Here is a 115,343-nt window from a genome sequence, read left to right as displayed (position 1 = left end):
GGAACACGCGCTTGCCGGTGAGCTTGAACGACGCCACCTGGATGACCACCGACAGGGTTTCCATCACGAACACGCCGCCCATGATGAACAGGACGACCTCCTGACGGACGATCACCGCGATGGTGCCCAGGGCCGCGCCCAGCGCCAGGGCGCCGACGTCGCCCATGAACACCTGGGCCGGATAGGTGTTGAACCACAGGAAGCCCAGGCCGGCGCCGATCAGCGCGCCGCAGAACACGATCAGCTCGCCTGCGCCCGGCACGTAAGGGATCAGCAGGTATTCGGCGAACTTCACGTTACCCGACAGGTAGCAGAAGATGCCCAGGGCACCGCCGACCATCACCGTCGGCATGATCGCCAGGCCATCGAGGCCGTCGGTCAGGTTGACCGCGTTGCTCGAACCGACGATGACGAAATAGGTCAGCACGATGAACCCGGCACCCAGCGGAATCGCCAGGTCCTTGAGCATCGGGATGATCAGCGTGGTCTCGACGCTGGTCGGCGCGGTCTTGTACAGGAAGATCGCCGCGGCCAGGCCGAACACCGACTGCCAGAAATACTTCCAGCGGCTCGGCAGGCCGCGGGAGTTCTTCTCGATCACCTTGCGGTAGTCGTCGACCCAGCCGATGGCGCCGAACGCCAGGGTGACGATCAGCACCACCCATACGTAGCGGTTGGTCAGGTCGGCCCACAGCAGGGTGCTGATGGCGATGGCCGACAGGATCAGCGCGCCGCCCATGGTCGGGGTGCCGGATTTGGACAGGTGCGATTGCGGGCCGTCGTTGCGCACGGCCTGACCGATCTGGCGGATCTGCAGGGTACGGATCATCCACGGGCCCAACCACAGGGCCAGGGACAACGCGGTCAGCACACCCAGAATCCCGCGCAGGGTCAGGTATTGGAAGACCGCGAAGCCCTTGTGGAACTGTTGCAGATACTCAGCCAACAGCAGCAGCATTAATGTTTCTCCCCGCTGGCACCACACAGTGCGGCCACGACGTTTTCCATCGCAGCGCTGCGCGAGCCCTTGATCAAGATAGTGGTATCGCTGGTATTCTCGGCGCCAACGGCAGCGATCAGCTCAGCTTGAGTAGCGAAATGACGGCCATTGGCGCCGAACGCCTTGACCGCATGGGCCATGTTGGTGCCCACCGCGTACAACGCGTCGACCTTGCCGCGGGCGTAGTCGCCCACCTGACGGTGGCCTTCCTCGGCCCATTGTCCCAGTTCGCCGATATCCCCGAGCACCAGGACGGTGCGTCCGGAAAAGCCGGCGAGTATATCAATGGCGGCGCACATCGAGGTGGGATTTGCGTTGTAGCTGTCGTCGATGACCCGCACGCCGCTGGGCGCGATCTGCGCCACGGTGCGGCCCTTGACCGGTTGCACGGCAGCGAGGCCGGCGGCGATGCCGCTCAGGCTCAGACCAACGGCATGGGCGGCGGCAGCGGCGGCCAGGGCGTTGCTGACGTTGTGGGTGCCGAGCAGGTTCAACTGCACCGGGACGCTGCCGTCCGGGCCGTGCAGGGTGAACGACGGGCAGCCACGGGCATCGCGCCCGATATCACTGGCGTGGAAGTCCGCCTGCGGATTGTCCAGGGCGAAACTGAAGATGCGGTGATCGCCCGCCCGCTTGCGCCAGATCTCGAACGCCTTGTCGGCCAGGTTGAGGATGGCCGTGCCGCCCTCGCCCAGGCCTTCGAGGATCTCGCCCTTGGCTTCGACGATCTTCTCCGGACCACCGAACTCGCCGACGTGGGCGGTACCGGCGTTGTTGATGATCACCACCTGCGGCCGGGTCAGGCCGACGGTGTAGCGGATTTCGCCAATGCGCGAGGCGCCCAGCTCGATCACCGCGGCGCTGTGCTCCGGAGCGATCTCCAGCAGGGTCAGTGGTGCGCCGAGGTCGTTGTTCAGGTTGCCCCGGGTGGCATGCACCGGCCCGCGGGTACGCAGGATCGCGGCGAGCATTTCCTTGACCGTGGTCTTGCCGCTGGAACCGGTGATGGCCACCACCGGCTTGTCGAAGGCGGCACGGTTCAGGGCGCCGAGCTGACCGAGAGCGACGCGGCAGTCGGCGACCAGCAGCTGCGGCAGGTCGACACCGGCGACTTCGCGCTCGACCAGCGCGGCGACCGCGCCCTTGGCTTTCACGTCGGCCAGGTAGTCGTGGCCATCGAAGCGTGGGCCGGTCAGGGCGACGAACAGTTGGCCGGCAGCGACGGTGCGGCTGTCGATGCTCACACCGGTGAAGCTGGCGTCGGCGCCTGCCAGGCGCGCACTCAGAACACCGGTCAGTTGGCTGAGAATCATCGGCTTAAGCATGTGGCGCCTCCCAGGCTGCAAGTGCCTTGTCGGCTTCGACCAGGTCGGAGAAGTCATGGCGCTGGCCATTGATCTCCTGGTAATCCTCGTGCCCCTTGCCAGCCAGGACGATCACGTCGTCGACACTGGCACTGGCGATCAGTTGGGCAATGGCCGCGCCACGGCCAGCGACGAACGCGACGGCCGCAGGCTTGGCGAAACCGGGGCGAATATCGTCGAAGATCCGCAGGGGGTCTTCGCTACGCGGGTTGTCGTCGGTGACCAGCACACGGTCGGCCAGGCGCTCGGCCACCTCGGCCATCAGCGGACGCTTGCCGGCGTCACGATCGCCACCACAGCCGAACAGGCACAGCAGCTTGCCGTGAGCGTGCGGACGCAAGGCTTCGAGTACTTTTTCCAGGGCATCCGGGGTGTGGGCGTAATCGACCACCACCAACGGCTTGTCACCGCCACCCAGGCGCTGCATGCGGCCGACCGGCCCGTGCAGTTGCGGGGTGACCTTGAGAATTTCATCCAGCGGGTAATCCAGCGCCATCAGCGTGGCTACCGCCGCCAGCATGTTGCTCAGGTTGAAACGCCCCAGCAGGCGGCTGCGCAGGACATGCTCGCCCTGGGGGGTGACGATCACGGCGCGCACGCCATCATCGTTGAAGGCAGACTCTTTGCAGAACAGCGTCGCCGCCGAATCCAGCAGGCTGTAGCTGATCAGGCGCGAGGTGGCAGGAGCGTCTGCCAGGCGACGCCCAAAGTCATCATCCAGGTTGACCACCCGGGCGCGCAGGCTTGGCCAGGCGAACAGCTTTGCCTTGGCGGCCTCGTAGGCCTCCATGCTGCCGTGGTAGTCCAGGTGGTCGCGGGACAGGTTGGTCATCACCGCGATATCGAAGTCCAGCGCGGCCACCCGACCCTGTTCGAGGGCATGGGAGGAAACCTCCATGGCCACGGCCTTGGCGCCGCCCTTTTTCAGGTCGTTCAAGGTCGATTGCACGGCAATCGGGTCCGGCGTGGTCAGGCGGCCACTCTGCAGCTCGCCGTAGAAGCCGGTGCCGAGGGTGCCGATCAGGCCACAGCGCTTGCCCAGGGCGTCGAGCGCCTGGGCAAGCAGCTGGGTCACGCTGGTCTTGCCGTTGGTACCGGTCACGCCGACCAGGTCGAGCTGACGGCTCGGCTCGCCATAGAAGCGCCCGGCGATCTGCGACAACTGGCCAATCAAACCCTTGACCGGAATCAGCGGCGCATCGGTGAGCGGCAGCACGCTGGCGCCCTGCTCTTCGTAGGCCACCGCGGCGGCGCCACGGGCCAGGGCATCGGCGATATGCGCGCGACCATCGACCTTGGCCCCCGGCACGGCCAGGAACAGGTCGCCTGGACGCACGGCGCGGCTGTCCAGGGTCAGCTCGCGGATCAACGGATCGCGGCTGGCATGGGCGAACAGTTTGCTCAATGGCATCGTCATCAACCTCGCCCTCCCTTGGCGGGTACTGCGCTGGCTTGCTGCGTCGAAGGCGGCAGGTTGTCCGGCGGTACATTCATCAGGCGCAGGGTGCCCGACATCACTTTGCTGAATACGGGGGCCGAGACCAGGCCGCCGAAGTAGCCACCCTTGCTCGGCTCGTCGATGACCACGACGATGGCGTAGCGCGGGTCGCTCATCGGGCCGAAGCCGGCGAACAGCGAACGGTAGGCGTTCTCGGTGTAGCCCTTGGAGCCGACGGTGGCCTTGCGCGCGGTACCCGACTTGCCACCCACGTGATAGAACGGCACCTGGGCGCGGAACACCCCGCGCGGCGCCTCGATCACCTGCTGCAGCATGGCCTGCACGGTTTCGGCGGTTTCCTTGGGGATCGCCTGCACGGCTTCCGGCGCCTTGTCGACCTTGAGGATCGACAGCGGCACCATCTTGCCGTCGTTGGCCAGCGCGGCGTAGGCATGCACCAGTTGCAGGGCGGTCACCGACACGCCGTAGCCATACGACAGGGTCGCGGTCTCGGCCTTGCGCCACTCACGGTGGTTGGGCAGGTTGCCGACGCGCTCGCCTGGGAAGCCCAGGCCGGTGTACTGGCCCAGACCGACCTGGGACATCACCCGGTAGATGGCCTCGCCACCGATATCGAAGGCGATCTTGCTCATGCCGACGTTGGACGAGTTGATCAGGATGCCCGTCAGGTCGAGGATCGGGCCCTCGCTTCTGGACACGTCCTTGATGGTGTAGCGACCAATTTGCAGGCTGCCCGGATACACCTCGACCTTGTCGGTGGGTTTCCAGCGGCCGCTCTGCAGCGCGGCGCTCATGGAGATCGGCTTGACCGTCGAGCCCGGTTCGAAGACGTCGATGATCGCCCGGTTGCGCATGGCCGCCGGGAACATGCTGCGGCGGTTGTTCGGGTTGTAGGTCGGCTGGTTGACCATGGCCAGGACCTCGCCGGTCTTGACGTCCATGATCACCAGGCTGCCGGCCTTGGCTTCCTGTTCGGCGATGGCGTTGCGCAGTTCGCGGGTGGCCAGGTATTGCAGACGCAGGTCTATCGACAACGCCAAGGTCTTGCCGGCCTTGGCGTTCTTGGTTACCTGGATGTCCTTGATCAGCCGGCCGCGCCGGTCCTTGATCACCTGCCGCTTGCCGGGCACCCCGGCGAGCCATTCGTCGTAGGCCAGCTCGACGCCTTCACGGCCATGGTCGTCCAGGTCGGTGAAGCCGACCATGTGCGCGGTGACGTCGCCGGCCGGATAGAAGCGGCGGAACTCTTCCAGGCCGTAGACGCCCGGCACCTTCAGGTCGAGCACGTGCTGGCCCTGCTCCGGGGTCAGGCCGCGGACCAGGTAGATGAATTCCTTGCTGGCCTGCTGGGTGAGTCGTTCGGTCAGCTGCTGCGGGTTCTGCCCGAGCGCGGCTGCCAGTTGCGGCCAACGTTCCTTGGCCGCCTGCATTTCCTTGGGGTTGGCCCATAAGGTAGTGACCGGGGTACTGACCGCCAGCGGCTCGCCATTGCGGTCGGTGATCAGGCCACGGTGCGCGGGAATGGGGATATGGCGCAAGCTGCGGGCATCGCCCTGGCCCTTGAGGAAGTCACGGTCGACCACCTGCAGGTCGATGATGCGCCAGCAGATGGCACCGACCATCAGCGCCAGCAAGCCGATCACCACCCTGAACCGCCAGGGGTAGAGTGCGCCCTCGAGCTTCATCATGGCGCCACCATCCGCACTTCGTCAGCGGCGGGCACGCGCATCTTGAGCTGCTCGGAGGCCAGGCTCTCGATACGGCTGGAGGCGGTCCAGGTGCTTTGCTCGAGGATCAGCCGGCCCCACTCGGCCTGGGCCTTGTCGCGCTCGCTCAGTTCACCGTACAGGGTGTTGAGCAGCTGGCGGTTCCAGTGGGCGCTATAGGAGACGGCAATGGCCGAAATCAGGACGGCGACGAACAGCAGAAGCATCAGGAAGCTTCCGCCTGGCAAAGGTTTGGCAAACAGCCGGCTCACCGCAACTTCTCCGCCACCCGCATCACGGCGCTGCGCGATCGCGGGTTGGCCTTGAGCTCGGCTTCGGAGGCGAATTGCGCCTTGCCGATGAGCTTGATCTTCGGTTCGAAGGTCTTGTGCTGCACCGGCAGGTTGCGCGGCAGGTTGTCCGCCTCGCCCTTGACCAGCTTGCGCATGAACAGTTTGACGATACGGTCTTCCAGCGAGTGGAAGCTGATCACCGCCAGGCGGCCGCCCACTTCGAGGGCATCGAGCGCGGCTTCAAGGCCCGTCTCGAGGTCACCCAGTTCGTTGTTGACGTGAATACGCAGGCCCTGGAAGGCGCGGGTTGCCGGATTCTTGCCCTTCTCCCAGGCCGGGTTGGCGACCTTGAGCACTTCGGCCAGGTCGGCGGTACGGGTGAACGGCTGCTTCTCGCGACGCTCGACCACGGCACGCGCCATGCGCCCGGCGAAACGCTCCTCGCCATATTCCTTGAACACACGGGCGATTTCCTCGACCGGCGCAGTGGCGATGAACTCGGCGGCGCTGATGCCCTGGTCCGGGTTCATGCGCATGTCCAACGGGCCGTCGTTGAGGAAACTGAAGCCACGCTCGGGGTCATCGAGCTGCGGCGAAGACACGCCCAGGTCAAGCAGGATGCCGCTGACCTTGCCTGCCAGGCCGCGCTCGGCCACCTCGGCGCCCAGCTCGGCAAAGCTGCGCTGCACAATGACAAAGCGGCCGTCTTCGGCCGCCAGCGCTTGCCCGGTGGCAATCGCCTGTGGATCCTTGTCGAACCCCAGCAGCCGCCCTTGCGGCCCGAGCTTGCTGAGGATCAGGCGGCTGTGGCCGCCGCGCCCGAAGGTGCCGTCCAGATAGCAACCGTCGGCGCGCAGGGCCAAGGCCTCGACGGCTTCGTCGAGGAGGACGGTGATGTGGTTGAAGCCGCTATCTATGGTCACAGGATCAGGTCACGCAAATCATCGGGCATGGCGCCCGGTTGTTGAATAGCTGCAAGGTCGGCTGCCGAAACCGCGTTCCAGGCATCCTCATCCCACAGCTGGAATTTGTTCAGCTGCCCCACCAGCATCGCCTTCTTGTCCAGCTTGGCGTACTCACGCAGGCGCGGCGGCACCAGGAAACGCCCGCTGCCGTCGAGCTCCAGGTCAACCGCATTGCCGATCAGCAAACGCTGCAGGCGACGGTTTTCCTCACGCAACGACGGCAAGGCGCGCAACTTGGCTTCTATCTGTTCCCACTCATCGAGGGGATAAACACACAAGCAGGGGTCAACGGCGTCGATGGTCACGATCAGTTGACCATTGCAACGCGAATCGAGCTCGTCACGGTACCGGCTCGGCATGGCGAGACGGCCCTTGGCATCGAGGCTGACGGCGTTGGCTCCGCGGAACACGGCTGCGATTCCCCACAATGTTAGCTTTTTTGTGTCAGAAAACCCACTTCATCCCACTTTCTGCCACTTGCGCACACTATAGGAATCCGCCCGCCACACCGTCAAGGCACGTTCATAAGGAAATCCCTTACAGGACGGCGATTTAGCTCAACAAAGGAAGGTGGAAGGATTACCGGAGAAGAAAACTGACGGGAAAAATCAAACACACTCAAGCGGATAGAGTGCGAAGTTAAAGTGATTTATTAAGAGTAAGAATTTTTCGGTATTACCAGGACGCTTCTGCTATCGATTCAAGCAGGGAGGGAAGAGGTGGAGAGTCGATCTGTAAGCCGGGTTTTGTCGAGGACAGTCATTCCTCTACGACGGCCATCACTGGACGCCTCTAGCAACCTACCCGGTTCCGACGCGGGCCACGCCGTATGGAACCCTATTTGGTCTTGCTCCGAGTGGGGTTTACCTAGCCACGGACTGTTGCCAGCCGTGCGGTGCGCTCTTACCGCACCTTTTCACCCTTACCGGCACCGAAGTGCTTAGGCGGTTATTTTCTGTGGCACTTTCCGTAGGCTCGCGCCTCCCAGGCGTTACCTGGCACTCTGCCCTATGGAGCCCGGACTTTCCTCCCCCGCCTCTTGCGGAACAAAAGACGGCAGCGACTGTCCGATCGACTCTCCGCCGACAAGGTTACCGGTAGGCGCGCCCAAGAACAAGCGATGTGACAAATAATGCCATTACGCCATTAATGGGTTTTCTGTTTCTCCAGCGCCAACTGGTAGAGCAGGTTCTTGCGTACCCCGGTAATCTCGGCCGCCAATGCCGCGGCCTTCTTCAACGGCAGCTCGGCCAGCAGCAAGTCCAGCACGCGCTGGGCCTCGGCGCTGATCGCCTGCTCGCCCTCCGGTGCGCTCCAGCCAGCCACCAGCACCACGCACTCGCCACGCTGCTGGTTGCTGTCGCCCTGCACGAACGCGCGCAGCTCGGCCAGGGGCAGCCCCTTCAGGGTCTCGAAGGTCTTGGTGATCTCGCGGGCCAATAGCGCCGGACGCTCGCCGCCGAACACCGCCTCCATGTCTTGCAGGCATTCGAGGATGCGATGCGGCGCCTCATAGAAGATCAGCGTGCGCGGCTCTTCCCTGACCTGCTCCAGGCGCGCCTTGCGCCCGGCGGCCTTGGCCGGCAGGAACCCCTCGAAGATGAAGCGGTCCGACGGCAGCCCCGCCGCCGACAGCGCGGCGATCAGCGCGCAGGCGCCAGGCACCGGCACCACCTGCACCCCGGCGGCGCGCGCCTGGCGCACCAGGTGATAGCCCGGGTCGGAAATCAGCGGCGTGCCGGCATCAGACACCAGCGCCACATCGTCGCCGGCCAGCAGGCGGGTGATGAAGCGCCCGCCTTCGTCGCGCTCGTTGTGCTCGTGGCAAGCCGCCAGCGGGGTGTCGATGCCGAAATGCTGCAGCAGGCGCACCGAGTGGCGGGTGTCCTCGGCGGCGATCAGGCTCACGTCGGCCAGCACCTTGAGCGCCCGGGCGCTCATGTCGTCGAGGTTGCCGATGGGCGTGGCGACGACGTACAGCTTGCCCAACGTGGATTTCGAAACCCCTGCAACATCAGTCACTGCGCACACCTGCTTTCCGGATCAAAGGTCGCATTGTAGCCCGAGCGCCGGTAACAGGGCGCAAAGAACTTCACCCCCGGCGCAGCCGGCGGCCACCTATAGTGAAGGATCAGTGTCGACGAGATCGCGCCCCGCCCCCCGCTTGGGTACAATTGCCGGCCAACTTGATCGAGTAACAGGACCTTTACATGATCGCTTGTCTGCGGCTGCTCACAGCCCTCTGCCTCGCTGCCCTGCTGGCAGCCTGCGCCAGCTCGCCCTCATCCAGCCTGGGCGAACTGCCGCGCACCCCGGACGCCAGCATCGAGCAACTGCTCGAGAAGGCGGCCTCCAGCAAGTCCGCCGAGGACGCGGCCCTGCTGCGCCTGAGCGCCGCGGACCTGGCATACAAGCAGAAGGACTTCCCGCGCGCGGCCCGGATCCTCGAGCAGGTCCCGCTGGAACCGCTCAAGCCCGCCCAGCAGGTGTTCGCCTCGACCCTGGCCGCGGAACTGGCCATGAGCCGCAACCAGCCCAAGGCCGCCCTGACCGCCCTCGGCCACCCGAGCCTGCAGCGCGTCGGCGAACTGCCGGCCGAGCAGCAGGCACGCACCTACAGCGTCCACGCCGCCGCCCTCGAAGCCGATGGCCAGGCCCTGGCCGCCGCCCAGCAGCGCGTGCTGCTGGCGCCGCTGCTCAGCGAGCAGGCCGCCGCCGCCAACAACGACGCGACCTGGGCGCTGGTCGCCTCGCTGCCCGCCGAACAGCTGCAGCAGCCCGCCGCTAACGAGACCCTGGCCGGCTGGACCAGCCTTGCCCTCGCCGTGAAGCGCGCCGGCACCCTGGAACAGCAACAAGCCGCCATCGACAGCTGGCGCCAGCAACACCCCGAGCACCCGGCGGCCAAGCAACTGCCGACCGCCCTGGTCAAGCTCAAGGAGCTGGCCAGCCAGCCGCTGACCAAGATCGCCCTGCTGCTGCCTCAAGAGGGCCCGCTGGCCGGTGTCGCCCGCGCCCTGCGCGACGGCTTCATGGCCGCCCACTTCCAGGCCCAGCAAGGTGGCCAGCCGGCCCCGGCCGTGCAAGTATTCGACAGCTCGCGCATCACCTCCCTCGATGACTTCTACCGCCAGGCCCAGGCCGCCGGCGTGCAACTGGTGGTCGGCCCGCTGGAAAAACCGCTGGTCAAGAAACTCGCCGCCTACCCGCAACTGCCCATCACCACCCTGGCCCTGAACTACGCCGACGCCGGCCAGAAAGCCCCGCCGCAACTGTTCCAGTTCGGCCTGGCCGCCGAGGACGAAGCCCGCGAAGTCGCCCGCCGCGCCCGCGCCGACGGCATGGTCCGCGCCGTGGCCCTGGTGCCGAGCGGTGAATGGGGCGACCGCGTGCTCGCCGCCTTCCGCCAGGACTGGGAAGGCAATGGCGGCACCCTGATCAGCGCCCAGCGCATCGCCCAGCCGGTCGCCCTCGCCCAGCAGATCGCCGACCTGTTCCAGCTGCGCCAGAGCGAAGGGCGCGCCAAGAGCCTGCAGAGCACCGTCGGCGGCAACATCGCCGCCCAGCCTTCGCGTCGCCAGGACATCGACTTCATCTTCCTCGCCTCGACGCCGCAACAGGCCCAGCAGATCAAGCCGACGCTGAACTTCCAGTACGCTGGCGACGTGCCGGTCTACGCCACCTCAAACCTGTACAGCGCCAGCGGCGACGTGAACCAGTACAACGACATGAACGGCATCCGCTTCTGCGAAACGCCGTGGCTGCTGGACAGCAGCAACAGCCTGCGCCAGCAGGTCGTACAGCAGTGGCCGCAGGCCGCCGGCAGCCTCGGCCGCCTGTACGCCATGGGCGTCGACGCCTACAGCCTGGCGCCACGCCTGGGCCAGCTCAAGGCACTGCCGGACAACCGCGTCGAAGGCCTGTCGGGCAGCCTGAGCATGAACGCCAGCCAGCGCGTCGAACGCCAGTTGCCATGGGCCGAGTTCGCCGGCGGCCAGGTCAAGCGCCTGCCGGACACGCCGCGCTGATGCCCGGCGCATCGCCCAGCCATGCCGGCCAGGCCGCCGAAGACCACGCCCTTGAGTACCTTCAGGGGCAAGGCCTGCGGCTGCTGGCGCGCAACTGGCGATGCAAGCGGGGCGAGCTCGATCTGGTCATGCTCGATGCCGATACAGTAGTATTCGTCGAAGTCCGCTACCGGTTGCATGCGGAGTTCGGCGGAGCGCTCGCCAGTATCGATGGGCGCAAGCAGCAGCGACTGGCGCTGGCCGCCAACCTCTTCCTGCAGCAAGCACCCCGCTTAGCCACCCACCCCTGCCGTTTCGACGTGGTCGCCCTGCAGGGCCAGGGGCATGCGGGGCAACCGCTTCAATGGCTGAAAAATGCCTTCGAATGCTGAACCCAATTCGATTTTCTAGCTCTATGTTTCGCGGGCTGGTCACTGTTGCGCGTAGCAAAGGCCACCGCCCCTCTTAAGGTCACCCAGATGGACATGCAATCCCGAATCCGCCGACTGTTCCAGAACAGCATCGACACCAAGCAACAGGCAATGGACATCCTGGCACCCTACATCGAGCAGGCCAGCCTGGTCATGGTCAACACCCTGCTCAACGACGGCAAGATGCTCGCCTGCGGCAACGGCGGCTCGGCCGGCGACGCCCAGCATTTCTCGTCGGAGCTGCTCAACCGCTTCGAGCGCGAGCGCCCGAGCCTGCCGGCCATCGCCCTGACCACCGACAGCTCCACGCTCACCTCGATCGCCAACGACTACAGCTACAACGAAGTCTTCTCCAAGCAGATCCGCGCCCTGGGCCAGCCCGGCGACGTTCTGCTGGCGATCTCCACCAGCGGCAACTCGGCCAACGTGATCCAGGCGATCCAGGCCGCCCATGACCGCGAAATGATCGTCGTTGCCCTGACCGGGCGCGATGGCGGCGGCATGGCCTCGCTGCTGCTGCCCGAGGACGTGGAAATCCGCGTACCCTCGACCGTGACCGCACGCATCCAGGAAGTCCACCTGCTGGCGATCCACTGTCTGTGCGACCTGATCGACAGCCAACTGTTCGGGAGTGAAGAATGATCTCCAAGCGTCTCGGCCTGATGGCCCTAACCCTGTGCCTGGGTGTCTCCGGGTGCAGTTCCGTGCTGACCTCGACCCGCAACTCGCCGATTGAGGACGACCGCGGCACCCGCACCATCGGCAGCAAGATCGACGATTCGCTGATCGAGACCAAGGTCTCGGTCAACATCGCCAAGGCCAACCCGGAGCTGGACAAGGGCTCGCACATCGTCGTCAGCAGCTATAACGGCGTGGTGCTGCTCGCCGGCCAGACCCCGCGCGCCGACCTCAAGTCCCTTGCCGAGCAGACCGCCGGCCAGGTGCAGCGGGTCAAGAAGGTGCATAACGAGCTGCAGGTGATACAACCGTCGTCGATCCTGGCGCGCAACAACGACGCCTGGTTGACCACCAAGATCAAGACCCAGATGCTGACCGACGAAAGCGTCCCCAGCTCGCGCATCAAGGTGATCACCGAGAACGGTATTGTCTACCTGCTCGGCCTGGTCCGACAGCAGGAGGCCAACGCCGCCACCAACGTGGTTCAGGGCGTGTCGGGCGTGCAGAAGATCGTCAAACTGTTCGAATACATCGACTGACAACCCTTCGGCGGGCGTCATGACGCTCGCCTTTTCCCTCTGATCCAGGAAGTACCCCATGAAAAAGCTGCTGCTGCCCGCCCTGCTGATCGGCGCCTTCGCCACCCTGGCCGGCTGCTCCACCCCGAGCGTGATCACCCTCAACGATGGTCGCGAACTGCAGACTACCGACACTCCGCACTTCGACCGCAACTCCGGCTTCTACGAGTTCAAGCAACTGGACGGCAAGCCGACCCGCATCAACAAGGACCAGGTGCAGAGCATCAAGGACCTGTAATTGCGAATGGCTGTTCAAGCAAAACGCCCGATGCACAGCATCGGGCGTTTTGCTTTTCAGGGCCTCAGAACGCCCAGTCCAGGGTCAGGCCGACCCCGTGGCTCTTGTCGCGGCTACCCAGCAGTCCGTTGTAGTCGAGGTTGACCCGGGCCTGACGCCCCAGGCTGATCCCCGCCCGTGCGCCGACCACCGCCGCATCACGGTCCAGGGAGAGCGCCTGGACCTTGTAGGTATCGCCCTGGCCGGCAAAGGCCAGGTGCTGGTCGGACCCGGTGGAACTCAGGTTGTGCTGCCAGCCCAGGGTGGCGGAAAGCTCCACCGCCTGGCCGCTGGACAACTGCAGCTGCTTGCCGGCGCGCATGCCCAGGGTCGAGAGCCAGGCATCACGGTTATCCCGCCCACCCTTGAGCGCGGCGGCGCCGCCATGTTCCTTGAAGCTGTCACTGGCGATATGCACATAGGCCAGGTTGGCGAACGGCTCCAGGGCCATGCCCGGCACCGCGACCTTCCAGGCGGCCTCGCCGAACACCTGGGTGCTCTGCGCATCACGCTTGCTCTTCTGGCGATCGCTGACCTCGTTGTACTGCAGCTCGCGCTTGGTCTCGATGCGGTGCCAGCTGTGGCTGCCGCCCAGGCTCAGGCGCACCTGCTCCAGTTCCTTGCCGGCATAGGCACCCAGGTGGTAGCTGTCGACGCTGGCCGAGGAATGACGACCATCGCCCATGCTCAGCGAGCTGTCGCTGTAGCCGGTGAAGACGCCTAGGCGGGTGTCCTCGCTCATCTGCCCATCGACACCCAGCAGCATGCCGCCGATCGAACTGCTGTAGCGCGCATGCTCGGAGTCACCGTCGGCCTTGCCCCAGGCCCCCAGGGCCTTGACCCACAGGCCGTTGCCCTGACCGTCCAAGGCCGGAGCGGCGGCGACGCCCTGCTGACGGGTACGCTCGCCCACGGCGTCGCGCAACTGGCGGCTGTCGTTGAGCAGCAGGTTGCCCACCGCCGGGTGGATCTCACCGGACAGCTGATCGAACGCCTGCCGAGCGCTACCGGCATCAGCCGACAACAGCAGGCTCTCGTAGACCGGATTGCCCGCGCCGAGCCGATCGGCGGCCGCGGCCACCGAACGCTGGTTGGCGGTCAAGCCGACACTGGCGAAGCTGGCGCTACGTTGCACCGCCAGCTGCACCCCGGTACCGGTGTAGGCCAGGCCACCACCGAGGAACAGCAGGTTGGACTGCACAGCGGCAAAACCGCCCTGCACGCCGCCTGCGGCCTGCAGGATGTCGAACTGACGCCCCACCAGACTGGTTGCCTGCTGGGACTGCAGCGAAACCCCGGGGTTCTGCAGGTCCAGGGCCAGGTTCGCACCGTTTACCGAAACCGTGCCATCGCTGACCAGACGGTCGGCGCCAGTGGCATCCACTTCCACGGCATAGGTCGAGCCCGGCTGGAAGGTCACGTCGGAGCCCACGCGCAGGGTGCCGATGGAGTTGCCTGGCGCCACCACGCCGCCACGGTTGACCACCAGCGCACCGATCCGGCCATTGCCGCCCAGCACGCCGCCGTCATTGACCGTCACCGTCGATTGCAGCGAGCCATCGACCGCCAGCCGCCCCTGGTTGACCAGGGTTGGACCTGCATAGGTGTTGTTGCCGCTGAGCACCAGGGTACCGATGCCCTGCTTGGTCAGGCCGCCATGGCCGGAGATATCGTTGCTCCACAGGTCCAGCACGCAGCTGAGGTCGTTGCAAAGCCGCTGGGTCGGCCTGCCGGCATCGACCACGGCGCCAACACCTGGCAGATCAACCACGAACTGGCTCGGGCCGTAGCCGCCGGCGATGCGGAACTCCTCGGGGATGTCCTGCTCGGTGACCAACATGCCCGGGCCGCGGATCCCCTTTTCCAGGTCGATCATGCCCCAACCGTACAAGGCGTCGATGCCGGGCGCGCCCATGTCGGTGGCGGTGGTGCGCAGCACGCTGGCGATCTGTGCACCGCTCATGTAGGGGAAGCGCTCCATCAGCACCGCCGCCGCGCCGGCGGCATGGGGCGCGGCCATGGACGTGCCGTTCTTGTTGGCGTAGCCCTGGGTCAGGTCTGCCAGGCTGGTGCCGCCGATCACCGCGCTGTAGATCCGGGTACCGGGAGCCGAGACGCAGAAGCTCGCGGTATAGCCGCAACGGGAAGAGAACGTACTGGCCAGGTACGGGTTGGCGCTGCTGGTGTCGGGGTTCTGCTGCAACGCCGCCACGGTCATCCAGTTCGGCGCGATCTCCGGGACAAAATAGCCCAGCCCGGCAATCGCATCCGGGTTGTTCAGGTTGTAGTCGTTGCCGGCGGCGAAGATCGTCAGGACTCCGCTGCGGGCGGCGGCGATGGCCCCGTCATAGGCGCCGCCGGGCAAGGTACCCAGCAGCGGCTGGATCTGCGCGAACTGTGCCCGGGCATCGTCCACGGTGAAATGCGGGAAGTCCGGATTGCGCCCGCCCTTGGCGAAGCGGTCGGTGATGCCGATGCCCCAGCTGTTGTTGATGATCCGCGCGCCGCTGGCCACCAGGCTGTCCCAGCCGGCCTTGTACACCGCGCCATCGTTGCCCAGGACGATGCCGTCCTCGGGACCGGGGTCGCCGTTGTCGGCGCTGATGATCTGCGCAGCGTAGGCCACGCCATGCATCGACTCGCCGTCACGGTTGCCGGCGGCGATCCCGCCGACGTGGGTGCCGTGGGAGCCGAGCTTGCCGTCCGAGCCCACCGACGGGCTGCCGTCATAGCGGAACGCATCGCCGGCCTTCACCGGAATGTAGGGGTCGGTGTACTGGCGAATGCCGCTGGTGACCAGGGTCACGATCTTGTCCTTGCCGGCGAACTCGGGGTGCGGGGCATATACCGGCTGGTCGAAGATCCCCAGCTTCACCCCCTTGCCGCTGTAGCCGGCGGCATAGGCGCTGTCGGCGTGGATCGCCCCCAGCCCCCAGTCGGCCTTGAACTCGCTGCTGCGCCAGCTGCTGGCGTCGCCCAGCCGGCCACTCTCCACGTAGGGCGCGGCCTGGGCCGTGCCCATCAACGCCACCCAACCCATCAATGCCCGCCCCAGTGGGGCCAGGGCCCAGCCCTGCGCGAGTGCGCTGTCATCCTTTCTGACTTGCTTCACTACAACCTTCCTTAGTTTTGTTTTGGTTTAGTACCGCGTTGGTCACACTCCGTGTTGCAACGCCTGGCCCAACCCGCGCCAGGGCGTTTCAGAACCGCCATTGCAGGTTGAGCCCCGCGCCATGCTGTTGTTCACGACTGGCCAGGCGCCCCTGGTAGTCCAGGCTCAGGTCCAGGTCGCGGGTCAGCCCTACCCGTGCCTGCAGTCCCACCAGCGCGGCATCGCGCAAGGCCGGCGCAGTCTGCACCCGGAACGGCAGGTCGCTGCCGGCGAAGGCCAGGTGCTCGCGATCCTGGGTGCCGCTCAGACGATGCTGCCAGCCCAGGCTTGCCGCCAGTTGCAGGTCTTGCTGCGGGCCCAGTTGCCATTGCTGGCGCCCACGCAGGCCCAAGGTGCTGAGCCAGGCGTCGCGCTGCTCGTCACCGGCATGCAGCGCCGCGGCGTCGCCTTTCTCGTGGAAACCGTCGCGTTCCAGGTGCTGGTAGGTCAGGTTGGCGAAGGGCTCCAGCTGCACCGCCGGCAACGCCAGGCGATAGGCCGCCTCGGCGAACAGCTGCTGGCTGCGGGCCTCGATCCGTGCGCGCTGGCGGCCGGACACCTCGCCATAGGCCAGGTCGCGCCGAACCTCGGCACGGTGCCAGCTGTGGCTGGCGCCCAGGCTCAGGCGCAACTGGTCCAGGTCATGGCGGACATAGGCGCCCAGGTGGTAGCTGTCGACCGTGGCCCGGGAGTGGCTACCGCCCATGCCCAGGGAGCTATCGCTGTAGCCTGCGGCCAGGCCGGCCCGGGTCTGATCGTCAAGGTCATGGTCCACGCCCAGCAGCACACCGCCCAGGGAGCTGGTATAGGACTCACTGCCCTCCACGCCCTCGATGCGCCCCCAACTGCCCAGGCCCTTGAGCCAGAGCTGGGTCGAACCTGGCTCGCTGGCACTCGTTCCAGAAACGCTGGCATTCAGGGCAGGACCTTGCATGCGCTCGCCCAAGGTGTCGCGCAAGACTGAGCCCTGGCTGAGCAGCATCGAGTCCAGCGCCGGGTAGATCTCCCCGGCCAGCTGACGCAGGCCGTCCCGGGCCTGGTCCGCCGAGGTCGAGAGCAGCAGGCTTTCATACACGGGATTGCCCGGCCCCAGCCGCTCCATGGCGCCGCCGCTGGCGCGCTGGTTGGGCGTGGCACCAACACTGGCGAACGTCGTGGCGCTGCGCGTCACGCCCAGTTGCACGCCGCTGGCCGAATAATCGAGGAAGGTCCCCAGGAACAGGTAGTCGGGCTCGACCTGGGCGAAGCGCCCGTTGACGCCACCCGCGGCCTGCAGGATGTCGAACTGGCGCCCCACCAGGCTGGATACCGGGCCGCCGGCCAACAGGTTGGGCCGCGCCTGGGGCTCCAGGCTGAGATTGGCGCCGCCGACACTGGCCTGACCAGCAACGACGAGCCGGTCGCTGGCCGTGGGCGACAGTTCCACCCGGTAGGTCGAGCCCGGCTGCAAGTCCAGGTTGCCAGCGACATTCAAGGTGCCGATGGAATTACCCGGGGCCACCACGCCCCCGGCGCTGGCGGTCAGGGCGCCGATTCGCCCGTTGCCGCCCAGGGTACCGCCCGCGTTGACCGTCACCGCCGATTGCAGGCTGCCGTTGACCGCCAGCAGGCCGCCATCGACGCGGGTCGGGCCGCGGTAGCTGCTGTCCCCCGTGAGCTCGAGCCAGCCAGCCCCGGACTTGACCAGGCTGCCCTGGTAGACCCGCTGCGCGGCAGCCGCGTCGCGGGCCATGCCCAAGGCATAGTCGCTGCGATCCTGCTGGCTGGCGCCCACTGCCAGGCCATGCTCCCAGCCGCGATCCTTGAGGGTCTGCTGCCAGGCCTGGCGTTCCGCGGCGTCCTCGCTTTGACGCTGCACCAAGGCCTGGTCGGAGATGCCGTTGCTCCAGGTATCGCCCTGCCCGCGCCCCAGGTTGACGTCGAATTCACCCAGCAACTGCCCGGGGCCGTGCAACGCCCGGCCCAGGTCCGGGACGCCCCAGCCCACCCGCTCGCTGGGCCCCTGGGTAGGCGAGCCGTCGAGCTGGCGCGAGGTGGTCAGCAGCACTTGCAGGGCCTGCTGGTTGTTCAGGTAGGGATAGCGCTGCATGACCAGGGCCAAGGCCCCAGTGGCGTGGGGCGCAGCCATCGAGGTGCCGTTGTAGGTGGCGTAGCCGCCACCGGGCACGGTACTGCTGATCGCCGCGCCCGGGGTCGCCAGGCACCAGTACTTGGCGATGCCGCACTGGTTGTATTTCTGCTGGTTGTTCTTGTCCAGGCCCGACACCGCCAGCCAGTGACCTTCCAGCTCCGGCTGGAAGTACGGCAGCGCCGAGCGCACGCTGGCGTTGGCATAGCCGCTGTTGCCAGCGCTGAATACGTTGATCACGCCGCGGCGCGCCACGTCGCCGGCGGCGTCGAGCCAGGTGTCCTGCTGAAAATGCTGGGCGTAGGCCGCGCGCAAGCCGTCCAGGGTCTGGTAGCTGACATCCTTGGGCTGGCTGCCCCAGCTGTTGTTGATGGCCCGCACACCGGCGTCCACCAGGGCATCGTAGACCGCCTTGAAATACTTGGGGTCAGGGCCGGGACCGAACAAAAACTTGTCGTCGTGGTTGGTGTTGCCCACGTAGACCTGGGCATTGAAGGCCACGCCATGCATGCCAGCGCCATCACGGGCCGCGCCCATGGTGCCAGTGACATGGGTGCCATGGCTGTCGTTGGCGCCGTTGAGCACCCCGGACACGCTGAACGGAGTGCCGTCCAGATACTGGCCGGTGGCGGTAACCGAGTGAAAACGTCCGGGACTGGCTTCGGGATGGGCGGCATCGAACCCCGAGTCCAGGGCGCCGATGCTGACCCCGGCGCCGGTGATGCCGGCGGCATAGGCTTGGCTCGCCTGCATGCGCTCCAGGCCCCAGTCCTGCTGGTACTCGGCCGAGCGCCAGCTGGCGGGGTCGCCCGGGCGGCCGGTTTCCTGGTAGGCCGCCGCAGCAGACAGCGGCAGTCCGGTGGCGAACGCCAGGCACAGGGTGCCCGTCAGCGCCTTGAGCTGATCACATCTCACATCCATGTCGATGACTTCTCTTGTTTTTGTTGTTGGGTCGCCCGTCCTGGGTCGACCGGTGTGTCGCTGCATTGCCTGGCCGCAAGGCCCCATCGCGCCAGAGGCGGTCGCGCGCCACTGGCCAGGTTACTTCGGCCTCAGGCCAGGAGGCAGCCTTCGGCTGCAAGTCGTGAGCTTCTGAAATTGGTTACGATATGTCAATCGGCGATGATAAATAGCCAACAGCTGTCACAAAACACAGGTACGCGCTCAAGGTCCTTCGTACTTGAGAATCGAAAATACCGTGGGCAAGCTGAGCAGGTAGGCCGCCTGCATGGAGTTCCTGCCTTGTGCCAGCGCCAGCAGGTATCCCAGGTGAGCCAGATAGGCTCGCGCCATGAAGGGTTTGTTCGCAAAGTAGGCTTTGCACGCGTTCGAGTCCAATGCTCCCAGCATGCCACCCGGTGCCTGAAAGCGCGTGAAGGCATCCTGGGCCGAGCTGGCCTGCGCATCGCCCTGCAGGGTCAAGGCCCGGCTGGAATCCCGGACCATGGCGGAAATCTCCTCGACCGCCGGACATCCCTTACCACCCTGATCCTTCCAATGATTGATATACAGATCGAGGGTTTTCAGACTTGAAAACTCGTCCGGCATGCCGAGCATCATGAAGTTGAGCATGGCCAGGTTGACCAGGGCGCATCGAGCGTCCACGCCGCGGCAGATCTCAGGTGTCATCACCCACTCGCGCAAGGCTGGCGTAGGGTTCAACGACAATGCCCTGAGAAACCGCACTTCGTCGGGGTCAGGTTGCGACCGAGTGTCGTGCAGCACTGCATAGCCGCCGACACGCTCGATGGCCCACTGCATCTGGTGCGCCCTGAACTGCAACCAGGCGAACCAGACCAACACCCCCACGGCGATGGCTACGCCGCACAGCAGTAACCCCCGCCAACATTTCCTGCCGATCCCCGCCACTACGCTGATTCCTTTCACTCATCCGTTGACAGCCCATGAGGCTCGCGCAGAGGCCGGGATCTTCTTGCGGCGTGGCTACTTGACCACCTTCAGGCTTGGACGGCCACTCGGGCGCGGCGGCTCGGGCGGACCTTGGTCATCCGGCTCCACGGCGTCGTCTTCAAGGTCATCCTCGTCCTCGAGCGGCGGCTCCAGCTCGAAGACCATGCCCTGGCCGTTCTCCCGGGCGTAGATCCCGAGGATGGCGCCAACCGGCACATAGAGCGAGTGTGCCACGCCGCCGAAGCGGCCTTCGAAGCTCACCGCCTCGTTGTCCATGTGCAGGCTGCGCACGGCACTGGGGGAGATGTTCAGGACGATCTGGCCATCGCTGGCGAAACCTTGGGGCACCTGGACTGCCGGATACTCGGCATTGACCAGCATATGCGGCGTGCAATCGTTGTCGACGATCCACTCGTACAGCGCACGAACCAGATAGGGGCGACTGGAGTTCATCAACGGTTCCTCTTAAACCTTGCGCATTTCACGTTCGGCAGCGGACAGGCTCGCCTGGAAAGGCTCGCGGGCGAACTGTCGCTCCATGTAGTCCAGCAGCGGCTTGGCCTGCCGCGGCAATTCGATCCCCATCACCGGCAAACGCCAGAGAATGGGCAGTAGACAGCAATCGACCAGGCTTTGCTCCTCGCTCATGAAGCAGGCCATCTCGCCGAACAGCGGGGCCACGCCGGTCAGGCTCTCGCGCAGCTCCTTGCGCGCCTGGGCACGTGCCGCCTCGCTGCTGCGCGCATCGAGCACGGTGTCGGCCAGGGCGCACCAGTCGCGCTGGATGCGGTGCATCAGCAGGCGGCTGTTGCCACGAGCCACCGGATAGACCGGCATCAGCGGCGGGTGCGGGTAACGCTCCTCGAGGTACTCCATCACCACGGTCGACTCGTACAGCGCCAGGTCGCGATCGACCAGGGTCGGCAAGCTGCCGTAAGGGTTCACTTCAACCAGCTTGGGCGGCAGGCGATTGGCGTCGACATCGATGATCTGCACCGTGACGCCTTTTTCCGCGAGCACCAGGCGGACCCGATGAGAGTAATGATCAGCGGGGTCGGAATAGCAGGCTAACCTGTTGGTTGCGCCCATGTAGCGCCTCCTCGCACGGGATGCTTGTAAAACTTAAATGAAAACGCGCCCGGGGCGCCCCAGCACTATCGCTGGAGCCCCCCGGGCGCGTTCAACTACCAGAAACTACTGCGTGATCAGTGCACGTCCTTCCAGTATTCGCGCTTGAGCAAGTAGGCGAACACGAAGAAGAAAGCCAGGTACAGCAACACGTAGGTACCGATGCGCTGGCTTTCCAGTTTGACCGGGTTGGCCGAATAGGCCAGGAAGGTCACCAGGTTCTTGACCTTCTCGTCGAACTGCTCGGCCGTCAGGGTACCGGATTTCTCCTCCACGGTCAGCTGGTCGCACGCCTCATGGGTCAGCGGGCTGCCGGTCAGCGGGTCGAACTGCTTCTTGCCGTCGACCTCGGTCTGCACCTGCTTGCAACCGATCACCTGGTTGCCCTGCAGGCCCACCAGCACGTTGGGCATGCCGACGTTGGGGAAGACCTTGTTGTTCACCCCGTATGGCCGCGACTTGTCCTCGTAGAAGCTGCGCAGGTAGGTGTACAGCCAGTCGTTGCCACGCACCCGGGCGACCAGGGTCAGGTCGGGCGGCGCAGCGCCGAACCAGGTCTTGGCATCGTTCGGCTGCATGCCGATCTTCATGTGGTCGCCGATCTTGGCGCCGGTGAACACCAGGTTCTCGAGCATCAGCTCGTGGGGAATTCCCAGGTCGTCGGCGACGCGCTCGTAACGCTGGAACTTGGCGCTGTGGCAACCCATGCAATAGTTGGCGAAGGTGCGCGCGCCATCCTGCATCGCGGCCTTGTCGGTCAGGTCGACATCGACCTTGTCCAGCTCCAGGCCATGTTCGGCGGCGAACGACAGGCTAGGCATCAGTGCCAGCAAGCATACTGCAATCAACTTTTTCATCAGCCAGTCACCCTTTCCGGAACCGGTTTGGTCTTCTCGAGCCTTGTGTAGAACGGCATCAGCAGGAAGTAGGCGAAGTACAACACCGTGCACACCTGCGACAGCAAGGTACGCCCCGGGGTTGGCGCCAGTACGCCCAGCACGCCAAGGATGACGAAGGACACGCAGAACACCAGCAACCAGATCTTGCTCAGCCAACCCTTGTAGCGCATGGAGCGCACGGGGCTGCGGTCGAGCCAGGGCAACACGAACAGCACGGCGATCGCCGCACCCATGGCGATGACCCCGAACAGCTTGTCGGGTACCGCACGCAGGATCGCGTAGAACGGCGTGAAGTACCACACAGGCGCGATGTGCTCAGGGGTCTTGAAGGCGTTGGCCTGCTCGAAGTTCGGTTTTTCCAGGAAGTAGCCACCCATTTCCGGGAAGAAGAACACCACCGCACAGAACACGAAGAGGAACACCACCACGCCGGCGATATCCTTGACGGTGTAGTACGGGTGGAACGGGATGCCATCCAGCGGGATGCCGTTCTCGTCCTTTTTCTTCTTGATGTCCACGCCATCGGGGTTGTTCGAACCCACTTCGTGCAGCGCCAGGATATGCAGCACCACCAGGCCGAGTATCACGATCGGCAGGGCCACCACATGCAGGGCGAAGAAGCGGTTCAGGGTGATGCCGGAGATCAGGTAGTCACCACGGATCCACTGGGTCAGGTCGTCACCGATGACCGGGATCGCGCCGAACAGCGAGATGATCACCTGGGCGCCCCAGTAGGACATCTGGCCCCACGGCAGCAGGTAGCCCATGAACGCCTCGGCCATCAGCGCCAGGTAGATCAGCATGCCGAACAGCCAGACCAGCTCGCGTGGTTTCTGGTAGGAACCGTAGAGCAAGCCGCGGAACATGTGCAGGTAGACCACGATGAAGAACGCCGAGGCGCCGGTGGAGTGCAGGTAGCGCAGGATCCAGCCGTACTCGACATCGCGCATGATGTACTCGACCGAGGCGAAGGCCTCTTCCGCCGAGGGGGTGAAACTCATGGTCAGCCACACGCCGGTGACGATTTGGTTGACCAGCACCAGCAGTGCCAGGGAGCCGAAGAAGTACAGGAAGTTGAAGTTCTTGGGCGCGTAATACTTGCTCAGATGGTCTTCCCACATCTTCGTTGCCGGGAAGCGCGCATCGATCCACTCCATGAACTTGCTCATCATGCGTTCTCCTGATCGACGCCGATGACGATGATTTCGTCCGACTCGTACGAGTGCGGTGGCACTGGCAGGTTGAGAGGCGCCGGCTGGGACTTGTAGACCCGGCCAGCCAGGTCGTAGTGCGAACCGTGGCACGGGCAGAAATAGCCACCGACCCATTTCGGGCCGAGGTCGGCGGGAGCGACTTCAGGACGGAACGTCGGCGAGCAGCCCAGGTGCGTGCACAGGCCGACCAGGATGAGGATCTCGGGCTTGATCGAGCGAACTTGCGGATCGACGTAGGTCGGCTGCACCGAAGCCTTGGATTCGGGGTCGGACAGCTCACCGGTGATCTTTTTCAGATTGCCGAGGATCTCTTCCGTTCGCCGCACGATGAATACAGGTTGACCGCGCCACTCGGCCACCATCTGCTGGCCGGGCTCGACCTTGGCGATATTGACCTTCACCGGTGCCCCTGCGGCTTTCGCCTTGGCACTGGGAAACCATGACCCCACGAACGGTACCGCAGCCCCCACTGCCCCCGCTGCCCCGACCACGGATGTCGCGGCTACGAGGAAGCGGCGCCGGCCTGCGTTGACGCCGTCATTGCTCATTCAGTCCTCTCCCATCAGCTTGCTTGGCCTGCTCTAACAGGCATCTACTTAGGTATGTCTGTGGCACTAAAAATTGGCCGCAATGGTAAGGAACAAATCCACACGCTGACAAGGTGATTACCCGCTCGTCGGGCTACAACCCTCGCTTTGCTTGATCTGTGTCTATGCGACAAACGGCCACGGACTGACAGAGAGGTTAGTTCAAGACATAAAAAAAGCCCGGTTCCAAAAAGGAACCGGGCTTTTTTCGACTGCCGAAGCGCTATTAACGCTTGGAGTACTGAGGACGCTTACGCGCTTTACGCAGACCCACTTTCTTACGCTCGACTTCACGAGCGTCGCGGGTGACGTAGCCAGCACGACGCAGGGCGCCACGCAGGGTTTCGTCGTATTCCATCAGGGCGCGGGTGATGCCGTGGCGGATTGCACCGGCTTGACCGCTGACACCACCACCGGAAACGGTGACGTAGATGTCGAACTTCTCAACGGTCTCGGTCAGTTCCAGCGGCTGGCGAACAACCATGCGAGCGGTTTCGCGGCCGAAGAACACGTCCAGAGAACGGTTGTTGATGGAAATGTTGCCAGTGCCCGGACGCAGGAATACACGTGCGGTTGCGGTCTTGCGACGGCCAGTGCCGTAGTTTTGAGTCGCCGACATAATGAACTATCCCGTTAGATCTTCAGTTCTTGAGGCTGCTGAGCAGTGTGTGGGTGAGCTGCACCCGCGTACACTTTCAGCTTGCGGTACATGTCGCGACCCAGCGGGTTCTTCGGCAGCATGCCTTTGACCGCGGTTTCGATAACACGCTCAGGGGCCTTGGCGATCAACTTCTCGAAGTTGATTTCCTTGATACCGCCCGGGAAGCCGGAGTGGGAGTAGTACATCTTGTCGGAAGACTTGGCACCAGTCACACGGATTTGCTCGGCGTTGATGACGACGATGTAGTCGCCGGTGTCAACGTGAGGGGTGTATTCTGGCTTGTGCTTGCCACGCAGGCGGCTAGCGATTTCGGTAGCCAGACGACCCAGGGTCTGACCAGCGGCGTCGACTACGAACCACTCGCGCTTTACTGTTTCCGGTTTAGCAGTAAAAGTTTTCATTCTCTAAAGCCTCAGAGGCCGCCCAGCGAAAAATAGACGGCGAATCTTACTGGATAGTGCACAGCTTGCCAAGGGCAAGCGCGCAGCCGAACGCTGACGCTTTTGGGGGCTCGGGTCGGGCACGCCAATGTTCGACAAGGGTTCCCCTGCATGGTGGTGCATCACTTCCGCCACACGGAGAGGGGCCGAATTATCCAGATTGCAGGAAAAATTTCAACCTGCTTTTATGGGCCTCTTTGCCATGGAGCGTCTTCCCGATGGAATACCGCAAGCTCGGCCGCACCGACCTCAACGTCAGCGCCCTGTGCCTGGGCACCATGACCTGGGGCGAGCAGAACACCCAGGACCAGGCCTTCGCCCAGATCGCCCTGGCCAAGGCCCGCGGCATCAACTTCATCGACACCGCCGAGATGTACCCGGTGCCACCGCGCCCGGAAACCTACGCCGCCACCGAGCGCATCATCGGCAACTGGTTCGCCGGCAACGGCGACCGCGACGACTGGATCCTGGCCAGCAAGGTCGCCGGCCCCGGCAACGGCATCAGCCATATCCGCGACGGCCAGCTCAAGCACAACCGCCAGCACATCGTCGCCGCGCTGGACGCGAGCCTGAAGCGCCTGCAGACCGACCGCATCGACCTGTACCAGCTGCACTGGCCCGAGCGCAGCACCAACTTCTTCGGCAAGCTCGGCTACCAGCACCTGCCCCAGGATATCTTCACCCCGCTGGAGGAAACCCTGGAGGTGCTCGACGACCAGGTCCGCGCCGGCAAGATCCGCCACATCGGCCTGTCCAACGAAACCCCGTGGGGCACCCTGAAGTTCCTGCACCTGGCCGAGACCCGCGGCTGGCCACGGGCGGTGTCGATCCAGAACCCCTACAACCTGCTCAACCGCAGCTTCGAGGTGGGCCTGGCGGAGGTGGCGATCCGCGAGCAGTGCGGCCTGCTGGCCTATTCGCCGCTGGCCTTCGGCATGCTCTCGGGTAAGTATGAAAACGGCGCCCGCCCGGCAAATGCCCGCCTGACCCTGTTCAGCCGCTTCGCCCGCTACTCCAACCCACAGACCGTGGCTGCCTGCAGCCGTTACGTGCAGCTGGCCCGTGAACACGGGCTGGACCCGGCGCAGATGGCGCTGGCCTTCGTGACGCGCCAGCCGTTCGTGACCAGCAACATCATCGGCGCCACCAGCCTCGAGCAGTTGCGCAGCAATATCGACAGCCAGGCGCTGAACCTGGGCGATGAGCTGCTGGCGGCGATCGAGGCGGTGCATCAGGAGCAGCCTAATCCGGCGCCTTGAGCTGACGGCCCATCGCGGGGCAAGCCCGCTCCCACGAGTCTTTGCGATTAACGTGGGAGCGGGCTTGCCGCGCGATGGAGATCGTACTTTGGCGGGGTAGACACAATCGCCAAAAAATAAGACGATCCAGCCGGTGATTGACCACTCTACCCTATAAGAACAATGACAATGATGTTTACCCAACCCTCCGCGTCCTTGCGGCGCGTCAGCATCCTGGCCGTGGATAAAGTGTTCGCTTCGACACTGATGCAGGCCAAGGATTTCTTCCACCTGGCCAGCCTGCGCTACAGCAAACAGTTGGGCCTGGGCCTGCAGCCGATGTTCGAGATCGGCCTGGTGAGCCCGGACGGCTTGCCCGTGGACAGCTTCAGCAACGTGCAGCTGCCGGTCGACAGCGGCCTGAACGACGCCGACGTGATCATCCTGCCGGCCTTCTGGGACGACTTCGACAACCTGCTGCAACGCTACCCCCAGGTCCTACCCTGGCTGCGCGAGCAGCATGCCCGCGGCGCGGTGCTGTGCGCCGAGGCCAGCGGCGTGTTCTGGCTGGCCGAATCCGGGCTGCTCGACGGCAAGGAGGCGACCACCTACTGGCGCTTCTTCGCCAGCTTCGCCGAGCGCTTCCCGAAGATCCGCCTGAACCAGGACAAGCACCTGACCGATGCCGACAACCTGTACTGCGCCGGCGGCACCACCTCGGCCTGCGACCTGTACATCTACCTGATCGAGCGGTTCTGCGGCGCCAACGTGGCCCGCGCCGTGGCCCGCGACATCCTCTACGAGGTGCAGCGCAGCTACACCCCGGGGCGCATGGGCTTCGGCGGCCAGAAGCTGCACCAGGACCTGATCATCCTGCAGATCCAGCACTGGCTCGAGGAACACTTCGCCGACAAGTTCCGCTTCGAGGACGTGGCCCGCAACCACGGCATGAGCATCCGCAACTTCATGCGCCGCTTCCAGAGCGCCACCGGCGACAAGCCGCTGCACTACTTGCAACGGCTACGGATCGAGACAGCCAAGGGCCTGCTGTCGAGCACGCGCAAGAGCATCAAGACCATCAGCTATGAGGTGGGGTACGACGACGCGAGCTTCTTCGCTCGGTTGTTCCGCCAGCACACCGAGCTGTCGCCGAACCAGTATCGGCAGCAGTTCATGCAGGAAGCCTGAAAACCATCGCGGGGCAAGCCCGCTCCCACGGACCGGTGGGAGCGGGCTTGCCCCGCGATGGTTTGCCGCGTTGGTTTACGGCTTGTGCGCCCGCGACAGGAACTCGTGGGACTGCATCTCCAGCAACCGGCTCAGGGTACGCTGGAACTCGAAGCTCAGACGTCCGCCGGTATACAGGTCCTTCAGCTCCACTTCCGCCGAGATGATCAGCTTCACGTTACGGTCGTAGAACTCGTCGACCATGTTGATGAAGCGCCGGGCGATGTCGTCGGTGGTCACGCCCATCTGCTCGACATTGCTCAGCAGCACGGCGTGGAAGATCTTGCCCAGTTCGATGTAGTCGTTCTGGCTGCGGGGCCCATCGCACAGGGCGCGGAAGTCGAACCAGGCGACGTCGTCACAGGTGCGCAGGGCGTGGATCTCGCGGTTTTCGATCATCAGCACGTCGTTCTCGACGGCCTGGGTGCACTCCGGAGTCAGCGCCTTGAAGCTCGCCCGCAAGCTCTCATGGGCTGCAGCGTCGAGCGGGAAGTGGAACAGTTCGGCCTGCTCCAGATGGCGCAACCGGTAGTCCACGCCGCTGTCGACGTTCACCACGTCGGTGTACTGCTTGATCATGGCGATGGCCGGCAGGAAGCGCGCGCGCTGCAGGCCGTCCTTGTACAGGCCGTCGGGGACGATGTTGGAGGTGGCCACCAGCGACACGCCGTTCTTGAACAGCTCTTCCATCAGGGTGCCGAGGATCATCGCATCGGTGATGTCGGAGACGAAGAACTCGTCGAAGCAGATCACCTTGGCCTCTTCGCTGAAGCGCTTGGCGATGATGGTCAGCGGGTTCTTCTCGCCCTTGAGGGTCTTCATCTCCTCGTGGACGCGCTTCATGAAGCGGTGGAAGTGCGTGCGCATCTTCTGCTTGAACGGCAGCGCTTCATAGAAGGTGTCGACCAGGTAGGTCTTGCCTCGCCCTACCCCGCCCCAGAAATACAGGCCCTTGACCGGCGTCTGCTCCTTCTTGCCGAACAGCTTGCCGAACATGCCCGGCTTGTTGTTCTGCGCACGCACCAGGTCGTCGTACAGGCGCTGCAGGTGACGCACCGCAGTTTCCTGCGCCGCGTCATGGAAGAAGTCGGGACGTTTCAGATCTGCTTGATATCGTTCTAGGGGCGTCATGATTTCGTTAGCGAGGCAACAAAAAACGGGCCGTCACTGTAGCGACCGGCCCGCCTGATGGCAATGATACATGCGACCAATGCGCGCAGGAATAAAACTCGTGGGAGCGGGCTTGCCCCGCGATGGCGTCGGAAAACAAAGCTTTGTGCATGATCCAACGCCAATCGCGGGGCAAGCCCGCTCCCACGAAACCTATTACTCCTGAACGGGTTGCAGCGCTTCGCGCAGGCTCTGGACCGCCGCATCACGGGCTTCGGCGGCCTCGAACTGCGGCCCGTCGGCAACCTGCTCGCCCTCCAGCCACAGGCTGAAGCTCAGACCCTCGACCCGTACATCGGCCTCGCCACCTTGCTGCAGTTGCTTGCTCACCGCACCGGCGCTCTTGCCATCGGCAAAGCTGCGCGACAGCAGCAGTTGCTCGCCATCGGCGGCCAGCAGGCGGAAGCGGAAGCTGCCGTCCTCGTCGCGGAAGCTGACGAAGCGGGCGGTCTTGGCAGCCTTCTTCTTCACTTCAGTGGTGGCTTGCACGGTGGTGCGGAACGAGCGCAGGCCAACCGCCTCGCGCAGTTGCTCCAGGAACGGCGTGGCGATCTTGCGGGCCTTGGCGGCACCGGCCAGGAGAATGTCCTCCAGGTCCGATGGGCGCGAGATCAGTTGGTGGTAGTGCTCGCGCTTTTCGGCCAGCTGGCCGTCGAGCAGCTGGAACAGGCGCTGCTTGGCCTCGCCCCAGCCCAGGCCTTGCACCAGCTCTTCACGGAACGCGGCGCATTGCGCTGGCGTGGAGAAGGCCTGGAACAGAGTGAACAGGTGCGAATTGTCCGGATCCTTGGCCTCGCCCGGCGCCTTGGAGTCGGTGACGATGCGCGAGATGGCGTCCTTCATGTCCTTGGCGCTGGTGAACAGCGGGATGGTGTTGTCGTAGCTCTTGGACATCTTGCGCCCGTCCAGGCCCGGCAGGGTGGCGACGCTCTCCTCGATCACCGCTTCCGGCAGGGCGAAGAAGTCCTTGCCCTGGCCGAACAAGTGGTTGAAGCGCTGGCCGATGTCACGGGCCATTTCCACGTGCTGGATCTGGTCGCGGCCGACCGGCACCTTGTTGGCGTTGAACATCAGGATGTCGGCGGCCATCAGCACCGGGTAGCTGAACAGGCCCATGGTCACGCCGGCGTCCGGGTCTTCGCCGGCCTCGACGTTCTTGTCCACCGAGGCCTTGTAGGCGTGGGCGCGGTTGAGCAGGCCCTTGGCGGCGACACAGGTCAGCAGCCAGGTCAGCTCGGGGATCTCGGGGATGTCCGACTGGCGGTAGAAGGTCACCTTGTCCGGATCCAGGCCACCGGCCAGCCAGGTGGCGGCGATTTCGAGGCGCGAGCGCTGGATGCGCTGCGGGTCGTCGCACTTGATCAGGGCGTGGTAGTCGGCCAGGAAGTAGAACGAGTCGACACCGGGCTGCTGGCTGGCGAGGATGGCCGGGCGGATGGCGCCGGCGTAGTTGCCCAGGTGCGGGGTGCCGGTGGTGGTGATACCGGTGAGGATGCGCGTGGTCATGGGTGTTCGCTTATTCAGGCTTGGCTCAGTTCGAAAGGCGCGGCAGCAGCAGATCCTTCAGATCGGTCAGCTTGCCATGGAAGAAGTGTCCGCATTCTGCCACTTTCAGCAGCTCATGGGGGCGCGACAGCGCGTCGGACCAGTCGTATACCAACTGCGGATCGACGACTTCGTCGGTATCAGGCTGCACGATGGTCAGCGTAGCGCGCTCAGGTAGCGCAAACTGCTCCGTCAGACGCATCACCGCCGGGGCGATCATGAACAGATGTTGCAGCTCCACACCCTCGGCCTCCAGACGACCTGCCAGGCTGGTAGCGACAAAGCCACCGAATGAGAAGCCCATCAACACCAGCGGCAGTTCGGGATGCTGTTCACGTAGCCAGGCGGCGGCGGCCTCGGCGTCGGCCACTTCACCGGCGCCCATGTCGTGGCTGCCGGCGCTCTGGCCGACACCACGGTAGTTGAAGCGCAGGGTGACGTAGCCAGCGTCGCGGGCAGTGCGTTGCAGGGTCGACACCACCTTGTTGAGCATGGTGCCGCCCTGGACCGGGTTGGGGTGGCAGATCAGCACCGCGCCACGGGCGTCGGCCACGTCCAGGTACAAGGCTTCCAGCTGGCCGCTCGGGCCATCGATGAACAAGGGTGTTTCGCGGATAAGCAAGGCACTACTCCGTGACCTCGAGGAGGGTCGACTCGTCTAGCTGAGGAATTCTGTTCTGATTTGCGATCGCTCGCGGTATACAGCGCAGGTCTGAGCCGTTAACGTAAAGCAAAGCCGTTTATAGAGGAAGGACTCGTGGAACACTCGCTCCTTGTTTGGTTGCTGCCGACCCTGGCCCTGGTTGTCGGCGTCGGCGTCGGTTTCGCACTGGCCCGCCTGCTGCCCAACGCGGCACCGAGCAACACCCAACGCCAGCTGGATGACATCCAGCAGCGCTTCGACAATTACCAGAATGAAGTGGTGACCCACTTCAACAGCACTGCCTCGCTGGTCAAGAAACTGACCCAGAGCTACCAGGACGTCCAGGACCACCTGGCCGACGGCGCCAACCGCCTGGCCCTGGACGAGTTGACCCGCCAGCGCCTGCTGGCCGCGCTGCACTCGGAAGCCGCGCAAGGCCCGCGTGATCGCCTGACGCCGCCGAAGGACACCGCCGAGGTGCCACGCGACTATGCACCAAAGGCCCCGAACTCGCCGGGCATGCTCGACGAGAGCTACGGGCTCAAGCGCTGAGTCAATGACATGCAAAAGGCCTCGAAAGAGGCCTTTTTTGTGGGCAGGATCTACCCGCCATATCACTCCGTGGGAGCGGGCTTGCCCCGCGACAGGGTCGGCCCAGATCACCTCACCGATACCAGGCCGCCCCCTCCTCGCCAATCCCATACCGCGCCCTCGCCTGTCCTAGCACATCCGCCGGCAGCACGCCCTGGCACACCAGCCCGTACAACGCCGCCAAGGCCACGGCATGCCGGTCCACCTCAAAGAACCGCCGCAGTTGCTGACGCGTATCACTGCGCCCGAAACCATCAGTGCCCAGGGTGATGTAGGGCGCCTGCACATACTCGGCAATCAGTTGCGGCCAGGCACGCACATAGTCGCTGGCCGCGATCACCGGGGCATCACCGGGCAGGCAACAACGCACGTGACAATCCCCCTGCTCCCCGGCCATCGCCAGGCGTTGCGCGTCCCTGGCCCCACGCGCCAGCTCGCTGAAACTGGTAACGCTGAACACTTCGCTGTCGATCTGCCAATCACTGGCCAGCAACTCGCCGGCGGCGATCACCTCGCGCAGGATGGTGCCCGAGCCCAACAAGCGCACCTGGCCACGAGGTGCCGCCGACGCATGCCGGGCAAACCGGTACATGCCTCGCAACACATCGTCGTGCACATCTTCGGGCAACGACGGCTGCGGGTAGTTTTCATTCATCACCGCCACGTAGTGGAACTCGTCCCGTTGCTCCACCAGCATGCGCCGTGCGGCATGGTCGAGGATCACCGCCAGCTCGCCGGCAAAGCACGGGTCCCAGGCGCGGCAGTTGGGCACCATGGAGGCCATGACCAGGCTCGAGCCGTCCTGGTGCTGCAGCCCCTCGCCACCCAGCGTGGTGCGCCCCGCGGTGGCGCCGAGCAACAGGCCGCGGGCGCGCTGGTCGGCGGCGGCCCAGATCAGGTCGCCGACCCGCTGGAAACCGAACATCGAGTAATAGATATACACCGGCAGCATCGCCTCGCCATGCACCGCATAGGCAGTCGCCGCCGCGATCCACGAAGAGATCGCCCCGGCCTCGGTGATGCCCTCCTCCAGCAACTGGCCGTCGCGCGCTTCCTTGTAGACCAGCAGCGAGCCGGCGTCCTCCGGCTCGTAGCGTTGCCCCTGGGGCGAGTAGATGCCGATCTGGCGGAACAGGCTGGCCATGCCGAAGGTCCGCGCTTCGTCGGCGACGATCGGTACCACCCGCGGCCCCAGCCCCGGCATCTTGAGCCAGTTGCCGAGCAGGCGCACGGCGGCCATGGTGGTGGACATATCCTTGCCCTCGGCGCGCAGGGCGAAGCCGGCGAAGCTGTCCAGGTCCGGCACGGGCAGGCCGGCGCAATCGCTGAGCCGCACCGGCAGCGGCCCGCCCAGGGCCTCGCGGCGCTGGCGCAGGTAGATCATCTCCGGGCTGTCGGCGGCCGGACGGTAGAAGCGCAGCTGCTCCACGTCCTCGTCCGACAGCGGCAGGTGGAAGCGGTCGCGGAAGGCCAGCAGCGCCTGCACATCGAGCTTCTTGGCCTGGTGCGCGGTCATCCGCGACTCACCGGCACTGCTCATGCCGTAGCCTTTCTTGGTCTTGGCCAGGATCACCGTCGGCCGGCCCTTGCAGGCCTTGGCCGCGGCATAGGCGGCATGCAGCTTGCGAAAATCGTGGCCACCACGCTTGAGGGCGTTGATCTCGTCGGCGCTCATGTGCGCCACCAGGCGCTGCAGCGCCGGGTTCTGCTTGAAGAAGTGCTCGAGGTTGTAGCTGCCGTCCTTGGCACCGAGAGTCTGGAACTGCCCGTCGGGTGTCGCCGCCAGCTGGCGCAGCAACGCATGCTCATGATCCCGGGCGAACAGCGCGTCCCACTCCGAGCCCCAGAGCACCTTGATCACGTTCCAGCCGGCGCCGCTGAACAGCGCTTCGAGTTCCTGGATGATCTGGCCGTTGCCACGCACCGGGCCGTCCAGGCGCTGCAGGTTGCAGTTGACGATGAAGGTCAGGTTGTCCAGGCCTTCGCGGGCGGCCAGGGTCAGGCCGGCAATCGACTCCGGCTCGTCCATCTCGCCATCGCCGAACACGCCCCACACATGCCGCGCCGAGGTGTCGAGCAGGCCACGGTGCTGCAGGTAGCGCATGAACCGGGCCTGGTAGATGGCATTGAGCGGGCCGATGCCCATGGAGCCGGTGGGGAACTGCCAGAATTCGGGCATCAGCCAGGGATGCGGATAGGAGCACAGGCCGTTGCCCGCGACTTCTTGGCGATAGTTGGCCAGTTGCGCCTCGCTCAGGCGCCCTTCAAGGAAGGCGCGGGCATAGATGCCCGGCGCCGAGTGCGGTTGGAAGAACACCAGGTCGCCACTGCGCTGCGCGCCGCCGCCCTCGCCACGGAAGAAATGCTGGAAACCGACCTCGAAGATTTCCGCCGCCGAGGCATAGCTGGCGATATGCCCGCCCAGCTCGCCGTAGGCATGATTGGCCCGCACCACCATGGCCAGGGCATTCCAGCGCAGGATGCCGGTGATTCGCTCGTCCAGTTCCAGGTCGCCCGGATAGTTGCCCTGCTGCTCCACCGGCAAGGTGTTGCGGTAGGCCGAGAAGGCATGGGCCTCACGCTCCAGGCCCAGCTCCAGGGCATGGGCCTGCAGGCGCTGCAGCAGGTAGCGCGCCCGCGCCGGGCCGCAGTGGGCCAGGGTCGAGGACAGGGCCTCGCACCACTCGGCGGTTTCCCCGGGGTCACTGTCCAGGGCGGCTTCGAGGGCCGTCAACGGCTCGTTCGGGTTCATCATCGCTACCATCGCGCAGGCCTCGTCCGTGGCGGTTCAGGCGCAGGCCTTCAGGGCCTGGGCAATGTCGGCGAGCAGGTCGTCGATGTCTTCCAGCCCCACCGACAGGCGCACCAGCCCTTCCGAGATGCCATGCTCGGCACGCTCCTGCTGGGTATAGCTGGAGTGGGTCATGCTCGCCGGGTGCTGGGCCAGTGACTCGGCATCGCCCAGGCTCACCGCGCGGCTGAACAGCTGCAGGGCGTTCATGAAGCGACGGCCGGCCTCGATCCCGCCCTTGAGTTCGAAGGCAATCATGCCGCCCGGCAGGCGCATCTGCCGCTGGGCCAGCGCGTACTGCGGGAAGGACGGCAGGCCCGGGTAATGCAGCAGCTCGACCTGTGATTGTTCGGCGAGGAACTCGGCCACCTGCTGGGCATTGGCGCAGTGACGGTCCATGCGCAGGGCCAGGGTCTTGATGCCGCGCATCAGCAGCGCCGCGTCATGGGGCGACAGCACCGCGCCGGTCATGTCCTTGAGCCCTTCCAGGCGGATACGATCGACCAGCGCCTTGCGCCCGACCACCAAACCGGCGGTGATGTCGCCATGCCCGGACAGGTACTTGGTGGCCGAATGCACCACCAGGTCCACGCCCAACTCCAGCGGGCGTTGCAGGTAGGGCGTGCAGTAGGTGTTGTCGACCACGATGCTCAAATCATGGCCACGGGCGGCATCGACCACCGCGGCGATATCCACCAACTGCATGTTGGGGTTGGCCGGGGTTTCGAAATAGATCATCCGCGTCTTCGGCGTGATCGCGGCCTGCAGTGCCGGGATGTCGTTGAGGTCGACATGACGGATCTTCACGCCGAACTCGCCGATGCCGTGGTGCAGGTAGGCGAAGGTGCAGCCGTACAGGGTGCTGCCGACGATCAGCTCGTCACCGGGGCGTAGCAGGGTCCATAGCGTAGCGGTGATGGCGCCCATGCCGGAGGCCAGCGCCAGGCCGGCCTCGCCCCCCTCCAGGGACGCCATGCGCTGCTCGAGCAGGGCCAGGGTCGGATTGGAAATGCGGCTATAGAAATGCCCCGGTTCCTCGCCCGCGAAGCAGGCGGCGCCGTACTCGACGGTGGGGAAGGCATAGGTGGCGGTCTGGTACACCGGCGGCACCAGGGCGCCGCCGTGGGACAGCGGGTCATAGCCATGGTGGATGGCCCGCGTGGAGAAACCGGTGTTCTTGTTGGAGTCGCGCATGGCAACAGCCTCTTGTGGTTTGTTATAAGCTTATGCCACCAAGCTGCCGCGCTTTTTCCAAATTTGCCCACGCAATTGCGCAAGTTTTGAAAGAAAAACAACAAAAACAGAACCAGGAGGGCAAGACATGCCTTCAGCTCTCGACCGTACCGACCGCGCCCTGCTCGCCGCCCTGCAGGACAACGCCCGCCTGACCGTTTCCGAACTCGCCGACCAGGTCGCCTTGACCACCTCGCCCTGCTGGCGGCGGGTCAAGCTGCTGGAGGACAACGGCTACATCACCGGCTACCAGGCCATTCTTTCACCCAAGTCGCTGGGCTTCGGGGTGACCGCGTTCGTCAGCATCATGATGGACTCGCACACCAAGGAGATGGCCCTGGCGTTCGAGCAGCGGCTGATGGAGATTCCCGAGATCGTCGCCTGCCACAACATCTCCGGGCGCTATGACTTTTTGCTGGAGATCCTGGCGCGGGACCTGGAGTCGTTCGGCGAGTTCACCCGGGAGGTGCTGCAACGGTTGCCGGGGGTGAAGGAGATCTATTCGAGTTTTTCGTACAAGGCGGTAAAGGAGCGGCGGGTGATTCCGGTTACCGAAAAACATATCTAGCAATGCCGGGGGCTGCTGTGCAGCCCCAGCTCTCCCGAACCAAACAAAAAACCCCGCCGAAGCGGGGTTTCTCAGATTACGCGGTTACTCAGATCGCGCCACGCTGACGCAGCACATCCAACACCAGCTTCACGCCCTCATCGACACTGACCGACTGGGTGTCGATCACCAGGTCCGCATCCAACGGCACATCGAACGGGAAGCTCTCGCCCGGAATGTTGTCGCCACCGGCCGCGTACAGCCCTTGCGGATCACGCTCACGGCACACCAGCGGCGACGCCTGCACATAGACGGTGACCAGACGTTCCTTGCCGATCAGCGCCTTGGCCTGCTCGCGGCCTTCGGCATCCGGGGCAACGAACGCGGCCAGGGTCAGCAGGCCGGCTTCGTTGAACTGGCGCGCCACATGGGCGGCGCGGCGCCAGTTCTCGGTGCGACCGGCGCGGTCCTGCGGCAGGCCCTTGTTCAGGTCGTGGCGCAGGTTCTGGCCATCGAGCACATAGACCGCACGACCCATGTCGAACAGCTTGCGCTCCACGGCATAGGCCAGGGTGCTCTTGCCAGCGCCGGACAGGCCGCTGAACAGCACGGTGGCCGGCTGCTGGCCGAAGCGCAGGGCACGCTCTTCGGTGGACACATGGGCCAGCTTGCCGTGCTGGCCGGTGCTGCCGTGCGGCAGTACCGGCGGGGCGATGATCATGCCGGCGCCGACGGTGCCGTTGGTCAGGCGGTCGATGACGATGAACGCGCCGGTAGTGCGGTTGCTCTCGTAGCCGTCCAGGGCGATGGCGCTGTCCAGCGCGACCTTGACCCGGCCGATCTCGTTGAGCTGCAGCGCGCTGGCGGCGCCCTGCTCCAGGGTGTTCACATCGACCTTGTGGGTGATGCTGGCAATCGAGCCCGGCACGTAGCTGGTGGCGCGCTTGATGTCGTATTTCTTGCCCGGGAGCATCGGCTCCTCGGCCATCCACACCAGCATGGCGTCGAACTGGTCGGTGACCGACGGTACGTTGTCGGCATGCACCAGCAGGTCGCCACGGGAGATGTCGATCTCGTCTTCCATGGTCAGGGTCACGGCCTGGCCGGGGCCGGCGTTCTCCAACTCGCCTTCATAGGTGACGATGGACTTGACCCGGCTGCTCTTGCCCGACGGCAGCACGACGATCTCGTCCCCCTTGTGCACCACGCCACCGGCGATGGTGCCGGCGAAGCCACGGAAGTTCAGGTTCGGACGGTTGACGTACTGCACCGGGAAACGCAGGTCGGTGACGTTGCGGTCGGCGGCGATCTCGACGGTCTCGAGGATCTCCATCAGCGCCGGGCCCGTGTACCACGGCGAACGCTCGCTGCGGTTGACCACGTTGTCGCCCTTGAGCGCCGACATCGGCACGAAGTGCAGGCTCGACGGTTTGAGGTTGATGCCTTCGGCGAACTTCAGGTAGTCGGTCTTGATCGACTCGAAGACCTGCTCGTCGAAGCCCTTGAGGTCCATCTTGTTGACCGCGACGACGATGTGCTTGATGCCCAGCAACGAGGCGATGTAGCTGTGCCGGCGGGTCTGGGTCTGCACGCCGTAGCGGGCATCGACCAGGATGATCGCCAGGTCGCAGGTGGACGCGCCGGTGGCCATGTTGCGGGTGTACTGCTCGTGGCCCGGGGTGTCGGCAATGATGAACTTGCGCTTGGCGGTGGAGAAGTAGCGGTAGGCGACATCGATGGTGATGCCCTGCTCGCGCTCGGCCTGCAGGCCGTCCACCAGCAGCGCCAGGTCGACTTCCTCGCCGGTGGTGCCGGACTTTTTCGAGTCGCGGGTGATGGCCTCGAGGTGGTCCTCGTAGATCATCTTCGAATCGTGCAGCAGGCGCCCGATCAGGGTGCTCTTGCCGTCGTCCACGTTGCCGCAGGTCAGGAAGCGCAGCAGTTCTTTACGCTCGTGCTGGGCCAGGTAGGCGAGGATGTCCTCGCTGATCAAATCGGATTGGTGCGACATGAGGAAACCCTGAAATTAGAAGTAGCCTTGGCGTTTTTTGTCTTCCATGGAGCCGGCGCCATCGTGGTCGATGACGCGGCCCTGGCGCTCGGACGTTCGGGTCAGGAGCATTTCCTGGATGATGTCCGTCAGGGTCTCGGCTTCAGACTCGACCGCGCCCGTCAGCGGGTAGCAGCCCAGGGTACGGAAACGCACTTTCTTCTTGACGATGCGCGCCTTCTCCTCGTCGCTCAGGTGCTCGAGGATGCGCTCGTCGTCGATCATGATCAGGGTGCCGTTCTTCTCGATCACTTCGCGCTCGGCGGCGAAGTACAGCGGCACGATCGGAATGCCTTCGAGGTAGATGTACTGCCAGATGTCCAGCTCGGTCCAGTTCGACAGCGGGAACACGCGGATCGACTCGCCCTTGTTGACCTTGCCGTTGTAGATGTTCCACAGCTCCGGGCGCTGGTTCTTCGGGTCCCAGCGGTGCTTGCTGTCACGGAACGAGTAGACGCGCTCCTTGGCCCGCGACTTCTCTTCGTCGCGGCGCGCGCCACCGAAGGCGGCGTCGAAGCCATGCTTGTCCAGCGCCTGCTTCAGGCCCTGGGTCTTCATGATGTCGGTGTGCTTGGAGCTGCCATGGGTGAACGGATTGATGCCCTGTGCCACACCCTCGGGGTTGACGTGGGTGATCAGCTCCAGGCCCATCTCTTCGACCATCTTGTCGCGGAAGCGGTACATCTCCTGGAACTTCCACTGGGTGTCGACGTGCATCACCGGGAACGGCAGCTTGCCCGGGAAGAACGCCTTGCGCGCCAGGTGCAGCATGACCGCGGAATCCTTGCCGATCGAGTACAGCATCACCGGGTTGTCGAACTCGGCGGCCACCTCGCGGATGATGTGGATGCTCTCCGCCTCCAGCTGTTTCAAGTGCGTCAGATTGTCGACCATGGCTACTCACGAAAAACGATCTTATGGACGGCCTGCGGGCCGTGTTCGAGCGAGCCACTTTATCACAGCACCTGATTCTATTTAGGAGGCTGCCTAGATCGAAACAATCTAACGATATGACTGGGGGTTTGGGCGAAAAAGCATCGCGGGGCAAGCCCGCTCCCACGGTGTTCGTGGGAGCGGGCTTGCCCCGCGATGAGGCCGTCAGATCGGATTCGGACAATCGATGAACAGGTGCTCGACCGCGAACCGCCGCGCCAGGTAGTCCCCCAGCGCCTGCACGCCATAGCGCTCGGTGGCGTGGTGCCCGGCAGCGATGAAGCTCACGCCGTTCTCGCGGGCACTGTGGAAGGTCTGCTCGGACGCCTCGCCACTGATGAACAGGTCGACCCCGGCGGCGATGGCGGTGTCGATGTAGCCCTGCCCACCCCCGGTGCACCAGCCGACCCGGCGGATCATCTGCTCACCCTCGACGACCAACGGCTCGCGCCCCAGCGCCTCGCGTACCCGACGGGCGAAGTCCCGCGCCGACACAGGTTCCGCCAGCGAACCGACCAGGCCGACCACCTTGGGATTGTTCGGGTCCAGCGGGCCTTCGACGGTGATATCCAGCTGGCGCGCCAGCTGCATGTTGTTGCCCACTTCCGGGTGCACGTCCAGCGGCAGGTGGAAAGCCAGCAGGCTGATATCGTGCTTGAGCAGGGTCTTCAGGCGCCGCTGCTTGATCCCGGTGATGCACGGGTTCTCGCCCTTCCAGAAGTAGCCATGGTGCACCAGCACCAGGTCGGCCTCGGCCTCAACCGCCGCGTCCAGCAGCGCCTGGCTGGCGGTCACGCCGCTGACGATACGGCTGACCTGGGGGCGGCCCTCGACCTGCAGGCCGTTGGGGCAGTAGTCCTGGATCTTCGCGCTGCCCAGGTAGCGCTCGGCTTCCTCGACCAGGGTATTGAGGGCGACGGCCATGAAAAATCTCCTCGAATTCGGCGTTGCGGCAGGGCGCGAGGCCCTATAATGGCCGCCATTATGGGCCGTCGCCGGTTTCGGGGGAACCGCTGTCAGGTTCTCCCCTTCGCGGGGCAAGCCCGCTCCCACGCCGTGCGCGAAAGGCGTGGGAGCGGGCTTGCCCCGCGATACACCGACCGTCGCCGTCCGGATTTTTCACGTGTATGATCGCGCGCGCTCGCCCCGGGCCGAACTGACATGGCCCCCGCCCTACTCCCAGGATTCATTCATGTTCAAGGCTCTGCGTTACTTCGGCTGGCCCCTGCTCACCGGCGTGCTGATCGCCATGCTGATCATCCAGCGCTTCCCGCAATGGGTCGGCCTGCCCAGCCAGGACGTCAACCTGCAGCAGGCGCCACAAACCACGAAGATCATGCAGGGCCCGGTGTCCTACGCCGATGCCGTGACCCTGGCCGCGCCCGCCGTGGTCAACCTGTACACCACCAAGGTGGTGAACAAGAGCGCCCACCCGCTGTTCGAAGACCCGCAGTTCCGCCGCTTCTTCGGCGACAACCTGCCCAAGCAGCGGCGCTGGGAGTCGAGCCTGGGCTCGGCGGTGATCATGAGCCCGGAAGGCTACCTGCTGACCAACAACCACGTCACCAGCGGCGCCGATCAGATCGTCGTGGCCCTCAAGGACGGTCGCGAGACCCTCGCCCGGGTGATCGGCAGCGACCCGGAAACCGACCTGGCGGTGCTGAAGATCGACCTCAAGAGCCTGCCGGCGATCACCATCGGCCGCTCCGACAACATCCACATCGGTGACGTGACCCTGGCCATCGGCAACCCGTTCGGCGTCGGCCAGACCGTGACCATGGGCATCATCAGCGCCACCGGCCGCAACCAGCTGGGCCTGAACAACTACGAAGACTTCATCCAGACTGACGCTGCGATCAACCCGGGCAACTCCGGCGGCGCACTGGTGGATGCCAACGGCAACCTGGTGGGTATCAACACGGCGATCTTCTCCAAGTCCGGCGGCTCTCAGGGCATCGGCTTCGCCATCCCGGTCAAGCTGGCGCTGGAGGTGATGAAGTCGATCGTCGAGCACGGCCAGGTGATCCGTGGCTGGCTGGGCATCGAGGTGCAGCCGCTGAGCCAGGAGCTGGCCGAATCGTTCGGCATGCAGGGCCGCCCGGGGATCGTCGTGGCGGGCATCTTCCGCGATGGCCCGGCGGCGCGCGCGGGGCTGCAGCTGGGTGACGTGATCCTGAGCATCAACGGCGAGCCAGCCGGTGACGGGCGTAAATCGATGAACCAGGTGGCGCGGATCAAGCCCAACGAGAAGATCACCATCGAGGTGGTGCGCAATGGGCAGCAGCTGAAGCTGGTGGCCGAGGTGGGGCTGCGACCGCCGCCGGCGCCGGCGGCCACGAAGGAAGAAAAATAAGGCTTGGATCAGGGCTGCTTCGCAACCCTGTAGGAACGGCCTTGTGTCGCGATGGGGCGCGTAAGCGGCCCCAGGTTTTCAGCTTCGCAGCACATATCCCCGGGGCCGCGTAGCGGCCCATCGCGACACAAGGCCCTACAGGGACCGCGTCAGCCCCCCCGGTGGGGCGGCCCCGATTGCATCAATGCAGGATCTGGCTCAGGAACAGCTTGGTCCGATCACTGCGCGGCCGGTCGAAGAAGTCATCCGGCGCGGCCTGCTCGACGATCTCCCCCTTGTCCATGAAGATCACCCGGTTCGCCACGGTGCGGGCAAAGCCCATCTCGTGGGTCACGCAGAGCATGGTCATGCCGTCCTCGGCCAGGCTGACCATGGTGTCGAGCACCTCCTTGACCATCTCCGGGTCCAGCGCCGAAGTCGGCTCGTCGAACAGCATGATCTTCGGCTTCATGCACAGCGCCCGGGCAATCGCCACCCTCTGCTGCTGACCACCGGACAACTGCCCCGGGTACTTGTGCGCCTGCTCCGGAATGCGCACGCGCTCGAGGAAGTGCATGGCGATTTCCTCGGCCTTGCGCCGCGGCAGCTTGCGCACCCACATCGGCGCCAGGGTGCAGTTCTCCAGGATAGTCAGGTGCGGGAACAGGTTGAAGTGCTGGAACACCATGCCCACCTCGCGGCGGATCGCCTCGATCTGCTTGAGGTCGTTGGTCAGCTCCACACCATCGACGACGATGCGCCCCTGCTGGTGCTCCTCCAGGCGGTTGAGGCAGCGGATGGTGGTCGACTTGCCCGAGCCGGACGGCCCGCACAGGACGATGCGCTCGCCCTGGCGCACGTTCAGGTTGATGTCCTTGAGCACATGGAACTGGCCGTACCACTTGTTCACGCCCTGCATCTGGATGATGCCTTCGGGGCCGGCAGGCTGCTTGATCGCTTCACTCATTTCGAAACTCCTAACGCTTGTGGCCAGTGTCCAGCTTGCGCTCCAGGTGCATGGAGTAGCGGGACATACCGAAACAGAAAATCCAGAACACCAGGGCGGCGAACACGTAGCCCTCGGTGGCCATGCCCAGCCAGGCCGGATCAGCCGCTGCCTGCTTGACGCTGTTGAGCAGGTCGAACAGGCCGATGATGATCACCAGGCTGGTGTCCTTGAACAGGGCGATGAAGGTGTTGACGATGCCGGGGATCACCAGCTTGAGCGCCTGGGGCAGGATCACCAGGCCCATCGCCCGCCAGTAGCCAAGGCCCATGGCCGCGGCGGCTTCGTACTGGCCCTTGGGGATGGCCTGCAGGCCGCCGCGCACCACCTCGGCGATGTACGCCGACTGGAACAGGATCACGCCGATCATCGCCCGCAGCAGCTTGTCGAAGCTCATGCCCTCGGGCAGGAACAGCGGCAGCATCACCGACGACATGAACAGCACGGTGATCAGCGGCACGCCGCGCCAGAACTCGATGAAGGTCACGCAGACCACCTTCACCGCCGGCATGTTCGAGCGACGTCCCAGCGCCAGCAGGATGCCCAGCGGCAAGGCGCCGACGATACCGACCGTGGCGATCACCAGGGTCAGCATCAAGCCGCCCCACTGGCTGGTGGGCACCGTGTCCAGGCCCAGCGCGCCGCCGTGCAGCAGGATGTAGGCGAGGATCGGGTACAGCACCAGGAAGCCCAGGCCGTACACGGCCTTGCGCGGGAAGCGCTTGATGAACAAGGGCGCTGCGCCGAGCACGGCGAGCCACACGGTCAGGTCGACGCGCCAGCGCAGTTCCGCCGGGTAGTAGCCGTACATGAACTGGCCGAAGCGCTGCTGGATGAACACCCAGCAGGCGCCCTCCTTGGTGCAGTCGGCGCGGGTGGTGCCGACCCAGTTGGCGTCGATGAACGCCCACTGCACCAGCGGCGGCACGATCAGCCAGACCAGGTACAGGGCGAACAATGTCAGCAGGGTGTTGAGCCAGCTGGAGAACAGGTTGGCCCGCATCCAGGCGAGCACGCCAACGGTCTTCACCGGTGGCGGCATGTCGGGTTTGAAAACATGGGCTGTCACGGAAGTACCCTCACCGCTCGATCAGCGCAATGCGCTTGTTGTACCAGTTCATCAGCAGCGAAATGCTGATGCTGATGGCGAGATAGACGCTCATGGTGATGGCGATCACCTCGATGGCCTGGCCGGTCTGGTTGAGCACGGTACCGGCGAACAGCGAGACCATCTCCGGGTAGCCGATACCGGCAGCCAGCGACGAGTTCTTCGCCAGGTTCAGGTACTGGCTGGTCAGCGGCGGAATGATCACCCGCAACGCCTGGGGAATGATCACCTTGCGCAGCGTCGGGCCTTCGCGCAGGCCCAGCGAGCGGGCCGCCTCGGTCTGGCCATGGCTGACCGAACGGATGCCGGAACGCACGATCTCGGCGATGAACGCCGCGGTGTAGATGGTCAGCGCCAGGGTCAGCGCCAGCAGCTCGGGGATCAGCACCCAGCCACCGACGAAGTTGAAGCCCTTGAGCTGCGGCACTTCCCAGTGCACCGGGCTGCCGAACAACAGCGCGCAGACGCCGGGGATGCCGATGAACAGCAGCAGGCCGACCCAGAACTTGTGGAACGGCTCGCCGGTTTCGTCGAAACGCTTGTTGGCGAAACGCACCATCACCGCGATGGCGACGATCGCCAGCGCCAGCGCGATGACGAACGGCCAGAAGCCCTCGGCCATCGAGGCGCCGGGCATGTTCAGGCCGCGGTTGCTGATGAAGAAGGTGTCGTCGATGTTGATGCTGCCCCGTGGCCCCGGCAGGGTCAGGAACACGGCGAAGTACCAGAACAGGATCTGCAGCAGCGGCGGAATGTTGCGGAAGGTCTCCACGTACACCGTTGCCAGCTTGTTGATCATCCAGTTCGGCGACAGCCGCGCCACGCCGATGATGAAGCCCAGCAGCGTCGCCAGGATGATGCCGATGAAGGTTACCAGCAGGGTGTTGAGCAGACCGATGACGAACACCCGGGCGTAGCTGTCCGATTCCACGTAGGGGATCAGGTGCTGGGCGATGCCGAAGCCGGCGCTGCGCTCGAGGAAATCGAAGCCCGAGGTGATGCCCCGGTGCTGCAGGTTGGTCTGGGTGTTGTGGAACAGGTACCAGCCCAGGCCCACCACGAAGACCACCGTGAGGATCTGGAACAGCCACGCGCGCACACGTGGATCACTAAGGGAAAACCCTTTCCGTGCGCCGATTTGATTTTGCATGAAGTGCCCCGAAAAGAAGGGATTCGAACGACCCGCGGCGGCAGGATGCCGCCGCGGGGTGCAACCATCAGCGCACCGGTGGCGCGTACTGGATGCCGCCGTTGTTCCACAGGGCGTTCATGCCACGGTCGATCTTCAGGTCGGTGCTCTGGCCCAGGTTCTTCTCGAACACTTCGCCATAGTTGCCGACTTGCTTGACGATCTGCACTACCCAGTCCTTGGGCAGCTTGAGGTCCTTGCCGTACTCGCCGTCGGCGCCCAGCAGGCGGGCGACGTCAGGGTTCTTGGTGGACTTGGCCTCGGCCTCGACGTTCTTCGAGGTGACGCCGGCCTCTTCGGCATTGAGCATGGCGAACAGGGTCCACTTGACGATGCTGAACCACTCCTCGTCACCCTTGCGCACCACCGGGCCCAGCGGCTCCTTGGAGATGGTTTCCGGCAGCACCACGTACTCGGTCGGCGCGGCCAGCTTGGAACGCTGGGCGAACAGCTGCGACTTGTCGGAGGTCAGCACGTCGCAACGCCCGGACTCCAGCGACTTGGCGCTTTCGTCGGAGGTGTCGAAGGTGATCGGGGTGTACTTCAGGCCATTGGCGCGGAAGTAGTCGGAAACGTTCAGCTCGGTGGTGGTGCCGGCCTGGATGCAGATGGTCGCGCCGTCGAGTTCCTTGGCGCTGGAGACGCCGAGTTTCTTGTTGGCGAGGAAGCCGACGCCGTCGTAGTAGGTGACACCGGCGAACACCAGGCCCATGCCGGCATCGCGCGAGCTGGTCCAGGTGGTGTTGCGCGACAGCACGTCGACTTCGCCGGACTGCAGCGCGGTGAAGCGCTCCTTGGCGTTGAGCTGGCTGAACTTGACCTTGGTCGCGTCACCGAACACCGCGGCGGCCACGGCGCGGCACACATCGGCGTCGATGCCGACGATCTTGCCTTGCGCGTCCGGCACGGAGAAGCCTGGAAGACCATCGCTCACGCCACACTGGACGAAGCCCTTCTTCTTCACCGCATCGAGGGTGGCGCCGGCCTGGGCGAAGCTGGTGGCGCCCAGCGCGGCAGCGGCGGTCAGGACTGCCAGGGTGGTTTTCAACATCTTCATCAACAACCTCCAAATCGCTCTTGTTGTATGAGCCGGAATTGCACCGCACCCTTATGAGGCGCATCCGACCCCTTGTTGGCTTGTTTTTGGGTCAATTGGCGCAATGGGCTGTTCTGTGACAGCCTTCTATCCACACGAGGGGTGTTACCGTGAGCGGCTCACCCCTACGCATAACCGATACGTAGCAAAGGCCGTACCACAGTCGAGGGCTTAAGCGATTAAGCGGGCGTCAAGTAGGAAAAGTTGTAGAGTTGCGACATTCTTTTCTGGCATTAACCGTCACCGCCTTCTTTTTACGCACCCAATCCGTACGCACGCACTCTTTCGGAGCAGTCATGACCCAGCCGTTGATCCTCGAACCCCAGAAACCCGCCGACGCCTGTGTGATCTGGTTGCACGGCCTGGGGGCCGACCGTTACGACTTCCTACCGGTGGCCGAATTCCTCCAGGAACGCCTGCTGAGCACCCGCTTCATCATGCCCCAGGCCCCCACCCGCCCGGTGACCATCAACGGTGGCTACGAGATGCCCAGCTGGTACGACATCAAGGCCATGACCCCGGCGCGGGCCATCGACGAAGCACAGTTGGAAGAGTCCGCCGAGCAGGTCATCGCGCTGATCAAGGACGAGCAGGCCAAGGGCATCAGCCTGTCGCGCATCTTCCTGGCCGGCTTCTCCCAAGGCGGCGCGGTGGTGCTGCACACCGCCTATATAAAGTGGCAGGAAGCCCTGGGCGGGGTGATCGCCCTGTCCACCTACGCACCGACCTTCACCGACGGCCAGCAGTTGAGCGCCTGCCAACAGCGCACCCCGGCGCTGTGCCTGCACGGCGTGCACGACCCGGTGGTGATCCCGTCGATGGGTCGCACCGCGTTCGAATACCTCAATACCTGGGGCGTCGCCGCCCGCTGGTACGAGTACCCGATGGAGCACGAAGTGGTGGTCGAGGAGCTCAACGACATCCATGAATGGCTGAGCCGCCAGCTGCAGTAACCCTGTAGCCCGCCATGCATTGCACTACGCCGCGCCCGATTCTTGCATTACACTGCCCGGCGTACATTCCTTAACCAGTTGACGAGACGACCGTGCTCAAGGCACTCAAGAAAATATTCGCCAAGGGAGACGCCGCGCCGCAGGCCGCCGAGCCCGTCGCCGTGACCCCGCCCGCGCCGGCCGCGCAACCGCCTGTCGAGAAGGCGCCAGCGCGCCAGCACGCCAAGCCCAGGGCCGCGGCAAAACCACAGGCCGAGCCCCAATCCGCCGAACAGCCGCGCGCCGAGCAGCCCGCCCGGGACAAGCCGCGCCGCGAACGCAAGCCCAAGCCCCAGGCCAGCCTGTGGAAGCCCGAGGATTTCGTGGTCGAGCCGCAGGAAGGCAAGACCCGCTTCCACGACTTCAAGCTCTCCAACGAGCTGATGCACGCCATCCACGACCTCGGCTTCCCCTACTGCACGCCGATCCAGGCCCAGGTCCTGGGCCACACCCTGCGTGGCCAGGACGCCATCGGCCGGGCCCAGACCGGCACCGGCAAGACCGCCGCGTTCCTGATCTCGATCATCTCGCAACTGCAGCAGGTGCCGCCGCCCAAGGAGCGCTACATGGGCGAGCCGCGGGCGCTGATCATCGCCCCGACCCGCGAGCTGGTGGTGCAGATCGCCAAGGATGCCCAGGCCCTGACCAAGTACAGCGGCCTGAACGTGATGAGCTTCGTCGGCGGCATGGACTTCGACAAGCAGCTGAAATCGCTGGAAGCCCGCCACTGCGACATCCTGGTGGCCACCCCCGGCCGCCTGCTGGACTTCAACCAGCGCGGCGAGGTGCACCTGGACATGGTCGAGGTGCTGGTGCTGGATGAGGCCGACCGCATGCTCGACATGGGCTTCATCCCCCAGGTCCGCCAGATCATCCGCCAGACCCCGCCCAAGAGCGAGCGCCAGACCCTGCTGTTCTCGGCCACCTTCACCGACGACGTGATGAACCTGGCCAAGCAGTGGACCACCGACCCGGCCATCGTCGAGATCGAGCCGGAGAACGTGGCCAGCGAGACCGTCGAGCAGCACGTCTATGCCGTGGCCGGCAGCGACAAGTACAAGCTGCTGTACAACCTGGTCACGCAGAACAAGTGGGAACGGGTGATGGTGTTCGCCAACCGCAAGGACGAGGTGCGGCGCATCGAGGAAAAACTGGTGCGCGACGGCATCAACGCCGCCCAGCTGTCGGGCGACGTGCCGCAGCACAAGCGCATCCGCACCCTGGAGAACTTCCGCGAGGGGCGCATCAGCGTGCTGGTGGCCACCGACGTGGCCGGGCGCGGTATCCATATCGACGGCATCAGCCACGTGATCAACTTCACCCTGCCGGAAGATCCGGACGACTACGTGCACCGCATCGGCCGTACCGGCCGTGCGGGGAGCAGTGGTGTGTCGATCAGCTTTGCCGGCGAGGACGATTCGTACCAGCTGCCGGCGATCGAGGAGCTGCTGGGGCGCAAGATCAAGTGCGAGATGCCGCCGGACGAGCTGCTGAAGCCGGTGCCGCGCAAGCAACATTGATCAGTGGTGACTTCTTCGCGGGTAAACCCGCTCCCACAGGCACGCATGAACCCTGTGGGAGCGGGTTTACCCGCGAACCGGGGCCAAGCCCCGGCCATCCACAACAGGCCTACCAGCGCCCCGCCGCATCCTGGTCGCTCTGCTTCCCTTCCACCCAGCGCGGCCCCTCCCGGGTATTCTCCTTCTTCCAGAACGGCGCCCGGGTCTTCAGGTAATCCATGATGAAGTTGCAGGCATCGAACGCCGCCTGGCGGTGCGCGCTGGCCACGCCGACGAAGACGATCGGTTCGCCCGGCTCCAGGGCGCCGATGCGGTGCAGCACCTCGACCTTGAGCAACGGCCAGCGCTGCTCGGCCTCGACCACGATCTTGGCCAGGGCCTTCTCGGTCATCCCCGGGTAGTGCTCAAGGAACATCCCGGCCACGTCCAGGCCATCGTTGAAGTCGCGCACGTAGCCGACGAAACCGACCACCGCGCCCACGCCGACATTGGCGGCATGCATGGCGTTGACCTCGGCGCCCGGGTCGAAGGCCGCCTGCTGAACACGTACGGCCACGATCAACCTCCAGTCACGGGTGGGAAGAACGCGATCTCGTCACCCTCGTCCAATGGCTCATCGAGCCGGCACAGCTCTTCGTTGCGGGCGCACATCAGGTTCTGCTCGGCCAGCACCGCGTAATGCCCGCCCTTGCCCACCAGGGCCTGGCGCACGTCGTCCAGCACCTTGAAGTCGCCTTCCAGGCGCTCGGCGTCGACGCCCAGCAACTCACGGTAGCGGGCGAAATACATGACCTTGACCTTCATCACCCCTCCACCTTGTAGTGGCCGCTCTTGCCGCCGGTCTTCTCCAGCAGGCGCACCTGCTCGATGACCATGCCCTTGTCCACCGCCTTGCACATGTCGTAGATGGTCAGCGCGGCGACGCTGGCGGCGGTCAGGGCTTCCATCTCGACGCCGGTCTGCCCGGCCAGCTTGCAGCGAGCGACGATATGCACCACGTCCTCGCCTTCGGCGGCCAGCTCGACCTTGACGCCGGTGAGCATCAGCGGATGGCACAGCGGGATCAGGTCGCTGGTCTTCTTCGCCGCCTGGATGCCGGCGATGCGCGCCACGGCGAACACGTCGCCCTTGGGGTGTTGGCCATCGACGATCATGCGCAGGGTGTCCGGCAACATGCGCACCCGTGCCTCGGCAATCGCCTCGCGCGCGGTCACGGCCTTTTCAGTGACGTCGACCATGTTGGCGCGCCCCTGGGAATCAAGATGAGTCAGCACTGCTCTGCTCCTGGGTAGGGAGTACAGAGTGTAAACCTGCAGGTCAGCTTTGAGCAGAGGGCAGATCAGCGCATCGCGGGGCAAGCCCGCTCCCACGACGAATCGTGGGAGCGGGCTTGGATTACAGATGCGACTCGGCGTACTCGGCCAGCACCGAGCGCGGCACGCCCTGCAGGGTGATATGAACGCCGTGGGGGAAGTCCTTGAAGCGTTCGGTCAGGTAGGTCAGCCCGGAGCTGGTGGCCGACAGGTACGGCGTGTCGATCTGCGCCAGGTTGCCCAGGCAGACCACCTTGGACCCGTTCCCCGCGCGGGTGATGATGGTCTTGATCTGGTGCGGCGTGAGGTTCTGGCACTCGTCGATGAGGATCAGGCTCTGCTGGAAGCTGCGACCCCGGATGTAGTTCAGCGACTTGAACTGCAACGGTACCCGCTCGAGGATGTACTCAACGCTGCCGTGGGTGCTCTCGTCGTCCATGTGCAGCGCTTCGAGGTTGTCGGTGATGGCGCCCAGCCAGGGCTCCATCTTCTCCGCCTCGGTGCCCGGCAGGAAGCCGATCTCCTGGTCCAGCCCCTGCACGCTGCGGGTGGCGATGATGCGCCGGTAGCGCTTGCTGACCATGGTCTGCTCGATGGCCGCGGCCAGCGCCAGGATGGTCTTGCCGGAGCCGGCGGCGCCGGTCAGGTTGACCAGGTGGATATCCGGGTCAAGCAGGGCGAACAGCGCCAGGCTCTGGTGGATGTCCCGTGGCTTCAGGCCCCAGGCTTCCTGGTGCAGCAGCGGCTCCTGGTGCAGGTCGAGCAGCAGCAGTTCGTCGTTGCGGATGCCCTTGATCCAGCCGACGAATCCTTGTTCGTCGATGATGAACTCGTTGATGTGCACCGCCGGCAGGTTGTCGATCAGTTGCACCCGGTGCCAGGTGCGACCACGTTCCTGACGAGTGTCGACCTTGCTCACCCGGTCCCAGAACGACCCTGTGACCGAGTGGTAGCCCTTGGACAGCAAGGACACATCATCGACCAACTGGTCGGTGCTGTAGTCCTCGGCGGCGATCCCGCAGGCACGCGCCTTCAGGCGCATGTTGATGTCCTTGGTCACCAGCACCACGTCGAGGTCCTTGCGCTTGGCGCGCAGGTCCAGCAGCTGGTTGATGATGATGTTGTCGGCGAGGTTTTCGGGGAGCAGGCGATTTGGCTCGTTGCGCGTGCTCATGAGGATGGACAGGAAACCCTTGGGCCCACTCTTGCCACGCTGGATCGGCACGCCCTGCTCGACATCGCTGGGCGAGGCGTCGCCCAAGGTCTGATCGATCAGGCGGATGGCCTGGCGACATTCGGCGGCGATGGTGTGTTTACCGGTCTTGAGCTTGTCGAGTTCCTCCAGCACCGTCATCGGTATGGCGACGTGGTGCTCCTCGAAGTTGAGCAGGGCATTGGGGTCGTGAATCAGGACGTTGGTATCGAGCACATACAGGATTGGCTGGTTGGAGGAAGGGTTGCGTCCTTGGTCATCCATACTCGTTCACCTTATGTGAAAGCCACACGGCGCGAACGGCTGCGCCGCAGAGTGACTGCCGTTCTTCCCGTATCCGCGTCGTTACGGGCGGGAAGCTCACCTGGCAAAAGGGGCGTGGATGACGCCACCTGTGCTGCAGGGTTCGGCTGTCTGATTCCTTGATACCGCAAAAACCATGACCGAAAAAAGTCTTTTTACGCTCTAGTGAAGTTTATTTTTCGGATTGACGAACAGGGCTTGGCGCGAGGCCTGAGCGGGACTACAGTCAGAGATCAGGTAGCGCATCAGGCCCGTTCAGGCGCGCACGAAACGCTGGCGCAGCACATCGCTCAGGGCGTCCACCAGCAACACCAGCAGCAGCATGGCAATGATCACCGTGCTGGCCTGGGCCTCCTGGAACAAGCTCAGGGTCGCATAGAGCATCTGCCCCAGCCCACCCGCCCCCACGAAGCCCAGCACGCTGGCCATGCGGATATTGTTCTCCCAGCGATACAGGCTGTACGCCAGCAGTTGCGGCCACAGGTTGGGCAATGTGCCGAAACAGAACGCCGCCACCTGGCTGCCGCCCTGCAGGCGGATCGCCGCCGCAGGCTCCGGCGGTGCATTCTCCAGCACCTCGGCGAACAGCCGCCCCAGTACCCCGGCAGTGTGCAGCGCCAGCGCCAGGGTGCCGGCATTCGGCCCCAGGCCCGCCGCCAGCACGGTCAGCGCCGCCCAGACCAGCTCCGGAATCGCCCGCAGCGCATTGAGCAGCAGGCGCGCCGCGCCCTGCAACGGCCAGCCAAAGCGCCCGGCGGCCGGCAGCGCCAGCAACAGACCCAGCAACATCGCCAGGAGCGTCCCCATCCCGGACATCGCCAGCGTTTCCAGGGCACCCTGCCCTACCGCCCGCAGGTGCGCCGGGGACAGGTCAGGGTGCAGGAAACGCGCCGCGTATTCGCCCATCTGCGCCGGCCCGCCGCTGCCGACAACCGCTGCCATGTCCAGCTCCAGGTAGCCGAACGACGCCAGCACCGCCGCCAGGATCGCGACGATCACCAGCCCATTGATCACCCGCCTCATGCGAGCCTCCCGCGCAGGAAGCGGCTGAGCAGGTCGGCCAGCACCACCAGCAGCAGGAAGGTCAGCAGCATGCTTGCCACCTCGGCGCCGGCGAACATGCGCATCGACAGGTCGATCTGCTGGCCAAGGCCGCCGGCGCCGACAAAGCCCATCACCACCGAGGCGCGCACCGCACATTCCCAGCGGTACACCGTGTAGGACACCACTTCGCTCGCGGCCTCGGGCAGAGTGCCGTAGAGAAACGCCGACAACCGGCTGCTGCCTGCCTGGAGCAAGGCATGGGCCGGGCGTTGGTCCACCGACTCGAAGATCTCCGCGTAGACCTTGCCGAGCATGCCGCTGTAGGTGATGGCAATGGCCAGCACCCCGGCGGTCGGGCCCAGGCCTACGGCGCGGACGAACAGCAGGGCCCAGACGATCTCGGGCACGCTGCGCAGGAAGATCAGCACGCCGCGCACCGGCAGGCGCGCAGCGCGTGACAACGGTTCCAAACGTCCACCATTGGAAGCCGACCGCAGCGACAGCGCCCGGCTGGCCAGCAGGCTGGCCGGCACCGCCAGCAGCAGCGCCAGGGTCATGCCCGCCGTGGCCACGGCCAGGGTCTGCACAGTGGCAGTGAACAGCAGGTCGAGAAACCCGGCGTCATGGGCCGGGGGCCAGAACGCGCTGACAAAACCGGCCATCTGCTGACGGTTCTCGGCCTGCAACAGCACACCGGGATCCAGCTCGCTCAGGTGCAAGCCCGGCCACAGCAACGCCAGGCACAGCAGGGTCAGCAACACGCGAGGGATGGCAGCAGGATCGCGTTGGTCAGTGCTCAGCATCGCGGGATCTGCACCTGCAGGCTCGCCGTCGCGGCAACAGGCGAGGCCAGTTGCTCGTTGGCGTACAAGGCATCGAGCATCGCTTCGCTGACCGCTGCTGCCGGACAATCGAACGCCACCTGCCCGGCACGAATACCGATGATGCGCGGAAAATGCGCCAGGGCGAGGTCAACCGCGTGCAGGCTGGCGACCAGGGTCACGCCATGGGCCTGGGCATGGCGGTTGAGCAGTGCCAAGCTGTGATCGGCCAGCACCGGGTCCATGGCCGAGACCGGCTCGTCGGTCAGCAGCACTTCGGGTCGCTGGTACAAGGCACGGGCGATGCCGACCCGCTGCAACTGGCCACCGGACAACTGCCCGCATTGGGCGAACAGCTTGTCGGCCATGCCCAGCTCGGCCAGCGCCGCACGGGCACCGGGCACATCGCCGGGGTGGATCAGATTGAGCAACCCGCGCAACGTGCCCCACTGCCCCAGGCGCCCCGCCAGCACGGCGGTGACCACCCGCTGGCGCGGCGGCAGGGGCGGCGCCTGGTGCACCAGGCCAACCCGTGCGCGCAAGCGCTGACGGGCCCGGGCAGACAATGCCCAGGGCTGCTCGCCCAACAACTCCAGGCGCCCGCCACTGGGTGGCACGGCGGTGCCCATCAGGTGCAGCAGGCTGGACTTGCCGGCCCCGGACGGACCGATGATCGCCACCCGCTCGCCCTGACCGATCAGCAGGTCCACCGCGCTCAAGGCCTGGACCTGACCATGACGCACACTGGCGCCCTGAACACGGATACTCACTTGAGCAGACCGGCCTCACGCGCGGCTTGCTCGGTGCCCGCGTAGTTCTCGGGCTTGGTCTCGATGAAACGGCTGGCGGCCTGCAGGTCGAGGATCGCCTTGTCCGCAGGCTTGGCCGGGTCCAGGGCGAGGAAGGCCTGCTTGATCTTTTCTTTCAGTGCCGGGTCCATGTTGCCGCGCACGGTCCAGTTGTAGTCGAAGTACTCCGGCGTGGTGGCGAACACCTTCACCTTGCTGGTGTCGACCTTGCCCGCCGCGACCAGCTTGTCCCAGACGCTGGCGTTGAGCACGCCGGCATCGGCCTTGCCGGCCTGGACCCAGGCGGCGGTGGCATCGTGGGCGCCGGAATAGGCGACGCGGCTGAAGTACTCCTCGGGCTTGATGTTGTCGTTCTTGAGCATGAAGTAACGCGGCATCAGGCTGCCCGAGGTGGACGAAATCGAACCGAAGGCGAAGGTCTTGCCCTTCAGGTCCTTGAGGCTCTTCACGTCCGGGTTGGCGGTGATGAACTTGCTGGTGAACTTGGCATCCTGCTCACGCTGCACCAGCGGCGTGGCCTTGGGGTCCTTCAGGTGCACCTGGACGAAGGTGAAGCCCCCCAGCCAGGCCAGGTCCAGACGATCGCTGGCCAGCGACTCGACCACCGCCGGGTAATCGGCCACCGGCACGAACTGCACCTTCATGCCCAGTTGCTGCTCGAGGTACTCGCCCAGCGGCTTGAACTTGCGCAGCAGTTCGGTCGGCGCCTCGTCGGGGATAGCGCTGACGCGCAGCACATCGGCGGCCTGGGCGATCACCGCGCAGCAGGACAGCGCGAGGCCGGCAAACAGGGCCAAGGGGCGTTTGAGCATGGGGGATTCTCCGGTTCGATAGCGGGGCATGAGTCGGTGTCGCATCGCGGGTCTGCGTGGCAGCGGGCTTGCCCCGCGATGCTGGCAAACGAGGGAAGTATAAGAGCCACAGGCACAAAGGCCAGCTTTGCTACAATCGCGCATCACGAAAAGTCGAGGTGCACATGAGCGAGCCGATTCGTCTGACACAGTACAGCCACGGCGCTGGCTGTGGCTGCAAGATTTCTCCCAAGGTCCTGGATGTGATCCTCGCCGAAAGCGGCACCCAGGCCCTCGACCCGAAACTCTGGGTCGGCAACGCCTCGCGCGACGACGCCGCCGTCTATGCCCTGGATGACGAGCGCGGCGTGGTCTCGACCACCGACTTCTTCATGCCCATCGTCGACGACCCGTACGACTTCGGTCGCATCGCCGCCACCAACGCCATCAGCGACATCTACGCCATGGGCGGCGACCCGCTGATGGCCATCGCCATCCTCGGCTGGCCGATCAACGTGCTGCCGCCGGAAGTCGCCCGCGAGGTGATCCGCGGTGGACGCGCCGTCTGCGCCGAAGCCGGCATCCCGCTGGCTGGCGGCCACTCCATCGACGCCCCCGAGCCGATCTTCGGCCTGGCTGTGACCGGCGTGGTGAGCAAGCGCCACCTCAAGCGCAACGACACCGCCAGCATCGGCTGCCGCCTGTACCTGACCAAGCCGCTGGGCATCGGCATTCTCACCACCGCCGAGAAGAAGGCCAAGCTGCGCGAACAGGACCAGGGTCTGGCCCGTGACTGGATGTGCACCCTCAACACCCCGGGCAGCCGCTTCGGCAAGCTCGACGGCGTGCAGGCGATGACCGACGTCACCGGTTTCGGCCTGCTCGGCCACCTGGTCGAAGTCGCCGAAGGCAGCGGCCTCACCGCCCGCCTGCAGTTCGCTGCCGTACCACGCCTGCCCAGCGTCGAACACTACCTGGCCGAGGGCTGCATCCCCGGCGGCACCCTGCGCAACTTCGACAGCTACGGCCACAAGATCGGCGCGCTGAGCGACGAGCAGAAGCACCTGCTGTGCGACCCGCAGACCAGCGGCGGCCTGCTGGTGGCGGTCACCCCGCAGGGCGAGGCCGAATTCCTCGCCGTGGCCCGGGAACTCGGGCTCGAACTGGCGCCGATCGGCGAGCTGGTCGAGCGACAGAGCCACGCAGTCGAGGTGATCTGATGCGCCCCGACTGCACCGAGCTGAAACAGCTGTTCCTCGACGACGTGCCGATGATGGACATGCGCGCGCCGATCGAATTCACCAAGGGTGCCTTCCCCGGCGCCGTCAACCTGCCGCTGATGAACGACCAGGAGCGGCAGAAGGTCGGCACCTGCTACAAGCAGCAGGGCCAGGCCGCCGCCATCGCCCTGGGCCACCAGTTGGTCAACGGCGCGCTCAAGCAGCAGCGCCTGGAGGCCTGGGCCGCGTTCACCCAGGCCCATCCCGACGGCTACCTCTACTGCTTCCGTGGCGGCCTGCGCTCGCAGATCGTCCAGGGCTGGCTCAAGGACGCCGGCATCCAGTATCCGAAGGTGGTGGGCGGCTACAAGGCCATGCGCACCCTGCTGATGGATACCACGCTGCAGGCGGTGCAGCAGTGCGCGTTCGTTTTGCTGGGCGGACTGACCGGCACCGGCAAGACCGATGTGCTGCACCAGCTGGACAACGTGCTCGATCTGGAAGGCCACGCCAACCACCGCGGCTCAAGCTTCGGCAAGCGTGCCACGGCGCAGCCGGCGCAGATCGATTTCGAGAATGCGCTGGCCATCGACATCCTCAAGAAACGCGAGCGTGGTATCGGCCAGTTCGTGCTCGAGGACGAAGGCCGCGTGGTCGGCAGCTGCGCGGTGCCGCTGGAGCTGTACCAGGGCATGCAGCGCTATCCGCTGGTGTGGCTTGAAGACAGCTTCGCGCATCGTGTGGAACGCATCCTGCGCGACTATGTGATCAACCTGTGCGCCGAGTACATCGCCGTGCACGGTGAAGAAGCCGGCGGCCCGCTGTTCGCCGAGCGCATGCGCCAGAGCATGGCCAACATCTACAAGCGCCTGGGCGGCGAACGCTTCCAGCGGCTGTCGGCGTTGCTCGACCAGGCGCTGGAGGAGCAGTTGCGCAGTGGCGACGTGAGCCTGCACCGAGGGTGGATCGAAGGGCTGCTCAAGGAATACTACGACCCGATGTACGCCTACCAGCGGGCGGCCAAGGCACAGCGGATCGAGTTCGCCGGAGACGGCGTGGAGGTGCGCGAGTACCTGAAGGCACGGGCACGGCGCGAGTACCACAGCGCCTGAGGCTCGGCAAGACCGCTCCAATGGAGCTGAAAATGACTTATTGATTTAGCAGGGACCTGTAGGAGCGGCTTTAGCCGCGAACACCGGCGAAGCCGGTGCCATTACACCACGTCGCTTGTTTCGCGACTAAAGCCGCTCCCACAGGGTGCGCGCTGGCTGGGTAATCACAGTTCCCTGCGCAACAGGGCAGCAACCCCACAGTTACTGCCCCGGACTGAGCACCCGCTCCAGCTCCGCCGCGCGGTCCTTGCTCATGTCCATCTCACACATCGCGCCTTCGATGCGGTAGATGCTGCCGTTGCTCAACTTGCCGTGGAAGGCGCAGTTGCCGTCGCGGTACTTCATCCAGGTACGCTGGACTTCGCGCAGGTCCTTCTGCTGCTGGCTGTCGAGCTTGGCCATCAGTTGCTTGTAGACGCGGTTCAGCCGGTCATCCTGTAGCTGGGTCTCGGCCTGGATGCAGGCGCCCATGGCCAGGGTGCTGGAGGCCTTGTCCATGCACTGGGTGTAGGTGGGCGAATAGTCCTCGGCCTGGGCGCCGGCGGCGATCAGCAGGGCGGCAGCGCCGACCAGGCAATGCTTGAACATGGGCTTTCCTTTTCGCAGATGAATGCGGCACAGCCTAGCACCCTGCCGCGCCTTCGTTCACGCACAGCGCCTGGATCCGCGCCCGCAGCCAGCGGTGCCCGGCATCGCCGTCGCGCCGCGAATGCCAGGCCTGGGCAAAGGCGAACGGCGAGATCGCCAGGGGCGGCGCGAACTGGCGCAGCGCCGGGTCCAGCCGGGCACCGGCAAGGCTGCGCCGGGCCACGGTGAGCACCAGGTCGGTCCCGGCAATGAGGCTTTGGGCCACGCCCCAATGCGGCAAGGTCAGGGCGATGCGCCGACGCGCGCCCAAGCTGGCCAGGGCGTGATCAATCTCGTTGTCGATGCCGGGGCGTACCGCCACCAGCACATGGGGCCGCGCCAACCACGGTTCGAGCGCCAGGCCGCCACGTGACGGCAGGCTGGTGCGGTCGGCCAGGCAGACGAAGGATTCCTCGAACAGCACCTGCTGGGCCATTTCCGTCGGCAGCTCCGGGAACACGCCCAGCGCCAGGTCCGCCTCGCCGTCGATCAACTGGCCGAGCATCGCCTCACGGCTACCCTGGGACACCACCAGGTCAATGCCCGGTGCTTCGCGCCGCAGCAGGCGCATCAGCGCTGGCAGCACCACACGGGCGCCATAGTCGGACATGGCCAGGCGAAAGGTGCGCCGTGCCCGCGCCGGCTCGAAGCCCGGCGTGCCGAGCAGTCCGTCGAGTTGCTGCAACGCCTCCTGCAACGGCGCCTGCAGGGCTTCGGCGCGGGCCGTCAGCTGCAGGCGGCCATCGCGTCGCACCAGCAGCGGGTCGGCGAAGAGCTCGCGCAACTGCGCCAGGGCATGGCTGACCGCCGGCTGGCTGCGGTGCAGGCGCAGGGCCGCGCGGGAGACATGTTGCTCGCTGAGCAAGGCATGCAGGGTCAGCAGCAGGTTGAGGTCGATGCGACGCAGATCATCCATGGTACGAATACAACCTGTGCGAAGTTCGAATTTCCATCATTGAAATGCATGATCGAGACTAAGGCCAGTGTTCTGATCAGGAGTAGACACCATGCCCGCCAGCCTCTTCGCCGCCCTCCCCTTGCTCATCGCCCTGCTCGCCGGAGCCGCCGTGCCGTTCCAGGCCGGCAGCAACGCCGCGCTCGGGCGCCTGCTCGGCCATCCGCTGTGGGCCGCCGGGGTGTCGTTGCTGGTCAGCCTGCTGATGCTGGTGCCGGCCCTGCTGCTGATGCGCGCGCCGCTGCCGCAGGTGCAGCAGCTGGCCCATGCGCCCTGGTGGGCCTGGTTCGGCGGGGTCGCCGGGGTGCTCTACATCACCGCCGCGCTGGTGCTGACGCCGCGCCTGGGGGCGGCGGGGTTTATCGTCTGCGTGGTGGCCGGGCAGGTGCTGTCGTCGCTGCTGATCGACCAGTTTGGCCTGATGGGGTTGCCGGAGCGGCCGGTGAACCTGTTGCGGCTGGCGGGGGTGGGGATGATCGTGATCGGGATGATCGTGGTGCAGTGGGGCACGGCGCGTTGAGCGCCTGACATAGCAGCCCTATCGCGGGGCAAGCCCGCTCCCACGCAGTCATTGCGCTGCCCTGTAGGGACAATTGCCATCACAAGGTGCGCGGCTGCTCCGGCGGCACGATCACCTTGTGCGGCTCGAAGCGCAGCGACGGCATTTGCGTACCGGCATACAGCGCCACGCTCAGGGCAGCGATCAGGGCCACATCGAGCCAGCCCCAGCCCGGCACATCCGCCGCCGAGCGCGCCTTCCAACACCACCACAGCTGGCCCAGGCAGAACACCAGGATAGCCAGCAGCCACAGATAGAAGCCCGCGCCGAAGCCGGTCACATCCTGGAAGGCGTAGCTCTGGTTGTCCGGCAAGCGGGTGATGGCGAAGCTGCTGGCCGCCAGGTACAACGCCACCAGGCCGCAAACCAGCGCCAGGCGGCGGAACCGACGATGGGCGAGGACTGCCAGCGCCAGCAGCGGGTTGGCGAACCACTGGTACAGACCGAAGGCGATGCCCCAGGGGCCGTAGAGCAGCATCTGCAACGCCGGCACATGCCGACCCGCCCCCGTCAAGGCGCCATCGAAGGCCAGGCTCAGCAGGTACAGGGCCAGGCTGGTGGTCAGGTAGAAAGCGGGCAAGTCAGGTACCTGGAGAAAACGGGACAAGCTGCGACCTTAACCCAGCCCTGGCGTCTTTCCAAACCCGACGGGCGCGCCGCATCAGCGTGTCGCAGCCTGATCCATCGACTGGGTGGAGCTACTGATCTGAACGCGCAGGCTCGGCATCAGCGTCCCGGCGTAGATCGTCGCCGCCAGTACTGCGATCAGCCCCAGGTCGTACCAACGCCAACCCGGCATACCCGCCGTCGAACGCACCTTGCGGCACCACCAGCCCTGCCCCAGGCAAAACAGCAGGATCGCCAGTGTCCACAGATAATACCCGGCGCCAAATCCGGTCAGGGGCTGGATGTCATAGCTGCGGTTGTCCGACACCCGCTCGATGCCAAGGCAACTGAGCGCAAGGCCCAGCGCGACCACTCCGGCGCCAAGCGCCAGCCGGCGATAACGCCGATGAGCAAGCAGCGCCAGCCCCAGCAGCGGATTGGCGAACCACTGGTAAAGCCCCATGGCAATGCCCCAAGGCCCCATGAGCACTATCTGCAAGGCGGGCATATGCCCGTCGACGCCCATCAGGATACCGTCGAAACACAGGCTCAACAGAAACAGCAGCAAGGTGAACGTCACGTAGAAAGCAGGCAAAGCGCGGGCTCCATCCCATCAGCGAAAGGCGCGTCCATAACACGCATGGGCATCAGGCCACAGGCGGTTCTAGCAGCAGCCCGTACAGGCCTGAGTCGGAGAGCTCTCCGGCCACGCACCAGCGGGCGCGCAACGTGCCCTCAAGGACGAACCCCTGGCGCTCCAGCGTGCGCGCCGAGCCCTGGTTGCGCGGGTCGATTTCCGCCTCCAGGCGACGCAGGTGCAGGGTATGGGCGAGGTAGTCGATGAAGCAGGTCAGCGCCTCGTCCATGTAGCCCCGGCCCTGGGCGGACTTGGCCAGGCAGTAGCCGATCTCGCCACGGCGCGAGCCCTCCTCGAGGTTGAACAGCTGGACCATGCCGATCAGCTCGCCATTGTCGCGGCGGTACATGCCCAGTTTGAGCAACTGGCCGGCGGCAAAGGCCTCGCGGTCGGCGGCCAGGGCGCTTTCGGCTTCGGCCAGGGTCTGCCAGGGGGCGTGGTACCAGTAACGCATCACTTCCGGGTCGGCCATGATGGTCAGCCACTGCTGCGCGTCGCCGTGGCGCATGGGGCGCAGCTGCAGGCGTGGGCTTTCAAGGCACAGGTCGCTGGGGAAACTGCGGGGGTCGGGCACGCCGGGACTCCTGTCCGGTGGTGGGGAGATGACAGTCTAACGACAGTGGCCCGGTCTGGCATCCCTGGGGCCGCTTTGCGGCCCTTTCGCGGCACAAGGTGCCGCTCCTACAGGGGATAGCGATTTCCTGTGGGAGCGGCACCTTGTGCCACGAAAGGGCTGCGCGGCAGCCCCCGTTCACCGCGCTCGATTCAACCCCAACTCCATGTCATCGATCAGCCCCTTGGCCAGCCCGCTGAGAATCCTCGCCGCACTGCCGGCCATGAGGTCCCCTTCCATCTCCGCCTCGGTGGTGAAATGCGCCACACAGCCGAGCAACACCGACAGGTCGCTGAACGCGTGATCGAACGGGATGCCGGGCTGGATGCAAAAGATCTCGAGGCAGGTGGTCTTGCCCTGGGTCGGGCCGGGTTTGCTGTCGTCGCTCATACCGGCGCCCCCTTGGCCCGGGCGTGGCGGACCAGCGAGATGACCAGTTGGCCGAGGATCTCGACGCTGTCCATCATCACGTCGAGACGCGCGTCGCGCTGGCAGACGGTGTAGGCGTGGACGGTGTCGCTGAGGATGTGCATCAGCTTGTTGGCGTGGGCCATCGCTTCCTCGGGGTCGAGGTCGCTGATGATGGTGACGAAGGGGATTGGGTAGGGTGGGTCAGGTACTAGTTTTTTCATAGTTGTTACTCTGGAAAGGGTTTCTAGAGCAACCACCAGTATCCTTCTCACAGACAAGGGTGGCAGCCGTACGCGAGGTGAGAAGACCGTGTCCAGACACCACGGCCAGACCGAAGTCTGCGCGCGCACGGCTGCCATAACAGGCAACCTGAATCTGGACATGGACGGGCTTCTCACACCCGGATCGCCAAATTTGACGACCCAGTGACGGTACCCCTGATGTATTTCCCGGCCAATTCAGAGCCTTCCGGCAGGCGCGTAGGATAGGTCCGAAGCGCTGGCTGGCTGAAGGATTTGGTTTCAAGTTCGGAAATGTCTTACGACTGAATGGCGCCGGGGGCGCTTTGCGCCCCTTTCGCGGCACAAGGCCGCTCCTACAGAGAGGAACGTGGTCTTCTGTAGGAGCGGCCTCGTGCCGCGAAAGGGCTGCAAAGCAGCCCCGGCGATCTACCTCAGAACCCCATGCTGAAGCTCACCACCACACCATGGTCGCGGTTCTCGCTCGACAGCTGCCCGGAGTACCCGACCCCCAGCTTGCCGCTCGCGCCCACCGACAGGTCCACCCCGGCCTCGACCACCGCCGCGTCCTTGGCAATCGGCACGCCCTCGGTGCTGAACCCTGCGCCACCGTCGATGAAGCGCAAATCGGCATCGGGCTTGTCGTCACCGAACGCATGCCGCCAGCCCACCGACAGCCGCGGCGTGACGCTGCTGCCATTGTCGAGCAGGATGCGCTTGCCGGCCCGCACGCCCAGGGTGGAGAAGGTCACGTCCTGGTCGACCTTGCCCTCCAGCCGCCCTGCACCGCCCTTCTCGTGGGCGGTGTCGCTGTCGTAGTTGACGTAGGCCAACCCGGCGAACGGCTCCAGGGCAATGCCGCCGGCATCGATGGCGTAACCCACCTCGCCGAACACCTGGGCGCTGCGCGCCTTGTACTTGGCCTTGAGGCGGTCGTCGTAGCTGCCGACGGTGACATCGCGCTTGGTGTCGATGTCGTGCCAGCTGTAGGCCACGCCCAGGCGAGCGGCGAAGGCGTCCAGCTGGTAGCCGAGGTAGGTGGTCAGGTGGTAGCTGTCCACCGTGGCGTCGGAGCGGCGACGGTGCGCGTCGATGCTCGAGCGGGTGTAGCCGGCGGCGGCGCCGACTTTCCACTCATCGTCCAGCGCACGGTCCATACCGAGCATGAAGCCCGACAGGTCACGGTCGACGCTGGCATGGCTGCTGCTGCCGTCGTAGGTGCCCCAGCCGCCGATGGCGCGGATCCAGCCCACGGCCTGGCCCTGGCAGCCTTCGCTGGTCAGCTGCTGGTTGGCGGTCGGCGCCAGGGTGCGACGCGGATCGTCCTGGTTGCTGCAGTCGGCCTGGCGCAGGCGGTCGTTGACCGCTTCGCGGACGTAACGCGAGTCCTCGATCAGCACGGTCGCGGTGCTGGCGTGGATCTCGCCGGACAGGCTGTCGAACGCCGCCTGGGCGCCCTGGCGGTCCAGCGGCAGCAGGTTGTTGACCAGCTCGGCCGGCGCGCTGGCACTGCTCAGGGCCAGGGCCACGCCACGCTGGTTGCCGGTGGCGGCGACATCGGCGAAGGAGGTGCCGTTGCGGCTGACCGACAGCGTCACCTGGTTGGCGCCATAGTCCAGCGAACTGTTGAGGAACGCCGAGTTGGCCAGGTTGGTGGTGGCGAAGGTACCGGTAATGCCGCCCGCGGCGCTGACCACGGTGTACTGGCCATTGCCGCTGGCGAGGTTGGCCACCATCAGGCTGCCGCCGAGATTGGCCGTGCCGCCCACGTTCAGGTAGTTCACTGGCGAGGTGGCGAGGTCGATCACCAGGGTGCCGGTGGCGCCATTGGTGAAGTTGCCCGACACGTTCAGGTTGCCGGCCGGCCCCGGCAGCACGGTGCCGTTGTTGATCAGCCCGGCGACGGTGCCGTTGCCGGTCAGGGCGGCGCCGTTGGCCACCGTGACCTGGGCGGCGAGGTTGCTGCCCGGGTTGCCGGCATCGCCCACCTGGAGCACGCCCTGGTTGACGTTGAAGGCACCGCTGAACGGCTGGTTGCCGGTCAGCAACAAGGTGCCGCCACCCTGCTTGGTGGTGGTGCCGGTACCGCTGAGGGTGCCGTTGAAGGTGCCATTGCTGCCCTGGGCGAACACCAGGTTGGCGTTGTTGAGGATGTTGCCCTGCAGGCTGGTGGTGTTGCCGACCAGGGTACCGCCGCTGACGGTGGTGCCGCCGCTGTATGTATTGGCGCCCGCGAGGATCAGGGTGCCGGCATCGAGCTTCTCGATACCGCCAGTGCCGACCAGCGGTGCACTGACGGTGGCCGTCGCACCGGCGTTGACCCGCACCGCTGCCAGGCTGCCGTCGGCATCGTTGACCGGGGTCAGGCTACCGCCAGAGCCCGGGACGACCTGGTAGCCATCACTGAGGAACTGCAGGCCCTCGAACGACTGGTTGCCAACCACGGTAACGGTGCCGGACGTGCCGCCAAAGACCGCGTAACCGCCGCTCCAGCCTTCGCTGCTGGTGCCGCCGGCATTGGTCCAGCCAGTGTTCGAGCCCCAGGTGCCGCTGCCGCCGCCGACGCTACCGTCGGGGTTGGTCTTGCCGCCGTTCCAGAATTGCAACTCCTCGCCGTAGTTCTGCACCACCAGGTTGATCTGGTTGGCGATGGCGGTCTGCAGGCTGAGGTCGCCCAGAACCACGCTACCCGGGATGGCGCCGAACACCAGGCCATTGTCGGTGAGCGTGCCACCGTAGCTGAACAGTTGGTAGACACCGGTGCCGAAACCGCCGGCATCGGTGATGTTCAGCGTGCCGTCGAGCACCAGGTTGCCGTTGACCCTGACCACGGTGGTGGAGGCGGCCGGAGCGCCGAGGCTGAAGTCCAGGGCGCTGCCCGACGCCAGGTCGAGGCTGCCGACGGTCAACGACGTGGCGCTTTGGCCGGCGGCCAAGGTGGCGCCGTTGGCGATTTGCACGGCACCGCCGTAGGTGCCGCTACCGCCCAGGCGGGCGCCGGTGGCGACCTGCACGCTGGTGCTGTCGAGGCGACCGTTGACCAGCAGGGTACCGGCATTGACGCTGGTGGCGCCGGTGAAGGTGTTGACGCCGGTCAGCAGCAGCTCGCCGGTACCGTTCTTGGCCAGGGTGCCGTTGCCGCTGAGGTTGCCGGTGTAGCTGCCGTTGGCGTTCTGCTCGAAGGTCAGGGCGCCGTTGTTGAGGATCGCGCCCTGCAGGCTGGTGCTATTGCCCACCACGCCGCCAGCGTTGATCTGGGTACCGCCGCTGTAGGTGTTGGCCCCGTTCAGGGTCAGCAGGCCGGCGCCGTTCTTGATCAACCCACCCGTGCCGCTGACCACGCCATTGAGAGTCAGGGCGTTGCTGCCGGCAATGGCCAGGGCGCCGTTGAGCACGGTGGTGTTGGCCAGGGTGACGGCGGTGTTGCTGTCCAGCGTGGTGCCGCCTGCGGCCGTCAGGGTGCCACTGCCCAGCGCGCTGTCGTTGCCGAGCACCAGGGTGCCACCATTGAGGGCGGTACCGCCGCTGTAGCCGTTGGCGACGTTGAGCACCAGGGTGCCGCCGTCCTGCTTGGCGACGCTGCCGGTGCCGTTGAGGGCGACGTTGAGGGTGGCGGTGACGCCGTTGTCGACCCGCAGGTTGGTGGTGCCGTTGCCCAGCAGTTCACCGGCAGTACCGGCGTTGAGCACATAGCCGTCGGTGACGAACTGCAACCCGGTGATGCTGTGGCTGCCGTTGACGGTGACGGTGCCGGGTGCGCCCTGGAACACCGCGAAGGTGTCGTTCCAGGTGCTGTTCAACACGCCATTGACGTCGGTCCAGTTGGTGTTGGTGGCATCCCAGGTACCGCTGCCGCCGTCGATCTGGCCGTTGGCGACGCTCTGGCTGCCGTCCCAGAACAGTACGTTGCTGGCACCGCCGACCACCAGGTTGACCTGGTTGGCCACGGCAGTCTGCACGGTCAGGTCGGTGATCGGTACCGGCGTGGTGCCGAAGCTCATGCCGTTGTTGGTGAGGCTGCCGCCGTAGGCGAACAACCGGTAGACCCCGGCGCCGAAGCCGCCGATGTCGGTGACATTGAGGGTGCCGCCCAGGGTCAGGTTGTTGGCCACGTTGACCAGCGGCGTACCACCAGACGACGGCGTGCCCAGCGAGGCGTTGAAGTTGGCGCCGCTGTCGAGCACCAGGTTGCCGGCGTTCAGCGTACTGCCGCTGGTGGCCGCAAGGTTGCCGCCGTTGGCCACCGTCACCGCGCCGCCGAGGCTGCCGGCACCGCTGAGGCTGGCGCCGCTGGCCACGTTGACCGCGCCGCTGGCCAGGGAGCCATTCACCTGCAGCCCTCCCGCCTGGACGTTGGTGGTGCCGGAGTGGCTGTTGGTGCTGCTCAACGCCAGGGTGCCGTTGCCGAGCTTGTTCAAGGTACCGGTGCCGCTGATATTGCCGTCGAACACCCCGCCCTCCACTGCCAGGCTGTTGCCGGCGGCGATCTGGATCGCGCCGGTGCCGCCGATGTCGCCGAGGCTGGTGTTGCCGTCAAGGTTGAGGCTGGCGCCAGTGCTGACGTTCAGCTGGCTCTGGGTACCGAGGGCGGTGGTACCGATGGTGCTCAGGCTGCCGGAAAGGATGTTGAGGATGCCGCTGAAGGTGTTGTTGCCCGACAGGGTCAGGTCGGCCAGGCCGCTCTTGTTCAGCTCGCCCGCGCCGCTGAGCACGCCGGCCAGGTGCAGGTCGTTAGTGCCCAGCACGTTGAGCACGCCACTGACATTGACCGGATTGGCCAGGGTGACGGCACTGGCACTGTCGAGGTTGGCGTTACCGCTGACCTCCAGGCCGCCGGTGCCCAGCGCCGCATTGTTGCCGACCACCAGTGTGCCAGCCTGCAGGTCGGTGCCGCCGCTGTAGGTGTTGGCGCCCATCAGCGCGAAGCGGGCCAGGCCGGCCTTGAGCAAGCGGCCGGTGCCGCCGACGGTGCCGCCCAGGGTCAGGTCGTTGCTGCCCAGCACGGTGAGGTCGCCTGCGGTGGTGACGTTGTTGGCCAGGGTGACCGCCTGGCTGCTGTCCAGGCTGGTGCCGGGCGCCGTGGTCAGGTTGCCGGTGCCGAGCGCGGTGTTGGAGCCCAGCACCAGGGTGCCGCCGTTGAGCGCGGTATTGCCCGCATAGGTGTTGTTGCCGCCCAGTGCCAGCCGTGCGCTGCCGGCCTTGACCAGGCCACCGGCGCCGCCGATGTTGCCGTTGAGGGCCAGGTCATTGCTACCGGCAATATTCAGCGGGCCGGCCAGGGTGATGGCATTGCCCAGCGCGACTGAGGCGTTGCTGTCGAGGGTGGTGCCCGCCGTGGTGTCCAGCGCGCCGCTGCCCAGGGCCGCGTTGTTGCCGACGATCAAGGTACCGCCGCTGAGCAGGGTGCCACCGCTGTAGCTGTTGCTGCCATTGAGGACCAGGGTGCCGCTGTCGAGTTTGTTGAGTTTGCCAACGCCGGTCAGGCCGACATCGAGGGTTGCCGTGGCCCCGGGGTCGACTCGCACGCTGGTGTCGCCGCCGCTGCCGTTGATCAGGTCGAGCGCGCCGCCGGTGCCCGCCAGCAGGCGGTAGCCATTGGTGACGAACTGCAGGCCATTGACGGTCTGGCTGCCGTCGACGGTGACGTCGCCCGCGGTGCCCTGGAACACCGCGAAGGTGCTGCCCCAGGTGGTGTTGAGCACGCCATTGAGGTCGGTCCAGTTGGTGTTGCCGGCGTTCCACACGCCGCTGCCGCCATCGACCTGGCCGTTGGGCACGCTCTGGCTGCCGTCCCAGAACTGGATGTTCAGGCCGGCGGCGCTGACCAGCAGGTTGACCTGGTTGGCCAGGACGGTCTGCAGGGTCACGTCGCCCAGGCCCACGCCCAGCGGCAGGCTGCCAAAGTCCAGACCGTTGTCGGTCAGGGAGCCGGTGTAGTCGAAGATGCGGTACACACCGTTGCCGAAGCCGCCGATGCTGCCGACATTGAGCGTACCGTCGAGGGTCAGGTTGCCGCCGACGTTGAACAGCGCGGTACCGCCGGTGGACGGGGCGCCCAGGCCGACATCGACGATCGAGCCGCTGTTGAGCACCAGGCTGCCGAGGCCCAGGGTGGCGCCGCTCTGCCCGGCCAGATGGCCGCCGTTGTTGATCACCACCGTGGCGTTGGCGGTGCCGCTACCCGCCAGGGTGGCGCCACTGGCGACGGTCAGCAGGTTGCTGCCCAGGGTGCCATCCACTTTCAAGGTACCGGCGTTGACCTGGGTGTTATCGGCCAGGTTGCCGGTGCCGGTCAGGGTCAGGGTGCCGCTGCCGACCTTGGTCAGGCCGCCCAGGCCGTTGAGACCACCGGCGAAGGTGCTGCTGAGGTTGTTGCCACCCAGGCTCAGGACGCTGCCGATGCCGACATCGACCTGGCCGCTGCCGGTGAGGCTGCCGAGGCTGGCGTTGCCATTGAGGTTGAGCTGGCCGCTGGCGCCGACGTTGAGGGTGTCGACGTTGGCCAGCACACCGCTGCCGAGGGTAGTGATGGAGCCAGCCTGGATGTCGACGTTGCCGGTGAAGGTCTTGACACCGACCAGGGTCAGGTCGTCGACGCCGGTCTTGACCAGGTTGCCGCTGCCGCCGAGGTCGCCGCTGAGGATCAGCGCGTTGGCGGCTTCAACGGTCAGGTTGGCGCCGTTGCTCAGGGCAATGGTGTTGCCCAGGGCCATGGGCGCGCTGTTGGCCAGGGTGGCGTCGGCGGTGACCGACAGGGTGCCGGTGCCCAGCGCGCCGCTGTTGCCTACAGTCAGGCGCCCGGCATTGAGCTGGGTGCCGCCCTGGAAGCCGTTGTTGCCATTGAGGGTCAGGTTGCCGCTGCCGTTCTTGGTCAGGCCGGCGGTACCGTTGATCACGCCGTTGAGGGTCAGGTCGTTGCCGCCATCGACGCTCAGGCCGGCGTTGAGGGTGACGTTGTTGGCCAGGGTGGTGTTGGCGCCGCTGCTCAGGGTCGAGGCCCCGGCAACGGTCAGGGCGCCCTGCCCCAGCGCGTTGTCGTTGCCGACCACCAACCGGCCGGCATTCAAGGTGGTGCCGCCCAGATAGTTGTTGGCGCCGTTGAGGGTCAGGGTGGCGGCGCCCGATTTGTTCAGGCCGCCGACGCCATCGAGCACACCATTGAGGGTGAGGTTGCCGCTGCCCGGCACGTTAAGCGTGCCGCCCAGGTGCACGGCGTTGGCCAAGGTGGCGCCCGCGCCGCTGGCATCGAGGCTGGTGTTGGCGCCGGTACTGAGGGCGCCGGTGCCCAGCGCGGTATTGCTGCCGACCACCAGGGTGCCGGCGTTGAGGGTGGTGCCGCCGCTGTAGGTGTTGTTGCCGTTGAGGGTCAGGGTGGCGGCGCCGTTCTTGACCAGCCCGTTGCTGCCAGAAACCACGCCGTTGAGGGTCAGCGCCTGGCTGCCGCCAAGGGTCAGGTTGCCACCGGCGAGGTTGACGGCGTTCACCAGCGCCAGCGCCTGGCTGGCATCGAGGCTGGCGGCGCCGTTGACGGTCAGGGCACCGCTGCCCAGGGCGCCGGCATTGCCCAGCAGCAGGCTGCCGGCCTGCAGCGAGGTACCGCCGGCGTAGGTGTTGCTGCCATTGAGTATCAGCTGCCCGGCACCCAGCTTGTTCAGCGCCCCGGCACCGCTGATGACACCGTCGAGGGTCAGGGCCTGGGTGTTGTTGACGCCGAGGGTGGCACCGGCGCCGAGGCCGATGGCGTTGGCCACCTGCAGCACGCCGATGGTGGCCAGGGTGCTGTTGCCGGTCACCGCCAGGTTGCCCGTGCCCATGGCAGTGTTGTTGCCCAGGGTCAGGGTGCCGCCACCCAGGGTGGTGGTGCCTTGGTAGGTATTGGCGGCGCCAAGGGTCAGGTTGCCGCTGCCGTTCTTGGTCAGGCCGCCGGTGCCGCTGATCACGCCATTGAGGGCCAGGTTGTTGTTGCCGATCAGGCTCAGGGTGTTGTTGAGCGTCACCTGGTTGGCCAGGGTCAGGGCGCCGGTAGTGGCCAGGTTGCTGGCACCGCCGACGGTCAGGGTGCCGGTGCCCAGTGCCTGGTTGTTGCCCAGGGTCAGCGTCCCGGCATTGAGGGTCACGCCGCCGGTCAGGGTGTTGGCACCACTGAGGGTAAGGTTGCTGGTACCGTTCTTGGTCAGGCTGCCGGCCCCCGTGACCAGCCCGCCCAGGCCCAGGTCGCTGCTGCCGGTAATGGTGAGGTTGCCCCCCAGGTTGACGGTGTTGCCGATGTTCAGCGCGGTGTTGCTGTCCAGCGTGGTACCGGCCGCCGCGTTGAGCTGGCCAAGGCCGAGTGCGCTGGCGCTGCCGAGCACCAGGGTGCCGGCATTGAGGTTGGTGTTGCCCAGGTTGCCATTGGTGCCGTTCAGGGTCAGGGTGCCGCTGCCGGTCTTGGTCAGGCCGCCGACGCCGTTGACGTTGCCGCCCAGGGTCAGGTTCTGCGCCCCGGCGATGGTCAGGTTGCCGGCCAGGTTGAGCTGGTTGGCCAGGGTAACGTTGGCATTGCTGCTCAGGGTGGTGCCGCCGACTGCGTTCAGCGCTCCGGTGCCCAGCGCGGTGTTGCTGCCTACTACGAGGGTGCCGCCGTTCAGGCTGGTGCCGCCCTGCTGGCTGTTGCTGCCGTTGAGGGTGAGCGTGCCGGAACCTGTCTTGACCAAGCCCCCGGTGCCACTGAGCGCTCCGTTGAGGGTGAGGTCGTTTGTTCCCGGTAGGGTGAGGTTGGCGTTCAGGGCGACGGTATTGCCCAGTGCCAAGTTACCGGTGGTGTCCAGGCTGGCGGCGCCGGTGACGGTCAGGCCGCCAGTACCCATCGCCTGGGCGTTGCCGAGGGTCAGGGTGCCGGCACCCAGGCTGGTGCCGCCACTGTAGGTGTTGGCGTTACCCAGGGTCAGGTTGGCGCCGCCAGCCTTGACCAGGCTGCCAAGGCCGGAGACTACGTTGGACAGCCCCAGGTCGGCGGAACCGGCGACGGTCAGGGCACCGCTGAGATTGAAGGCGTTGCCAAGGGTCACGGCGGTGTTGCTGTCCAGGGTGGTGCCGTTGGCGGTACTGACAGCGCCGCTACCAAAAGCGGTGTTGTTGCCGACCACGACCGTGCCGCCGTTGAACAGGGTGCCGCCGGTGTAGCTGTTGGCGCCATTGAGCACCAGGGTGCCGCTGTCGAGCTTGGCCAGCTGGCCGCTGCCCGAGAGGCCGACGTTGAGGGTTGCGGTGACGCCGGGGTCGACCCGCACGGCGAAGGCGCCGTTGCTGCCGTTGACCAGGTCCAGCCCACCGGCGCCGATCAGGCGGTAGCCGTTGGTGACGAACTGCAGCCCGGTGGCGGCCTGGGTGCCGACCACGGTGACATCCCCCGCGGTGCCCTGGAACACCGCGAAGTCGCTGGCCCAACTGCCGTTGAGCACGCCGTTGACATGGGTCCAGTTGGTGTTGCTGCCATTCCAGGTACCGGTGCCGCCGTCGATCACGCCATTGGGCACGTTCTGCCCGCCATCCCAGAACTGCACGGTGCCGGAGGCGCCGCCGACCAGCAGGTTGACCTGGCTGCCAATGGAAGTCTGCACCTGCAGGTCGCCGGGCAACATGGCGCCCGGCACGTTGCCGACCAGCAGGCCGTTGTCGACCAGCGCGCCGGTGTAGTCGAACAGCCGGTAGATACCGGTGCCGAAGCCGCCGACGTCGGTGACGTTGAGGGTACCGTCCAGGGTCAGGTTGCCGTTGACGTTGACCAGCGCCGTACCGCCGGTGGCCGGCGAGCCCAGGCCGAAGTCGAGGATCGAGCCACTGTGCAGAGTCAGCGCGCCGGTACTGAGGGTCGCACCGCTGTTGGCCAGCAGGTGCGCGCCGTTGGCGATGTCGACCGCCCCCAGCAGGCTGCCGGTGCCGCCGAGGCTGGCGCCGCTGTTAACCTGCACGCTGGGGCTTGCCAGCAAGCCGGTGACATTGAGCAGGCCGGCATTGACCGTGGTGTTGCCGCCGAGCGTGCTGACCCCGGACAGCTCGAAGCTGCCGGTGCCGGTCTTGACCAGCCCGCCACTGCCGGCCAGGGCACCGCTGAACACACTGTTGAGGTTGTTGCCGCCCAGGGTCAGGTCGCCGCCGCCGGCGATATTCACCGTACCGGCGCCGCTCAGGCCACCGATGGTGGCGCTGGCGCCGAGGTTGAGGCTGGTACCGGCGCCGACGCTGACTGCCGAGGTATTGCCCAGGGCCGTGGTACCAACCGTGGTGATGCTGCCACCGAGCAAATCGATGGCACCGCTGAAGGTGTTGTTGCCGGTCAGCGTCAGGTCGGACACACCGTTCTTGATCAAGCCGCCGGTGCCCGCGAGCACACCGCCCAGGGTCAGGTTGTTGCTGCCGCCGAGGGTCAGGTTGGCGCCAAGGTTGATGTTGTTGCCCAGGGTCATCGCCACGCTGTTGGCCAGGGTCGCGGCGCCACCGACGTTCAGCGCGCCGGTCCCCAGCGCCGCGGCATTGGCCAGGGTCAGGGTGCCGGCGTTGAGGTTGAGGCCACCGCTGAAGGTGTTGGCGCCCGACAGGGTCAGGTTGGTGCTGCCGTTCTTGGTCAGCGCGCCAGTGCCGCTGATCACGCCAGCGAGGGTGGTGGTATTGCTGCCCGGCAAGGTCAGGGTGGCACCGGCTCCGAGGTTGATGGCGTTGCCCAGGTTGAGCGCGCCACTGCCGTCGAGGCTGGCATTGCCGCCCACGCTCAGGGCGCCGCTGCCGATGGCGTTGTTGTTGCCCAGGGTCAGCAGCCCGGCATTGAGGGTGGTGCCGCCGCTGTAGGTGTTGTTGCCATTGAGGGTCAGTCCGGCGCTGCCATTCTTGACCAGCGCGCCGCTGCCGCTGATCAGGCCACCGAGGGTGGTGGCATTGCTGCCCAGCACGGTCAGGGTGTTGCCGCCCAGGCTGATGCCGTTGGTCACCGCCACGGCGGTGCTGGCGTCGAGGTTGGCGTTGCCGCCCAGGGTCAGGGCGCCGATCCCCAGCGCGGTGTTGCTGCCAAGGGTGAGCGTGCCGGCATTGAGCTGGGTGCCGTTGGTGTAGAGGTTGTTGCCGCTCAGGGTCAGATTGGCGTTGCCGTTCTTGACCAGCGAACCGATACCGCTGACCACGCCGCTCAAGCCCAGGTCGGCGCTGCCGTCGATGGTCAGGGGGCCGGCGATGGTGACGTCGTTGGCCAGGCTGACCGCGCTGCTGGCATCCAGGTGGGTACCGGCCAGGGTGTTGAGGGTGCCGGTGCCCAGCGCGGTATTGCTGCCGAGCACCAGGGTACCGGCGTTCAGACGGGTGATGCCGCTGTTGCTGTTGTTGCCGGTCAGGGTCAGGCTGGTGGCGCCGTTCTTGGTGATGCCGCCGGCACCGGCGATGGTGCCGCTCAGGGTCAGGTCGTTGCTGCCGGGCAGGATGAAGTTGCCGGCCAGGTTCAGCGCGTTGCCAATGTTCAGCCCGGCGACGCTGGTGTCCAGGGTGGTGTTGTTGGCGGCATTCAGCGCGCCAGTGCCCAGGGCGGTGTTGCTGCCGAGTACCAGGGTGCCGGCGTTGAGCGCGGTGGCGCCGCTGTGGGTGTTGTTGCCGCTCAGGGTCAGGGTGGCGCTGCCGCTCTTGACCAGGCCGCCGGTGCCACTGAGGTTGCCGGCCAGGGTGAGGTTGCTGGTGGTGGGCAGCGACAGGTCGGCGGCGAGATTGACGGCGTTGTTCAGGGTCATGGCCGTGGAGTTAGCCAGGGTGGCGGCGCCGCCGACGTTCAAGGCTCCGGTCCCTAACGCCGCGGCGCTGGCCAGGGTCAAGGTGCCAGCATTGAGGTTGAGGCCACCGCTGAAGGTGTTGGCGCCTGACAGGGTCAGGTTGGTGCTGCCGTTCTTGGTCAGCGCGCCAGTGCCACTGATCACGCCGCCGAGGGTGGTGGCATTGCTGCCCGCCAGGGTCAGGGTATTGCCGGCGAGGTTGATGGCATTGCCCAGGTTGAGGGTGCCGCTGCTGTCGAGGCTGGCATTGCCACCCAGGGTCAAGGCGCCGGTGCCCAGGGCATTGTTGTTGCCCAGGGTCAGCAACCCACCGTTGAGGGTGGTGCCGCCGCTGTAGGTGTTGTTGCCGTTGAGCGTCAGGGCGGCGCTGCCGCTCTTGACCAGCGCGCCGGTACCGCTGATCTGCCCGGTCAGGGTGGTGGCGTTGCTGCCCAGCACGGTCAGGGTGTTGGCGCCGAGGCTGATGGTGTTGGTGGCGGCCACCGCGGTGCTGGTGTCGAGGTTGGCGTTGCCGCCCAGGGTCAGGCCACCGATGCCCAATGCGGTGTTGCTGCCCAGGATCAGCGTGCCGGCGTTGAGCTGGGTGCCGTTGGTGAAGACGTTGTTGCCGCTCAGGGTCAGGCTGGCGTTGCCGTTCTTGACCAGCGAGCCGATGCCGCTGAGCACGCCGCTCAGGCCCAGGTTGGCGGTGCCGTCGATGGTCAGGGGGCCGGCGATGATGGCGTCGTTGGCCAGGCTCACGGCCGTGCTGGCGTCCAGGTGGGTGCCGGCGGCGGTGTTGAGGGTGCCGGTGCCCAGCGCGGTGTTGCTGCCGACCACCAGGGTGCCGGCGTTGAGGAAGGTGGAGCCGCTGTTGGTGTTGGCACCGGTCAGGGTCAAGGTGGTGTTGCCGCCCTTGGTGATGCCGCCGGCGCCAGCGATGATGCCGCTCAGGGTCAGGTCGTTGCTGCCGGGCAGGTTCAGGTTGCCGGCCAGGTTGAGGGCGTTACCGATGTTCAGCCCGGCGACACTGGTGTCGAGGGTGGTGTTGGCCGCGGCATTGAGCGCGCCGGTGCCCAGCGCGGTGTTGCTGCCCAGCACCAGGGTGCCGGCGTTCAGCGCCGTGGTGCCGTTCTGGGTGTTGTTGCCGCTCAGGGTCAGGCTGGCACTGCCGTTCTTGATCAGGCCGCCGGTGCCACTGAGGTTGCCGGCCAGCGTGAGATTGTTGGCGCCGGCCAGGGTCAGGTTGGCGCCGAGGTTGACGCCATTGTTCAGGGTCATCGCCACGGCGTTGGCCAGGGTCGAGGGCCCGCCGACGGTCAAGTCGCCCGTGCCCAGGGCTGCGGCGCTGGCCAGGGTCAGGGTGCCGGCATTGAGGGTCAGCCCGCCACTGAAGGTGTTGGCGCCACCCAGGGTCAGGTTGCTGCTGCCGTTCTTGACCAGCGCCCCGGTGCCACTGATCACGCCGCCCAGGGTGGTGGCGCTGGTGCCCGGCAGGGTCAGGGTGTTACCGGCCAGGTTGATGGCGTTGCCCAGGTTGACCGCCACGCCCGCATCGAGGCTGGCATTGCCGCCCAGAGACAGCGCGCCGGTGCCCAGGGCATTGTTGTTACCCACGGTCAGCACACCGCCATTGAGGGTGGTGCCGCCGCTGAAGGTGTTGCTGCCGTTGAGGGTCAGGCCGGCGCTGCCGTTCTTGACCAGCGCGCCGGTGCCGCTGATGACACCACCCAGGGTCGTGGCACTGGTGCCCAGCAGGTTGAGGGTGTTGGCGCCGAGGTTGACCGCGTTGCCCAGGTTGACCGCCGTACCGGCGTCGAGGCTGACGTTGCCGCCCAGGGTCAGCGCACCGCTGCCCAGCGCATTGCTGTGCCCGACGGTGAGCTTGCCGGTGTTGAGCGTCAGGCCGCCGCTGAAGGTGTTGTTGCCATTGAGGGTCAGGTCGCCGGCGCCATTCTTGACCAGCGCGCCGGTACCGCTGATGACACCGCCCAGGGTGGTGGCGCTGGTGCCCAGCAGGTCAAGGGTGTTGGCCCCCAGGTTGATCGCATTGCCCAGGCTGACCGCGCTGCTGGCGTCCAGGCTGGCATTGCCGCCCAGGGTCAGGCTGCTGGTGCCCAGCGCGGCGCTGTTGCCGACGGTGAGCTTGCCTCCGCTCAGGGTGGTGGTGCCGCTGTAGGTGTTGACGCCGTTGAGAGTGAGGTCGGCGGCGCCGTTCTTGGTCAGGTTGCCGCTGCCGCCAATCACGCCGTTGAGCGTCAGTGCGTTGGTGCCCGGCAAGGTCAGGGTACTGCTGCCCAGGTTGATGGCATTGGCGAGGGTCATGGTCGCCGTGGTGTCCAGGGTGCCGTTGCCGCTCAGCGCCAGCGTGCCGCTGCCCAGGGCGCTGGCGTTGCCGAGGGTGAGGGTGCCGCTACCCAGGGTCGTGCCGCCGGTGTAGGTGTTGACGCCGTTCAGCGTCAAGCCACCGCTGCCGCTCTTGACCAGCGAGCCGGTGCCGCTGAGCACACCGCCCAGGGTCAGGGCGTTGCTGCCAGGCAGGGTCAGCGCCGCGTTCAATGCCACGTTGCTGTTCAGCACCAGCGGCACGCTGCCCTGCAGGCTGCTGGCGCCGCTGACGGTGAGGCCGCCGCTGCCCAGTGCAGCGGCGCTGGCCAGGTTGAGGCCGCCGGCGGCCAGGTTGGTGCCGCCGCTGTAGGTGTTGGTGGCGCCGAGGGTGAGCAGGCCGGCACCGGTCTTGGTCAGGCCACCGACACCCGAGACAACGCCATTGAGGGCCATGTCGGTGGCGCCGCCGACGCTCAGGCCGGCGTTGAGGGTGAAGTTGTTGGCCAGGCTCAGGCCACCGACGGTGCCCGCCAGCCCGCCGCCGTTGACAGTGATGGCGCCACTGCCGAAGGCACTGGAGTTGTCGAAGTTGAGCTGACCACCGTTGAGGGTGGTCTGGGTGGTGCCGTTGAGCACCTGGCCGATCAGGCTCCAGGTACCGGCGTCGACAATCAGGCGGCTGAAGTTGATGTAGTTGGTGGCGTTGATCGTGCCGCTGCCACTGGTCCCACTGCCGCCGCCAATGGCGTTTTGCAGTGCCAGCGTGTTAGTGCCACCGGCGCCACCGTCGATCTTGCCGGCCGCGGCAAAGGCAAGGTTCGGGTTGCTGGTGACCAGCAAGGCCACGCCAACGCCAAGCCCTGCCCCCACGCTGGAGCCGGTGATGGCGTTGAAGCGGTTGGTGCTGTTGGCGCCCATCGACAGGCTGCCGGTCAGGGTCCCGGCGTTGGTGAAGGTGTTACCCGCCGCAGAAGCCTCGAACGCGGCACGGCCGAGGATAGTGCCGGTGTTGGTGAAGTTCACCGTGCTGCCGCCGGTCACGGCGATGACCGGCGTGTCCTCGCTCACCAGCGTGAGGCTGGCCAGCGCCGAAGAGCCGATGCTGCCGGCGTTGCTGATGGTGGTGGTGCCGGCGGCGCCGTTGCGCGCGTCCAGCGCCATGCCGGTGAGGTTCAGCAGGTTGGCGCCGAGCAAGGCGCCGGTGCCCTTGATCACGCCCGTGGCGTTGTTGTTGATGTTGAGGGTGCTGCCGGTGCCGGTGTTGCCAATCAGCACGGCGGAGGACTGGATGCTCAACAACCCGAGCAGCGTCGGGTCGATGGTGCCGGAGTTGTTCAGGGTGTTGTTGTTGCCGGCCAGCGACAGCGAGGTGCCGCCCACGCCCAGCAAGGTGCCCAGGCTCGCGCCCGGGTTGACGTTGACGGTGAGGCTACTGCCGCCATTGGTATAGCTCGGCGCCAGCGGGTTGGCCGCGCCGTTGCAGGTGATCGTGGAACCGGCCGCGCTGCAGACGGCCAGCGCCTGTTCGCTGGACAGACCAAATGCCATCGCCCCGACAGCCAGGCTGACAGCCAGCGACAGTTGCGAGAAACGGGCGGGTGAACGGGGGGCGGCACGTCTGTCCACGGAGAGCTCCTTCGTGGATCAGGCGATTCAGTCCTTGAATGCGTGCACAGCGGGCAGGAAAGAGCAGTGGAACACGCGACGGCCGAAACGCCTGATCTATGGCTACGAATTTCCTTTGAGGGAATGTGTAGCCGCTCAGGCGCGGGCGGTACGGCGCAGGGGACGGTCAAATGGTGTTAATACTTTGTCTAGGCGGCACGTGTTTCGCGGGTTTCAGCCGCTTGGCCATTGGATCCAACCGACGAACGGTCATGGCGAATGGCCAGAATGTGAAACGGTTTGTGGGAGCGTGCTTGTCCCGCGATGACGCCGGCACCGCAATCGCGGGCAAGCCCGCTCCCACGCAGTCCACAGTCTGCAAGGCCGAGTAATCCCTTCAGGCGACCTCCGCCCCCTCATCCGGCCAATGCGGCTCGTTGGCGCCGGGTGGTGTCAGCGGTGGCAGGCCATAGGCCGCCCGGGCGTCGTCACAGCTGGGGTTGTGCACGCCGTTTTCCCATGAAGCATCGAACTCGCGGCAGGGACTGGAGCGGTTCTCGTAGATGGAGCACGCCACTTGCGTGCCGATCTCGCCGCCCAGGCTGACGCACCGGCAAGGCTTGGCGTCGGTGCCGATCATGGCGACCCGGGTCGGGTTGATCTGCACCACCAGATCGTCGGGCACCACGCCACCGGCGGACTGGCATTCACCCCAGAAGAAAGACACACGAAAGTAGCCGCAGCAGGCGCCGCAGGTCAGGCAAGGGTTCTGATCGGACATGATGGCCAGGGAAGGAGGTTGTTGTTATCGGGGCGAGCGCCCGCGGCGCTATTTGTAATCCAGGCGCGATCGGCTGAGAAGAGGGGGAAGCAAAAAAAGATCGCCGCTGATCGGCGCAAACGCATGGCGGGGCAAGCCCGCTCCCACTGACTGGCGTGGGAGCGGGCTTGCCCCGCGATCAAGTCGGACCTGCTTACTTGCTGGTCAGCCCATCGGCCCGGAACATCTGGCGAATGCCGCGAATGGCCTGGCGAATCCGGTCCTGGTTCTCGATCAGGGCAAAGCGCACATGATCGTCGCCGTAGTCACCGAAGCCGATCCCCGGCGACACGCAGACCTTGGCCTCGGCCAGCAGCTTCTTGGCGAACTCCAGCGAGCCCAGGTGCGCATAGGCCTCGGGAATCTTGGCCCAGACATACATCGAGGCCTTGGGGTTCTCGACCATCCAGCCCAGCTCGTGCAGGCCCTTGACCAGCAGGTTGCGACGCTGGCGGTACTGCTCGGCGATATCGCGCACGCACTGCTGGTCGCCTTCCAGCGCGGCGATGGCGGCCACCTGCAGCGGGGTGAAGGTGCCGTAGTCGTGGTAGCTCTTGATCCGCGCCAGGGCGCTGACCAGCTCGGGGTTGCCGACCATGAAACCGATGCGCCAGCCGGCCATGTTGTAGCTCTTGGACAGGGTGAAGAACTCCACCGCGATGTCCTTGGCGCCCGGCACCTGCATGATCGACGGCGCCTTCCAGCCATCGTAGACGATGTCGGCATAGGCCAGGTCGTGCACCACCAGTACGTCGTACTGCTTGGCCAGGGCCACCACGCGCTCGAAGAAGTCCAGCTCGACGCATTGGGCGGTGGGGTTGGACGGGAAACCGAGGATCATCATCTTCGGCTTGGGGATCGACTCGCGGATCGCCCGCTCCAGCTCGTTGAAGAAGTCCACTCCCGGCACCAACGGCACGGAGCGCACCTGGGCGCCGGCAATCACCGCGCCGTAGATGTGGATCGGGTAGCTGGGGTTGGGCACCAGCACCGTGTCGCCATGGTCGAGGGTACCGAGCATCAGGTGCGCCAGGCCCTCTTTCGAGCCGATGGTGACGATGGCCTCGCTTTCCGGGTCGATGGCGACGTCGTAGCGTTCCTTGTACCAGTTGGAGATGGCCCGGCGCAGGCGCGGGATACCACGGGAGGTGGAATAGCCGTGGGTGTCCTCGCGCTGGGCGACCTGCACCAGCTTCTCGACGATGTGCGCCGGGGTGGCGCCATCGGGGTTGCCCATGCTCAGGTCGATGATGTCCTCGCCACGGCGGCGGGCGGCCATCTTGAGCTCGGCGGTGATGTTGAAGACGTACGGGGGGAGACGATCGATGCGCGCGAAGCGGCGCGGCGAACCTGGGTTGGCCATGTGTTCCTCGAGAGACGTAAGCGCCCGGAACCGTCCGAGCGACGCTGGCCGCCGCGGCGGCCTGATTCAGAAGATAATGCCGAAACAATATTTCTGCAAAGGATAATTTCCTGCTTTGCCTAAGATTTTCAGATGTATTTTTTGAAAATCAAAGATTTATGTTTTTGAGGGCTTGCCCGCGAAGAGGCCGGCACAGGAAAAACAGGCACAAAAAACCCCGGCACATGGCCGGGGTTCTTGGTGTTACAGCCCGCTGTATCAGCGCGCGTAGGTCATCAGCACATCGGCCGCAGTCTGGCTGTCCACGCCCATCATCACGCTCAGGGCGGTAACGGTGAGGATGGAGAAGCCGAACACCTTGCGGGCCCACTTGCTGTCGTCCTCGGCCTTGTAGCCGCCCCAGGCCATGTACAGCCAGTACAGGCCCATGGCGGCCGCCACGGCGAGATAACCCAGGCCGGCATAGCCGCCGAGGGTCAGCATCAGGGTGGCGAGCACGAAGGCCAGCACGTACAGCACGATCTGCTTCTTCGCCGCGAGGATACCGCGTGCCACCGGCAGGACCGGAATGTTGGCGGCGCTGTAGTCCTTGAAGCGGAAGATGGCGATGGCAAAGCTGTGCGGCATCTGCCACAGGCTGAACATCACCAGCAGGGTCACCGCGGCCAGGTCGAAGCTGTTGCTCACGGCGCAGTAGCCGATCACCGGAGGCATGGCACCGGACAGGCTGCCGACCAGGGTGCCGTGCACCGATTTGCGCTTCAGCCACAGGCTGTAGAAACCGACGTAGACAACGAAGCCGACCAGGGCGCAGAACGCCGCCAGCGGGTTGGCTTGCACATACAGCAGGCTGAAACCCGCCACCCCGAGCAGGGTGGCGTAGATCAGCGCCAGGGGCAGCGACATGCCGCCCTGGACCATGACGCGGTTCTTGGTACGTTCCATCTTGTGGTCGATGTCACGGTCGATGCAGTTGTTGAACACGCATCCGGACGCGACCACCAGGGAAGTACCGATCACCACCGCCAGGAACAGGGCGAAATCCACATGCCCCTTAGCGGCAAGGAAGAAACCGCCTGCCACGGAAAGCACGTTACCGAAAATGATCCCCGGTTTGGTGATTTGGATAAAGTGCTTCACGGACATGCAGTCTTACCTCACTTGGCCAACATTTCGAAGTGGATGCTGAACATGATCCACAGCGACAGGCCGACCAGCAGTGCAATTACCAGGACGGTGAACAGGAACGTCGACACGTTGGAACGCTGCTCTTTCGAGCGGTCCATGTGCAGGAAGTACACAAGGTGCACAACCACCTGGATGACGGCCATGGCCACCACGATCAGGACGGTCAGGTTCTTCGGCAGGCTCGGGTACATCACCAGGCCGAACGGGATCGCGGTCAGGATGATCGACAGTACGAAACCGATCATGTACGACTTCACGCTGCCGTGATTACCTTCGTGGTGAGTGTCGTGTGCGTTAGCCATTACAGAACCCCCAGCAGGTAGACGACGGTGAATACGCAGATCCAGACCACGTCCAGGAAGTGCCAGAACAGGCTCAGGCAGCTCATGCGGGTCTTGGCGGTCGGCGTGATGCCGTGCTTGTTGATCTGGTACATCATGATTGCCATCCAGATCAGGCCGGCAGTCACGTGCAGGCCGTGGGTACCGACCAGCGCGAAGAACGCCGACAGGAAGCCACTGCGCTGCGGGCCGTAGCCCTCGGCGATCAGGTGATGGAACTCATAGATTTCCATCGCGATGAAGCCGGCACCGAACAGGAAGGTCACGGCCAACCAGCCCAGCACGCCCGCCTTGTTGCCGGCAAACATCTTCAGCATGGCGAAGCCGAAGGTGATCGAGGACAGCAGCAGGAACGCGGTTTCGACCAGCACGAAGTCGAGCTGGAAGATGTCGTGACCCGACGGGCCGCCGGCGAAACCGCCGGACAGCACCGCGTAGGTGGCGAAGAGCGACGCAAACAGAATGCAGTCGGTCATCAGGTAGAGCCAGAAACCGAGTACGGTCATCTGGCCCGAGTCGTGGTGGTGGTCGTCGTGCGCATGGTCATGACCATGCGCGCCACCGTGGATTACTTGACTGGACATTGATTACACCCGTTCAAACGATTCGACACGTGCGCCGGCAGGCAGAGCACCTGCTTTGGCCAGCGCTTTCATGCGCTCGCCTTCGATGCGCGCCACTTCTTCGGCCGGAACCATGTAGCCCTGGTCGTCACGCGCGGCGTGGCGAACGAAGACAGCGATGGTTGCAACCAGGCTCGCGCCCACCAGCCACCAGATGTGCCAGATGAAGGCGAAGCCGAACACGGTCAGCAGCAGACCCATGAACAGACCGGTGGAGGTGTTGCTCGGCATGTGGATCGCTTCGTACTTGGCAGGGGCCTTGTACGCAGCGCCGGCTTGCTTGGCTTCGTGCCAGGCGTCCAGGCCAACATGCTCAGGCATGTGAGCGAAGTTGTAGAACGGAGGTGGCGACGAAGTCGACCATTCCAGGGTACGGCCGCCCCATGGGTCGCCGGTGACGTCCATGTTGTCCTTGCGGTCGCGAACCGAGACGTAGATCTGGATCAGCTGGCAGGCGATACCGAACAGGATCAGCACGGCGCCGACCACGGCTACGTACAGGTAGGGTTCCCACAGCGGGTTGTCGGAGTGGTTCAGACGACGGGTCATGCCCATGAAGCCCAGGGCGTACAGCGGCATGAACGCTACGTAGAAGCCGGAGATCCAGAACCAGAAGGCAGCCTTGCCCCACTTCTCGTTCAGGGTGAAACCGAAGGCTTTCGGGAACCAGAAGGCGAAGCCGGCGATGTAGCCGAATACCGCGCCACCGATGATCACGTTGTGGAAGTGGGCGATCACGAACAGGCTGTTGTGCAGAACGAAGTCGGCACCTGGAACAGCCAGCAGAACGCCGGTCATGCCACCGATGGAGAAGGTGACCATGAAGCCCAGGGTCCACATGATCGGCGCGGTGAAGCGCAGACGGCCCTGGTAGATGGTGAACAGCCAGTTGAACAGCTTCACACCGGTCGGAATGGAGATCAGCATCGTCGCCAGGCCGAAGAAGGTGTTGACGCTGGCGCCGGCACCCATGGTGAAGAAGTGGTGCAGCCAGACCGCGAAGCCGAGGATGGCGATCGCGCCCGAGGCGTAGATCATCGAGTGGTGACCGAACAGGCGCTTGCCTGCGAAGGTCGAGGTGACTTCCGAGAACACGCCGAAGGCCGGCAGGATCAGGATGTAGACCTCAGGGTGACCCCATGCCCAGAACAGGTTGACGTACATCATCGGGTTCCCACCAAGCTCGTTGGTGAAGATGTGGAAGTCCAGATAACGGTCAACGGTCAGCAGGGCGAGTGCGGCGGTCAGGATCGGGAAGGAAGCGACGATCAGCACGTTGGCCCAGGTGCAGGTCCAGGTGAAGATCGGCATGTCCATCAGCTTCATGCCAGGGGCGCGCATCTTCATCACGGTGACGAGGAAGTTCACGCCTGTCAGTGTCGTACCCAAGCCTGAGAGCTGTAGCGCCCAGATGTAGTAGTCGACACCCACCCCAGGGCTGTACTGGATACCCGCGAGCGGCGGATAGGCAACCCAGCCGGTCTTGGCGAATTCACCAACGCCCAGCGAGATGTTGACCAGCAGCACGCCTGCCAGCAGCAGGTAGAAGCTCAGGGAGTTCAGGAACGGGAAGGCAACGTCACGTGCACCGATCTGCAGAGGAACCGCGAGGTTCATCAGGCCGGTGAAGAACGGCATCGCCATGAAGATGATCATGATCACACCGTGGGCGGTGAAGATCTGGTCATAGTGTTCAGGCGGCAGGTAGCCTTCGGAGCCACCGGTGGCGGCAGCCAGCTGGGTACGCATCATGATGGCGTCGGCGAAGCCGCGCAGCAGCATGACCATAGCGACGATGATGTACATCACGCCGATTTTCTTGTGGTCGACCGTGGTCAGCCACTCGGTCCACAAGTAGGTCCACTTGCGGAAATAGGTGATGGCACCAACGACGGCGATACCACCGAGCGCGATCATGGCAAGCGTCACCATGACTATCGGCTCGTGATAGGGTATCGCCTCCAGGGTTAATTTACCGAACATCTCTTACTCCTCTGCACCGGCAGCTGGTTGCATACTCGATTCCACACCCTTGGTAGTGGCCAGATCTTTGCTGCCTGCTTCTTCGTGGTTCGGACGACCGCGGTTCATGCCTTCGTACTTGTCGACGATGCGCTGGAACTGGTCAGCCGGAGCCTCGCTGTACAGCGCGACTGGGTTGTTTTCGCTAGCTTTGGCCAAGGCGTCATATTCGGCCTGGTCCAGTTTCTTCGGCGATGCCTTCACTTCAGCGACCCATGCATCGAAGTCAGCTTGCGAAGTGGCGACAGCCTTGAATTTCATACCGGTGAAGCCGGCGCCGCTGTAGTTGGCGGAGATACCGTCAAACACACCGTTCTCGTTGGCGATCAGGTGCAGTTTGGTGGTCATGCCGGCCATGGCGTAGATCTGGCCGCCCAGACCCGGGATGAAGAAGGAGTTCATCACGGCGTCGGAGGTGACACGGAAGTTGACCGGGGTGTTGGCCGGGAAGACGATCTTGTTGACCGTGGCGATGCCCTGCTCCGGGTAGATGAACAGCCACTTCCAGTCCAGCGCGACCACGTCGATCTGCACCGGCTTCACATCGGAATCCAGTGGACGGTACGGGTCCAGCTTGTGGGTGGAGTGGTAGGTGAAGTAACCCAGGGCGATGATGATCAGGATCGGGATGATCCACACCGCGGCCTCGATCTTGGTCGAGTGCGACCAGTCGGGGGTGTAGGTGGCGGCCTTGTTGGAAGCACGGTACTTCCAGGCGAACGCCAGGGTCATGATGATCACGGGCACGACCACCAGCAGCATCAGGCCGGTGGCGATCAGGATCAGGTTCTTCTGCTCAATGCCGACCTGGCCCTTCGGGTCGAGCAGGGTCCAGTTGCACCCACTGAGTAAAAGCATGCCTAAAAAGGGCAATATGCCAAACAGTCTGGGGTAACGCTTTTTACTCATCTCACGACCTCTAGATCAGCTTGCTTCAATGCAATTTGTGTTTTGGTAGCCAACACTTCGTCCTGCCAAGTGCGGCAATTGGCGCCCGTACTCGCCCCTGCCAGGGATCCGACTGCAGGATCTAGGCGTCAAGCGGGTGTGCGGTGCTTATGGTTTCGTAGGCAACAGGCCTGTACTTCAGACCAAGTCCATTTGGTGCGGAAAACGCGGAGGGGGGTCCGCCCGGTATCGCCGTTGGGCGAAACTTGACGAAGTCAGCAAATGGAAAGCGCTGCGGCTTCCATCAATCCTGCGACTCGCAAGCAGTGCCGAACGGAAATTGGGGGCGATTGTAGATAGGTCGTTCAACGATGACTATGACTTATTGAGCAACAGTCTTTTACAGAATGCGTAACAATGCTGGTCAAAAAATCAACTTCGCGACAGTTTGTCGCACCCCTTCCAGTAGCCCTGAAACCCTTGCCACGCAAGGGCTGGTGGCTGACCTGGATCAATCGTGCGGTGCGCACTGCGGCTTATCTCGCCGCGCAATAGACCCAGGTCAATTCGGGACTTTGGTCTAAGCGCGACGGCGGTTTCGGTAGATCCCCAGGGGCACCAGCACCGCCGTCAGGACGAAGGCCACCAGCGCCCATTGCGCCAGCGACAGGCCGAGGATCGGCGGGTACGGGGTGGAGCAGAAACCGTCGACCTGGAACGCCAGCGGCCAGAGCTTGGCCAGCGGCAGGTCGTCGACGATGGGCTGCAGGGTGTCGATGCCACAGCTGACCATCGGGTTGGCGAGTATATACACATGGTTACCCGCCGCAACGATCCCGCCGATGGCGCTGAGCACCACCAGCGCCTCGAAGAAGGTCAGGCTGCGCCGCCCGGGCATGGCCGCGGCGATGAAGGCGAAGAGCGCGATGAACAGCAGGGCATAGCGCTGCAGGATGCACAGCGGGCACGGCGCCTCGCCCAGCACCACCTGCATGTACAGGGCGCCACCGATCAGCGCCAGGCAGATCACGCCGAGGAGCACCAGAAAGCGCCGTTCCCGATTCAGGCGCGATGAGAGTTCGTTCATTGCCGATTCCTTCGATGGAGAGTGGCAGCGCGGGCTGCCCGAGGGGCGCCCAGTCTACACGCTGGAGATGACCTTTGAATGCATCGAGGAGGGGCGTGCGCGGCTATCCATTGATGACCTAGGACCGAGCGGGTCGGTTTCGGTTCACTGGCCGACATGAAAAATGCGCCAGCCCGAGCGCCAGACAGGGGCAGGCCCCTCGACACCCGGGAGTGAAGGATACAGTGATTAAAGGAGGATTAAAGATGAACGCGGGTGTAGAGGCGTTCATCTCTTTCTATATAGAGAAGGGATAGGCCCAATCGCTGCGGTTCGGCGCTCGGCCACGCCGATAGCGCCGAATGCTATCGTCCGTTTCGTTCTCGATTACCCACGGCCGGGAGCATCCGGGTGCTGCCGGCGCGACAGAACGCCGAACCGCAGCGATTGGGATGAGTCGCGGGGCAAGCCCGCTCCCACGCCAGCACTACCTGGTTCAGCGTGGGAGCGGGCTTGCCCCGCGATGGGCTCAGCGTTTCACTCCAAAGCCGCCGCCGGCCCGAAGAACTCGTAACGGCTCTGCCCTTCCGGCACGCCCAAGCCCTTGAGCTGGCGCTTGATCGCGGCCATGAAGCCCTTCGGCCCGAGGAAGTAGGCATCGATGTCACGCTCACGCGGCAGCCACTCGCCCAGCAGCGCCTGGTCCAGCAGACCCACGGCGTCGGCGACCTGGCTGCCGTCTTCCTCGGCGTAGCAATAGAAACGCTTGAGCTGCGGATGACGCGCCGCCAGGCCGTCGATCCAGTCGCGGAACGCATGCACCGCGCCATTGCGCGCACAGTGGATGAAGTGCACCGGACGCTCGGTCTTGAGCGCCGCCTCGAGCATCGCCAGGGTCGGGGTGATGCCCACGCCGCCGCTGATCAGCACCAGCGGCTTGGCACTGGCGGCCAGGGTGAAGTCACCGGACGGCGGGAACAGTTGCAGGGTATCGCCAACCATCAACCCGTCATGCAGGTAGTTGGAGACCTTGCCGCCCGCCTCGCGCTTGACGCTGATGCGGTACTGCTCGCCGTCGCACAGGGCCGACAGCGAGTAGTTGCGGCGCTGCTCCTGGCCATCGATGAACAGTTGCAGGCCGATGTACTGGCCCGGCTCGGCCTTGAGCACCGACTGGCCATCGACCGGGGCGAAGTAGAACGAGACGATCTCGCGGCTTTCCTGCTCGCGGCGCACCAGGCGGAATTCACGGGTACCGCGCCAGCCGCCGGCAGCCTGCTCCTTCTCTTTATAGAGGTTTTCTTCCGCGCCGATCAGGATGTCGGCCAGCTGGCCATAGGCGGCGGCCCAGGCGGCGATCACTTCAGGGGTGGCGATGTCCTTGCCCAGCACTTCCTCGATGGCGCGCAGCAGGCAGCTGCCGACGATCGGATAGTGTTCGGGGAGGATCTGCAGGGCCACATGCTTGTTGATGATCTGCCCGACCAACCCACCCAACTGCTCGAGCCGGTCGATGTGGCGGGCGTACATCAGCACACCGTTGGCCAAGGCGCGCGGCTGGTCGCCGCTGGCCTGGTGGGCCTGGTTGAACAGCGGGCGCACCTCGGGGTACTCGCTGAGCATCAGTTTGTAGAAGTGGGTGGTCAGGGCCTCGCCACCGCTTTCCAGCAGGGGGACAGTGGCCTTGATGATTGCACGTTGTTCGGCATTGAGCATTGCGACAACTCCTGAGCCTTTGGCTTCGAATGGTTGCGTAAGGCTTTTCAGCAATCGTGCCAACTTTAAACACCAATAAAATCAGGGTCTTGAGCACATCAGTGTCATAAAGACACACTCAGGCGTATAGTCATTACGACCAACAGGAGTCCATATGACTGCAAAGCCCCTGCTCACCGCCCTCCTCCCCCTGGTCAGCGACCTCTCCTGCGACCTGCCCGACCAGGAACGCTACCGCCGCCTGCTCGACGCCATGCGCGGCCTGCTGCCCTGCGATGCCGCGGCGCTGCTGCGCCTGGACGGTGAGTGGCTGGTGCCGCTGGCGGTGGACGGGCTGTCGCCAGACACCCTGGGACGGCGCTTCAAGGTCAGCGAGCATCCGCGCTTCAAAATTCTCCTCAGTCGCCCGGAGCCGACCCGCTTCGCCAGCGACAGCCAGTTGCCCGACCCTTATGACGGCCTGGTCAATGCCGAGCATGTCGACCTCGAAGTCCACGACTGCATGGGCTGCCCGTTGATGGTCGACGAGCGCCCCTGGGGCCTGCTGACCCTCGACGCCCTCACCCCCGGCCAGTTCCAGAGCCTGGAGCTCGACGCCCTGCAGGCCTTCGCCAGCCTGGCCGCCGCCACGGTGACCGTGGCCGAGCGCATCGAGCACCTGGCCCTGCGCGCCGAGGACGAACACCAACGCGCCGAGGTGTACCGCCAGGCCAGCGGCCAGGACCGCGAACTGATTGGCCAGAGCAAGGCGCACAAACGCCTGGTCGAGGAGATTCGCCTGGTCGGCGGCAGCGACCTGACCGTGCTGATCACCGGCGAGACCGGCGTCGGCAAGGAACTGGTGGCCCAGGCCCTGCACCGCGCCAGCCAGCGCGCCGACAAACCGCTGGTCAGCCTCAACTGCGCCGCCCTGCCCGACACCCTGGTGGAAAGCGAACTGTTCGGCCATGTGCGCGGTGCCTTCACCGGCGCCCACGGCGAACGCCGGGGCAAGTTCGAGCTGGCCAACGGCGGCACGCTGTTCCTCGACGAGGTCGGCGAGCTGCCCCTGGCAGTGCAGGCCAAGCTGCTGCGGGTGCTGCAGAGCGGGCAGCTGCAGCGGCTGGGCTCGGATCGCGAGCACCGGGTGGATGTGCGCCTGATCGCCGCGACCAACCGCGACCTGGCCGAGGAAGTCCGCAGTGGCCACTTCCGCGCCGACTTCTATCACCGCCTGAGCGTGTATCCACTGCAAGTCCCGCCGCTGCGCGAGCGGGGTCGCGATGTGCTGCTGCTGGCCGGCTACTTCCTCGAGCAGAACCGCTCGCGCCTGGGGCTGGGCAGCCTGCGCTTGTCCACCGACGCCCAGGCCGCGCTGCTGGCCTATGGCTGGCCGGGTAATGTGCGCGAACTGGAGCACCTGATCGGCCGTTCGGCGCTCAAGGCGCTGGGGCAACACGGGCAGCGGCCGAAGATTCTCACCTTGGAAGCGGCCGACCTCGACCTGCGCAATGTGGCGCCGGCCCTACAGGTAGAAACCGAGGTGCCGTCGGTCGATGCGCCGTTGCCCGAGGGTGGACTGCGCGAAGCAGTGGATGACTATCAGCGGCAGATCGTCGAAGCCTGCCTGAATCGTCATGGGGACAACTGGGCCGCCGCGGCGCGGGAGCTGGGGCTGGACCGGGCCAACCTGAGCCGGTTGGCCAAGCGATTGGGACTGCGCTGAAAACGCCATCGCGGGGCTAGCCCGCTCCCACGCAGACAGCGCATACCTTGTGGGAGCGGGCTAGCCCCGCGATGGATTGCAAATAGCAAACTAAGCTAAAGCCTGACGCCAAAAAGCCGATAACCCGGCATCCTCCACCATTTCGAACCGAAGGTTGCCCATGGCCACGCAAAAAGCCCGCGCGGACTCATTGTCCCTGCTGCTGTTCACCCTGCGCAGCGGCAAGCTGATGGCAATCAACCTGCTCAAGGTCAGCGAGATCATCCCCTGCCCGCCGCTGACCAAGCTGCCGGAGGCCCACCCACACGTCAAAGGCGTCGCCACCCTGCGCGGCAACTCGCTGTCGGTGATCGACCTGTCCCGCGCCATCGGCGAAATGCCCCTGGCCGACCCAGACGGCGGCTGCCTGATCGTCACCGAGATCAGCCGTTCGCGCCAAGGCCTGCACGTGCAGGCGGTGAGCCGCATCGTCCATTGCCTGAGCACCGACATCAAGCCGCCGCCCTACGGCTCGGGCAACCGCTCGTTCATCACCGGCGTGACCCGGGTCGACAACACCCTGGTGCAGGTGCTGGACATCGAGAAGGTCATCCACGGCATCGCCCCGCCGCAGCACGAGCCGCACCCGGGCGAAGTCAGCGAAGAGGACGCCAGCCTGCTGGCCGCCGCCAACATCCTGGTGGTGGACGACAGCCAGGTCGCGCTGCAGCAGTCGGTGCACACCCTGCGCAACCTCGGCATCGAATGCCATACCGCGCGCAGTGCCAAGGATGCGATCAACGTTTTGCTGGAGCTGCAAGGCACCGACAGGGAGATCAACATCATTGTCTCCGACATCGAGATGTCCGAGATGGATGGCTTCGCCTTCACCCGTACTCTGCGCGAAACCCCGGATTTCCAGCATCTGTACATCCTGCTGCACACCTCGCTGGACAGTGCGATGAGCGGCGACAAGGCCAAGCTGGCGGGGGCCAATGCGATCCTGACCAAGTTCTCCTCGCCGGAGCTGACCAACTGCCTGGTGACGGCGGCGCGGGCGGTGGTGTTCGAAGAGCGCTGAAAGCCAGAGCGTGAAGAGCCATGCGAGTGCATGGCTCTGAGGTTTCAGCGGCTATTCGTCGACTGAGGGCGGGTCTGCGAAGCCTCCCTGAAAACAACTGGCTCTCGGTTCGGAGCCTTTACAGCCTCTCGCTTCCAGACCGGCCATTGCTGGACCTTTTCGCGGCACTCATCGAGATAACGAAGAAATTCCTCTTTACTTCCGCTCATCGGAATCACCCTACAAGTACGTTGACAAAGTATACCCGGCCATATATTCGCGATCGATATATGAGCAAGGCTGCATCTGGGTTCGCAATTTAGCATTTGCTGCAGTCCAGTCAACCGCTTGACCATCCTCGGTCTTACGTATGACAGCGTAGCCACTGCCCAGATTCATGGAAAACAGATCAAAGAAACTTCTTGGTCCAACGCCGATGAAGGCATCAAAAAATACCCCTTTACGCGACCGCTCCAGGGAAATCGAGTCCGAATGAAATTTCTGCGCTTTACTCTTTGGATAGGGCTCGACATACACCACACGATCAACACCCGCGGCGATGATGTGCTTCGCGCAGTTATGGCAAGGGTAGGTGGTGCAATACAACGTGCTATCGACCGCACTTACCCCCATCCGTGAAGATGACAACAGCGCTTCCATTTCCGCATGAACAACCCGGCCATACTCGGTGATATCTTTTATTCCACTATCTCTTATCAAGGGCGCCACTTCATCCCGACAATGTTCGGGCAGTGAACGAATAATATTTTCTATTATTTCCTTTTTTTGTATGGCATTGGAATCCTCGCCTCGCTTGTAGTCCCTTCCATCCTCCTCATCCACAATTTCATGAGCATCATTCTTGCTAGGCCAGTACAGACCGCCTCCTGCCTTGGGTACATCGTTAGCCCCTGTTGCGATGATGCAATCGTGCTTGGTCAGTACAGCACCGACCTGACGCGACAGATCAGCGGACCTCAGTGAGGCAGAAAAAGCCATGAACATCGCATACTCATCGAAGGTGGGGGTAACGTAGGGTTTTCCGAACAACAGATCCAGAATCCGCCAGACCTGATTCTTGAGGGCATCAAGATTCCCGTCATAGCTGACAAAGAAGTCAGACAAATGATAGGTGTCGCGGGTGTGCTGCCCGCAGGCCTCCTTTTCGTTTTCATCTCGTGAAATCAGATCCGCCGCCTGCTCCTCGGTCAATCGTAAGTCATCGAGAAGATAGCGACTTCTACGTTCATGGTCCGCATGCACCCCGATCAGGAAGAAGCCCCCGGCATAGATCTTACGTAATCGCTGCACCTCAAACGGTGTTTTCAGAGAGTTGATCAGATAGGCATTTCGACCAGGCTCCGCCTGACTCTCCTGAGCTCTCAATTGGCTGATGGCGACAGCAGCGCCCAACGCCAGTATCGAATTATCTCCAGACGCCTCCCTTAACCGATTACCTTCACACATGTACCTGTCGATACGCTCAGCGCGATCCTGGGTATCCGGAACGTTCCCGATCTTTGCAATAACATCAGTGGATATACGAATGACGTGTGAGGTATAGCGAAACGCCTTGAGCCGTTCCTCGACTATTTGGCACACCACTTTCAGGTCAGTTCCCAGTGCCCCGACAAGTCCAAGAACCAGCTCGGAATCCGCATAGGAATCATCCAGGAAGGACATATTCATAACTTCAGGAGCGTGCGCAAGGTTCTCCATGAGCGGCCTGGCGTCAGACAGAGCCACACCCGCCTGTGACAGTACCCCTCTTACCAATTGCTCCAGTTCCCGGGACGACTCCGGCTTCCCCTGAAAACTCAGTTCACCCGTGCCCGGATACCAAGACATCACACCACCGCTACGGGCGCGAAATTCATACTGGTTCGGGTTAAGTTCTTTCCATGATCCAACCTGCGCCAATACTTCCAGGCGCTCCTTCAACTGCGCGAATGATCCCTCGAAACGCATTCCATGACCTCACAGTTACCCATTGGCTTTCGAATCCCTACAGGTATAGCCACGAATCATCCTCTTTCCAGCGCGAGCAATGGTTGCTAATAAAGTTTCAGATTTCCGCTAAAAATGTAGGAAAATTCGCAATTTGCGTTGCGCCAATGGGAAGGCATAATTCCCTCTCTTGTTGAGGTCATGCCCCATGCTACGTTCGATACTGCTTAGCCTTTCGTTACTAACCGTTTCCGCCCAAGCTTCGACGCCACAAGCCTGGAGCGACCAGCGCCAGCACATGCTCAAGGCCTGCCTGGCCGCCAGCCAGTTCAAGGATGCCCACGCCCTGGGCAAACCCGCCGAGTTCGACGACCAGGTCGGTTACAGCGCGCTGCTGATCGAGGGCACCTACCCCCAGAAGCACATGCAGAACCGCACCGGTACCGAGCTGTGCCTTTACGACCGCCAACGCCAGCAAGCCTTCACCAGCGAATGGGAAGCCGGCAAGCGATGAGCGACAGTATTCGCTTCGCCTGCACCGGCTGCGGTAAATGCTGCACGGGCCATCATGTGCCGCTGACGCTTGCCGAGGCCCGCCAGTGGGCGGCTTCCGGCGGCCAGGTGGTGGTGCTGATCGAAGGGTTCATTGCCGATGGCCCTGGCATGCTGGCGGACCAGCGCGAGCATGTGCTGCGCCGCTCGTTCCCGGTGCCCTGTGGCGCTGGGCAGTTACACGTATCGGTCACCTTCGCCGCCTTCAACCCGGGGCGCTGCCGCAACCTTGACGACAACGACCTGTGCGGCATCTATGAAAGCCGGCCGCTGGTCTGTCGCATCTACCCGGCGGAAATCAACCCACACCTGCCGCTGCGGCCGGAAAACAAGGACTGCCCGCCCGAGGCTTGGGAACAAGGGCCTGAGCTGATTCATGGCAGCCTGCCAGTGGATGAGGGGCTGCGCGCCTTGATCGAGGCCTCGCGCCAGGCGGACCGCGACGATATCGCCGCCAAGGTGGCGATCTGCCAGGCGCTGGGGATGACCACCAGCGCGCTGAAGGGCAACGGGTTTACCGCGTGGCTGCCGGACATGGCAGCGTTCGCTGCGGTGCTGGAACAGTCGCCAACAGCGGTCGATGGGCCGTGGGTGGTGCATGTGCAGGACGAGGCGCTTGCGACCGAGCTACAGGATCACCGCCTGCAGGTGACGGGCGAAGCGCCGGTCTACTACGCGTTCATCGGTTTCTAGCTAGGTCCAATCGCGGGGCAAGCCCGCTCCCACGCCCGGCCCCTTCGAGGCTTCGAGGCCAACATTGTGGGAGCGGGCTTGCCCCGCGATAGGGCCGGCACTGACAACTCAGTCAATCACTGACACCGCCGCCAGAACTCATCCGCCAGTCGCCGCAGGTCCTTGGCCAGGTCCGCCACGTCACTGGCGCTGCTATGGCTGCGCTGCCCGACACTGACCGTCGCCTCGCTGGCCTGGCGAATGCTGGTGATGTTGCGGTTGATGTTCTCGCTGACCTGGCTCTGCTGCTCCACCGCCGCGGCGATCTGCAGGCTCATCTCGTTGATCTGGTTGACCCGCACGCTGATGCTGTCCAGCGCATCGCTGGCCAGCTGCGCCTGCTCGACACTGTGCCCGGCATGGGCGCTGCTCTGCTGCATCACCTGCACCGCCGCGCGGGCGCCGTCCTGCAGGGCGGCGATCATGCGCTGGATATCGTGGGTGGACTGCGCGGTGCGCTGGGCCAGGCCGCGCACCTCGTCGGCGACCACCGCGAAGCCACGCCCCTGATCGCCGGCCCGCGCCGCCTCGATGGCGGCGTTGAGCGCCAGCAGGTTGGTCTGCTCGGCGATGCCGCGAATCACATCGAGCACCCCGGAGATCTCGCTACTGTGGTTCTCCAGCTGATGGATCACCTCGCTGGCCTCGACCAGCGAGCCGGCCAGGTCCTGGATCGCGCAGCGGTTGCGGTCGACCAACTGGTGGCCGGACTGGGTCTCGTCCTCGGCCTGGTCGGCGGCCATCGCCGCCATCTGCGCGCTGCTGGCCACCTGGGCGACGCTGGCGCTCATCTGGTGGATCGCGGTGGCCACCTGGTCGGCTTCGCTCTGCTGCTCCAGGCTGTTGGCGTGACTGCTGTGCAAGGCCTCGACCAGCGAGCCGGAATGCCCGGCCAGACGTGACGAGGTGTCGCCGATGCGCCCGACCACCGCCCCCAGCTGCGCCTTGAGCATGCGCATGGCGAACTCGATCTGCCCCAGGCCATCACCCCGGCCGGTGTACAACTGCTGGCTCAGTGGGTTGTCAGCGATCGCCTGGGCCTGCTGGCGCAGCCGCTCGTAGGGGCGTAGCAGTGCCAGGATCGCCAGACTGCTAAGGCCTGCCGCCGCCGCCACTTCTACCAGCGATTCCAGCAGCGGCGCCCCCAGCCACCACTGCCCGGCCCCCAGCACCAACGCCAGCACGGCACCGACCGCCAACGACAAGCGCGAACCCAACTCCAGCACCGGCAAGCGCTCGCGCCAGCCACGCCGGCCTTCGCGCAGACGCGCATAGCAGCGCTCGGCCGCCGCGACCTGCTCGGCCCCGGGCTTGGTCCGCACCGACTGGTACTCCAGCGCCTGCCCGCCGCTGCTGATCGGCGAGACGAAGGCGCTCACCCAGTAGTGGTCGCCGTTCTTGCAGCGGTTCTTCACCAGCCCCATCCACGAACGACCGGCCTTGAGTGCCTGCCACATCTGGGCAAACGCCTGGGGCGGCATGTCGGGATGGCGGACAATGTGATGGGCGTTGCCCAGCAGTTCCTCGCGGGAGAATCCGCTGACCCGCAGGAAATCGTCGTTGGCATAGGTGATGCGGCTGTCCAGGTCGGTGGTGGACAGGATGTTGGCGTCGCCGGGGTAATCCACTTCGCGACCGGTAACAGGCATATTGCACTTCATCGGAGGCTCTCGTTGTTGTACGGGAAATCGGCAGGGCGTACGACTGTAGGGGCAAACGTCGGTGCAATATTGATCCATGGCAGGATATTGGCACTTGGCCATCAACCCGCCGAAACTGACAGCCGTGACAGCCAGGCGTCACGCTGCCGACCCGGTCGGCGCGCTATAACCCTGCAATAGCCGAATCTTTTTCCCAGCCCCTTGGTCAAGGTGCCCGCCCCGATGCGACGTCCGTCCCGCTCCCTCGTTCTCGCCGCCCTGGCCCTGGTCCTGCTGGCCGCCGTTGGCACTTGGCTGGGTGTACGCCAAGAGGCCCCGGCCAGCCGCACCGCCAGCGCGATCCCGGTGCGGGTGGTCGCGGTGACCCAGCAGGACGTGCCTCGCTACCTCAGCGCCATCGGCTCGGTACTGTCGCTGCACAGCGTCGAGGTCCGCCCCCAGGTCGAGGGCGTGCTGACCCAGGTGCTGGTCAAGGAAGGCCAGTGGGTCAGCCAGGGCGACCTGCTGGCCACCCTCGACGACCGGGCGATCCGCGCGAACCTGGACCAGGCCCGTGCCCAGCTCGGCCAGACCCAGGCGCAGTTGCAGGTGGGCAACGTCAACCTCAAGCGCTACCAGCTGCTGAGCACCGACGACGGCGTGTCGAAGCAGACCCTCGACCAGCAGCAGGCCCTGGTGAACCAGTTGCAGGCAACCCTCAAGGGCAACCAGGCGGCCATCGACAATGCCGCGGTGCAGCTCAGCTACACGCAGATCCGCTCGCCGGTCACCGGTCGCGTCGGCATCCGCAACGTCGACCCCGGCAACCTGGTGCGCACCAGCGACACCCAGAGCCTGTTCAGCGTCACCCAGATCGACCCGATAGCCGTGGAGTTCGCCCTGCCTCAGCAGCAGCTCCCCGTTCTGCAGGGCTTACTGAAATCGCCCACCGCCGCCGAGGTCGAGGCGTACATGGACGCCGACGGTGAACGCAGCCTGCTCGCCAGGGGCCACCTGATGCTGATCGACAACCAGGTCTCGGCCACCACCGGCACGGTGCGGGTCAAGGCCGAGTTCGACAACAAGGACGGCCGCCTGTGGCCCGGCCAACTGGTCACGGTACGCCTGCGCACGGCGGTGGACGAGGACGCCCTGGTGGTGCCGCCACCGGTGGTGCAACGCAGCATCGACGGCCACTTCGTCTATCGCCTGGACGGCGACAAGGTCAGCGCCGTGCCGGTCAAGGTGGTGTACCAGGACAGCACGCTGAACGTCATCGCCGGGGTCAAGGCCGGCGACCGCCTGGTGCTGGACGGCCAGTCGCGGCTCAAGCCCGGCAGCACCGTCGAGGTCACGCCCGACGCCCCCGCCCCGGCGGAGATGGCCGACCGCAGGAGCCAGCCATGAACACCCGCAACGGCGTCTCGGCCTGGTGCATCGACCACCCCATCGCCACCCTGCTGCTGACCTTCGCCCTGGTGCTGCTGGGCGCCATCGCCTTCCCGCGCCTGCCGGTGGCGCCCCTGCCCGAGGCCGACTTCCCGACCATCCAGGTCACCGCCCAGCTGCCCGGCGCCAGCCCGGAAACCATGGCCTCGTCGGTGGCGACGCCCCTGGAGGTGCAGTTCAGCGCCATCCCCGGCATGACCCAGATGACCAGCAGCAGCGCCCTGGGCTCGACCAACCTGATCCTGCAGTTCACCCTCGACAAGAACATCGACACCGCCGCCCAGGAAGTCCAGGCGGCGATCAACACCGCCACCGCGCGCCTGCCCCAGGACATGCCCAGCCCGCCGACCTGGCGCAAGGTCAACCCGGCCGACAGCCCGGTGCTGATCCTCACCGTCAGCTCGACGCAGATGCCCGGCAATGAGCTCAGCGACTACGCCGAGACCCTGCTGGCCCGCCAGCTCAGCCAAATCGACGGGGTCGGCCTGATCAACATCACCGGCCAGCTGCGCCCGGCCATCCGCGTGCAGGCCCAGCCCGAGAAGCTCGCCGCCATCGGCCTGACCCTGGCCGATATCCGCCTGGCCATCCAGCAGACCAGCCTCAACCTGGCCAAGGGCGCGTTGTATGGCGAGCACAGCGTGTCGACCCTTGCCGCCAACGACCAGCTGTTCCACCCCGAGGACTACGCCAAACTGATCGTCAGCTACCGTAACGGCGCGCCGGTGCACCTGGCCGATGTGGCCAAGGTGATCGATGGCGCCGAGAACGCCTACGTGAAGGCCTGGTCCGGCGACCGGCCGGGGCTCAACCTGGTGATCTTCCGCCAGCCCGGCGCCAACATCGTCGACACCGTGGACCGGGTGCTCGACGCCCTGCCGCGCCTGCAGGAGATGCTGCCGGCGGCGGTCGATGTCTCGGTGCTGCAGGACCGCACCCAGACCATCCGCGCCTCGCTGCACGAGGTGGAGCTGACCCTGATGATTGCCGTGGCCCTGGTGATCGGGGTGATGGCGCTGTTCCTGCGCCAGTGGTCGGCGACCTTCATCGTCTCCAGCGTGCTCGGCGTGTCGCTGATCGCCACTTGCGCGCTGATGTACGTGTTCGGCTTCAGCCTCAACAACCTCACCCTGGTGGCCATCGTCATCGCCGTGGGCTTCGTGGTGGATGACGCCATCGTCGTGGTGGAGAACATCCACCGCCACCTGGAGGCCGGCGACGACATCCGCACCGCCGCGCTCAAGGGCGCCGGCGAGATCGGCTTCACCGTGGTGTCGATCAGCTTCTCGCTGATCGCCGCGTTCATCCCGCTGCTGTTCATGGGCGGCGTGGTCGGTCGGCTGTTCAAGGAATTCGCCCTGACCGCCACCGCGACCATCCTGATTTCGGTGGTGGTCTCGCTGACCCTGGCACCGACCCTGGCCGCGCTGTGCATGCGCCGCCCGCCCGAGGAGCAGCACGGTGGCCTCGGCCAGCGCCTGGTGCGCTGGTACGAAAAGGGCCTGGACCGGGCCCTGGCGCACCGGCGCATCACCCTCGGCGTGTTCGGCCTGACCCTGGCGCTGGCGGTGGCCGGCTACGTGGCCATCCCCAAGGGCTTCTTCCCGTTGCAGGACACCGGTTTCATCCTCGGCACCACCGAGGCGGCGGCGGATGTCTCCTACCCGGCCATGATCGAGAAACACCAGGCCCTGGCGAAGATCATCGAGGCCGACCCTGCGGTGCGCGCCTTCTCCCACTCGGTCGGCGTCACCGGCAGCAACCAGACCATCGCCAACGGTCGCTTCTGGATTTCCCTCAAGCCCCGTGGCGAACGCGACGTCTCGGCCAGTGAATGGATCGACCGCATGCGCCCGAAACTGATGCAGATCCCCGGCATCGTCCTCTACCTGCGCGCCGGGCAGGATATCAACCTCAGCTCCGGCCCCTCGCGCACCCAGTACCAGTACGTGCTCAAGAGCAACGACGGCGTGGCCCTGAACCTGTGGACCCAGCGCCTGACCGAGCGCCTGCGCGAAAATCCGGCGTTCCGCGACCTGTCCAACGACCTGCAACTGGGCGCCAGCGTCACCCGCATCGACATCGACCGCCAGGCCGCAGCGCGCTTCGGCCTGACCACCACCGACGTCGACCAGGCGCTGTACGACGCCTTCGGCCAGCGCCAGATCAGCGAGTTCCAGACCGAGACCAACCAGTACAAGGTGATCCTCGAACTGGACGCCCGCCAGCGCGGCAAGGCCGAGAGCCTCAACTACTTCTACCTGCGCTCGCCGCTGTCCGGCGAGATGGTGCCGCTGTCGGCCCTGGCCCATGTCGCGCCGCCCAGCACCGGCCCCCTGTCGATCAGCCATGACGGCCTGTTCCCGGCGGCCAACCTGTCGTTCAACCTGGCCCCCGGCGTAGCCCTGGGCGATGCGGTGCAGATCCTCGAACGCACCCAGCGCGAGCTGGGCATGCCCGACTCCATCGCCGGCAACTTCCAGGGCGCGGCCCAGGCGTTCCAGAGCTCGCTGTCGAGCCAGCCGTACCTGATCCTCGCCGCGCTGGTGGCGGTGTACATCATCCTCGGCGTGCTCTACGAGAGCTTCGTGCACCCGCTGACCATCATCTCCACCCTGCCCTCGGCGGGCCTGGGCGCGCTGATCCTGCTGTGGCTGATGGGCCAGGACTTCACCATCATGGGCCTGATCGGCGTGGTGCTGCTGATCGGCATCGTCAAGAAGAACGGCATCCTGCTCATCGACTTCGCCCTCGACGCCCAGCGCCACCAGGGCATGACGCCCGAGCAGGCGATCCGCCAGGCATGCCTGGTGCGCTTCCGTCCGATCATCATGACTACCCTGGCCGCGCTGCTCGGCGCGGTGCCGCTGATGTTCGGCTTCGGCACCGGCGCCGAACTGCGCCAGCCGCTGGGCATCGCCGTGGTCGGCGGCCTGCTGGTGAGCCAGGCGCTGACGCTGTTCACCACCCCGGTCATATACTTGGCCCTGGAGCGCCTGTTCCACCGCCGCCGGGCCGCTGCCGCCCCCGCGCCGATCGCCAGTTGAGACAAGACCATGCGTGTGCTGATCATCGAAGACGAAGAGAAAACCGCCGACTACCTGCATCGCGGCCTCACCGAACAGGGTTTCACCGTCGACCTGGCCCGCGACGGCATCGACGGTCTGCACCTGGCCCTGGAAGGCGACTACGCGGTGATCGTGCTCGACGTGATGCTGCCGGGCCTGGATGGCTATGGCGTGTTGCGCGCACTGCGGGCGCGCAAGCAGACGCCGGTGATCATGCTCACCGCCCGCGAGCGGGTCGAGGACCGTATCCATGGCCTGCGCGAAGGCGCCGACGACTACCTGGGCAAGCCGTTCTCGTTCCTTGAACTGGTCGCCCGCCTGCAGGCCCTGACCCGGCGCAGCGCCATTCATGAACCGTTGCAGATCCAGGTGGCCGACCTGTGGATCGACCTGATGGCGCGCAAGGCTACCCGCGCGGGATCGCGCCTGGACCTGACCGCCAAGGAGTTCTCGCTGCTCAGCGTGCTGGCCCGGCGCCAGGGCGAGATCCTGTCCAAGACCGCCATCGCCGAGCTGGTCTGGGACATCAACTTCGACAGCGACGCCAATGTCGTCGAGGTGGCCATCAAGCGCCTGCGCGCCAAGCTCGACGGGCCGTTCGACAACAAGCTGCTGCATACCATTCGAGGCATGGGTTATGTCCTGGAGCACCGTGGATAAGCTGCGCGATATCGCGCTCACTACGTACATGGCGTGGGAGCGGGCTTGCCCCGCGATGCAGACGCTGCGGTGGATGGCACCGGCTTGGCCGGTGTTCGCGGGGCAAGCCCGCTCCCACGAACCTCCGACGGGCAATCGGACATGAACCTCTTGCGTGCCAAACCCGGCAACTCCATCGCCCTGCGCCTCTCGGCCCTGTTCACCCTGGTGGCCCTGGCCGTGTTCGTGCTGATCGGCAGCGCCCTGTACCGCCAGGTCGACCGCAGCCTCGACCTGCTGCCAGCCGCCGAACTGGACGCGCGCTTCAGCGTGCTCGAATCCACCCTCAACCGCTACGGCACCCCCGAGCACTGGGCCAAGATCAACAACAAGCTCAACCTGCTCAGCGAGGAAGACCGACGCATCCGCTTCTGGGTGGTGAGCAGCAACCCGGCCTTCGAGTACGGCCATCCCACCGAGCAGGTGCGCGGCTTCGCCGAGGGCGCGCCGGGCATGCGCGACCTGCGCCTGAGCGACAGCCCCTACCCGTACAAGGTGCTGGTCAGCGAACTGCCGGCGCTGGGTGAGCGCCCGCCGCTGCGCTTTCTGATCGGCATCGACACCGAGACTTTCTGGCAGGCCCAGCACAGCCTGCTGGTGGCCATCGTCGGCCTGGCCGCCTTCGGCGTGCTGCTGGCCTCGCTGCTCGGCTACTGGGTCGCGCGCATCGGCCTCAGGCCCCTGCTGGCGCTGTCGGACGAAGCCCAGGCCCTGGCCCCGCCACGCCTGGACGGCCGCCTGCAGACCCGCGACCTGCCGCCGGAGCTGGCGCAGTTCGCCGGTGCCTTCAACGCCGCCCTCGACCGGGTCAGCCAGGCCTATTCGCAACTCGAGGCCTTCAACGCCGACGTCGCCCACGAACTGCGCTCGCCGCTGACCAACCTGATCGGCCAGACCCAGGTCGCCCTGACCCGTGGGCGCAGCGCCGAGCACTACTTCGAGGTGCTGCAATCGAACCTCGAGGAGCTGGAGCGGCTGCGCAGCATCATCAACGACATGCTGTTCCTGGCCAGCGCCGACCAGGGTAGCAAGGCCACCTCGCTGACCAGCGCCTCGCTGGCCGAGGAAGTGGCCACCACCCTCGACTACCTCGACTACATCCTCGAGGACGCCCAGGTCAGCGTCAGCGTCAGCGGCGACGCCCAAGCCTGCTTCGAAAAGGCCCAGCTGCGCCGGGCACTGATCAACCTGCTAAACAACGCCGTGCAGCACACCGCGCCGCACCAGGTGATCCAGGTGCGCATCGAGGCGGGCGAGGAACAGGTCAGCATCGCCGTAAGCAACCCAGGACCGGCAATTGCCGACGAGCACCTGCCGATGCTGTTCGAGCGCTTCTACCGGGTGGATGCGGCCCGCGCCAACAGCGGCGGCGGCAACCACGGACTGGGCCTGGCCATCGTCAAGGCGATCGCCCTGATGCACGGCGGCAGTGTTTTCGTGCACAGCGAAGCCGGGGCCAATACCTTCGGTATCAACTTGCCGAACGCTCAACTACGCGGGTTTGCGGTAAAAGTCTGAGTGTTTTTGCTGTGATCATTACTTTTTGCGCAACAGTGCTTATCTAAACAGCCTCTGTTTCCTCGCTGTTTACAGGACTAACTTTAGCCCTGTCTCCATTAGCACTTGCCCCGCAAGAAGGTTGCATCAAATGTCCAACAGTATGGGTATTGCCAGCGTGTTCGTCCTGTCTTCCCTGTTGTTGTCGCCCCTGGCCATGGCAGAAGAATCCCCGGCCTTCGTCGCCCGTAACGCAGAATTTGCCGCGGTTCACCAGGAGGCTCGCGAAGCCTACGCCGCGCAACAGGCCGATGCGGTAAAAGACGCACGGCAGACCGCTTCCAAAGTCTCTGTCGACACCGATGCCGACAGCTGATCGGCCCCGCGCCGGTTTCCAGTTTTCCCTTGGCTACACCATGGGCAGTGCCCGTGACGATATGTTAGCCTTTCAAAGCCGCTGCCTTTCAGCGGCTTTTTTTATGCGTCGAAAATATCAGCCTGGCTGTTACGTCTCTAATAAGAACTTGCAGACACGACAATAAAAAACTGCCCCATCGCTTGACCAAAGGAGTTTGTACCGGTGTCTTTTGCGTTTCGTTTCACCCCGTTGTTCGTTGCATTGGCCGCAACGATGCCCATGGCCGCACAGGCCGATGAAGACAAGGCTGATGGCTTCATCGAGGGGTCCACGCTGAACCTGCATTTCAGAAATGCCTACTTCAACCGTAACCAGCTCAACCGCGAGCAGCGTGACAATCGCGAATGGGGCCAGGGCGCCGTGGCGCGCTTCGAGTCCGGCTACACCCCCGGCGTGATCGGCTTCGGCCTGGACGCCCACGCCATCCTGGGCCTTAAGCTGGACGGTGGTGGCGGCCACGCCGGCACCTCGATCCTGCCAAGCCACGTCAAGGACGATGGCAGCCTGGGCGCGGCGCCGCATTCGTTCTCCACCGCCGGCGGCGCGATCAAGCTCAAGGGCTTCGACACCGAGTTCAAGGCCGGTGACCTGTTCCTCACCAACCCGGTGATCGCCGGTGGCGAAAGCCGCATGCTGCCGCAGACCTTCCGCGGCGTCGCCGTGACCAACCGCAGCATCGACGGGCTGATGCTCGAAGGCGGCAAGGTCAGCTTCACCAAGCCGTACAACCAGAGCGGCCACCGCCGCATCAACACCTACTACAGCCAGCAGACCACCGAGCAGGACAGCCAGAACCTGAGCTGGGCCGGCGCGTCGTGGAGCGGCACCGAAGGCGTTACCGCCAACGTCTACGCCGCCGAGCTGAAGGACATCTGGAACCAGTACTACGCCGATTTCGACTACACCTACCAGGTCAACGACCTGGTCAGCCTGAACCCAGGCGTGCACTTCTACCACACCCAGGACACCGGCCAGTCGAAGCTGGGCGACATCGACAACAACACCTGGAGCGTGCACTTCACCGTGGCCGCCGGGTACCACAGCGTCACCGCAGCCTACCAGCGGGTCAACGGCGACACGCCGTTCGACTACATCAACCTGGGCGACAGCATCTTCCTCGACAACTCGCGCATGTACTCGGACTTCAACGCGCCGAACGAGCGCTCCTGGAAGCTGCAGTACGACTATGACTTCGCCGGCCTCGGCATGCCGGGCCTGAGCACCTCGCTGTCGTACTCGCGCGGCAAGGCCGACCTGACCAAGGCCAGCCAGGACACCCAGTACTACGCCTTCTATAACGCCGACGGCGAGAATGCCCGGCACTGGGAGCGCGACTTCGACGTGAAGTACGTGTTCCAGCAAGGCCAGCTGAAGGACCTGTCGGTGCTGCTGCGCTATGCCACGCACCGGGCCAACGCGGCGTACTCGGACATCCAGGACAATGACGAATTCCGCGTGATCGTGGATTATCCGTTGAACGTGTTCTGATCCGGAACCGATCGCGGGGCAAGCCAATCTCCAGGTCATTGATCAACGCCTTGGCCATGGCGCTGAGGATCCGCGCCGCACTCCCCGCTTTCAAATCCCCTTCCATTTCCGCCTCGGTGGTCAGGTGCAGAATGCAACCCTGCAGCACCGACAACTCGTTGAACGCCAGGCTGAAAGGCACATCGGGTTCAACACGAAAACACTCCAGGAACGTCGAAACGCCGGCAGTGGTACAAGGTTCGGGCTGCTCGCTCATGGCTGCACCTCCAGCGACCTGGCGTGGGCCATCAAACAGCTCAGCAACCGGCTGAGGATGGATATGTTATCCACCAGGATCTCGGGACGCTCATCCACGGGAAAGGCCATGTAGACATCGCAGGTGCGAGTCATCATGGTCATCAGGACGGCGGCATGCTCCCAGACTTCGGCCAGCGGCAGGTGGTCGATGATGGAGATGTAAGGGATGGGGGGGTCAGGTACTAGCTTTTTCATTCCGAATCGCTCATGTCGATTGAAGAAATCGCCACTTGAACCTTTCTCACGGGATTAGGTGGCAACCGTGCACGGGGTGAGAAACCGAGGACATGAAACCCGGCCAGACCAGAGGTCTGCCCGAACACGGCTGCCATTGAAGTGGCCGAAAGACATATCGTCAGGTTCTCACACCCGGTCACCAAATCTGGCGACCCGACGACCTTAGCCCTGATGTATTTCCCGGCCTATCCAGACCCTTCCGGCAGACGCGTAGGATAGGTCCCAAGCTCAGCCCAACTGAAGCATTTGGTTTCAGATTCGGAAATGTCGTACACCCCATCGCGGGGCAAGCCCGCTCCCACGACCATGGTCCTGGTCCTAGCCCTGGCCCTGGCCCTGGCCCTGCCGAATGGTGGGAGCGGGCTTGCCCCGCGATGGGCCTACTGAATCATTTCCGTCGGCCAAATCAGCTTTGATCTTGTCCGACAATCCCGCCTTGCCTAAAATACCGCCGCCGCTTTCCGGCCCACTCCCCATGGATCCCGGGGCTTATGCAGTTGCGAGCATGACGTTGCCCACCCGATCACCACGATCCGCCCTGTACAAGTCGCACCCCGAGCTGGTCCTCAACCTGGGCAGCTGCCTTGCCGTGCTCGCCATCGTGGCCATCGTCAGCTACCTGCTGGCCCGCGAGCGCGACAGCGTCGAGCAATCGGAAATGCGCTCTTCGAGCAACATCGTGCAGTTGATCGAAAGCGATATCCTGCGCAACGTCGAACTCTACGACCAGTCGCTCAAGGGCCTGATCTGGGCCGTGCAGCACCCCGAGCTGCTCAACGTGCCCGCCAAGCTGCGCCAGCAGATCCTCTTCAACCAGGCCTTCTCCGCCCCGGTGCGCGGCGACATCCTCTGGCTCGACGCCAAGGGCGACGTGCTTGGCGACTCCACCAGCGCGGTGCCGCGCCAGGCCAACTTCGCCGACACCGTGGCCTTCCAGGCCCACCGCGACCGCCCGGGCCTGGGCCTGCTGATCAGCCCGCCGTTCAAGGCGCGGCTGGGCAACCTGGACTGGTGCATCAGCTTCAGCCGACGCATCTCCGGCGCCAACGGCGAATTCCAAGGCCTGGCCGCCGGGGCCCTGCGCCTGTCCTACTTCAACGAACTGTTCCAGCGCCTGGACATCGGCGTGGACAGCAGCATCAACCTGCTCAACACCGACGGCCAGCTGCTGGCACGCCAGCCGACCCGCCCGCAGGATCCGTTGATCGGCACCAGCTTCAGCGAACGCCCCAACTTCAAGCGCATCCTCGAAGAACGCAGCGGCAGCTTCACCGCCCGCTCGACAGCGTACGAGGGCCAGCGCCTCTACACCTTCGCCCGGGTTGCCGACCTGCCGCTGATCGTGCTGGTGGCGCACTCGGCCGACGAGGTGTTCCAGTCGTGGCGCCGCACCGCGATCGTGGTCAGCGTGGCCACCGGCGTGCTGTGCATCGGCATCCTCTGGCTGACCCTGCTGCTGGGCCGTGAATTGCGCCGCCGCCACGATGCCGAGCAAGGCCTGGCCACGCTTGCCGCAACCGACAGCCTGACGGGCCTTGCCAACCGCCGTCGCCTGGACCAGGTGTTGCGCCAGGAATGGGCGCGCGCCCAGCGCAACCGCAAGCCGCTGGCGGTGCTGATGGTGGATGTGGATCACTTCAAGGCGTTCAACCAGCGCCATGGCCATGCCGGCGGCGACCATGTGCTGCGCGAGGTGGCCACGACCCTGGAGCTGTGTATCCGGCGCCCGGCGGACCTGGCGGCGCGCTATGGCGGGGAGGAGTTCCAGGTGGTGCTGCCGGAGACCGAACTGGCCGGCGCCCGGCTGCTGGCCGAGCGCATTCGCGCCAGCGTCGAGGCGATGCCGCCGTTTGGCGATGACGAGCGGTCAGTGACGGTCAGCGTGGGGATCGGCTTGCATGTACCGGGCAACGCGCAGGATCTGTCGGCGCTGCTGGCCGATGCGGACGAGGCGTTGTACCGCGCCAAGGCCAATGGCCGGAATCGGGTGGAAGGGCCCGAGGATTGAATGTAGTTCTTTGATCCAACTGGGTTAGCGTGGGAGCGGGCTTGCCCCGCGATGCACTCGATGGCACCGGCTTCGCCAGTGATCCGGGCGGTGCGGCGTTCCGACAAGCCCGCTCCCACGATGTTCCAGTCAAACAAGCTGTTCCAAAAAGGGCCGCTAAGCGGCCCCAAGAATCTCAAGACCGAGCGCGAGCAGCATTGCGCAGCGCTTTCACCTGATCATGATTACGCTGCACACCCTGCAGCTGCTTCTCCACCAGCGTATAGCTCTGGTCATTGGCCGAGCGCCCCAGCTTGACCAGCTTCTCACGGGCCTCTTTGTAGGCCTTGAGCGCATGGTCTTCACCACGCTCCACCTCGTTGAGCACCGCCTCTTCATCCTTGCCGGTGACCATCGACTTGAGGTTGACCCAACCACGGTGCAGGTCGCCACTGATACTGGTGCTGGTTTCCGGATCGCCACCCAGCCGGCGCACTTCGCTCTGCAGCTCGGCCGCGGCACTGGCGCACTCGCTGGCGCGCTGCACGAAGAAGGCTTTGAGCTGGGGATTCTTCACATCCTCGGCGGAGGTCTTGAAGCCTTTCTCACCATCCTTGCTGTACTCGATCAGGTCGTTGAGTACATCGATCGTGTCTTTGTTGGGATTGCTCATGGCAACAAACTCCTTGGCAGGTGATAGTCACCTTTACCGGAGCAGGCTTCGTGCCAGGCTGATTGATATGAAATTAATCATTAAAATCAATAGCTTGAGATTAAAAATAGAAAGCCTGAAAACGGCGTTCTGCATGATCGCCGCTTGGGTCGTCGTGCAGTTTGCAGTATGGTCCGCGCTTCACCTGCCACAGGCCGATGCCCGATGAAACCCGAATCCCTGCAACTGCTGGTCACCCGCACCATGCCCTTCGGCAAGTACCAGGGGCGGATCATCGCCGACCTGCCCGGCGATTACCTGGCATGGTTCGCCCGCAAGGGCTTCCCGCCCGGGGAGCTGGGCGGGTTGCTGGCGTTGATGCATGAGATCGACCACAACGGGCTGGGTGATTTGCTGAATCCGTTGCGGGGCAAGCCCCAGGGGTGACGGCCCTCTCTGTAGGAGCGGCCTTGTGTCGCGATCGGGCCGCAAAGCGGCCCCTGGATTTCAGCGTTCATGCAACAATCGCCGGGGCCGCTTCGCGCCCCTTTCGCGACACAAGGCCGCTCCTACAGGGACAGCACAGGGCCTGGGTGGGCGTACCTACCCCTTGACCGGCGCCACCACCATCTCCACCTGCTCGCTCTTCTTGATCACGGCATACACCACTGCCGTCAGCAGGCTGCCGGCCACGATCGCCAGCAGGTACAGCAGCGCATGGTTGATCGCATTGGGGATCAGCAGCACGAACAGCCCGCCATGGGGCGCCATCAGCTTGCAGCCGAAGTACATCGATAAGGCCCCGGTCAGCGCACCACCGGCGATGCTCGCCGGGATCACCCGCAACGGGTCCTTGGCGGCGAACGGAATCGCCCCTTCGGAAATGAAGCACAGCCCCAGCGCCAGCGCGGCCTTGCCGGCCTCGCGCTCGCTCTGGGCGAACTTGCGCCGGGCCAGGAAGGTGGCAATGCCCAGGCCGATCGGCGGCACCATGCCGGCGGCCATGGTCGCGGCCATCGGCGCATAGCTCGACGACGCCAGCAGCCCCACCGAGAACGCATAGGCGGCCTTGTTGATCGGCCCGCCCAAGTCCACGCACATCATGCCGCCGAGCAGCAGCCCGAGCAGGATGGCGTTGGTGGTGCCCATGCTGTCGAGGAAATGGGTCAGCCCTTCGAGCATGGCGGCCACGGGCTGGCCGACCACATAGATCATCACCAGGCCGGTGAACAGGCTGGCCAGCAGTGGGATGATGAGGATCGGCTTGAGCGCGTCGAGGCTACTGGGCAAGCGCACCCAACGGGCAATGGCCTTGGCGCTATAGCCGGCCAGGAAGCCGGCGACGATACCACCAATGAACCCCGCCCCCAGCGTGCTCGCCAGCAAGCCACCGATCATCCCGGGCGCCAGCCCCGGACGGTCGGCGATGGACCAGGCGATGTAGCCAGCGAGCAGCGGCACCATCAGCTTGAACGCCGCCTCTCCGCCGATCTGCATCAGCGCGGCGGGTAGCGTGCCGGCCTCCTTGTAGGCCTCGATGCCGAACACGAACGACAAGGCAATCAGCAAGCCGCCGGCCACCACCATCGGCAGCATGAACGACACCCCGGTCAGCAGGTGCTTGTAGACGCCGGCCTTCTCGGCCTGCTGCACCGCGCCAGGCGCATCCCCCGCAGCCTCCACCTTGCCCTCGGCCAGTGCCCTGTCCAGCGTGGCACGGGCCTGTTTGAGGGCGATGCCGGTACCGCAGCGGTAGATGCGCTTGCCGGCGAAACGCGCAGCCGGCACTTCAATATCGGCGGCCAGCAGCACCACGTCGGCCTCGGCGATGGCCTCGGCCGGCAGCGGATTACGCGCCCCGACCGAACCCTGGGTCTCCACGGTGAGCTGGTAGCCCATGGCCTGCGCTGCCTGTTGCAGCGCTTCGGCGGCCATGAAGGTGTGGGCCACGCCGGTCGGGCAGGCGGTCACCGCGACGATTTTCGGCGCGCTGCCCTGCGGTGCTGGTGACGACTCGTGTACCCGAGCCCCTGCGGCCGCTACGTCAAGAAACTCCTCACGATCTGCCAGTGCCTGGGCCGGCGTGCTCTGGTACAGGCGCTTGCCCGCGAAGCGCGCCAGGTCCACCGGCCCGGTGCTGACCACCAGCACCCAGTCGGCCTCGGCAATCTGCGCCGTGGTCAGGCGACGCTCGGGGTGCTCGGCATCCTGCACCTCGACACTGGTGCTCCAGCCCCGACGCTGGGCCGCAGCGGCCAACAGGCGGGCGCTGAGCACGCTAGACACCTGCCCGTTGGGGCAGGCGGTGACAATGGCAATGTTCATCAGCAGCCCTCTTCTTGTTGTTCTGCCAGGTGCACGGCGGCTTCCAGGCGGGCCAGTTGCTCGCGATCGTGGATGCCGAAGCCGACCTGGGTGACCGCCTGGGCGGCGATGGCAGTGGCGCGGCGCAAGGTGGCGGCGGGCGCTTCGGCCTGGAGCAGACCGTGGACCATGCCGGCGACCAGCGAATCACCGGCGCCGACGGTGCTGGCAATGCGCACCTTCGACGGTTGCGCATGCAGCGCCAGGCCGGCGGCGAACCAAGTCACACCCTGCTCGCCCTGGGACACCACCACATGCTCGACACCGCTGGCCAGCAAGCGCTGCGCGGCAGCGCGCTGGCCGGCCGCGTCAAGCACGGGCAGCCCGAGCACCTCGCCCAGCTCTTCGGTGTTGGGCTTGACCAGCCAGGGCGCGGCCTCGAGGCCGGCGCGCAAGGCTTCGCCACTGCTGTCCAGGGCCACCTTCAATCCCTGCGACTTGAGCATCAGCAGCAGCTCGCGCAGCCACTCGGGGCTGATGCCCCGCGGCAGGCTGCCGGCCACCACCACGGCGTCATGCCCCGGAGCCACCTCGGCCAGACGTTGCAGCAAGGCATCGCGGGCGGCCTCGTCGACTTGCGGCCCCGGCCCGTTGATATCGGTGACCTGGCCATCGGCCTCGACCAGCTTGATGTTGCTGCGGGTCTCGCCGGGCACACGGACGAAGCAGTCGGCGAACCCACGCCAGGCAATCAGCGCCTCGAACGGCGCCAGGTTGTCGAGCCCGAGAAAACCGCCGACGGTCACGCTGTGGCCCAGGTCGGCCAGCACCTGGGCGACGTTCAGCCCCTTGCCGGCGGCATGGCTGTGCTGGGCCTGGCTGCGGTTGACCGCGCCGGGGCGCAGGCGATCGAGGCTGATGGTGATATCCAGCGCCGGGTTGAGGGTGAGGGTGAGGATCTTGGCCATCAGTAACGCTCCACCAGCGTCCGGACTGCCTCGGCGCTGTCTTGTTGCAGGGCCTCGCGCGCCAGGGCGCGGGCCGTCGAAAGGTCGGCCTGGCGCACCAGTGCCTTGACTTCAGGGATGCTGCGGGCGGCGACGCTCAGTTCGTCCACGTCCAGGCCCAGCAGCACGGCAACGGCCTGCGGATCGGCCGCCAGTTCGCCGCACACGCCCACCCACTTGCCCTGGGCATGGGCGGCGCGCACGGTCATGTCGATCAGGTTGAGCACCGCCGGGTGCAGGCCATCGGCCTGGGCCGAGAGGCTCGGGTGGCCACGGTCGATGGCCAGGGTGTACTGGGTCAGGTCGTTGGTGCCGATGCTGAAGAAGTCCACCTCGCGGGCCAACTGCGGCGCCAGCAAGGCGGCCGACGGCACCTCGACCATGATGCCCACCTGCAGGTCGGCCACCGGGATCTCCTGGCGCAGGCGCTCGACCATGGCCTTGGCGGCGCGCCATTCATGGAGCTGGCCGACCATCGGGAACATGATGCGCAGCGGGCGATTGTCCGCGGCGCGCAGCAGGGCCCGCAGCTGGTCTTCCATCACCTGCGGGCGTTGCAGGGTCAGACGCACGCCGCGCACGCCGAGGAACGGGTTTTCTTCAGCGGCGATCGGCCAGTACGGCAAGGGCTTGTCGCCGCCCACATCAAGGGTACGCACCACCAGCGGGCGCCCGGCCAGGCCGTCGAGCACCCGGCGGTACTCGGCCTCCTGGATGGCCACATCGGGCAGTTGCGGGTGGGCCATGAAAATCAGCTCGGTGCGCAACAGGCCGACGCCTTCGGCGCCCTGCTCCACTACCTTGTCGATGCCACTGCTTTCGCCGATGTTGGCGAACACTTCGACGCCGTGGCCGTCACGGGTCAGGGCCGGCTCATGGCGGTTGGCCCAGGCGATCTGCAAGCGCCGCTCACGGGCATCGCGCTCGGCCAGCGCCTGTTGCAAGCGGGCCTCGGGCGGCGCGACCTCGACCTGCCCGCGCTGGCCATCGAGCAACAGCGGCGTGCCGCTCTCCAGCAGCAGCACTGCCGCCCCGGCACCGACCACCGCCGGGATGCCCAGGGCTCGGGCGACGATGGCGCTGTGGGCGGTGGCGCCGCCCTGGGCGGTGACGATGCCGGCGACCCTCGCCGGGTCCAGGCGCGCCACATCGGACGGGCCCACCTCGGCCATCACCAACACGTAGGGTTGCTCGGGCTCGACCACCGCCTGCACGCCACACAACTGGGCCAGCACACGGCGACCGATATCCCGCAGGTCGGCGGCGCGCTCGGCCAGCAGCGCGTCGTGCAGCGCCTCCTGCTGGCGGGCGGCGCTCTCGATCACCGCCATCCACGCGGCGGCGGCGCTCTCGCCCTGGGCCAGACGCACCTCCACGTCATCGGTCAGGGCCGGGTCGGCGAGCATTTCCTGGTGGGTGACGAAGATTTCGCCGATGGCCTTGTCGCTGCGTTGCACCAGGGCCTGCAGGTCAGCGTGCACCTTGTCGATGGCCGCTCGCAACCTGGCGCGCTCCTGGCCGGGCGACTCGCCGCGCAGCGGGTAGTCGATCTCGCGCTCGACGCACACATGGGCCGGGCCGCTGGCGATGCCCGGCGCGGCCGCGACACCCTGCAGGGTGCTGCCGGGCGCCGGGGCCTGGAGGGTTTCGATGGGTGGCGGCTCCACTGCTGCCGTTTGCGGCAAGGGCTCGACCTCTTCGCCCAGCCCCTGCTCGATGGCGGCCAGCAGCACCGGCAAGGCATCGGCGGCAACGCCCGGTTCGGCGATCAGTTCCAGCACCTGGCCACGGCGAGCGCCGAGGCTCAGCAGCTTGCTCAGGCTCTTCACCGAGACGGCGGTCTGGGCGCTGTCTTGCAGGCGGATGCGGATCTCGCCCTCGAAGCCCTTGGCCAACTGCGCCAGCACCTTGGCCGGACGCGCATGCAGGCCATGGGCGTTGGCCAGCATCACCCGGGCGCTGGGCCAGTCGGCGGGCGCCTCGCCGCCGAGCACTTCGAGCACAGCGCGGCTGCTGGTGGCCTGGTAGAGCATCTGCCCACGGCCCTCGATCAGCACCTCGCACAGGCGCTCGAGCAAGGCCTGGTGGGCGGCGCCGAGGCTGGCCAGGCAGAACAGGCCAGTGAGCGGCTGGTCGCGGTAGCGCAGTGGCTGCTGTGGGGTGACGAAGGCCAGGCCCGGCTGGCGCACCTCGCGTTCACTGTGCAGCCACCACAGGCCTTCGCCCAGCGGCAGCGGCTCGGTCTGCTGCAGCACGGCGGCAAAGCCGCTGTCGGCACAGCCACCGCGTTGCAGCAGCCGAGCGCCGCGCCAGGCCAGTTCATCGAAGTCTTCCGCCGCCAGGTTGAGGCCGACCAGCTGGGCATCCAGCGCCAGCTCGCGCGGCGCGCCCTGCAGCAGCTTGAGCAGCGCCTCGGCGCTGCCGGCCCGGCGCAATGCCTCGGCCAGGTCGGTTTCGCCCAGGGCGCGGGTCAGCAGTTGCAGCAGACGCAGGTGTTCGTCGGAACGGGCGGCGATGCCGATGGCCAGGTAGACGATCTGCCCGTCGCCCCAGTCCACGCCGTCGGGGAACTGCAGCAGGCGCACACCGGTGGCGTACACCAGCTCGCGGGTCTGCGGCGTGCCGTGGGGGATGGCGATGCCCTGCCCGAGGAAGGTCGAGCCCTGCGCCTCCCGGGCCTGCAGCCCCGCCAGGTAGCCCTCGGCCACCAGGCCATCGGCAACCAGTCGATCGGCCAGCAACGCCAGTGCCTCGCCCTTGTCGGCGGCACGCTGGCCCATGGCAATCTGCTCCACGGCAAGCTCGAGCATGACCCTCTCCTTTTGCGGCAGCCCCGTCGGCTACCGAGGTATTGTTGTGGAATTCGACGGCAAAAGCCGCCAAAACGATCAGCGCAACGGGCGAAGGCGCATTTCCAGGCAGGAAATTTCGTTTTGCTGAAACGTTTAATCTGACCAAGTGGCCACGTTACTCGATAATCTGCCAACGAAAAAGCCCCATCCTGTCGGACAATTGCGACAATGGTCGTCTGCGCGCAGGGCCGTGGATGGGTGAAACTAGCCGGTCCAGCCCCGTGGCCAGTCCCGGAAACAATAAGGAAAATTCGGTGAAACTCAGCGATATCGCCCGTCTGGCCGGTGTGTCCGTGACCACCGCCAGCTACGTCATCAATGGCAAGGCCGAACAGCAGCGCATCAGCAACAGCACCGTCGAGCGCGTGCGTGCGGTGGTCGAGGCCCACGGCTTCACGCCCAACCCCCAGGCCGCCGGCCTGCGCAGCCGCCACACGCGCACCCTGGGCTTCATTCTCCCGGATCTGGAGAACCCCAGCTACGCCCGCATCGCCAAGCAACTGGAGCAAGGCGCCCGTGCCCGTGGCTACCAGCTGCTGATCGCCAGCAGCGACGACCAGCCCGACAGCGAACGCCAGTTGCAGCAGCTGTTCCGCGCCCGCCGCTGCGACGCGCTGTTCGTCGCCAGCTGCCTGCCGCCGGAGGACGACAGCTACCGCGAGCTGCAGGCCAAGGGCCTGCCGGTGATCGCCATCGACCGACGCCTGGACCCGGCGCATTTCTGCTCGGTGATCAGCGATGATCGCGACGCCAGCCGCCAGCTGGCCCAGAGCCTTTTGAAAACCCGCCCGCGCAGTATTGCCCTGATCGGCGCCCGCCCCGAGCTGTCGGTGAGCCAAGCTCGCGCCGGTGGCTTCGACGAGGCCCTGCAAGGCTTCGACGGCGACGTGCGGCGCTACCAGGGCGAGGCCTTCAGCCGTGAATGCGGCCAGCGCCTGATGCAGCAACTGATCGACGAACTGGGCGGTCTGCCGGATGCCCTGGTGACCACCTCCTACGTGCTGTTGCAGGGCGTGTTCGACACCCTCCAGGCGCGCCCTGAGGGATCCCGCGAGCTGCAACTGGGCACCTTCGGCGACAACCAACTGCTCGACTTCCTGCCGCTGCCGGTCAACGCCATGGCCCAGCAGCACGGCCTGATCGCCGCCACCGCATTGGAACTGGCCCTGGCCGCCATCGAGGACAAGCGCTACGAGCCCGGCGTGCACGCTATCGGCCGCACCTTCAAGCAACGGATCGCCAAGGCCTGAACATGCGCCTGATCGACACCCACACCCACCTCGACTTCCCCGATTTCGACGCCGACCGCCCGCGCCTGCTGGCCAACGCGGCGGCGCGCGGGGTGGAGCGCATGGTGGTGCTGGGGGTGTACCAGGACAACTTCCAGCGTGTCTGGGACCTGGCCTGCGCCAACCAAGGCGTGTACGCAGCGCTGGGGCTGCACCCGATATACCTCGAGCAGCACCGCCCCGAACACCTGGTGCAGCTGCGCGACTGGCTCGAACGCCTGCGCGGCGATCCGCGGCTGTGCGCGGTGGGTGAGTTCGGCCTGGACTTCTACCTGCCCGAACTGGACCCGACGCGCCAGCAGGCGTTGTTCGAGGCCCAGCTGCAACTGGCCTGCGACTTCGAGCTGCCCTCGCTGTTGCACGTGCGCCGCAGCCACGCCCAGGTGATCGCCACGCTCAAGCGCTACAAGCCGGCGCGGGCGGGGATCATCCATGCCTTTGCCGGCAGCTACGAAGAGGCGCGGGAGTACATCAAGCTCGGCTTCAAGCTGGGACTCGGTGGCGCCGGCACCTGGCCCCAGGCGTTGCGCCTGCGCAAGACCCTGCCACGGCTGCCGCTGGACAGCGTGGTGCTGGAGACCGACGCGCCGGACATGGCGCCGGCGATGTTCCCGGGGCAGCGCAACAGTCCGGAATATTTACCAGAAATTGCACAGGCCCTGGCTGAAGTTATCGGCGTTGATGTCGAGCAATTGGCCGAGGCCAGCAGCCACAACGCCTACGCACTATTTGGCTGGTAACCACCGCTGTTCAAGCCTGCCCGTTGGCAACATCCAGAAGCCACTCTCCTGTTTCCGGTACCTCGGCCTACCCAATAGATTGATGCATTAAATGCGCTTGAGTGCACCTCGCTCAGGCAAGGCTTTGTGCTGATCAACAGGAAACCAAAGTTGCCAATGGACAGCCTGGATTTGATGCCTCCACGCCCGAACACCCACAGCGATCTGGGACAAGCCCTGATTTCCATGTTCAAGTCAGTAGAGGCGGAACTGGCGCAAGAGCAAGCCGGGCCAGGCGCATTGAAAATCATCATCTTCGGTGGGTGTGCCGTCCATCTCTACACCCATCATCGCGTTTCCATGGATGTCGATGGCGAATGTTACGAGACCAGCCTTGCCAAGCACTTCGACCTGCAAGCTCTGCTTGCCGAGGTGCCCCAGGCTTTCTTCGACGTCCAGTCCGGACGAGTGCTGGAACTGCACTACGACCTGCATTACACCACCACTTTCGGGCCGATCCACGAAGACTACCTGGATCGCAGCCTGCCATTGGCAGAGTTCCCGGAAACCTCCCCCTTGCATGTTCGTATCGCAGCCCCGGTCGACATCGCCATATCGAAGCTGGCCAGGGCGACCGAACAGGACCTGAGCGACATTCACGCGCTATTCCGGTCTGGCC

At 65.3% G+C, this 115,343-nt stretch carries 92 protein-coding genes, 1 other RNA gene and 1 pseudogene (2 of these 94 only partly in view); 30 read left to right on the top strand and 64 right to left on the bottom strand.

Annotated features, from left to right (window positions below):
• The 9 genes from mraY to rsmI all read right to left on the bottom strand — a co-directional run.
• A protein-coding gene (gene mraY, locus HU735_RS09415; protein WP_011535540.1) for a phospho-N-acetylmuramoyl-pentapeptide-transferase crosses the window boundary here: on the bottom strand, positions 1-958 show its 5' portion. It extends 125 nt beyond the left edge of the window; the window shows 958 of its 1,083 coding nt (coding positions 1-958); it begins with the start codon at positions 956-958; the stop codon falls past the left edge of the window.
• Positions 958-2,325, bottom strand: a complete 1,368-nt coding sequence (gene murF / locus HU735_RS09410; RefSeq protein ID WP_186713253.1) for a UDP-N-acetylmuramoyl-tripeptide--D-alanyl-D-alanine ligase — start codon at positions 2,323-2,325, stop codon at positions 958-960. Before murF ends, mraY begins: the two co-directional genes overlap by 1 nt.
• Positions 2,318-3,781, bottom strand: a complete 1,464-nt coding sequence (locus tag HU735_RS09405; protein WP_186713252.1) for a UDP-N-acetylmuramoyl-L-alanyl-D-glutamate--2,6-diaminopimelate ligase — start codon at positions 3,779-3,781, stop codon at positions 2,318-2,320. Before HU735_RS09405 ends, murF begins: the two co-directional genes overlap by 8 nt.
• Positions 3,781-5,508, bottom strand: coding sequence for a penicillin-binding protein 2 (locus HU735_RS09400; protein WP_162232950.1), 1,728 nt, complete (start codon positions 5,506-5,508; stop codon positions 3,781-3,783). The genes HU735_RS09405 and HU735_RS09400 overlap by 1 nt, the downstream gene beginning before the upstream one ends.
• Positions 5,508-5,801, bottom strand: coding sequence for a cell division protein FtsL (gene ftsL / locus HU735_RS09395; protein WP_028689746.1), 294 nt, complete (start codon positions 5,799-5,801; stop codon positions 5,508-5,510). Before ftsL ends, HU735_RS09400 begins: the two co-directional genes overlap by 1 nt.
• Complete coding sequence (rsmH, locus tag HU735_RS09390) at positions 5,798-6,739, bottom strand: 16S rRNA (cytosine(1402)-N(4))-methyltransferase RsmH (protein ID WP_186713269.1); 942 nt, start codon at positions 6,737-6,739, stop codon at positions 5,798-5,800. The genes ftsL and rsmH overlap by 4 nt, the downstream gene beginning before the upstream one ends.
• Positions 6,740-6,741: 2 nt before the next feature.
• Positions 6,742-7,197: a division/cell wall cluster transcriptional repressor MraZ gene (gene mraZ, locus HU735_RS09385; protein WP_011535546.1), complete on the bottom strand. Its 456-nt coding sequence runs from the start codon at positions 7,195-7,197 to the stop codon at positions 6,742-6,744.
• 309 nt (positions 7,198-7,506) lie between these two features.
• Positions 7,507-7,866: RNase P RNA component class A (rnpB, locus tag HU735_RS09380), an RNA gene on the bottom strand.
• 67 nt (positions 7,867-7,933) lie between these two features.
• A complete protein-coding gene (gene rsmI / locus HU735_RS09375; protein ID WP_186713251.1) occupies positions 7,934-8,809 on the bottom strand; it encodes a 16S rRNA (cytidine(1402)-2'-O)-methyltransferase in 876 nt (291 codons plus the stop codon).
• Between the two features lie 188 nt (positions 8,810-8,997).
• Between rsmI and HU735_RS09370 the strand changes: the two genes are divergently transcribed.
• The 5 genes from HU735_RS09370 (at position 8,998) to HU735_RS09350 (ending at position 12,719) form a co-directional block, all read left to right on the top strand.
• Entirely contained in the window at positions 8,998-10,815 is a 1,818-nt protein-coding gene (locus HU735_RS09370) for a penicillin-binding protein activator (RefSeq protein WP_186713250.1), read from the top strand.
• On the top strand, positions 10,815-11,186 hold the full coding sequence (locus HU735_RS09365) for a YraN family protein (RefSeq protein WP_050703841.1): 372 nt from the start codon (positions 10,815-10,817) through the stop codon (positions 11,184-11,186). Before HU735_RS09370 ends, HU735_RS09365 begins: the two co-directional genes overlap by 1 nt.
• An 87-nt stretch (positions 11,187-11,273) precedes the next feature.
• Positions 11,274-11,867 carry a phosphoheptose isomerase gene (locus HU735_RS09360; RefSeq protein WP_050703840.1) on the top strand — a complete coding sequence of 198 codons (594 nt, stop codon included), beginning with the start codon at positions 11,274-11,276 and terminating at the stop codon, positions 11,865-11,867.
• Entirely contained in the window at positions 11,864-12,442 is a 579-nt protein-coding gene (locus HU735_RS09355) for a BON domain-containing protein (RefSeq protein WP_050703839.1), read from the top strand. Before HU735_RS09360 ends, HU735_RS09355 begins: the two co-directional genes overlap by 4 nt.
• A 58-nt stretch (positions 12,443-12,500) precedes the next feature.
• The gene (locus HU735_RS09350) at positions 12,501-12,719 is read left to right on the top strand and encodes a YgdI/YgdR family lipoprotein (protein WP_028689754.1); all 219 of its coding nucleotides are present in this window, start codon (positions 12,501-12,503) and stop codon (positions 12,717-12,719) included.
• Between the two features lie 64 nt (positions 12,720-12,783).
• On the opposite strand, the gene HU735_RS09345 is transcribed toward HU735_RS09350, so the two are convergent.
• From HU735_RS09345 to rplM, 10 genes are all read right to left on the bottom strand, one after another.
• Complete coding sequence (locus tag HU735_RS09345) at positions 12,784-15,798, bottom strand: autotransporter serine protease (RefSeq protein WP_186713268.1); 3,015 nt, start codon at positions 15,796-15,798, stop codon at positions 12,784-12,786.
• 160 nt (positions 15,799-15,958) lie between these two features.
• Entirely contained in the window at positions 15,959-18,958 is a 3,000-nt protein-coding gene (locus tag HU735_RS09340; protein WP_186713249.1) for an autotransporter serine protease, read from the bottom strand.
• A 243-nt stretch (positions 18,959-19,201) separates the two neighbouring features.
• On the bottom strand, positions 19,202-19,798 hold the full coding sequence (locus HU735_RS09335) for a hypothetical protein (RefSeq protein WP_238349772.1): 597 nt from the start codon (positions 19,796-19,798) through the stop codon (positions 19,202-19,204).
• Between the two features lie 183 nt (positions 19,799-19,981).
• On the bottom strand, positions 19,982-20,401 hold the full coding sequence (locus HU735_RS09330) for a ClpXP protease specificity-enhancing factor (RefSeq protein ID WP_050703835.1): 420 nt from the start codon (positions 20,399-20,401) through the stop codon (positions 19,982-19,984).
• A 12-nt stretch (positions 20,402-20,413) separates the two neighbouring features.
• On the bottom strand, positions 20,414-21,037 hold the full coding sequence (locus HU735_RS09325; protein ID WP_186713247.1) for a glutathione S-transferase N-terminal domain-containing protein: 624 nt from the start codon (positions 21,035-21,037) through the stop codon (positions 20,414-20,416).
• Positions 21,038-21,153: 116 nt separating this feature from the next.
• Complete coding sequence (locus tag HU735_RS09320; RefSeq protein WP_186713246.1) at positions 21,154-21,933, bottom strand: cytochrome c1; 780 nt, start codon at positions 21,931-21,933, stop codon at positions 21,154-21,156.
• Positions 21,933-23,144, bottom strand: coding sequence for a cytochrome bc complex cytochrome b subunit (locus tag HU735_RS09315; RefSeq protein WP_046857021.1), 1,212 nt, complete (start codon positions 23,142-23,144; stop codon positions 21,933-21,935). Before HU735_RS09315 ends, HU735_RS09320 begins: the two co-directional genes overlap by 1 nt.
• Positions 23,144-23,737 (bottom strand): ubiquinol-cytochrome c reductase iron-sulfur subunit, encoded by a 594-nt coding sequence (gene petA / locus HU735_RS09310; protein WP_023628711.1) that lies wholly within the window; start codon positions 23,735-23,737, stop codon positions 23,144-23,146. Before petA ends, HU735_RS09315 begins: the two co-directional genes overlap by 1 nt.
• A 265-nt stretch (positions 23,738-24,002) precedes the next feature.
• Positions 24,003-24,395, bottom strand: coding sequence for a 30S ribosomal protein S9 (rpsI, locus tag HU735_RS09305; RefSeq protein WP_003260797.1), 393 nt, complete (start codon positions 24,393-24,395; stop codon positions 24,003-24,005).
• Between the two features lie 14 nt (positions 24,396-24,409).
• Positions 24,410-24,838, bottom strand: a complete 429-nt coding sequence (rplM, locus tag HU735_RS09300) for a 50S ribosomal protein L13 (protein WP_008097538.1) — start codon at positions 24,836-24,838, stop codon at positions 24,410-24,412.
• Between the two features lie 257 nt (positions 24,839-25,095).
• Here rplM and HU735_RS09295 point away from each other — a divergent pair, with 257 nt between their 5' ends.
• On the top strand, positions 25,096-26,136 hold the full coding sequence (locus HU735_RS09295) for an NADP(H)-dependent aldo-keto reductase (RefSeq protein WP_186713245.1): 1,041 nt from the start codon (positions 25,096-25,098) through the stop codon (positions 26,134-26,136).
• A 270-nt stretch (positions 26,137-26,406) separates the two neighbouring features.
• Complete coding sequence (locus tag HU735_RS09290; RefSeq protein ID WP_167388431.1) at positions 26,407-27,303, top strand: GlxA family transcriptional regulator; 897 nt, start codon at positions 26,407-26,409, stop codon at positions 27,301-27,303.
• A 75-nt stretch (positions 27,304-27,378) separates the two neighbouring features.
• On the opposite strand, the gene zapE is transcribed toward HU735_RS09290, so the two are convergent.
• From zapE to HU735_RS09275, 3 genes are all read right to left on the bottom strand, one after another.
• Positions 27,379-28,473: a cell division protein ZapE gene (gene zapE, locus HU735_RS09285; RefSeq protein WP_186713244.1), complete on the bottom strand. Its 1,095-nt coding sequence runs from the start codon at positions 28,471-28,473 to the stop codon at positions 27,379-27,381.
• A 195-nt stretch (positions 28,474-28,668) separates the two neighbouring features.
• Entirely contained in the window at positions 28,669-30,018 is a 1,350-nt protein-coding gene (locus HU735_RS09280; protein WP_186713243.1) for a tryptophan--tRNA ligase, read from the bottom strand.
• A 25-nt stretch (positions 30,019-30,043) separates the two neighbouring features.
• A complete protein-coding gene (locus tag HU735_RS09275) occupies positions 30,044-30,679 on the bottom strand; it encodes an alpha/beta fold hydrolase (protein WP_186713242.1) in 636 nt (211 codons plus the stop codon).
• A gap of 135 nt (positions 30,680-30,814) precedes the next feature.
• Here HU735_RS09275 and HU735_RS09270 point away from each other — a divergent pair, with 135 nt between their 5' ends.
• A complete protein-coding gene (locus HU735_RS09270; protein ID WP_186713241.1) occupies positions 30,815-31,252 on the top strand; it encodes a DUF1043 family protein in 438 nt (145 codons plus the stop codon).
• A gap of 112 nt (positions 31,253-31,364) precedes the next feature.
• Here the strand turns inward: HU735_RS09270 and mdeB are convergent, their stop codons facing one another.
• Together mdeB and HU735_RS09260 are read right to left on the bottom strand one after the other, a co-directional pair.
• The gene (gene mdeB, locus HU735_RS09265; RefSeq protein WP_186713240.1) at positions 31,365-34,055 is read right to left on the bottom strand and encodes an alpha-ketoglutarate dehydrogenase; all 2,691 of its coding nucleotides are present in this window, start codon (positions 34,053-34,055) and stop codon (positions 31,365-31,367) included.
• A gap of 24 nt (positions 34,056-34,079) precedes the next feature.
• On the bottom strand, positions 34,080-35,276 hold the full coding sequence (locus HU735_RS09260) for a methionine gamma-lyase (RefSeq protein WP_186713239.1): 1,197 nt from the start codon (positions 35,274-35,276) through the stop codon (positions 34,080-34,082).
• A 127-nt stretch (positions 35,277-35,403) separates the two neighbouring features.
• On the opposite strand from HU735_RS09260, the gene HU735_RS09255 reads away from it, so the two are divergent.
• Positions 35,404-35,883: an Lrp/AsnC family transcriptional regulator gene (locus HU735_RS09255; RefSeq protein WP_186713238.1), complete on the top strand. Its 480-nt coding sequence runs from the start codon at positions 35,404-35,406 to the stop codon at positions 35,881-35,883.
• 88 nt (positions 35,884-35,971) lie between these two features.
• Here the strand turns inward: HU735_RS09255 and cysN are convergent, their stop codons facing one another.
• From cysN to HU735_RS09240, 3 genes are all read right to left on the bottom strand, one after another.
• Positions 35,972-37,873 carry a sulfate adenylyltransferase subunit CysN gene (cysN, locus tag HU735_RS09250; protein WP_186713237.1) on the bottom strand — a complete coding sequence of 634 codons (1,902 nt, stop codon included), beginning with the start codon at positions 37,871-37,873 and terminating at the stop codon, positions 35,972-35,974.
• Positions 37,874-37,888: 15 nt separating this feature from the next.
• Entirely contained in the window at positions 37,889-38,806 is a 918-nt protein-coding gene (gene cysD / locus HU735_RS09245; RefSeq protein ID WP_011535568.1) for a sulfate adenylyltransferase subunit CysD, read from the bottom strand.
• A 204-nt stretch (positions 38,807-39,010) separates the two neighbouring features.
• On the bottom strand, positions 39,011-39,769 hold the full coding sequence (locus tag HU735_RS09240; RefSeq protein WP_186713236.1) for a Nif3-like dinuclear metal center hexameric protein: 759 nt from the start codon (positions 39,767-39,769) through the stop codon (positions 39,011-39,013).
• A 268-nt stretch (positions 39,770-40,037) separates the two neighbouring features.
• Here HU735_RS09240 and algW point away from each other — a divergent pair, with 268 nt between their 5' ends.
• Complete coding sequence (gene algW / locus HU735_RS09235; RefSeq protein WP_186713235.1) at positions 40,038-41,198, top strand: Do family serine endopeptidase AlgW; 1,161 nt, start codon at positions 40,038-40,040, stop codon at positions 41,196-41,198.
• Positions 41,199-41,379: 181 nt separating this feature from the next.
• On the opposite strand, the gene HU735_RS09230 is transcribed toward algW, so the two are convergent.
• From HU735_RS09230 to HU735_RS09215, 4 genes are all read right to left on the bottom strand, one after another.
• Positions 41,380-42,144, bottom strand: coding sequence for an amino acid ABC transporter ATP-binding protein (locus HU735_RS09230; RefSeq protein ID WP_050703824.1), 765 nt, complete (start codon positions 42,142-42,144; stop codon positions 41,380-41,382).
• A gap of 10 nt (positions 42,145-42,154) precedes the next feature.
• Positions 42,155-43,252, bottom strand: coding sequence for an amino acid ABC transporter permease (locus tag HU735_RS09225; protein WP_050703823.1), 1,098 nt, complete (start codon positions 43,250-43,252; stop codon positions 42,155-42,157).
• 10 nt (positions 43,253-43,262) lie between these two features.
• On the bottom strand, positions 43,263-44,441 hold the full coding sequence (locus HU735_RS09220; protein ID WP_186713234.1) for an amino acid ABC transporter permease: 1,179 nt from the start codon (positions 44,439-44,441) through the stop codon (positions 43,263-43,265).
• A gap of 67 nt (positions 44,442-44,508) precedes the next feature.
• A complete protein-coding gene (locus HU735_RS09215) occupies positions 44,509-45,537 on the bottom strand; it encodes an amino acid ABC transporter substrate-binding protein (RefSeq protein WP_023629381.1) in 1,029 nt (342 codons plus the stop codon).
• Between the two features lie 335 nt (positions 45,538-45,872).
• Here HU735_RS09215 and HU735_RS09210 point away from each other — a divergent pair, with 335 nt between their 5' ends.
• Both HU735_RS09210 and rhlB read left to right on the top strand, forming a co-directional pair.
• Positions 45,873-46,529 carry an alpha/beta fold hydrolase gene (locus HU735_RS09210; RefSeq protein WP_186713233.1) on the top strand — a complete coding sequence of 219 codons (657 nt, stop codon included), beginning with the start codon at positions 45,873-45,875 and terminating at the stop codon, positions 46,527-46,529.
• Between the two features lie 92 nt (positions 46,530-46,621).
• Entirely contained in the window at positions 46,622-48,088 is a 1,467-nt protein-coding gene (gene rhlB / locus HU735_RS09205) for an ATP-dependent RNA helicase RhlB (protein WP_186713232.1), read from the top strand.
• A 109-nt stretch (positions 48,089-48,197) separates the two neighbouring features.
• On the opposite strand, the gene moaE is transcribed toward rhlB, so the two are convergent.
• The 8 genes from moaE to HU735_RS09165 all read right to left on the bottom strand — a co-directional run bounded on the left by moaE (position 48,198) and on the right by HU735_RS09165 (position 54,403).
• The gene (moaE, locus tag HU735_RS09200; protein WP_186713231.1) at positions 48,198-48,644 is read right to left on the bottom strand and encodes a molybdopterin synthase catalytic subunit MoaE; all 447 of its coding nucleotides are present in this window, start codon (positions 48,642-48,644) and stop codon (positions 48,198-48,200) included.
• A gap of 2 nt (positions 48,645-48,646) precedes the next feature.
• Positions 48,647-48,892, bottom strand: coding sequence for a molybdopterin converting factor subunit 1 (gene moaD / locus HU735_RS09195; protein ID WP_186713230.1), 246 nt, complete (start codon positions 48,890-48,892; stop codon positions 48,647-48,649).
• Positions 48,892-49,362 carry a cyclic pyranopterin monophosphate synthase MoaC gene (gene moaC / locus HU735_RS09190; protein WP_046857035.1) on the bottom strand — a complete coding sequence of 157 codons (471 nt, stop codon included), beginning with the start codon at positions 49,360-49,362 and terminating at the stop codon, positions 48,892-48,894. Before moaC ends, moaD begins: the two co-directional genes overlap by 1 nt.
• A 121-nt stretch (positions 49,363-49,483) precedes the next feature.
• Entirely contained in the window at positions 49,484-50,878 is a 1,395-nt protein-coding gene (locus HU735_RS09185) for a PhoH family protein (protein ID WP_011535580.1), read from the bottom strand.
• A 294-nt stretch (positions 50,879-51,172) separates the two neighbouring features.
• Positions 51,173-51,940, bottom strand: a complete 768-nt coding sequence (phnE, locus tag HU735_RS09180) for a phosphonate ABC transporter, permease protein PhnE (protein ID WP_186713229.1) — start codon at positions 51,938-51,940, stop codon at positions 51,173-51,175.
• Positions 51,937-52,764: an ABC transporter permease subunit gene (locus HU735_RS09175; protein ID WP_186713228.1), complete on the bottom strand. Its 828-nt coding sequence runs from the start codon at positions 52,762-52,764 to the stop codon at positions 51,937-51,939. Before HU735_RS09175 ends, phnE begins: the two co-directional genes overlap by 4 nt.
• A complete protein-coding gene (locus HU735_RS09170) occupies positions 52,758-53,552 on the bottom strand; it encodes an ATP-binding cassette domain-containing protein (RefSeq protein WP_186713227.1) in 795 nt (264 codons plus the stop codon). Before HU735_RS09170 ends, HU735_RS09175 begins: the two co-directional genes overlap by 7 nt.
• A complete protein-coding gene (locus HU735_RS09165) occupies positions 53,549-54,403 on the bottom strand; it encodes a putative selenate ABC transporter substrate-binding protein (protein WP_189656967.1) in 855 nt (284 codons plus the stop codon). The genes HU735_RS09170 and HU735_RS09165 overlap by 4 nt, the downstream gene beginning before the upstream one ends.
• A gap of 164 nt (positions 54,404-54,567) precedes the next feature.
• On the opposite strand from HU735_RS09165, the gene selD reads away from it, so the two are divergent.
• Together selD and mnmH are read left to right on the top strand one after the other, a co-directional pair.
• Positions 54,568-55,602 (top strand): selenide, water dikinase SelD, encoded by a 1,035-nt coding sequence (gene selD, locus HU735_RS09160; protein ID WP_186713225.1) that lies wholly within the window; start codon positions 54,568-54,570, stop codon positions 55,600-55,602.
• The gene (mnmH, locus tag HU735_RS09155) at positions 55,602-56,714 is read left to right on the top strand and encodes a tRNA 2-selenouridine(34) synthase MnmH (protein WP_186713224.1); all 1,113 of its coding nucleotides are present in this window, start codon (positions 55,602-55,604) and stop codon (positions 56,712-56,714) included. Before selD ends, mnmH begins: the two co-directional genes overlap by 1 nt.
• A gap of 201 nt (positions 56,715-56,915) precedes the next feature.
• Here mnmH and HU735_RS09150 read toward each other — a convergent pair whose 3' ends face one another.
• Together HU735_RS09150 and HU735_RS09145 are read right to left on the bottom strand one after the other, a co-directional pair.
• Positions 56,916-57,302: a lysozyme inhibitor LprI family protein gene (locus HU735_RS09150; RefSeq protein WP_084941676.1), complete on the bottom strand. Its 387-nt coding sequence runs from the start codon at positions 57,300-57,302 to the stop codon at positions 56,916-56,918.
• 34 nt (positions 57,303-57,336) lie between these two features.
• Positions 57,337-58,257: a LysR family transcriptional regulator gene (locus HU735_RS09145; protein ID WP_186713223.1), complete on the bottom strand. Its 921-nt coding sequence runs from the start codon at positions 58,255-58,257 to the stop codon at positions 57,337-57,339.
• A 91-nt stretch (positions 58,258-58,348) separates the two neighbouring features.
• Between HU735_RS09145 and HU735_RS09140 the strand changes: the two genes are divergently transcribed.
• The gene (locus HU735_RS09140; RefSeq protein ID WP_139668737.1) at positions 58,349-58,816 is read left to right on the top strand and encodes a DMT family transporter; all 468 of its coding nucleotides are present in this window, start codon (positions 58,349-58,351) and stop codon (positions 58,814-58,816) included.
• A 79-nt stretch (positions 58,817-58,895) separates the two neighbouring features.
• Here HU735_RS09140 and HU735_RS09135 read toward each other — a convergent pair whose 3' ends face one another.
• From HU735_RS09135 to hmpA, 15 genes are all read right to left on the bottom strand, one after another.
• Positions 58,896-59,435 carry a hypothetical protein gene (locus HU735_RS09135; RefSeq protein WP_186713222.1) on the bottom strand — a complete coding sequence of 180 codons (540 nt, stop codon included), beginning with the start codon at positions 59,433-59,435 and terminating at the stop codon, positions 58,896-58,898.
• Positions 59,436-59,516: 81 nt separating this feature from the next.
• Positions 59,517-60,056 carry a hypothetical protein gene (locus HU735_RS09130; RefSeq protein ID WP_186713221.1) on the bottom strand — a complete coding sequence of 180 codons (540 nt, stop codon included), beginning with the start codon at positions 60,054-60,056 and terminating at the stop codon, positions 59,517-59,519.
• 52 nt (positions 60,057-60,108) lie between these two features.
• Positions 60,109-60,672 (bottom strand): GNAT family N-acetyltransferase, encoded by a 564-nt coding sequence (locus HU735_RS09125; protein ID WP_050703803.1) that lies wholly within the window; start codon positions 60,670-60,672, stop codon positions 60,109-60,111.
• A gap of 177 nt (positions 60,673-60,849) precedes the next feature.
• Entirely contained in the window at positions 60,850-61,101 is a 252-nt protein-coding gene (locus HU735_RS09120) for a DUF3077 domain-containing protein (RefSeq protein WP_186713220.1), read from the bottom strand.
• The gene (locus HU735_RS09115; protein ID WP_023631578.1) at positions 61,098-61,343 is read right to left on the bottom strand and encodes a hypothetical protein; all 246 of its coding nucleotides are present in this window, start codon (positions 61,341-61,343) and stop codon (positions 61,098-61,100) included. The genes HU735_RS09120 and HU735_RS09115 overlap by 4 nt, the downstream gene beginning before the upstream one ends.
• 452 nt (positions 61,344-61,795) lie before the next feature.
• Positions 61,796-77,080 (bottom strand): autotransporter-associated beta strand repeat-containing protein, encoded by a 15,285-nt coding sequence (locus tag HU735_RS09110; protein ID WP_346655353.1) that lies wholly within the window; start codon positions 77,078-77,080, stop codon positions 61,796-61,798.
• 376 nt (positions 77,081-77,456) lie between these two features.
• Complete coding sequence (locus HU735_RS09105) at positions 77,457-77,840, bottom strand: YkgJ family cysteine cluster protein (RefSeq protein ID WP_050703800.1); 384 nt, start codon at positions 77,838-77,840, stop codon at positions 77,457-77,459.
• A gap of 193 nt (positions 77,841-78,033) precedes the next feature.
• The gene (gene alaC, locus HU735_RS09100; protein ID WP_186713219.1) at positions 78,034-79,242 is read right to left on the bottom strand and encodes an alanine transaminase; all 1,209 of its coding nucleotides are present in this window, start codon (positions 79,240-79,242) and stop codon (positions 78,034-78,036) included.
• A gap of 258 nt (positions 79,243-79,500) precedes the next feature.
• Positions 79,501-80,388 (bottom strand): heme o synthase, encoded by an 888-nt coding sequence (cyoE, locus tag HU735_RS09095; protein WP_028689798.1) that lies wholly within the window; start codon positions 80,386-80,388, stop codon positions 79,501-79,503.
• Between the two features lie 11 nt (positions 80,389-80,399).
• Positions 80,400-80,732 carry a cytochrome o ubiquinol oxidase subunit IV gene (gene cyoD / locus HU735_RS09090; protein WP_186713218.1) on the bottom strand — a complete coding sequence of 111 codons (333 nt, stop codon included), beginning with the start codon at positions 80,730-80,732 and terminating at the stop codon, positions 80,400-80,402.
• Entirely contained in the window at positions 80,732-81,355 is a 624-nt protein-coding gene (locus HU735_RS09085; RefSeq protein ID WP_023629875.1) for a cytochrome o ubiquinol oxidase subunit III, read from the bottom strand. The genes cyoD and HU735_RS09085 overlap by 1 nt, the downstream gene beginning before the upstream one ends.
• 3 nt (positions 81,356-81,358) lie before the next feature.
• On the bottom strand, positions 81,359-83,377 hold the full coding sequence (cyoB, locus tag HU735_RS09080; RefSeq protein WP_050703798.1) for a cytochrome o ubiquinol oxidase subunit I: 2,019 nt from the start codon (positions 83,375-83,377) through the stop codon (positions 81,359-81,361).
• 3 nt (positions 83,378-83,380) lie between these two features.
• The gene (gene cyoA, locus HU735_RS09075) at positions 83,381-84,325 is read right to left on the bottom strand and encodes a ubiquinol oxidase subunit II (protein ID WP_028689802.1); all 945 of its coding nucleotides are present in this window, start codon (positions 84,323-84,325) and stop codon (positions 83,381-83,383) included.
• A gap of 559 nt (positions 84,326-84,884) precedes the next feature.
• Entirely contained in the window at positions 84,885-85,391 is a 507-nt protein-coding gene (locus HU735_RS09070) for a disulfide bond formation protein B (protein ID WP_186713217.1), read from the bottom strand.
• A 516-nt stretch (positions 85,392-85,907) separates the two neighbouring features.
• The gene (gene hmpA / locus HU735_RS09065; protein ID WP_186713216.1) at positions 85,908-87,086 is read right to left on the bottom strand and encodes an NO-inducible flavohemoprotein; all 1,179 of its coding nucleotides are present in this window, start codon (positions 87,084-87,086) and stop codon (positions 85,908-85,910) included.
• Positions 87,087-87,240: 154 nt separating this feature from the next.
• Here hmpA and norR point away from each other — a divergent pair, with 154 nt between their 5' ends.
• The gene (gene norR, locus HU735_RS09060; protein WP_186713215.1) at positions 87,241-88,791 is read left to right on the top strand and encodes a nitric oxide reductase transcriptional regulator NorR; all 1,551 of its coding nucleotides are present in this window, start codon (positions 87,241-87,243) and stop codon (positions 88,789-88,791) included.
• A gap of 160 nt (positions 88,792-88,951) precedes the next feature.
• Positions 88,952-89,851, top strand: a complete 900-nt coding sequence (locus tag HU735_RS09055; protein WP_050703794.1) for a chemotaxis protein — start codon at positions 88,952-88,954, stop codon at positions 89,849-89,851.
• A gap of 219 nt (positions 89,852-90,070) precedes the next feature.
• Here HU735_RS09055 and HU735_RS09050 read toward each other — a convergent pair whose 3' ends face one another.
• Positions 90,071-91,798, bottom strand: a complete 1,728-nt coding sequence (locus tag HU735_RS09050; RefSeq protein WP_186713214.1) for an anti-phage dCTP deaminase — start codon at positions 91,796-91,798, stop codon at positions 90,071-90,073.
• A 187-nt stretch (positions 91,799-91,985) separates the two neighbouring features.
• Between HU735_RS09050 and HU735_RS09045 the strand changes: the two genes are divergently transcribed.
• Both HU735_RS09045 and HU735_RS09040 read left to right on the top strand, forming a co-directional pair.
• On the top strand, positions 91,986-92,291 hold the full coding sequence (locus tag HU735_RS09045; protein ID WP_050703793.1) for a hypothetical protein: 306 nt from the start codon (positions 91,986-91,988) through the stop codon (positions 92,289-92,291).
• A complete protein-coding gene (locus HU735_RS09040; protein WP_186713213.1) occupies positions 92,288-93,022 on the top strand; it encodes a YkgJ family cysteine cluster protein in 735 nt (244 codons plus the stop codon). The genes HU735_RS09045 and HU735_RS09040 overlap by 4 nt, the downstream gene beginning before the upstream one ends.
• A gap of 116 nt (positions 93,023-93,138) precedes the next feature.
• Here HU735_RS09040 and HU735_RS09035 read toward each other — a convergent pair whose 3' ends face one another.
• A complete protein-coding gene (locus HU735_RS09035) occupies positions 93,139-94,722 on the bottom strand; it encodes a PAS domain-containing methyl-accepting chemotaxis protein (protein ID WP_186713212.1) in 1,584 nt (527 codons plus the stop codon).
• Between the two features lie 222 nt (positions 94,723-94,944).
• On the opposite strand from HU735_RS09035, the gene HU735_RS09030 reads away from it, so the two are divergent.
• The 6 genes from HU735_RS09030 to HU735_RS09005 all read left to right on the top strand — a co-directional run bounded on the left by HU735_RS09030 (position 94,945) and on the right by HU735_RS09005 (position 103,320).
• Entirely contained in the window at positions 94,945-96,108 is a 1,164-nt protein-coding gene (locus HU735_RS09030; protein WP_186713211.1) for an efflux RND transporter periplasmic adaptor subunit, read from the top strand.
• Positions 96,105-99,197 carry a multidrug efflux RND transporter permease subunit gene (locus HU735_RS09025; protein ID WP_186713210.1) on the top strand — a complete coding sequence of 1,031 codons (3,093 nt, stop codon included), beginning with the start codon at positions 96,105-96,107 and terminating at the stop codon, positions 99,195-99,197. The genes HU735_RS09030 and HU735_RS09025 overlap by 4 nt, the downstream gene beginning before the upstream one ends.
• 9 nt (positions 99,198-99,206) lie before the next feature.
• Positions 99,207-99,878, top strand: coding sequence for a heavy metal response regulator transcription factor (locus HU735_RS09020; RefSeq protein WP_028689812.1), 672 nt, complete (start codon positions 99,207-99,209; stop codon positions 99,876-99,878).
• Between the two features lie 141 nt (positions 99,879-100,019).
• Positions 100,020-101,435 (top strand): heavy metal sensor histidine kinase, encoded by a 1,416-nt coding sequence (locus tag HU735_RS09015; protein WP_186713209.1) that lies wholly within the window; start codon positions 100,020-100,022, stop codon positions 101,433-101,435.
• Between the two features lie 130 nt (positions 101,436-101,565).
• Positions 101,566-101,790, top strand: a complete 225-nt coding sequence (locus tag HU735_RS09010; protein ID WP_050703787.1) for a hypothetical protein — start codon at positions 101,566-101,568, stop codon at positions 101,788-101,790.
• Between the two features lie 204 nt (positions 101,791-101,994).
• Positions 101,995-103,320 (top strand): OprD family outer membrane porin, encoded by a 1,326-nt coding sequence (locus tag HU735_RS09005; protein WP_186713208.1) that lies wholly within the window; start codon positions 101,995-101,997, stop codon positions 103,318-103,320.
• A gap of 13 nt (positions 103,321-103,333) precedes the next feature.
• On the opposite strand, the pseudogene HU735_RS09000 reads toward HU735_RS09005, so the two are convergent.
• A pseudogene (locus HU735_RS09000) lies at positions 103,334-103,576 on the bottom strand (DUF3077 domain-containing protein); the annotation flags it as partial.
• On the bottom strand, positions 103,573-103,812 hold the full coding sequence (locus tag HU735_RS08995; protein ID WP_062575113.1) for a hypothetical protein: 240 nt from the start codon (positions 103,810-103,812) through the stop codon (positions 103,573-103,575). The pseudogene HU735_RS09000 and the gene HU735_RS08995, both read right to left, overlap by 4 nt.
• Positions 103,813-104,365: 553 nt before the next feature.
• Between HU735_RS08995 and HU735_RS08990 the strand changes: the two genes are divergently transcribed.
• Positions 104,366-105,862 carry a sensor domain-containing diguanylate cyclase gene (locus tag HU735_RS08990; protein WP_186713266.1) on the top strand — a complete coding sequence of 499 codons (1,497 nt, stop codon included), beginning with the start codon at positions 104,366-104,368 and terminating at the stop codon, positions 105,860-105,862.
• A gap of 175 nt (positions 105,863-106,037) precedes the next feature.
• Here the strand turns inward: HU735_RS08990 and HU735_RS08985 are convergent, their stop codons facing one another.
• Positions 106,038-106,514: a PA2169 family four-helix-bundle protein gene (locus HU735_RS08985; RefSeq protein WP_050703785.1), complete on the bottom strand. Its 477-nt coding sequence runs from the start codon at positions 106,512-106,514 to the stop codon at positions 106,038-106,040.
• A 204-nt stretch (positions 106,515-106,718) separates the two neighbouring features.
• Between HU735_RS08985 and HU735_RS08980 the strand changes: the two genes are divergently transcribed.
• Positions 106,719-106,940, top strand: a complete 222-nt coding sequence (locus HU735_RS08980; protein ID WP_186713207.1) for a DUF3820 family protein — start codon at positions 106,719-106,721, stop codon at positions 106,938-106,940.
• A 156-nt stretch (positions 106,941-107,096) separates the two neighbouring features.
• Here the strand turns inward: HU735_RS08980 and HU735_RS08975 are convergent, their stop codons facing one another.
• From HU735_RS08975 to ptsP, 3 genes are read right to left on the bottom strand one after another with little or no spacing between them, the layout of a single operon-like run.
• Positions 107,097-108,818, bottom strand: a complete 1,722-nt coding sequence (locus tag HU735_RS08975; protein WP_186713206.1) for a PTS fructose-like transporter subunit IIB — start codon at positions 108,816-108,818, stop codon at positions 107,097-107,099.
• Positions 108,818-109,765, bottom strand: coding sequence for a 1-phosphofructokinase (gene pfkB / locus HU735_RS08970; protein ID WP_186713205.1), 948 nt, complete (start codon positions 109,763-109,765; stop codon positions 108,818-108,820). Before pfkB ends, HU735_RS08975 begins: the two co-directional genes overlap by 1 nt.
• A complete protein-coding gene (gene ptsP, locus HU735_RS08965; RefSeq protein ID WP_186713204.1) occupies positions 109,765-112,614 on the bottom strand; it encodes a phosphoenolpyruvate--protein phosphotransferase in 2,850 nt (949 codons plus the stop codon). Before ptsP ends, pfkB begins: the two co-directional genes overlap by 1 nt.
• A gap of 296 nt (positions 112,615-112,910) precedes the next feature.
• Here ptsP and cra point away from each other — a divergent pair, with 296 nt between their 5' ends.
• The 3 genes from cra to HU735_RS08950 form a co-directional block, all read left to right on the top strand.
• On the top strand, positions 112,911-113,906 hold the full coding sequence (cra, locus tag HU735_RS08960) for a catabolite repressor/activator (protein WP_186713203.1): 996 nt from the start codon (positions 112,911-112,913) through the stop codon (positions 113,904-113,906).
• Positions 113,907-113,908: 2 nt separating this feature from the next.
• Positions 113,909-114,685: a TatD family hydrolase gene (locus HU735_RS08955; protein ID WP_186713202.1), complete on the top strand. Its 777-nt coding sequence runs from the start codon at positions 113,909-113,911 to the stop codon at positions 114,683-114,685.
• A 156-nt stretch (positions 114,686-114,841) separates the two neighbouring features.
• On the top strand, positions 114,842-115,343 hold the 5' portion of the coding sequence (locus HU735_RS08950) for a DUF6036 family nucleotidyltransferase (RefSeq protein ID WP_186713201.1). 137 nt of this gene lie beyond the right edge of the window; the window shows 502 of its 639 coding nt (coding positions 1-502); the start codon lies at positions 114,842-114,844; its stop codon lies beyond the right edge, outside the window.

The sequence above is a fragment of the Pseudomonas sp. BW16M2 genome, from assembly GCF_014268865.1.
GTDB lineage: Bacteria > Pseudomonadota > Gammaproteobacteria > Pseudomonadales > Pseudomonadaceae > Aquipseudomonas > Aquipseudomonas peradeniyensis.
Note: the sequence above shows the minus strand (reverse complement) of the source record. Positions and strands in the feature narration are given on the sequence as shown.

Coding starts and splice junctions, on each gene's coding strand:
- murF (WP_186713253.1), bottom strand. CDS start 2,325: ATGCTTAAGCCGATGATTCTCAGCCAACTGACCGGTGTTCTGAGTGCG.
- HU735_RS09405 (WP_186713252.1), bottom strand. CDS start 3,781: ATGACGATGCCATTGAGCAAACTGTTCGCCCATGCCAGCCGCGATCCG.
- HU735_RS09400 (WP_162232950.1), bottom strand. CDS start 5,508: ATGAAGCTCGAGGGCGCACTCTACCCCTGGCGGTTCAGGGTGGTGATC.
- HU735_RS09370 (WP_186713250.1), top strand. CDS start 8,998: ATGATCGCTTGTCTGCGGCTGCTCACAGCCCTCTGCCTCGCTGCCCTG.
- HU735_RS09365 (WP_050703841.1), top strand. CDS start 10,815: ATGCCCGGCGCATCGCCCAGCCATGCCGGCCAGGCCGCCGAAGACCAC.
- HU735_RS09360 (WP_050703840.1), top strand. CDS start 11,274: ATGGACATGCAATCCCGAATCCGCCGACTGTTCCAGAACAGCATCGAC.
- HU735_RS09355 (WP_050703839.1), top strand. CDS start 11,864: ATGATCTCCAAGCGTCTCGGCCTGATGGCCCTAACCCTGTGCCTGGGT.
- HU735_RS09350 (WP_028689754.1), top strand. CDS start 12,501: ATGAAAAAGCTGCTGCTGCCCGCCCTGCTGATCGGCGCCTTCGCCACC.
- HU735_RS09345 (WP_186713268.1), bottom strand. CDS start 15,798: ATGGGTTGGGTGGCGTTGATGGGCACGGCCCAGGCCGCGCCCTACGTG.
- HU735_RS09340 (WP_186713249.1), bottom strand. CDS start 18,958: ATGGATGTGAGATGTGATCAGCTCAAGGCGCTGACGGGCACCCTGTGC.
- HU735_RS09335 (WP_238349772.1), bottom strand. CDS start 19,798: ATGCAGTGGGCCATCGAGCGTGTCGGCGGCTATGCAGTGCTGCACGAC.
- HU735_RS09330 (WP_050703835.1), bottom strand. CDS start 20,401: ATGAACTCCAGTCGCCCCTATCTGGTTCGTGCGCTGTACGAGTGGATC.
- HU735_RS09325 (WP_186713247.1), bottom strand. CDS start 21,037: ATGGGCGCAACCAACAGGTTAGCCTGCTATTCCGACCCCGCTGATCAT.
- HU735_RS09320 (WP_186713246.1), bottom strand. CDS start 21,933: ATGAAAAAGTTGATTGCAGTATGCTTGCTGGCACTGATGCCTAGCCTG.
- HU735_RS09315 (WP_046857021.1), bottom strand. CDS start 23,144: ATGAGCAAGTTCATGGAGTGGATCGATGCGCGCTTCCCGGCAACGAAG.
- petA (WP_023628711.1), bottom strand. CDS start 23,737: ATGAGCAATGACGGCGTCAACGCAGGCCGGCGCCGCTTCCTCGTAGCC.
- rpsI (WP_003260797.1), bottom strand. CDS start 24,395: ATGTCGGCGACTCAAAACTACGGCACTGGCCGTCGCAAGACCGCAACC.
- rplM (WP_008097538.1), bottom strand. CDS start 24,838: ATGAAAACTTTTACTGCTAAACCGGAAACAGTAAAGCGCGAGTGGTTC.
- HU735_RS09295 (WP_186713245.1), top strand. CDS start 25,096: ATGGAATACCGCAAGCTCGGCCGCACCGACCTCAACGTCAGCGCCCTG.
- zapE (WP_186713244.1), bottom strand. CDS start 28,473: ATGACGCCCCTAGAACGATATCAAGCAGATCTGAAACGTCCCGACTTC.
- HU735_RS09280 (WP_186713243.1), bottom strand. CDS start 30,018: ATGACCACGCGCATCCTCACCGGTATCACCACCACCGGCACCCCGCAC.
- mdeB (WP_186713240.1), bottom strand. CDS start 34,055: ATGGTAGCGATGATGAACCCGAACGAGCCGTTGACGGCCCTCGAAGCC.
- HU735_RS09260 (WP_186713239.1), bottom strand. CDS start 35,276: ATGCGCGACTCCAACAAGAACACCGGTTTCTCCACGCGGGCCATCCAC.
- HU735_RS09255 (WP_186713238.1), top strand. CDS start 35,404: ATGCCTTCAGCTCTCGACCGTACCGACCGCGCCCTGCTCGCCGCCCTG.
- cysN (WP_186713237.1), bottom strand. CDS start 37,873: ATGTCGCACCAATCCGATTTGATCAGCGAGGACATCCTCGCCTACCTG.
- cysD (WP_011535568.1), bottom strand. CDS start 38,806: ATGGTCGACAATCTGACGCACTTGAAACAGCTGGAGGCGGAGAGCATC.
- HU735_RS09240 (WP_186713236.1), bottom strand. CDS start 39,769: ATGGCCGTCGCCCTCAATACCCTGGTCGAGGAAGCCGAGCGCTACCTG.
- algW (WP_186713235.1), top strand. CDS start 40,038: ATGTTCAAGGCTCTGCGTTACTTCGGCTGGCCCCTGCTCACCGGCGTG.
- HU735_RS09230 (WP_050703824.1), bottom strand. CDS start 42,144: ATGAGTGAAGCGATCAAGCAGCCTGCCGGCCCCGAAGGCATCATCCAG.
- HU735_RS09220 (WP_186713234.1), bottom strand. CDS start 44,441: ATGCAAAATCAAATCGGCGCACGGAAAGGGTTTTCCCTTAGTGATCCA.
- HU735_RS09215 (WP_023629381.1), bottom strand. CDS start 45,537: ATGAAGATGTTGAAAACCACCCTGGCAGTCCTGACCGCCGCTGCCGCG.
- HU735_RS09210 (WP_186713233.1), top strand. CDS start 45,873: ATGACCCAGCCGTTGATCCTCGAACCCCAGAAACCCGCCGACGCCTGT.
- moaD (WP_186713230.1), bottom strand. CDS start 48,892: ATGAAGGTCAAGGTCATGTATTTCGCCCGCTACCGTGAGTTGCTGGGC.
- HU735_RS09185 (WP_011535580.1), bottom strand. CDS start 50,878: ATGGATGACCAAGGACGCAACCCTTCCTCCAACCAGCCAATCCTGTAT.
- phnE (WP_186713229.1), bottom strand. CDS start 51,940: ATGAGGCGGGTGATCAATGGGCTGGTGATCGTCGCGATCCTGGCGGCG.
- HU735_RS09175 (WP_186713228.1), bottom strand. CDS start 52,764: ATGCTGAGCACTGACCAACGCGATCCTGCTGCCATCCCTCGCGTGTTG.
- HU735_RS09165 (WP_189656967.1), bottom strand. CDS start 54,403: ATGCTCAAACGCCCCTTGGCCCTGTTTGCCGGCCTCGCGCTGTCCTGC.
- selD (WP_186713225.1), top strand. CDS start 54,568: ATGAGCGAGCCGATTCGTCTGACACAGTACAGCCACGGCGCTGGCTGT.
- mnmH (WP_186713224.1), top strand. CDS start 55,602: ATGCGCCCCGACTGCACCGAGCTGAAACAGCTGTTCCTCGACGACGTG.
- HU735_RS09150 (WP_084941676.1), bottom strand. CDS start 57,302: ATGTTCAAGCATTGCCTGGTCGGCGCTGCCGCCCTGCTGATCGCCGCC.
- HU735_RS09145 (WP_186713223.1), bottom strand. CDS start 58,257: ATGGATGATCTGCGTCGCATCGACCTCAACCTGCTGCTGACCCTGCAT.
- HU735_RS09140 (WP_139668737.1), top strand. CDS start 58,349: ATGCCCGCCAGCCTCTTCGCCGCCCTCCCCTTGCTCATCGCCCTGCTC.
- HU735_RS09120 (WP_186713220.1), bottom strand. CDS start 61,101: ATGAGCGACGACAGCAAACCCGGCCCGACCCAGGGCAAGACCACCTGC.
- HU735_RS09115 (WP_023631578.1), bottom strand. CDS start 61,343: ATGAAAAAACTAGTACCTGACCCACCCTACCCAATCCCCTTCGTCACC.
- HU735_RS09105 (WP_050703800.1), bottom strand. CDS start 77,840: ATGTCCGATCAGAACCCTTGCCTGACCTGCGGCGCCTGCTGCGGCTAC.
- alaC (WP_186713219.1), bottom strand. CDS start 79,242: ATGGCCAACCCAGGTTCGCCGCGCCGCTTCGCGCGCATCGATCGTCTC.
- cyoE (WP_028689798.1), bottom strand. CDS start 80,388: ATGTCCGTGAAGCACTTTATCCAAATCACCAAACCGGGGATCATTTTC.
- cyoD (WP_186713218.1), bottom strand. CDS start 80,732: ATGGCTAACGCACACGACACTCACCACGAAGGTAATCACGGCAGCGTG.
- HU735_RS09085 (WP_023629875.1), bottom strand. CDS start 81,355: ATGTCCAGTCAAGTAATCCACGGTGGCGCGCATGGTCATGACCATGCG.
- cyoB (WP_050703798.1), bottom strand. CDS start 83,377: ATGTTCGGTAAATTAACCCTGGAGGCGATACCCTATCACGAGCCGATA.
- cyoA (WP_028689802.1), bottom strand. CDS start 84,325: ATGAGTAAAAAGCGTTACCCCAGACTGTTTGGCATATTGCCCTTTTTA.
- HU735_RS09070 (WP_186713217.1), bottom strand. CDS start 85,391: ATGAACGAACTCTCATCGCGCCTGAATCGGGAACGGCGCTTTCTGGTG.
- hmpA (WP_186713216.1), bottom strand. CDS start 87,086: ATGCTCAATGCCGAACAACGTGCAATCATCAAGGCCACTGTCCCCCTG.
- norR (WP_186713215.1), top strand. CDS start 87,241: ATGACTGCAAAGCCCCTGCTCACCGCCCTCCTCCCCCTGGTCAGCGAC.
- HU735_RS09055 (WP_050703794.1), top strand. CDS start 88,952: ATGGCCACGCAAAAAGCCCGCGCGGACTCATTGTCCCTGCTGCTGTTC.
- HU735_RS09050 (WP_186713214.1), bottom strand. CDS start 91,798: ATGCGTTTCGAGGGATCATTCGCGCAGTTGAAGGAGCGCCTGGAAGTA.
- HU735_RS09045 (WP_050703793.1), top strand. CDS start 91,986: ATGCTACGTTCGATACTGCTTAGCCTTTCGTTACTAACCGTTTCCGCC.
- HU735_RS09040 (WP_186713213.1), top strand. CDS start 92,288: ATGAGCGACAGTATTCGCTTCGCCTGCACCGGCTGCGGTAAATGCTGC.
- HU735_RS09035 (WP_186713212.1), bottom strand. CDS start 94,722: ATGAAGTGCAATATGCCTGTTACCGGTCGCGAAGTGGATTACCCCGGC.
- HU735_RS09030 (WP_186713211.1), top strand. CDS start 94,945: ATGCGACGTCCGTCCCGCTCCCTCGTTCTCGCCGCCCTGGCCCTGGTC.
- HU735_RS09025 (WP_186713210.1), top strand. CDS start 96,105: ATGAACACCCGCAACGGCGTCTCGGCCTGGTGCATCGACCACCCCATC.
- HU735_RS09020 (WP_028689812.1), top strand. CDS start 99,207: ATGCGTGTGCTGATCATCGAAGACGAAGAGAAAACCGCCGACTACCTG.
- HU735_RS09015 (WP_186713209.1), top strand. CDS start 100,020: ATGAACCTCTTGCGTGCCAAACCCGGCAACTCCATCGCCCTGCGCCTC.
- HU735_RS09010 (WP_050703787.1), top strand. CDS start 101,566: ATGTCCAACAGTATGGGTATTGCCAGCGTGTTCGTCCTGTCTTCCCTG.
- HU735_RS08995 (WP_062575113.1), bottom strand. CDS start 103,812: ATGAAAAAGCTAGTACCTGACCCCCCCATCCCTTACATCTCCATCATC.
- HU735_RS08985 (WP_050703785.1), bottom strand. CDS start 106,514: ATGAGCAATCCCAACAAAGACACGATCGATGTACTCAACGACCTGATC.
- HU735_RS08980 (WP_186713207.1), top strand. CDS start 106,719: ATGAAACCCGAATCCCTGCAACTGCTGGTCACCCGCACCATGCCCTTC.
- HU735_RS08975 (WP_186713206.1), bottom strand. CDS start 108,818: ATGAACATTGCCATTGTCACCGCCTGCCCCAACGGGCAGGTGTCTAGC.
- pfkB (WP_186713205.1), bottom strand. CDS start 109,765: ATGGCCAAGATCCTCACCCTCACCCTCAACCCGGCGCTGGATATCACC.
- ptsP (WP_186713204.1), bottom strand. CDS start 112,614: ATGCTCGAGCTTGCCGTGGAGCAGATTGCCATGGGCCAGCGTGCCGCC.
- HU735_RS08955 (WP_186713202.1), top strand. CDS start 113,909: ATGCGCCTGATCGACACCCACACCCACCTCGACTTCCCCGATTTCGAC.